The sequence below is a fragment of the Stenotrophomonas sp. 05L413 genome, from assembly GCF_056397945.1.
Genome location: NZ_JBFTOL010000007.1, coordinates 171,880 through 280,229, shown reverse-complemented (window position 1 = coordinate 280,229; position 108,350 = coordinate 171,880). Strand labels below are relative to the sequence as shown.

The following is a 108,350-nucleotide window of genomic DNA, read 5'->3' as shown; positions in this document are numbered from 1 at the left end:
CAATAAATGGCGGCCAGCATGGCCAGCACCAGCAACAGGCGCAGGGCGCCCGGCAGCAGCCGCTGCCGCGAGGCCAGCGCGGTCAGCAGTGCGACACCGGCGATGACGGCGGCCAGCACGGTGGGCAGCTGCAGCAGCAGCGGCAACAGGCCCAGCGCCGCGCTGGCCAGCGTCCAGTAGCGCGCGCCGGGACCGAGCAGGGACACGGGCCGGTCAGTCATGGGGCAACAGCGCCAGCGCGCGCTGGCACAGGTGGTGATGGGCACTGCCGTTGCCGGGCCCGAGCACCGGTTGGCCGGGCAGCTTGAGCGTATAGCGGCGGCCTTCGCGCTCGGCCAGGTCGATCCAGCGGGCCATGCGTGCGATCCGTGCTTCGGTGCCCAGCGGTGCCAGGTGCCACCAGTCCAGCACGATCTCCACCCCGACCGGCTTTTCGTACTCGCGCACCAACAGGGTGTCGCGTCGCGCGGAGTGTTTCCACGCGATGCTGCGCATCGGGTCGCCAGCGCGATACGGGCGCAGCTGATGCAGCTCGTCGCCACTGGCATGCACGCGGGTATGCAGGGGGTCGCCGCCGCTTTCCGGCAGGGCGGGTGCGTGCGTTTCCGGTGCGGCATAGACCAGCAACGGCGTTTCCGGCCAGACCCACGACCACGCGCGCACCAGACCGAGCGGTTGCGTGGTGGCGATGCGGATGCGGGCCAGGTCGAACCAGCCGCGCCGGTGCGTGGGCAGCTCGAGATCCACTTCGATCTGGTCGCTGTCGATCAGGTGCCCGAACGCGGCCACGCCCTCGTGCTCCACCTGCAGGCCGCGCCGGGCACGGGTATCGGCGCGCGACAGGCTGATGCGCAGCCGCAACGGCGCGCCCGCGGTGACCGGCTCGGCGGAGACCGCATCCACCTGCAACCCGGACAGCTGCAGGTGCGCGCTGATCGCACTGGCGATGCTGACCGTCGCCAGCAACAGGGCCAGCAGCAGCGCAGGATTGTTGTTGTAGTTCAGCGCGCCGAGCAGCATCGCCGACAGCAGCGCGGCGACGAACAGCCCGAACCGCGTCGGCAGCACATAGATGCGGCGCCGGTCGAACCGGCACGGCAGGTGCTCTGGGCGGCGCGGTCGCGCCAGATGTTGCAGTTGCTGCCAGCGGGCTCCCCAGCCGCGGCGCATCTCAGTCGACCTGCACGGTCTGGAGGATGGCGCGGGCCAGTGCCGGCCCGTTGCCGGCTTCGGCCTCGGGCACCAGGCGATGCCCGGCCACTGCCACGAACAGGGTCTGCACGTCTTCGGGCACCACATGCGCGCGGCCGAGCAGCAGCGCATGCGCCCTGGCGGCGCGCAGCAATGCCAGGCCGGCACGCGGCGACAGGCCCACGCGCACCCCGGCGTGCTGGCGGCTGCGGGCGAGCAGGGCCTGCACATACGTGATCAACGCCTCGCTGGCATGCACCTGGCCCACCGCCTCGCGCAGCGTGCGTACGTCCACCTCGCTCAGGCGCGCGCTGGCCTGCGCGATCAGATGGCGGCGATCGGTGCCGCGCAGCAGCTCGCGTTCCGATTCCGGATTGGGGTAGCCCAGGGCCAACCGGAGCAGGAAGCGATCCAGCTGCGAGTCCGGCAACGGGAACGTACCGGAGAGGTCGGCCGGGTTCTGGGTGGCGATGACGAAGAAGGGATCCGGCAGCGGATGGGTCACGCCATCCAGGGTGACCTGCTGCTCGGCCATCGCTTCCAGAAGCGCACTCTGGGTACGCGGCGGCGCGCGGTTGATCTCGTCGGCCAGCAACACATGCGTGAAGACCGGGCCGGGGTGGAACTGGAACTGGCGGCTGCCGGCGTCATACACCGAGACGCCAAGCACATCGGCCGGCAGCAGATCGGAGGTGAACTGCACCCGCTGGAAGCCCAGCCCGAGGCTGCACGCCATGGCGTGTGCGAGGGTTGTCTTGCCCAGCCCGGGCAGGTCCTCGATCAGCAGATGGCCGCCGGAGAGCAGCGCCACGAACGCCAGCCGCACCTCCTGTGCCTTGCCCAGCACCAGCCCGTTGACCTGATCCTGGGCGGCGCGAAGGGACTGACGCAGTACATCGGTTAGCATGGCTGGCACGGGGGGCGAATGATCCATGTCCGTCTCGATTCGATGATTCCACTGATTCTATAGAGCAATGCAGGGCGAACAACGCGCACGCACCATATTCCTGTTGTTGTGGACGCTGGTCACCGCCGTCAAGCTGGTGGTGGCCGCACGTCTGCCCTTGTTCGTGGACGAAGCTTTTTACTGGCAGGAAGGCCAGCACCTGGCGGCGGCCTATTCGGACCTGCCGGGCCTGACCGCCTGGCTGGCACGCCTGGGCGTGGAAGTGGGCGGCAATCATGTGCTCGCGCTGCGCCTGCCGTTCCTGGCGATCGGTGCGTGGCTGCCATGGCTGGTGTCACGCATCGCCACGCGCTGGTTCGGTGCGGTGGCCGGTTGGCAGGCCGGCAGTCTCACGTTGCTGATGCCGCTGTCGGCCACGCTGGGCATGCTGGCCGTGCCCGATGTGCCGATGGCGCTGGCTGCGGTGCTGTGCCTGGATGCCGGCGCGCGCCTGCTGCGCAGTGTCGATGCCGCGGCGGCAGTAAAACTGGCCGCCGGCCTGGCGATCGGCGCACTCAGCCATTACCGCTTCATCGGCGTGATCGTGGTCGGCTTCATCGCGCTGCTGGTGCTGCCGCAGGGCCGGCGCATGCTGCGCGATCCGCGCGTCTGGGTGGCCCTGGCGGTGGGTGTGCTGGCGTGGCTGCCGCTGCTGTCGTGGAATGCCGACAACCATGATGCGGGCCTGAAATTCCAGGTGATCGAGCGCCACCCGTGGGCGTTCGAATGGAGCGGGCTGTGGTTCCTGGTGATCCAGCCGATGCTGGTCACCCCGATCCTGTGCATCGCGATGTGGAAGGTGGCCCTGGCGGGCACCCGCTCCGGTGGCGGCGCACGCGCGCAATGGCGTTACTTCGGCCTGATCGGCGCGGTGTCGACGCTGTCCATCTTCGGCCTGGGCTTCTTCACCGATGTGGAGCGCATCAGTTTCCACTGGCCGCTGCCGGGTTATCTGGCGCTGCTGATCGCCGTGCCGGTGGTGCTCAACGGCTGGCCGCGCTGGTTGCGCCGTACCGGCTGGTGGTTGGCCGGCGCCGGGCTCGCGCTGGCCTTCGGCTATTACCTGACGGCGTCCATCCCGAGCGTGCGCGAGCAGTTGGCCGGCTACAAGTATTACCCACGCAACTTTGCCGGCTGGGAACCGTTGGCAGGCGCCGTGCGCGACGAGCTGAAAAGCATGCCGCCCGGCACGCGCGTGCTGGCCGGCAACTTCAAGGTGGGGGCGGAGCTGGGCTTCCAGTTGCGCGATCCCTCGATCGAGGTGCTGCGCCACCCGCTGAACGACAAGCACGGCCGCAGTGCGCAGCTGGGGCTGTGGGGGCTGCTGCACGATGGCCAGCGCGACGCGCCGATGCTGCTGGTGCTGTCGCCCAGCGATCAGCGCTATCGCGATCTGCTGGCGCGCTACCACGCGGTCTGCGAACAGGTCGGCCCGCTGCCGCCACCGCGTGTGGTCAGCAACGATCATGGCTTCCAGCGCTTCCTGCTGTTCAAGCTGCCGGCCGAACGCGTGGAGGGGCCGTGCGTCACGCCGGCGATGGCCTGGCTGGATGCGCCACAGCCCGGTGCCGCGGTGGGGAGCCCCCTCGAGGTGCGTGGCTGGGCCTTCAAGGATGGCGTGGGCATCGCGCGTGTCGAGCTGCTGGTCGATGGCAGGCCGGTGGGCGATGCGGTCTACGGGCGGCCCTACGACATCACCGGCGCGTGGAAGATCTCCACCGATCCGCAGCACCCGAATGTGGCCTTCGATGCCACGCTGAAGACCGACCACCTCGCGCCCGGCCGTCATTGGCTCGGTATGACGCTGCACGGCAAGGACGGCAGCGTGGAGCAGTGGCAGGAACAGGCCTTTACCGTCCCCGCGCGCTGAACGTGCGTGCTCTTCCATGGATGACACCGTCATGCGCGATGCGCCGCAGGAATCTACCCCCTTGTCTGCTTCCCATCCGTACCCCGCGCCGGTGGCGCCTGCGCTGATCCGGACGTTGTGGTGCGCGGTGGCGGGCATCGTTTCGGTGGGTGTGGCCGCCATGCTGTGGCTGTCGCCACGCGTGCTGTACGCCGATCCGTGGCGCTTCACCCAGAAGCTGCTGGAGATGCCGTGGCCGGGCAACGTACTGGTGTCGGACAATGGCCACCGTGAAATCCTGCCGAACCTGGTGCGCTATGCCGAGCTGGAGTGGCTGCACGGCAATCAATGGCTGCAGATCGGTACCGGCGTTGCGTTGGCACTGGCGACAGCAGGGCTGCTGGCCCGGATCATCAGGGCCGATGCCTTGGCACCACCGGTGCGCGCCGCCGCCACCCTGGTCGCGGCGCTGTCGATCTTCTGGCTGGGCAGCCAGCGCGCGCTCACCCATGCCAACGAATCGGTCCACGCGTACCTGATCACCGCAGCGCTGATGGCCGGCGTCGCCCTGCTGCTGCGTGGCGATCGTCGCGGCGCGGTAGTGGCCGCCGTGTGTGGCGTCGCGGCGACGTTCTCCTTCGGCAGCGGCGTGGCCGTGTTCGTGGGGTTGGCGGCGGTGATGATGGTGCGGCGTGCGCCGTGGTCGCACTGGGTGCCATGGACCGCCGCCCTGCTCGTGGCAGTCGGGCTGCACCTGGGCATGGGGCGGACGGGAATGCCGACGCAGATGGCGCTTGCCCCGCTGCCGCAGCTGGACGTGCTGCTGCGCTGGCTGGCCTCGCCCTTCATCTATCTGGCCTGGCCGGCACTGGATCCGGCGGCGGCGCAGCAGTTGCCGTTCGCGCCCGTGCGCGGTGCGGTCCAGTCCGTGGCGAGCGCGTATGAGGCGCTGTTCGGACCGGTGCTGACCTCGCGCTGGCCGCATCTGCTGATCGGTGCGTCGGGGCTGACCGCGTTGTTCGGCATGACCTGGCGCACCTGGCAGCGCGGCCGCAGCGCCGGGGCCGGGGAATCGTTGGGGCTGGCGATGGCATGGTTCGGCCTGGCCGTGGGCGCGCTGGTCGCACTGAGCCGCTGGAGTTACTTCGCTGACTACCCCACGCAGGTGGCCGCAACGCGCTATGTGCCCTGGTCGTGGCTGTTCTGGTCCGGTCTGGTGTTGTGGACGATCGTGCGCGTCGGCCTGCGCCATCCCGGGCGGGTGGCGTGGGCAGCCCTGCTGCTGGCGCTGGTGGCCGTGCCGAGCACGGCGTGGATGGCCTATCTCGGCGCCGGCATGCAGCGGGTGGCCAACATGACCGCCACGGCGGCCGCGGCCGGTGTGGTCGATCCGGATCAGACCCATGGCGAAAGCGTGCCCGGCGAAGTGCTGGCGGCGCTACCCAGCCTGCGCGCGCACGGGGCCTCCGTGTTTGCCTGGCCGGAAGCCCGCTATCTGGAGGGTGCGCCAACGGCGGCACCCGGCGTGGTCGTTCCGGTCGGCGATGTCTCCCTCGTGGCGGTGCGCAACACCCTCGGGGGCTCGGCCTGGCGCATCCAGTTCAGCGCCCAGAGCAGGGCGCCGCGGCTGGTCCTGCAATGCGGTGGGCGTCCCGTGGGCCTGGCCATGCCGCTGGCGGGCCGCTGGGTTGGCTGGGCCACCGGCGAACTTGATGCCAGCTGCCTGGAGGCGCTGCAGCTGCGCTGAGGCTCAGGGCAGGGTGTGGCCGGCCTGGCGCAGCAGCTGGCTCAGCGCGATCAGGGGCAGCCCGATCAGTGCGGTCGGGTCGCGGTTCTCGATCGCCTCGAACAAGGTGATGCCCAGGCCTTCACATTTGAAGCTGCCGGCGCAGTCCAGCGGCTGCTCGGCGGCCACGTAGCGGGCGATCTCTTCAGCCCCCAGGGCACGGAAGTGGACCCGGGTCAGATCACAGGTCGCCAGGGCCTCGCCGTCGCGCACCAGGCTCACGGCCGTGTGGAAGTCCACGACCTGCCCGGACATCGCGGCCAGCTGCGCATGCGCGCCCTCCACCGTGCCCGGCTTGCCCAGCGGGGCGCCGTTCAGCTCCGCTACCTGGTCCGAGCCGATCACCCACCGGCCCGGGTGCAGGCGGGCAACCGCCTCGGCCTTCGCGCGCGCCAGCCGCACCGCCAAGGCCCGTGGGGCCTCACTGGGGCCGGGGCTCTCATCCACCTCGGGGCGGGCGGTCTCCAGGGGTAGGCCGAGCCGCTCCAGCAGGTCACGGCGGTAGCGGGAAGTAGAGGCAAGCAGCAGCGGGGTCATGCGACAATACCGGGCACGGAAGGGCGGCAGTCTGGCCCCTCGGGGCGGGGATCGGCAACCTGACTGCGCAGGCATTTGACAGCGGCCCGGACGATCCTTAACATTCAGCGGCTTATGTCCGCAAACGTGCCCGAAATGCTGGATGCTTGGCGGATGGTCGCAGCACGCAGGTGCTTCGACGGCCAGGTGGATCTAGCGGAATTGACCCGCCTCCAGGGCCTTGTCGCCGATACCGAAGGAACGTGCACCTATGCACTGGAATTCGCGCACGACGACATCCTGCAGGTATCCTATGTTGAACTGTCCATCGACACCGCGCTGCCGCTGATCTGTCAGCGCAGCCTGCAGCGCTTCCTGTTGCCGGTTTCGATGGTGCAGCGGCTCGGCCTGATCCGCAGCGAAGAGGAAGAATCCTCGCTGCCGGAAGGCTGGGAACCGTGGCTGGTGCCCGAAGACGGCATGCTGCGACCGCTGGAGCTGGTCGAGGACGAACTCGTCCTGGCCGTGCCCGTCGTGCCGTTGTCTCCCGATGGCGAGGCAGTGGACAAGGACTGGGCACCGACCGAAGAAGAAATCAGCAAGGCCAATCCGTTCGCGGCGTTGGCGGCACTGAAAAAACAATAGCAGCCGGATTGTCGTCGGCGGCTGCGGCGAAAGCGAAAACTGTGCTGGGCGCTGGCGTCCTGCGCGACGATACGACGAAGCAAAACGAACCGAGTTTGGAGCAATCCCATGGCTGTGCAGAAATCCCGTGTCACCCCGTCCCGCCGCGGTATGCGCCGTGCGCATGACGCCCTGAGCGCCAAGCAGCTGTCCACCGATCCGACCACCGGTGAAGTGCATCTGCGTCACCACATCACCGCTGACGGTTTCTACCGTGGCAAGAAGGTGATCACGACCAAGTCGAACTCGGCCGTCGAAGAAGATTGATTTGTAAAGGCCGCTGCCCGGTCGGGCAGCGGCCTTTACCCCATTCTTCCCGATCGTCACGTTTGGCGATCGAGCTACAGGACATGCAATGAGCAAGCGGATCTACTCGAGGATCGCGGGCACCGGTAGTTATTTGCCCGAAAAAGTGTTGACCAACCAGGATCTGGAGAAAATGGTCGACACCAGCGATGAGTGGATTCAATCGCGCACTGGTATCCGCGAACGGCACATTGCGGCCGAAGGCGAGACCACCAGCGACCTCGGCTACCACGCCGCGGTACGTGCGCTTGAAGCGGCCGGTATCGACGCTTCGCAGCTCGACATGATCGTGGTGGGCACCACCACGCCTGACCTGATTTTCCCGTCCACCGCGTGCCTGATCCAGGCCAAGCTCGGTGCGAGCGGCTGCCCCGCCTTCGATGTCAACGCGGCCTGTTCGGGCTTCGTGTTCGCGTTGAGCGTGGCCGACAAATTCATTCGTTCCGGTGATGCACGCCATGTGCTGGTCATCGGTGCGGAAACGCTGACCCGTATCGTCGACTGGACCGAGCGCACCACCTGCGTGCTGTTCGGCGATGGTGCGGGCGCCGTCGTGCTCAAGGCCGACGAAGACACCGGCATCCTCAGCACCCACCTGCATTCGGATGGCAGCAAGAAAGAGCTGCTGTGGAACCCGGTGGGCGTCTCGGCCGGCTTCGGCGAGGGCGAGAATGCCCGCGGCGCGATCCTGATGAAGGGCAACGACGTGTTCAAGTACGCCGTCAAGGCGCTGGACTCGGTCGTCGATGAAACCCTGGAAGCCAACGCGCTGACCAAGGACGATCTGGACTGGCTGATCCCGCACCAGGCCAACCTGCGCATCATCGAAGCCACCGCCAAGCGCCTGGAGATGTCCATGGACCAGGTGGTGGTGACGGTCGACAAGCATGGCAACACCTCCTCGGCCTCCGTGCCGATGGCGCTGGACCACGCCGTCCGCTCCGGCCGCGTGGAGCGCGGCCAGCTGCTGCTGCTGGAAGCGTTCGGCGGCGGCTTCACGTGGGGTTCTGCTCTGCTGCGCTATTGATAGTGTCAGTTACGACAACGTGACGCTGTCGTTACGGCCCCATTACGGGGCCGTATGCATTTCAGGAGAACTGTCATGGTTGAGCCCATCGTCATTGACGGGCAGCGCGCCTGGCTGAAGCAGTACGGCGAAGGAAGCCGCGTGGTCGCGTTGGGCCTGCTGAACTTCATCGCCCGCCGCTTCCAGCTCGATGCCCTGCGCCCACCGCCGCACCGCGGTGGCGACGCCGCCCGCGAAACCGAAGCCCGCCGCCTGGCCGAACTGCAGGCGCAAGGGGTCAACGTCCCCAGTGTGATCGGCAGTGGCCATGCCGCCCTTGTGCTGGGCGACAACGGCTCCTCGTTCAACACCTGCCTGCGCGAAGCCGACGATGCCGGCCGTGACCGCCTCGTGTCCGCCGCGATGAATGCCATTGCCCATGCGCACCGCAAGGGCGCGTACTTCGGCCAGCCGCTGCCGCGCAACCTCACCTGGGATGGCAAGGAGATCGGCTTCATCGATTTCGAGGAAGATCCCCTGGAAGTCATGGACCTCGCCCAGGCCCAGGCCCGCGACTGGCTGATGTTCGGTTACGGCGTGGCCAAATACTACGAGGACCGTCCGCAACAGCTGCAGACCCTCATGGCGCAGGCGATGGACGGTGCCGAAGCTCCGGTGCTGGCCCATGCTCACGACGTCACCGGCCGCCTGCAGGGGCTGGCCCGCGCCAGCATGAAGATGGGCCGCTCCGCCCGCGCACTGGCCCATTCCATCCTGATCGTCCACGGCGCCACCACCCTGGGCGTGCTGATGCTGGCCGTGATCTGCATCGATTTCTTCAGCGACGGCGATCTGGACATCCTCCAGCTGTTCACCTGAGCAAAGACCCCACATACGCGGCAGTACAGACGAAGGGCGACGTTCCCCTTTATCATTCGCCGTTCGATTTTTGCAGGCGGATGATCGCGTGACCGATACCAATCTCGCATTCGTGTTCCCGGGCCAGGGCTCGCAGTCGCTGGGCATGCTGGCCGAACTGGCCGAGCTGCACCCGCAGATCCGCGAGGCCTTCACCGAAGCCTCCGACGGCGCCGGTGTCGACCTGTGGGCGCTGTCGCAGGGCGGTCCCGAGGAAATGCTCAACCGCACCGAATACACCCAGCCGGCCCTGCTGGCCGCCAGCATCGGCGTGTGGCGCGCCTGGAACGCCGTTGGCGGCGCCCAGCCGGCCGTCCTGGCCGGCCACAGCCTCGGCGAGTACACCGCCCTGGTGGCCGCCGGCGCGCTGACCCTGCGGGACGGTGCCCACCTGGTGCGCCTGCGCGGCCAGCTGATGCAGGAAGCCGCCCCGACCGGCGTCGGCGCCATGGCCGCCGTGCTCGGCGCCGAAGATGCGCTGGTCGTGGAGGTCTGCGCGCAGGCCGCCGGCAGCCAGGTCGTCGTGCCCGCCAATTACAACTCGCCCGGTCAGATCGTCATCGGTGGCGATGCGGCCGCCGTGGATCGTGCGCTGGCGCTGCTGGCCGAGAAGGGCGTCCGCAAGGCCGTCAAGCTGGCTGTCAGCGTGCCCTCGCACACCCCGCTGATGCGCGAAGCTGCCAACCGCCTGGCCGAAACCATGGCCGGCCTGGACTGGCGCGCCCCGGCCCTGCCGGTGGTGCAGAACGTGGATGCCCGTGTGCATGACGGCGTGGACGCCATCCGCCAGGCGCTGGTGCAGCAGCTGTACCTGCCCGTGCAGTGGACCGGCTGCGTGCAGGCGCTGGCCGCCCGTGGCGTCACCCGCGTGGCCGAATGTGGCCCGGGCAAGGTGCTGAGCGGATTGATCAAGCGCATCGACAAATCGCTGGACGCGCGCACACTGTCCACGCCCGCCGATTTCGAGACGGCCCGCGAGACCTGGGCCGCCTGATGTCTTTCGATCGCGCCCGTGCTGGAATGGCTTCGCGCCAGGCCGGCCGGACCGGTCCCGTTTGAGGAAATGAGATGAGCAAGCCCCTTCAGGGTGAAATCGCACTGGTCACCGGCGCCAGCCGGGGTATCGGTGCCGCGATCGCCGACGCACTGGCCGCGCAGGGCGCGACCGTCATCGGCACCGCCACCACCGACGCCGGTGCCGCCGCCATCGGTGAACGCCTGGCCGCCGTGGGTGGCCACGGCCGCGCACTGAACGTCACCGACGCCGCTGCGCTGGAAGCCGTGCTGGACGGGATCGCCAAGGAATTCGGCGCCATCAGCATCCTGGTCAACAACGCCGGCATCACCCGCGACAACCTGTTGCTGCGGATGAAGGAAGAAGACTGGCAGGCGATCCTGGACACCAACCTGACCAGCGTCTTCCGCACCTCCAAGGCCGTCCTGCGCGGCATGATGAAGGCGCGCAAGGGCCGCATCATCAATATCGCCTCGGTGATCGGCGTGACCGGCAATGCCGGCCAGGCCAACTACGCCGCGGCCAAGGCCGGCATCATTGCCTTCTCCAAGTCGCTGGCCAAGGAAATCGGCTCGCGCGGGATCACCGTCAACGTGGTCGCGCCGGGCTTCATCGATACCGACATGACCAAGGCCCTGCCGGAAGAGCAGCGCACCGGCCTGGTCAAGTCGATCGCCCTGGAGCGGCTCGGCGAGCCGTCCGATATCGCCAACGCGGTGGCGTTCCTGGCCGGTCCTTCGGCCAGCTACATCACCGGCGAAACCCTCCATGTGAACGGCGGCATGTACATGCCGTAAGCATGTGGTGCAAGGACTGCGCCGCAAGTGGTTGATCCGTTTGATGTTTTGCTGCAATGCAAGGTGTCGCTGGTTTCCACTACACTATCCCACGGTCATCCCTCACCGGATGGCGTCATTTTTGAACCACTACTCCATCTGGAGCGATATCCAATGAGCACCATCGAAGAACGCGTCAAGAAAATCGTCGTCGAACAGCTTGGCGTCAAGGAAGAGGAAGTCACCAACAGCGCATCGTTCGTCGATGACCTGGGCGCTGACTCGCTGGACACCGTTGAACTGGTGATGGCGCTGGAAGAAGAGTTCGAGTGCGAAATCCCGGACGAAGAAGCCGAAAAGATCAGCACCGTGCAGGCTGCGATCGACTACATCAACGCCCACGTCAAGGCTTGATGTCAGGCGGCTCGCGCGCGGCCGTGGCGATTGCTGCGACCGCGTGCGGCAAACCCATGGGGCCGCGCTTGCGGCCCTGTGCTTTTGAGCGTTATACCGCGTGATACCCGCAACACCCGGGTCAGGAGAATCTGCAATGAAGCGTCGCGTCGTCGTTACCGGCATGGGCATGGTCTCGCCATTGGGCAATGATATGGCCAGCAGTTGGAAGGGCATCACCGAAGGCCGTTCCGGCATCGGTCCGCTGACCAACGTTTCGCAGTCCTACCTGGACCGTTTCACCACCAAGATCGCAGGTGAGGTCAGGGACTTCGACATCACCGCCGACAACGAACAGTTCGGCAGATTCCGGGTCACTGGCAAGGATGCCAAGAAGATGGACCCGTTCATTCATTACGGCCTCGGTGCCGCCTTCATGGCCTTGAACGATTCGGGCCTGGAAATCACCGACGGCAATGCCGAGCGCATCGGCGCCATCGTGGGCGCGGGCATCGGCGGCCTGCTGGGCATCGAAGAGCAGACCATCGATTTCCACGAGGGCAAGAAGATCTCGCCCTTCTACGTGCCCAAGACCATCATCAACATGCTTCCGGGCCAGTTGAGCATCATCACCGGCCTGAAGGGGCCGTCGTTCTCGGCGGTCTCTGCCTGCGCGACCTCGAACCACTCGATCGGCACCGCCATGCGCATGATCCAGTACGGCGATGCGGACGTGATGGTGGTCGGCGGTGCCGAGCGCGGCTCCTCGCCGACCGCCCTGGGCGGCTTCTGCGCGATGAAGGCGATGAGCACCCGCAACGATGCGCCGGCGGAAGCCTCGCGCCCGTGGGACAAGGAACGCGACGGCTTCGTGCTCGGCGACGGTGCCGGCATCCTGATCCTGGAAGAGTACGAACACGCCAAGGCGCGTGGCGCGCGCATCTATGCCGAGCTTGCCGGTTTCGGCGCCAGCTCGGATGCGTACCACATGACCGCGCCGAGCGAGAACGGCGAAGGCGCCGCACGCTGCATGACCATGGCGTTGAAGGACGCCGGCGTGACCCCGGAGCAGGTCGGTTACCTCAACGCGCACGGCACCTCCACGCCGCTGGGCGACCTGGGCGAAACCATGGCGATGAAGACCGCCTTCGGCGACCACGCCTACAAGATGATGGTCAGCTCCACCAAGTCGATGACCGGCCACCTGCTCGGCGCGGCCGGCGGCGTGGAAGCGATCTTCTCGGTGCTGGCGCTGCGCGACAACATCATTCCGCCGACCATCAACCTGCATGAAGCGGGCGAAGGTTGTGACCTGGATTACGTGCCCAACACCGCACGAGAGGCCAAGGTCGATGTGGTGATGTCCAACGGCTTCGGCTTCGGCGGCACCAACGGCACGCTGGTGTTCAAGCGCATCTGACCGCCCGTTCCGTGTATCCCCACCCGGGCCGCCATCATGGCGGCCTTGGTGTATCTGGCCCCCGCGCACGCTGCGCGCCCTTCCGGTGTCCTGTCATGTTCCAGACGCTTCCGCTGCCCGCCACCACCGACCTGCTGGCCCTGCAGCGCCTGGCCCCGCGGCGCTACCCCCTGCTGATGGAATCCACCGCCTCGGGCACCGCACAGGGGCGCTGGGATCTGCTGCTGATGGGCAACGGGGAATCGCTGGCTTTGCACGCCGATGGCGTGGTGCGTGATGCCGAGGGTGCCGCGCATGACGGCCGCTTCCTTGACGTGCTGGATGCGCACTGGGCCGCACTGCGGCTGCCGCGCGAAGAAACCACGTTGCCGTTCCGCGGTGGCTGGGCACTGATGCTGGATTACGAGCTGGCTGGCCAGATCGAGGACGTGCTGGCCTTGCCTTCGCGCGCCGATGGACTGCCGTCCGCGCTGGCGCTGCGCTGCCCGGCGGCCGTGCTGCACGACCGCGTGCTCGGCCAGTTCCATGCCGTGTGCGAGACCGGCCAGGCCGCGCTGCTGCAGACCCTGCAGGACGACCTCGCCGCGGCCGCCACGCTGGCGCCGTTGCCGACGTGGCAGCCACCGGTGGCGATCGGCGAGGACGCGCCACAGCGCTTCACCGACGGCGTCGGCAAGGTGATCGATTACCTGCGCGCGGGCGACGTGTTCCAGGTGAACCTCTCGCGGCGCTGGAACGCGCAGTTCGCCGAGGCGCTCTCGCCGCAGGCGCTGTATGCGCAGCTGCGCGTGGCCAACCCCGCGCCGTTCGCCGGGCTGTTCATGGCGCAGGGCAGGGCGGTGGTCAGCTCCTCGCCCGAGCGGTTGGTCTCGGTGCACGGCGATGACGTGCAGACCCGCCCGATCGCCGGCACCCGCCCGCGCTTCGCTGGCGATGACGATGCCGCGCGCATCCAGGAGCTGGTCGGCCATCCCAAGGAACGCGCCGAGCACGTGATGCTGATCGATCTGGAACGCAACGACCTCGGCCGCATCTGCGCGCCGGGCAGCGTGGAGGTGGATGAGCTGATGACCGTGGAGAGCTACGCCCACGTGCACCATATCGTCAGCAACGTGCGTGGCCGCCTGCGCGAGGGCGTCAGCCCCGGCCAGGTGATCGCCGCGACCTTCCCCGGCGGCACCATCACCGGCTGCCCCAAGGTGCGCTGCATGCAGATCATCGCCGAGCTGGAGCAGGCCGCCCGCGGCGCCTACACCGGCGCGTTCGGCTGGCTGAACCGCGATGGCGACCTGGACCTGAACATCCTGATCCGCACCGCCGAAGTGGCCGGCGACACCGCCAGCTTCCGCACCGGCGCCGGGATCGTGGTCGATTCGGTGGCCGACAAGGAACTGGACGAAACCCGCGCCAAGGCCCGCGGCCTGCTGCGTGCGCTGGGCAGCGATGCCTGAGCCGTTTGGCGGTGTGCAGCACCCGCGCGGTATGCTGCGCGGCGAAGAAATGGATTCGAGGTGAGCATGGCGGGTGCGAAACGGGGATGTCTGGCCGTACTGGCCGTGTTGCTGGTGCTGGCCCTGCTGGTTGCGGCCGCAGGCGCTTGGTTCTGGCATCGCCAGGGCGCCTTTGCCGATGCACCGGTCACCCCCAGCGCGGCGAGCGTGGTGATCGCCTCCGGCGACGGCTTCAGCACCGTGCTCGGCAAGCTGCGCCAGGCCGGCGTGGACGAAGGCAGCGATACCCAGTGGCAGCTGCTGGCGCGCCAGCTCGACGCCGCCGGCAAGCTCAAGGTGGGTGAATACGCGCTCGATCCCGCACTGACCCCGCGCGAGCTGCTGACCCGCATGCGCCAGGGGCGTGTCCTGCAGCACCGCGTCACCATCGTGGAAGGCTGGAACATCCGCCAGTTGCGCGCTGCGCTCAAGCGCGCCGATCCGCTGGTGCACACCACCGATGCGCTGGACGATGCCGCCCTGATGAAGGCGGTCGGCTTCCCCGGCGAACACCCGGAAGGCCGCTTCCTGCCCGAGACCTACGTCTACCAGCGTGGCGACAGCGATATCGACGTGCTCAAGCGCGCGCATGCCGCGATGGAAAAAGAACTCACCGCCGCGTGGGACAGCCGCGTGGACGACCTGCCGCTGAACTCACCGTATGAGCTGTTGATCCTCGCCTCGATCATCGAGAAGGAAACCGCGCTGCCCAGCGAGCGCCCGCAGATCGCCGGGGTGTTCATGCGCCGCCTGAAGATCGGCATGCGCCTGCAGACCGACCCGACCGTGATCTACGGCATCGGCAGCAGCTACGACGGCAACATCCGCAAGCGCGACCTCACCACCGATACGCCGTACAACACGTACACGCGCGCCGGCCTGACCCCGACCCCGATCGCCATGCCCGGGCGTGATGCGCTGCATGCCGCCGCGCAGCCGGCCAAGGGCGATGCGCTGTACTTCGTGGCCGTGGGCGATGGCAGTGGCGCGCACATCTTCTCGGCCAACTACACCGACCACAACGCCGCCGTTGCCCGCTACCTGCAGCAACTGCGCAGCAAACGCACCAACGAGGCCGCACCCCAATGAGTCCCGCGCTGCACCGGCACCCGCATTTCGTCAGCCTGGAAGGGGGCGAGGGCGCCGGCAAGACCACCGCCATCAACGCGATCCGCGAGGCCCTGCAGGCGCGCGGCCATGAGGTGGTGCTGACCCGCGAGCCCGGCGGCACCGCGCTGGCCGAGCGCATCCGCGCGCTGGTGCTCAAGCCGGACACGGAGATCGCCGCCGAGCCGCTCTCGGCCGAGGCCGAGCTGCTGCTGGTGTTCGCCGCCCGCGCCCAGCACGTGCGCCAGGTGATCGCCCCGGCGCTGCAGCGCGGCGCCTATGTGCTGTGCGACCGCTTCACCGATTCCAGCTACGCCTACCAGGGCGGTGGCCGCGGCCTGGATGCGGCGTGGATCGCCGATCTGGAGCGCCGCGCCGTCGGCCTGCTGCCCGGCCTGACCCTGCTGCTGGATGTGGACGTAGCGGTCGGCCGTGCGCGCGCCAACGGCCGCGACATGTGGCCGGACCGCATCGAAAGCGAGCACGATGATTTCTTCCAGCGGGTGCGCGCGGTGTTCCGCCAGCGTGCCAGCGAAGACCCCGCACGTTACCGCCTGATCGACGCCAGCCAGGACCAGGCCGGCGTCGCCGGCGCGGTGGTGGCGGCCGTGGAGGCATGGTTGGCACAGGAGCCGGATCGTGGCTGAACCCTTTTCCCCCTGGCAGCAGCGCGCCTATGACCAGACGGTGGCCGCGCTCGACGCCGGTCGCCTCGGCCATGGCCTGCTGTTCTGCGGCCCGGCCGGCCTGGGCAAACTGGGCGTCGCGCTGCGGCTGGCCGAGCACGTGCTGGGGCAAGGCGAGCCCGCCGCCGCCAAGCGCAGCGCCCAGCTGCTGGCCGCCGGCACCCACCCGGACCTGCAGCGGATCTCGTTCATCCCCAACAAATCCGGCGACAAGCTGCGCACCGAGATCGTGATCGAGCAGATCCGCGAGGTCTCGCAGAAGCTCTCGCTGACCCCGCAGTACGGCGTGGCCCAGGTGGTGATCGTCGACCCCGCCGACGCCATCAACCGCGCGGCCTGCAATGCCCTGCTCAAGACCCTGGAAGAGCCGCAGCCCGGCCGCTACCTGTGGCTGATCAGCGCCGACCCCGCGCGCCTGCCCGCCACCATCCGCAGCCGCTGCCAGCGCCTGGAGTTCAAGCTGCCGCCCCGCGAGGAAGCGCTCGCCTGGCTGCAGACCCTGGGCCACAGCGAAGCCAGCGCCCGCGAAGCGCTGGATGCCGCCCGCGGCCACCCCGGCCTGGCCGACCAGTGGCTGCGCGAAGACGGCCTGGCCCTGCGCCGCCAGGTCGCCACCGATCTGGAAGCCCTCGTTGCCGGCCGCTCCGGCGCGGTGGAGCTGGCCCAGCGCTGGACCGCCGACGACAACGCCGCCCTGCGCCTGCGCCACGCCGCCGATCTCGCCCTGGCCCAGGCCACCGGCGGTGGCTTGACCGATCCCGATCGATTGCACAAGCTGGCCGCCTGGTTCGATGCGGCCAACCGCACCCGCGACCTGCTGCGCACCACGGTGCGCGCCGATCTTGCGGTGGTTGAGCTGCTGCTGGCCTGGGGAAAGGTCAACGAACGGCACGCCAAGGGGAATAGAGCATGAGCGCCACCAACGCCCGACAGGGCATCCTGTCCCTTGCCGTCAAGGACAAGGCCGCGCTGTACAGCGCCTACATGCCGTTCGTGAAGAACGGCGGCATCTTCGTGCCCACGCCCAAGCGCTACTTCCTGGGCGATGAAGTGTTCCTGCTGCTCACCCTGCCGGACTCCAGCGAGCGCCTGCCGGTGGCCGGCAAGGTGATCTGGGTGACCCCGGCCGGGGCCCAGGGCAACCGCGCGGCAGGCATCGGCGTACAGCTGGCCGATGGCGCGGAAGGGGAGACCGTCCGCCACCGGATCGAGACCCTGCTGGCCGGCATCCTGACCGCGGACAAGCCCACGCACACGATGTGAAGAAATTTCGGCGAAACCGTTGACGTCAAGATTTGCCGCCCTATAATGAGCGGCTCAGCAGCATCGGGCGGTTAGCTCAGCGGTAGAGCATTGCCTTCACACGGCAAGGGTCACAAGTTCGAACCTTGTACCGCCCACCATGATTCAGTCGAAAAAGCCTCCGGAAACGGGGGCTTTTTTGTTGGCGTGCGGTTAGCCATTCCAGGCTTGAGCAGGGCGACTTGGCGGACGAAATGGGCGACCCCACTATCCTCCGCATGGGAGGGACAATTACGCCGCATCGAAATCTGATGGGGGCATTGATTAAATGCCTGGGCGCGTCGTCGCTCAATCGAATGACGAATGGAGAATGTTCATGGAAGGACCGATTGGAACCCTGGCTCGGGTAGTGATGTGGGTCGGTCTGGCTGGCTTTGTCTGCAGTGCGCAGGCGTCTGGCGCTGATAAGCCGCCTTCGTTTGAGGAAGTGCAGGCAGCGGCCAAGGCGGGTAGCGCTGAAGCCGAGAATGACCTGGGTTACAGGTATCTTCAGGGCGCTGGCGTCGCCAAAGACGAGGTGCAGGCGGCGATCTGGTATCGCAAAGCGGCAGAGCAGGGCTATGCGCCGGCCCAATCTGCGCTCGGTGGACTGTATCTACACGGAGTTGGCGTGCCGCCAGACGCGATGCAGGCCAGCGACTGGATACGCAAGGCGGCGGAGCAGGGCGACGCACTGGCACAGTCCGATCTTGGAATGATGTATCTCAAGGGAATTGCCGTCCCACAGGATGATGTCCAGGCCATCCTCTGGCTCCGCAAGGCGGCTGAGCAGGGTTCACCCGCAGGGCAATACAACCTTGCCAGTCTGTATCAACGAGGAGGTGCCGGCCTCGTTGAAGATGGCGCTGAGGCCATACGCTGGTACGGCAAGGCAGCTGTGCAGGCCGCCTCGCAGCTGGGCGTCAGGCAGTCCCGCCAGAAGCTCTGCGAGTATCGCGGCGAAAACAGCGTGTGGTGTTCCGAGGTCGATACGCCCGGGGCTTTCGGTCCCGTGGACGACTTGGTGGCGGCGGCCGAGGGCGGCGACGCAAAAGCGCAGAGCGCACTCGGTGACATGTATCAGCGGGGCCTCGGTGTGCAGAAGGACGTGACTCAATCGGCTGACTGGTACCGCAAGGCGGCAGCGTTGTGGTACGCCCCGGCGCAGGCCATGCTGGGATACATGTACTACGAGGGGATCGGCGTGACCAAGGACATTGATGCGGGTCTATCTCTGTACTGCAAAGCTGCTGCACAGGGAAACTCACGGGCGCGGGCGAATCTCGAGATCATGCAGATTTACGGGCAATTCGATCCGAAGGAATGTTCCGTTCGTCTTGCGCGATGAGTATCGGATGCTCAAGCTTTCTAGAGTTGACTTGATGGTTGAAGTTTCTAGTGCCCAGCTGGGGCGGGGCAGTTATGTGCCTAAGCAATCTTTGGGGGCGCCGGCGAGGTGACTTCCTGTGTGGATCGGTCCGCTTCTGGCCGAAAGCGGACGTTCGGGGAGGACGGAGGCGCCGACCGCTGGTAATGTCCGCTTTCGATGGCGGTTTCAACTGGTCAATGCAACAGCTTGTTGATATCGCTCGATCGGTGTCTGGAAGTCCCGCGCGACTGGATGAAGAGCGTGCGATAGATCGTCTCGTGTGAGACCTGGCAGCTCGGATCGTCCGGGTAAGTCCGCTTGAGCCAGCCAGTCTCGGCGAGAACCCCTCGCACGGACGAGTGATGCCGATCGAACAGCCTCGCCATCTGGTGCAACGACTCGCCCTGCCGTCAGCGGTCCCACATCAGGGCCTTGTGGCTGTCGGAACCGCCACCCAAAGCGGACACCACGGGCGACGACTCAGCGCCATTTCGTCGGCGATCCGGCTGATTCATCGGCGGCTTCTGTGGCTTGGTCGCAAACGGGTAGCCACGCCCCCACGCGGATGGCAACTTGCCGCGGCGATCACGTCGACCTGGAGCCCCGTATGACCCCCGTTGTCCTGTATTCGCCCGATCCGGCCCGCGGCTGGCTGCCCTGGGCCTGGCTGACGCCGATCCTGATGATCCTGTTCAACGCGGTACCGGTGATCGCGCTGGACGGGTGGATGCAGTCGCAGCATTGGTCGACGCCGGGCGGCGATCCGATCGGCCTCGCTGGCTTGCATGCGCTGCTGTGGATTGGCTTCGCGCCGACGCTGGCGGCCGTGCTCGCCTGGGTACGCTTCGTCGAAGGGCGCTCGCTGGCGAGTATCGGGCTGACCGGTCCGGCGCCGCTGAAAACCTTCCTGCGCGGAATGGCCGTTGGATTCGGCACGATCGCGCTGGTCGTAGTCGCGATCTGGATGGCTGGCGGCATGCAGGCGGCGGGCTTGGGGCAGGCCTGGCGGTCGCCCGTCAGTCTGCTGCACATCGGTCTGCTGCTATTGAGTTTCATGTTCCAGGCGAGCGTGGAGGAAGTCATCTTCCGCGGCTGGATGCTGTCGGTGGTGGCGCGCAAGACCAATGTTGCGGTGGCAGTGCTGCTGGTGTCGCTCGTTTTCTGCTTCCTGCATTTCAGTCCGCACCAGCCGCCCCTGGTCATGCTCAGCACGTTCCTGTTCTCGCTGTTCGCCTGCGCCTGGGCGCTGCGGAGCGGCAATATCTGGGGCGTGATGGGCTGGCACGCGGGGTGGAACTGGTTGCTCGCAACCGGCTTCGAACTGCCCGTCACCGGCATGGATGCGCACTTGCCGGCGCTGCTGGTGGCGCTGCGCCCGCAAGGCCTCGACACCCTGACCGGTGGCGCGCAAGGGCCGGAAGGCAGTTACCTGTGCAGCGTCTTCTTCGTCGCCGCGATCGCGTGGATCCAGTGGCGAAAGACGCGCGGAGCTCAGAACTTCTCGCCGACCAGCAGGTAACGCCACTGCCCGGGCGGCATCGCCCCGTCCGGGCCCTTGCCGATCGGATGCGGGTTCGCGCCGTACCGGCGGCGACCAAGCAATGGAGCGTCTGCTAGCGCTCAGGGCACTCGGTGGTGCCTGAGCGTGGTAGCCGTGGGAATCTCCCGTCTTGAGGGAGTACAAGCATGCTACTTCACCTCCGCGGCCGCATTCGACCCAGAGCGAACGTTCGCCCCTTGTTCGCGTAGGCTCCGTACTCGTTTCTTCAGCAGTTCGACCTGCACGGAGATATCCCTTGTGCGCAACGTCCATGTAGGCGGAAAAGTTGGCGTCATCTGAGTAATTGCAGTACTTGCACTCGTGGTCTGGTATCTCAAGGGGCTTGAGCAAACCTCCGAGTTTTCGGCGGCGCGCAGGGCGTACGTGCAAGCTCATCCGGAAGCAGCGGGTGCTCACTTTGCAATTTGTTACTGATGCGGATTCCGCTCCAGATATTTAGCGAACCAGAGGCGGCTCAGGTTCGGGATGCGAGTGCCACTACCGGCTGGAACCCAGACTGCCTTTGCTGAAGTGTCAACAAAGGGTGATCTGGCTTCCTCGATAAAGCTCGACTAGGCCCACCTTCGGCTTACGTTTCGCGACGACTGCTCCTGGCCGAAAGCGGGCATCGGTCCTGCAGCGGTCTTCTCGAAGCGCTTATATCGACCCAAGCTCCCCGCGCACGTCCTCAACAAACGCCCGCCCCACCGGCACCTCAGCCCCATCATTCAACACCAACCAATACCGGCTCCCCGAAGCCGCATGCAACGTCCGCACATGCGTCAGATTGACCAGATACGACCGATGGCAACGCACAAAGTCCGGCGGTAGCACGGCAGTAAGACTCGCCAGCGATTTGTCATGCAGCTCACTCCGCCCATCGCGCATACGTACTTCGCTGTAGTCCCCATCAGCACGAATCCAAAGCACATTGGCGAGCTCCACCATCGCCGTCCCCTGCGCATGCCAGATGCCCAGGTAACGCGCCGCGCCAGATCGATACCGCCCAACATCCAGCAGCCGCTCCAGCGCCTGCCCCAGCCGTTCGCGTGAGAAAGGCTTCGGCACGAAATCCAGCACCCCATGCTCAAACGCCTGCAGCGCCCGCTCCCGATGCGCGGAGACCACCACGCAGTGGTATCGGCCAGCGACCACGCGCTTCACCAGGTCGAAGCCATCCTCGCCCCCCAGATTCAAATCCAGCAGCAGGCCGTCATACACGCTGCGCTGCAGCCGGTCACCGGCGGCATCCAGGTCGGCCACGGCATCGAATCGGGCGCGGCTGCCGGCCAGTTCGGTGCACATCCGCAGCAGCCGCTGGCGGACCAGCAGTTCGTCCTCGACGATCAGGATGCGCATGTCAGCTCCATGCGGCCGTACCAGTCGTTGCCATCGGGGCCTTGTTCAAAGCGCCAGTTCTCGGGGCAGGTGGCGGCCAGGCTGGCCTCGATATAGCGCGTGCCCGTGCCTTGCCCGCGATGCGGGGCAGTGCCGCGTGCACTGCGCAGTTCCAGCATCCAACGGTCGTCCTCGCGTTGAACACGCAGGCGGAACGGATGCTCGGCACACGCGACCGCCCCCGCATGCGTGAGCGCATTCTCGACCTGCGCATGCAGCACGCCGGGCGGCAGCCACAGGCCGTTGTGTTCGCCCTCGACCTCAAAGCCGATGTGGCGATCCAGCGCGAGGCCGACGATGTCCAGGTGGTTGCGGCACAGCGCCAGCTCTTCTTCGATCGGCACGCTGGGGCGGGTGCTGCTTTCGCGCAGGCGATCAAACTGTTCGGCCAGCGATTCGACCAGGCGGCTGGCGCGCATCGGTGCCTGTTCGATCAGTTCCTGCAGGCCGGTGAGGGTGTTCATCAGCCAATGCGGCTGGATGCCCCGCTGCAGCAGCTGCAGCGAGAGACGGGCGCGCTCTCCGCGCAGCTGCGCGTTGTGGTGGTCCAGCATCCGCAGCTGGGCGGCGTGGCGGATCAGCAGGAAGCCCATCAGCACGGCCAGGAACAGGAAGTAGGGGCCGTCGAGGAAAATCCCGCCAGCGAGCGGCACGGCGAGTGCACCGGCCACCACCAAGGTCAGGATCGGCCAGCGCTCGTCGGGCTCGCCGCGGGCGCGCAGCAGCACGTAGGTGGAGGTCAGCAGGCTGAGCAGCAGCAGTGCGGCACCGCGGCCGTCGAAGCTGGGCACGAAGGCGGCCAGCGCCAGCAGGGTGGCGAGATAGGCGATGCGGGCTGTCTTCGGCACCGCGACGCCGAAACGACGCGCCAGGTAAGCCGGCAGCAGGATCGCCGCGGCGAGGTGCAGCAGAAGCAGCATGAGCAGTCGTGGGCCGTGCCACGGATAGGCATAGCCGACCAGCGGACGCCATGCTTCGACGATGGGCAACGCAAGGCCGACGACACCCAATGCGAGCAGCAGGCGCGCACCCGCTACCCGTGGCCGGCCGCGCTGTGCAGCGAGGAAGTAGAGGCAGGCGGCACCCAGCGCCCCCGTGGCAAGCGCGGCGATCAACCACGGTCCAAGGTTGAGGCTGTAGATCGAGGCGGCCGGCCCGACCGCAACGAAGGCATCCGCGCCCCGCAGTTTGAACCACTGATGATGGCTGGAGGCGAGCAGCACCAGCGTATCGGTGCTGCTGGGCGAGGAGGGCGGCAGCACACGGATGATGTCCACCTGTCCCGGCTGCTCTTCGTCCGCGTTGCGGCCGACGGTGCCATTGGCGGCCAAGGGCTGGCCGTTCCAGAAGGGCTGGCTGGCGGCGCGCACCGAGATGCGCAGTGCACGGTCGGCCGCATGGTGTGCTGGCTGCGCAGGCAGGCGCCAGCGCAGCCAGTACGGGCCCCGCCACTGCACCAGTTCGCGCTGGTTGGCCGGCTGCCACTCCAGCGTCGTTGGCGGCGCGGTGGGCAGTGCGCCATCAGCGCCCAGCGTGGCGGGTGCCATCTCCTGGGCCTCGTAGTAGTGCAGGCCCGGTGGGGGCGCGACCAACAGCAGCCACGCGGCGACCGCGATGAGCAGGACGGCGAGGGCGGTCAGGGTGCGTGGGATCTGCATGTGCCCATCGTATCGGTTGCACGGAGTCACTGGACCCCCGCCTGGAGCTGTTCGGCGGACGGGCCGTCCTCGGCTGCCGTGGGGAAAGTGATGCTCGCGGCGTGGTGCATGCGCCCTCACTCGGCGCTCGATTCCCTTACCTCCCACCCGGAGTCCGTCATGTCCAATGTCCCGATGTCCCTGTTCCGTTCTCCTTCTCCCGGCCTGTGCCTGCGGGTCACGCGGTGGGCAGCGCTCTGCCTGACCCTCGTCGGTGCAGCACCCGTGCTGGCAGTCGATGCGCCGGCGCCGTTGGTGTTCACCCCGTATGCGTTCGAGACACAGAAGCACGGCACCATCGACGCCGAGGCAGGCTATCTGGAGGTGCCGCGTCGGCATGCCGATCCCAACGGACCGCGCATGCGCCTGCGGGTGGTGCGCCTTCCGGCGACCGGCGGCGATGGCAGTGCGGCCCCGGTGGTGTATCTGGCCGGCGGTCCAGGTGGCTCAGGGATCGGCACCGCGCGCGGACCGCGCTGGCCGGTGTTCGATCAGGTCCGGCGCGAAACCGACGTGCTGCTGCTTGATCAGCGCGGGGCGGGCGAGTCCGAGCCGCCGCCGCCGTGCCCGCACGAGCACACGTTCGACGATGCACAGCCGCTGCAGCGCGATGCCGCGCTCGCCGCGCTGCGTGACGTTGCCGCCCGCTGCGTGGCGTACTGGCGGGAGACGGGCGTGGACCTGGGGGCCTACACCACCGCGGAAAGTGCTGGCGATCTGGAGGACCTGCGGCGTGCGTTGAAGGTGCCGAAGATCAGCCTGTGGGGCATGAGCTACGGCACCCATCTGGCGCTGGCCACGGTGCGCCTGCACGGCGCCGGTCTGGACCGCGTGGTGCTGATGGGGACGGAAGGGCCCGATGACACCTTGAAGCTGCCGCTGTCGGCCGATGCGTTGCTGGCGGAGTTGAGCGTGCTGGCCAAGGGGGCGGGATTCGATGATCTGACCGGCTCGGCCACGCGCGTGCTGGCAGCACTGCGCGAGCAGCCGCGTCAGGGCCGCAGTGTCATGCACGGTGGCAAGCCGGTGATGATCGGCGCGTATGACGCGCAGTTGGCGATCAGCGCCTGTCTCGGGCGCCGCATGACCCAGCAATGGCTGCCGCTGATCCTGCGCGATGCCGAGAACGGCGACTACGATCTGCTGGCGGCGATGGTCCTGCTGCTGCGCAGTGAGTACGGCAGCTACGGCGCGATGTCGCTGGCGATGGATGTGGCCTCGGGCCAGACTGCGCAGCGCCGCGCACTGGCCGAGGCGCAATCACGCGAGAGCCTGTTTGGCGATGCGCTGAACTTCCCGTTCCCGGCGCTCGGGGATGGGCTGGGGCTGGTCGATCTTGGCGATGCTTTCAGGGGACCACTGCGCAGCAACGTGCCGGTACTGTTCATCAGTGGCACGCTGGATGGGCGCACGCCGCCAGCCAACGCCGAGGCGCTGCGGCCGGGGTTCATCGATAGCCGCACCTTGCGGGTGCGCGGGGCCAGCCACGACAACGAGCTGTGGCTCGGGACCCCTGCCATCGCCGCAGGCATCACGGACTTCCTGGCGGGTCGGCCGGTGGGTGATGCGGAGCTGGACGTGGGGGCGCCGGTCTTTGCCAGGAGCAAGAGCGATCTGGTGGATCCGCGGGGGCGCTGAGGGCTGCCGGAAGTGCGACTGTGTGCAGGCGCTGTGGACCGACCGAGGTGTATGGTTTCGGCTGGCCCGGCGCTTGCGCCAACACAGGAGGACGCGATGACCGACCCAACGGTGACTTCCGTGCACGGCACGCCCGATGATTATGGCGACACGCTGTACCGGGTGTATTTCGAAGTCGGGGAATCGGAGGACATCGCCCGCGATGCGATCACCACGTTCCTCGTTCAACGCGCCAGAGACAATCCTGCCTTCGACTTCGACGCCTCGCTCCTGCACGCGCGTCCGCACGGCTACGAAGTGGACCTGCCGATGCAGCTGATTCCCGAGGTGGTGCGGGCGCTGGCCGAGCAGAATGTGGCGGTGTACCAGGTGGTCCGGCTCGGCGGGGTATAGGGGCGCCGCTGGGGCATCACGTGGCATCACATCCGTGCTTGCCTTGGCGCTATCCTTCCGCCAGCGCCAGCCGCACCCTGCGTGCTGGCCGGATCGATACTCTCAACCTGGATAAGGCAGCAATGGCAGATCCTTACAACAGCGGTGGCCGCGCAGGCCCGGCAACCCGGCTCGACGATGCGATGGTGACCACGGCGATGGAGCTGCCCGGCTTCCGCGTGGTGCGCAGCCTGGGCGTGGTGCGCGGCATCACCGTGCGTTCGCGTTCCATCGTGGGCAACTTCCTCGGCGGGCTGCAGACCATCTTCGGCGGCAACATCACCATCTACACGCAGCTGTGCGAGCAGGCGCGCGAAGAGACCTACCGGGACATGTCCAACCATGCGCGGCTGCTGGGCGCCAACGCGATCATCGCGATGCGCTATGACGCTACCGATGTGATGACCGGCCTGACTGAAGTGCTTTGCTACGGCACGGCGGTGATCGTCGAGCCCACGCACGTCTGAGCATCGCGCGCGCGATACGCCCTGAGTATCGCAGCAAGCTCTCATCGGTATTGGCATCCGCGCTGACCAGGGCGGATGCTGTCCGCATGACGATCAACGACACACTTTCTTTCGTCGGGCAGGTGGCCCTGGTCACCGGTGCCGCGGGTGGGCTCGGCTTCGCTTACAGCCGATTGCTGGCGCAGCGCGGCGCACACGTGGTGATGCAGGACGTGGGCGCCACGCCGGACGGCACCGGCCGCGATCCGCAGCGGATCGATCACGCTGTAGCGCGTCTGCGTGCAGAGGGGCTCCCTGTCGAGGCCAGCCACCATGACATTGTTACCCGCACTGCGGCTGCCGCACGGGTCGCTGACATTCTGCAGCGACACGGCCGTCTGGATGTGATCCTGCACAATGCTGGCTGGGTCGAGTATCAGCAGACCGATGCGGTGGATGAGGATCGTTTCGACCACATGATGGCGGTCGCGGCCAAGGCGCCGCTGTGGCTGGCGCAGGCGGCATGGCCGGCCATGCAGGCGCAGGGCCATGGCCGCATCGTGCTGACCACCTCCGACCGCGCGCTGTATCCGCAGTACGTGCAGCACGGGCTGGCGGCGTACGCGGCGGCGAAGTCGGCCGCGGTTGGGATCGTCAACGTGCTGGCGGCCGAGGGTGCGGCGCATGGCATCGTGGTCAATGCGGTGTCGCCGGTCGCCAAGACCCGCATGTGGGGCATAGAGGGCGAGCCGGATGAGCTTCATCCAGAAAACGTAGCACCAGGCGTCGTGTTCCTGGCCTCGCGCGCCTGCAGCGAAGGCGGTTGGATCCTGCGTGCGAGCAACGGCCAGTTCCATGCCACTCGGCTGAGCGAGGCCGAGGGTGTGCACTATCCGCGCGATCTGCGGGCGGTGCCGGCCGGCAGTGTGGAGGAGGTCGCCGCGCAGTGGCCGGCTATCGCGAAGGCGGCTGTAGAGCCACGCTGAAGGCTGCGCATGTATGGCGCGACCAACGGGGATCACCTCGATCGCCAGCGTGGTTGGGCTGCCGATGGAGATAGTCTCCGTCTACAATCCCCGCATTCACTACATCGAGGGAACGATGGACATCAGGAAATGGATCATAGGGCTTGGCTTTGCTCCATTGATAGCATCATGTTCATGGATGGGACCGTCTTCCCCTACGGTCGATAGAATCACTGAGGCGCGGCGTAACAGCCCTATCGAGGTGAAATTCAGGGGTGTTGGGCCAATCGGTAATGACCTGCTTGAGGTCGTGCAGGTCAGGCCCGTCAGTATCACGGAGGTGCCCTTCCCAGAACGCAAGCGGTATAGGGTTCAAGGCCGGACAGTACTGGCCTTGCGCGCTGGCGGCGCTGCATCTTATGAGTTTCTCCAGCAGCGTGCCGCAGAAGAGGAGGGCGCCCGTACGACACTGGCGGAGCACTATCGTCAATTGGAAGGAAAGATTGGATTACGCTTTGCCAAGGATCGGATGGAGTCTTGGAAGGCGGGTGAGCAGGAGACCTTCAAGGACGACTTCGTCATCGAATGGTGCAAAGGGGCCTGGCGTCATATCGACACTGATTGCGGTTCAAGGCCCGTCGAGGTCATTTCGATGGATCGCTTGCAAAGGATGCAGCGTTCATTCGAAGAGCGCCTTGCCTCCGAGGAAGTCCACAAGGAAATCGAGCAGCGGCGCCTTGAACAGTCTGAGATGGAGCGTCGGCTGCAGAACGCGGCTGAGCTTGACGCACGCAAGGTCGCTATCCGCGCGGACCTGGCTGAACTGCAGCGCTGCACAGGGCACGATGGTCGCGCGTACAGCATGGAGTGCTTCCGCCCGATTCAGTCCTCGCTGTCCAAGCATGTCTCCAACTGCTCCAGGTCTGCATCGTTCGCACGTTCGGATGATCCCGAGGACTTCCTATGCAGTGAAGTCAGCAGTAACTACACCTTGATCGATGACTTCAGAAGACGCGATGGAAGTGGTCGCCCTGGCGCCAAGCTCGAGTGTCTGGAGAAAGATTGCTTCGCTGAGATCTCCGATGACACCAAGATCGGAGACCAGAATGTGAGGGTATTTAGGGCCACCATCGGCATGAGTGGGCCGGTGCTGGTGGGCGTGGATGTCTCCGCTGAGGGCGTCGCAGGTGCGGTGCAGCTTATGCAGTCCAGCGGTTCAGTTGAGCTGGACAACTGGGTCACTGCGCGCGCTCAGAGGTGGCACTACCATCCCGCAACGGAGGGCCACGCAATGAGGGATGGGCAGGCAAAGGTCGTTGTTTCCTTCGAGGTAGTCGCCGAGGATCCCACCTACGGATCGCTGGCCCGCGTGACTTCAGTCAGCAACTGGGCCGGCGCTGAGGATGGCCAGCAGTAACGCTCCGCCGACTGATGGGCTGCCACAAGGTAGCTATCAATCCGCCAGCACGGCCTCCAACGCGGCCATCGCCTCACGCGCCACGTCACGGGGATCGCGTGCCTTCAGCGCATCGTTGAACACCTCCAGCCCGATCGGCCCGCTGTAACCCATCGCGGCCAGCGCATCGATCAGCGTCTCCAGCGGCCAGAGGCCATCGCCCGGCAGACAGCGGTGATGGCGCGCCTGCGTGGTGACCTGGCCGGGCAGTGGCTGGGTCAGCACATCCGACAGCTGCACCAGCGCGATGCGCTCCACCGGCACGTCGCGCAGATCGTCGGCGGTGCGCCCGGCGGCGAACAGGTGGAAGGCATCGACCACGATGTCCATGTTCGGCGCGCCGACCTGCTCGATCTGCTGCCACGCCGAGGGCAGGGTCGAATGCAGGCGACTCCACGCCATGCCTTCGTAGGCGATGCGCAGGCCACGTTCGGCGGCACGCGCGCACAGCCAGCGCAGATCATCGGTGACGCGGTCGGGCACGTAGTCGGTCGCTGTGCAGGCGGGCACCAGCACGGTGCCTGCGCCCAGGTCCTTGGCCAGCGCAAGCAGTGACATCGCCTCTGCACGCTTGCCCTCGCGAGTGGCGGCCGAAGCGCCGTCGAAATCCAGCAGCACCTGCACATCGGTGAGCTGAAGGCCGGTGCGCGCAAGGATGGCGTGAACCTCGGCTACCGACGAAGACGCTACATCCTCGCGCCACAGCTCGACCTGTGCGAACCCGGCGGCTGCGGCGGCATCGAGTTTCTCGGGGGTGCTGCCGCCGAGCAGGACGGTGTTGAGGAAGCGCGGGCCGGGCAATGAGGACATCGAGGGGTACACCTTGCAGCGAATCAAACGTCGCCGCCGATGCTAGTGGCTACCGCATCGCCGCGATGTGCAGGCGGCCGGATGTCAGCGAAGCCCCTCCGCCGCGCAGCGGATGCTCAGCCATGCGCCGCCGCCCGGCGCGTCCCCGGCGCGGACCCGGAACCCATGCAGGCCGGCGATGGCGGCCACGATCGACAGCCCCAGCCCGAAGCCCTCGGTCGTCTCGCCGCCGCTGCCGCCGCGGAAGAAGCGCTGGTAGATCAGGCTGCGATCCTGCGGCGGGATGCCGGGGCCGTTGTCGATCACATCGATGCGTGGTGCGCCGTGGTCGTCCGCCGCGCGCAGCACGATCCGGCCCTGCGCCGGGGTGAAGCGCAGCGCGTTGGAGAGCAGGTTGGCCAGCGCCTCGAACAGCAGTTCGCGGTCGCCCCACAGCGTGCCCACCTGCGGGTCGATCTCCAGCAGCAGCTGCTGGTCCTTCTCCTCGGCCAGTGGCAGGTAGAACGCGTGCAGTTCCTGCAGCAGCTCGCCCGCATCCAGTTCCACGAAGGCGGAGCGGCGCTGGTGGCTTTCCAGTTCCGATACGCGCAGCAGTGCGGAAAAACGCGCCATCAACATATCGGTTTCGGTCAGTGCCTTGTCCAGCTGCGCCGCGCGCGGGTCCTCTTCCTCCAGCCCGACGCGGGTGCGGTACAGATGCGCACGCAGACGGGTGAGCGGGGTGCGCAGATCGTGGGCAATGCTGTCGCATACCCCTTTGACCTCGGTCATCAGCTGCTCGATGCGTTCGAGCATGGCGTTGACGATGCTCGACAGGCGGTCGATCTCATCCGGGTGGCCGGAAACGGGCAGGCGCTGGCCGAGGTCGCCGGCGATGATGCGGTTGGTCGCGGCCTCGATCTGCTGGATCCGTTTGAGCGGGCGCCGGCGCAGGATGTGCCAGCCGGCCAGGCCGGGAATGATGGTCAACGAGACGCCCCACAGCAGCGCATCGAGGATGATGCTGTTGACCGCGGTGAGCTTGCCGCTCTGGCGAACGAACACCAGCAGGCGGCCATCCTGGGTTTCCACGCCGAGCGCGCGCCCGGGCGCCTTGATCGGCCCACTGCGCAGGGACCAGCGTTCCACCGCCTGCGCGTGTCCGTCGATGCGCAGGCCATCGGGAATCGCCAGGAGTGGGCCGGACAGTCGCTGCCCGCTGCGGCTGAAGATGCCGTAGGCATACGCCCCGTGCAGGTCGTAGCGCAGGCTGTCGCGCAGCGCATCGTCCAGCGCCTGGCCCTCGAACTTCTCGAACAGGTGCGCGCGCTGCTGCAGGCCGGATTCGGCGAGGTCGTTGAGGTAGTCCGAGACGCGCCAGTACATCACCCCCAGCAGTACGCTGGACCAGGCCACGAACAACACGCAGTACAGCCCAAGCAGCCGGCTGCTGGAGGAACGCCAGTGATCAGACATGGTCGTCCAGGACATAGCCGGTGCCACGCACGGTGCGGATCGGCTGGGCACGCCCGGGCTGGTCGATGCGCTTGCGCAGGCGGCCGATGTGGACGTCGATCAGGTTCGTGCCGGGATCGAAGTGGTAGCCCCATACCTCCTGGAACAACATGGTGCGGGTGACCACCTGGCCGGCGTTGCGCACGAGGAATTCCAGCAGTTTGAACTCAGTCGGCAGCAGGGTGATCTCCTCGCCGGCGCGGCGGGCGGTGCGGGTCATCAGGTCCAGCTCCAGGTCACCGGCGCGCAACTGGTTCTCCGCCACGGCTGGCCGCCCATGGCGACGGATCAACACCTCCACGCGGGCCGCCATTTCGTCCGAGGCGAAGGGTTTGGTCAGGTAGTCATCGCCGCCGGCGCGCAGGCCCCGGACCCGCTCATCCACATCGGAAAGGGCGCTGATCATCAGCACCGGGGTGGTGATGCCCTGGCGCCGCAGGGCCGTGACCAGGGCCAGGCCATCCATGCCCGGCAGCATGCGGTCCAGGGTGATCACGGCGTAGTCGCTGCGGCAGGCCATGGCCAGACCGTCCTCGCCATTGCCCACCCGGTCCACCTCGAAGCCGTGGCTGCGCAGTTCCGTGGCGATTTCCTCGGCGGTGACGAGGTCGTCCTCGATGGTGAGTACGCGCGGCATGGGCCACTTTGACAATTGGGACGGGTGCATCGTCGCAACCCCCCGGAGGGACTGCAAATGAAAAATGTTTCATGCGGTTTTCGCCGGATCCTCGCCCCGCTTCTCCTATATTCGCCCCGAGCAGTGGCCCTGCCCGGGGCCATGTGCCCCGTTCACGCCTGGAATACCGTCCCCCATGACCGATCCGCTCCCGTCCTCCCCGGCCCCCGGACTGTTGTCCGGCCCTTGGCGCCTGCCGCTGCTGGGGCTGGCCGTGGCGTTGGGGCTGGCCGCCTGCAGCAAGGAAGCGCCCAAGGCAAAGGGACCGGCGCCGGAGGTGACGGTGCTGACCCTGCAGACGCAATCGTTGGCGATGGCCCAGGAATTGCCCGGGCGCACGGTGGCCTCTCAGGAATCGGATGTACGCCCGCAGGTTTCCGGGGTATTGCAGGCGCGGTTGTTCGAGCAGGGCGAGATGGTGAAAGCCGGGCAGCCGCTGTTCCAGATCGAACCGGCGCTGTACCAGGCCTCGGTGAACGAAGCGCAGGCCAACCTGCGCACGGCCGAGGCCAGTGCGGTGGCGGCGGGGTTGCGTGCGAAGCGCATGCAGCAGCTCGGCGTCGGTCAACTGGCGGCGCAGCAGGACGTGGATGATGCGGTGGCCACCCACCACCAGGCCGAGGCGGCGGTGCAGGCGGCGCAGGCGGTGCGCGATACCGCACGCACCAACCTGGGCTTTGCGCGGGTGACCGCGCCGATCAGCGGGCGGATCGGCCGCGCGCTGTTCACCCCGGGCGCGCTGGTGACCAACGGCCAGGCCGAGCCGCTGGCGCGCATCCAGCAGGTGGATCCGATGAACGTGGATATCACCCAGTCCAGCAACGAGTATCTCGCGCTGCGCCGCGCGATCGCCGAGGGCGGCGTGGAAGCGACGACCGCGCCGGTGCAGCTCAAACTGTCCGACGGCACCGATTACGCCGTGACCGGCACGCTGGAATTCGCCGATATCGATGTGGACCAGGAAACCGGCAGCATCACCCTGCGCGCGCAGTTCCCGAATCCACAGGGGCAGCTGCTGCCCGGCATGTACGTGCGCGCCCGGGTCGGGCAGGGCACGCGCCAGCAGGCCCTGCTGGTGCCGCAGGCCGCCGTGGACCGCAGCCCGAAGGGCGAGGCGCTGGCGTGGGTGGTGGGCGCGGACGGGCGCGTGCATCAACGCACGTTCGCGACGGCGCGCGCGGTGGGAGACCAGTGGCTGGTGCTCGATGGCCTGCGTGCCGGTGAGCAGGTCGTGCTCAGTGGCCGCCAAGGGCTGAGCGAAGGCGCCACGGTCCGGATCAAGCCTGCCGGCGAAGCCGCACCGGCCACGGTGCCCGCCGCCGCGCCGGCCGGCGAAGGCTGAGCCGCCGATGCTGCCGCGCTTCTTCATCCACCGCCCGGTCTTCGCCTGGGTCCTGGCCATCTGCATCATGGCGCTGGGCACGATCGCGGTGACCCAGTTGCCGGTGGAGCAGTACCCGGACATCGCGCCACCGCAGGTCAACATCACCGCCAACTACACCGGTGCCTCGGCGCAGACAGTGGAGGACAGCGTCACCCAGGTGATCGAGCAGCAGATCAAGGGCATCGACCACCTGCTGTATTTCTCCTCCACCAGTTCATCTTCGGGCCAGGCGCGGATCACGGTCACCTTCGACCAGCGCGCCAACCCGGATATCGCCCAGGTGCAGGTGCAGAACAGCGTCAACCAGGCGATCAACCGGCTGCCCCAGGAAGTGCAGCAGCAGGGCGTCACCGTGGCCAAATCGCAGGGCGATTCGCTGATGGTGGTGTCGCTGTATGACACCCACCGGCGCATGGAGCGGGTGGACGTCTCCGATTTCCTGGTCAGCAACGTGCAGGATCCGATCAGCCGCATTCCCGGCGTGGGCGAGATCAACGTGTTCGGTTCGCCCTATGCGATGCGTATCTGGCTGGACCCGCACAAACTGCGCGCGTTCGATCTGATGCCCTCGGATGTGCGCACCGCGATCCAGGCGCAGAACACCCAGGTCACCGCCGGTGAGCTGGGCGCGTTGCCAACCGGCCCGGAGCAGGCGCTCAACGCCACCGTCACCGCGCAGTCGCGGCTGCAGACCGCCGAGCAGTTCCGCGCGATCATCCTGCGCACCCTGCCCAGCGGCGCGGCCGTGTACCTGAGCGATGTGGCGCGGGTGGAAATCGGCGCGGAAAACTACCAGACCAGCAGCTTCCTCAACGGCTATCCCGCCGCAGGCTTCTCAGTGACGCTGGCCTCCGGCGCCAATGCGCTGGAAACCGCCGATGCGGTGCGCGCCGAGATCGAGCGGCTGCGCCCGAGCTTCCCGCCCGGGCTGGAAGTGGCCTACCCGCGCGACAGCACGCCGTTCGTGCGGGTCTCCATCGAGGGTGTCATCCACACCCTGATCGAGGCGATCGTGCTGGTCGTGGTGGTGATGTTCCTGTTCCTGCAGAACCTGCGCGCGACGCTGATTCCGGCGATCACCGTGCCGGTGGTGTTGCTGGGCACGTTCGGCGTGCTGGCGGTGGCCGGCTTCACCATCAACACGCTCACCCTGTTCGCGATGGTGCTGGCGATCGGCTTGTTGGTGGATGATGCCATCGTGGTGGTGGAGAACGTCGAACGCATCATCCATGAGGAACACCTGCCGCCGCGCGAGGCGACCGAGAAATCGATGGGCGAGATCACCGGTGCGCTGGTCGGCATCACCGTGGTGCTCGGCGCGGTGTTCCTGCCGATGGCCTTGTTCGGCGGCTCCACCGGCATCATCTACCGGCAGTTCTCGATCACGATCGCCTCGGCGATGGCGCTGTCGGCACTGGTCGCGCTGACGCTCACCCCGGCGTTGTGCGCGACCCTGCTCAAGCCATCGAGCGCGCAGAAGCCACCGGGCCGTTTCTTCGCCTGGTTCAACCGCGGCGTGGAGCGCAGCCAGAACGGCTATCGCGGCAAGCTGGGCGGCATCGTGGCGCACCCGCGGCGCTGGATGGCCTTCTACGTGCTGCTGGTGGTGGGTGTGGTCGCCTTGTATGCACGGATGCCGACCGGCTTCCTGCCGGTGGAGGACCAAGGGCAGGTGACGTTCCAGTTCTCCACCCCGGAAGGCACGCCGATGGTGCGCACCGAGGCGCTCGGCGAGCAGATCAGCCGCTACTTCATGGAACACGAGAAGGACAGCCTGGACGTGGTGTTCGTGGTGGTCGGCCGCAACAACGCCGGCACCGGGCAGAACGCGGGGCAGGGGTTCATGGCGCTCAAGCCGTGGTCCGAACGCGATGCCAAGCACAGCGCCGGGGCGATCATCGCCCGCGCCAACGCGCACTTCCGCAACCTGCCCGATGCGAAGGTCAACGTGCTGGCGCCGCCGGCGGTGCGTGGGTTGGGACAGTCCAGCGGGTTCGAATTGTGGTTGCAGGACAACAGCGCTGCCGGCCGGCCGGCGCTGCAGGCCGCGCAGGCAAAGGTGGTGCAGGCCGCCAGTGATGACGATCGGCTCACCTCGGTGCGGTTGAATGGTCTTGGCGACAAGGCCGAGCTGCATCTGGACATCGACCAGGCCCAAGCCAGCGCGCTGGGCCTGGCCCAGGCCGACATCAATTCAACGCTGTCCTCGGCGTGGGGCGGCACCTACGTCAACGACTTCCTGGACCGCGGCCGGGTCAAGCGTGTGTACGTGCAGGGCGACCAGCCCTACCGCAGCGTGCCCGACGACATCGGCCAGTGGTATGTGCGCGGCAGCAACGGGCAGATGGCCTCGTTCGCCAGTTTCGCCAGCAGCCATTGGTCGCGCGGGCCGCAGTTGCAGCAGCGCTTCAACGGCCTGCCGGCGATGCAGATCCAAGGCAGTGCCGCCGAAGGGCGCAGCTCGGGCGAGGCGATGCAGACCATGCAGTCCCTGGTGGCCGACCAGCCCGGTTTTGAACTGCAGTGGAGCGGGCTGTCCTACCAGGAGCAGCTCTCCAGCAATCAGACGCTGTGGCTGTATGCAGCGTCCATTGCCTTCATCTTCCTGTGCCTGGCCGCGCTCTACGAGAGCTGGACGGTGCCGGTGGCGGTGATGCTGGTGATCCCGCTGGGCGTGATCGGCACGGTGATCGCCACCACCGCGGCGGGCTTCGTCAACGACATCTACTTCCAGGTGGGGCTGCTGACCACGATCGGTCTATCGGCCAAGAATGCGATCCTGATCGTGGAGTTCGCCGAGGCCGAGTACCGCGCGGGCAGCTCGGCGGTGGAGGCGGCACTGAAGGGCGCGCGCCTGCGCCTGCGGCCGATCGTGATGACCTCGCTGGCCTTCGTGGCTGGCGTGATTCCGCTGGCACTGGCGACCGGCGCTGGTGCGGTGAGCCGGCGCGAGATCGGTGTCAGCGTGATCGGCGGCATGCTCTCCGGCACGCTGCTGGCGATCCTGCTGGTGCCGCTGTTCTTCGTGCTGGTGCGGCGCCTGGGCAAGGGCCGGCCCGATTCGGCGGCAAAACACTGAACGGCGTTGCCTCCCCGGACCCCCGATTTCATCTTTTTGACCCATTCCGTTCACGGTGTCCATGCCGGTGCGCCATTAGCGTAGATCGTCCCCACACCGCTTGGAGACACGCCATGAATCCCCTGCAGACGGTCGCCCGGACCATGCGAAACGGGCTGGAAGAAGTGGCGGCCCTGCTGGTGGGCCAGCGCGCCGAGTCACTGCGCCAGGACGATACCGCCGCGCCTGGGGTGGGCATCCCGATGCCGCGCCGGCTGCCGCTCAAGCGCCCGCTGTTGCATGGGCGCAAAGGCATGGCCCCGTGGCAGAAGATCGGCCCGGGCCGCCGCTAAGGACGCTTGGCATCGGCGGGGTGGTTGACCCCGTCGTTGACCGGCACCTGCCCGATATCAAACGGATTGACCCCGTCCAGACACCCGACGTTGTAGCCGTATTCGTCCGGTGAAGAGCGGCGCTGATGATGCGTATAGATGCCGCACACGCTGCAGAAGTGGTGGCGGGCCACATGCGTGTTGAACTGATACAGCCGCAGTGCGTCGTGGCCCTGCACGATCTCCAGATCGGCCAGCTTCACCGAGGCCACGATCGCGCCGCGTCGCCGGCACATCGAACAGTCGCAGCGGCGGGGTGAGACCACGCCGTCCGGCAGATGCAGGCGCAGGACGACGGCCCCGCAATGGCAGCGCAGCAGATGGTGGCGCTGGATGGGCACCCCGCCCACGGTGGTCAGACCCTGCATGCTGGGCGCTTCCTTGATGGCCGTTGATCGCGCAAGTATGCGACCGGCCGGGGGGCGGAGCCAGCCGGTGCGGGGCCCCCGGGGTGAACGGCGGCCCGAAGCTGAACAGGCTCGACATGCGGCGCACACAGGGGTTATGGCTAACTAGCGCCCCGGACAGACGACGGATCGATGCGTGAAGAAGGCAGGACGATGGGGGCTGGCGCTGCTGATGCTGCTGGCGGCGCTGTGGATCACCGGTTTGCTGGCCTACCAGCTGCCGGGTCCGGGCTGGGTGCGGTATCTGCTGGTCGGGCTGTGGGTCGTGTTCGCCGTCACCGGGGCGATCGGGGTGGCGCGTGCGCGCGCCGGGCGCTGGCCGGGCGTGCTGTACGGCGTGGCGCTGGTGGTCTCGGGCATCTGGTGGCTGCTGCTCACCCCGCGCCAGGATCGCATCTGGGCCGATGATGTCGCCCAGCGGCTGAAGGTGGTCGAGGTGGATGGCCCGCGTGTGGTGCTCGACAACGTGCGTGATTTCACCTGGCGCAGCGAGACCGACTACGACGCGCGCTGGGTGCGCCGCGAGTACAACCTGGACCAGCTGCGCTCGGCCGACCTGATCCTGTCCTACTGGATGGGCCCCATGATCGCGCACACGCTGATCTCGTTCGGCTTCGACGACGGTCGCTACCTGGTGTTCTCGCTGGAGATCCGCAAGGAGCGCGGCGAGTCGTTCTCCGCGCTGGGCGGGTTCTTCCGCAAGTTCGAGATGACCCTGGTCGCCTCGGAGGAAACCGACATCGTGCGCACGCGCACCAATGCGCGGGGCGAAGATGTCTATCTGTACCGCCTGCACGGCATGACCCAGGAGCAGCTCAAGGCGCTGTTCGTGTCCTACCTCGGCGAGGCCCGCAGGCTCGATGCCGCGCCGGCGTTCTACAACACGCTGACCAGCAACTGCACGACCATTGTGTACGAACTGGCCAAGCAGATCGCACCGGGCCTGCCGATGGACTACCGGCTGCTGGCCTCGGGCTATTTCGCCGAGTACGCGCGCGATCTGGGGGTGCTCACGCCGGGGGTACCGTTCGAGACGCTGAAGGCACGCGGGCGGATTACCGACCGTGCGCGGGCGAGCAATGCAAACGATGATTTTTCACAGGTGATCCGCCGGGATGTTCCGGGGACAGGGCAGGGAAGCGTTCCATGAGATCCATTGTGAAACTGCTCGCGCACCGCGCGTTGCCGATGACGGCCGTGGTGCTCTCGCTGCTGCTCTCCAGCGGCTGTGCGATGGTCACCATGAAGCAGGTGGCCCCGACCGAGTACCTGGCCAACAAGCGTGGCGACGTGCTCACCTCGGGCAAGCTCAGCGCCGCCTCGCAGGAAACGCTGAGCGTGATCGGCATGGACGTGGCACAGTGCGAAAAGGATGTGACTGCCTGCCAGAAGACCCTCGCCGACACCGATGTCCTGCCCGAAGAGCAGCGCTTGTCGGCGCAGTCCGAGCTCTGGGTGAAGACCGCGCTCGCGCTGACCCCCAAGCCCAAGGACCGCGAGAAAACGCCGATGTCCGATGCCGCGCTGGATGCGTGGCTGGAAGCGGCGCGCTATGCCTATGCGTACCTGTTCTTCAGCGGGCGCACGCCTTCGGACCGCGCCTTCGAGGATCGCCAGACGCAGGTGCGCGATTACTACAACTACGCCGCCGAACAGACCGCCTCGGTGGTGTTCAAGCGCAGCCGCGAGAGTGCGCTGGAAGGCGAGGATTACAACGCCGCCGTGGCAGGGGAGCGCTGGACGCTGACCTCCGATTTCGATGAGCTGCGCATGCAGAGCATCCCGACCCGCATGGTGTCCGCCTCGGCGGTGAGTTTTGCCGGGCTGCGCAGCACCTATCGCCGCGACGGCTTCGGCGCCGAGCTGGTGGTGATCATGGACCCCCCCAAGCTGGTTGCACCGGCCGACGGCGGGAAGGCGGAGATTCCGCAGTACAGCGAGATGTCGGCGATCAACGCCACCGCCCTGCTGCGCTTCAAGGGCGACAATCTGCAGCAGGTGCTCGATACCACCCAGGTGCTGTTTGATGTGTACTCGCCCGAGTCCACCGAGAGCGTGGACCTGCACGGTGAGAAGGTACCGCTGGCGGGCAACTTCACCGCGGCCTACGGCTTGTGGCTGGCCCAGTCCGGCTTTGCCACGCAGTCGCTGCGCACGCTGTTCGGCATGAGCGAAGGCATCGGCGCGCCGCACATGTACCTGATGCAGCCGTGGGACCCCAACCGCCGCATCATCTTCATGCTGCACGGCCTGGGCAGCAGCCCGGAAGCCTGGGTCAACGTGGCCAACGAGATCATGGGCGATCCCGAGCTGCGCCGGCACTTCCAGGTCTGGCAGGTGTACTACCCGACCAACGCCCCGATCGCGCTGAACCGCTACGAGATCAACCAGGCCTTCAACAACACGCTCAAGCACTTCGACCCGACCGGCAGCACGCCGGCCGCCAAGGACATGGTGTTCATCGGCCACAGCATGGGCGGCGTGCTTGCACGCCTGCTGGTGACCTCCTCCGGCGATGTGCTGTGGAACGATCTGCTCGCCAACTACGATCTCAAGGGCGAGCGCCTGAAGCGCGTCGAAGCCAAGCTCGGTCCGCTGCTGCACTTCACCGCCGAGCCGAACGTGGAGCGGGTGATTTTCATCGCCGCGCCGCACAAGGGCACGGACATCGCGGGCAACCGGCTGGGGCGCCTGATCGGCCGGCTGGTGCGGTTGCCGATCACCATCCTGGGCAAGTTCGAGGATGTGTTCCTGACCCTGCAGGAATCCGAATCGGCCAACACCACCACGAAGCTGCAGGTGCCCAACAGCATCGACAACCTCAAGGCCAGCGATCCCTTCGTGAAGGCGGCTGGCGCACTGCCGATCACCCCGGGCCTGAAGTACCACTCGATCATCGCCCAGCGTAAACCGGACGTGCCGCTGCTGCAGTCCGACGATGGCCTGGTGCCGTACTGGAGCGCGCATCTGGAGGGGGCGGTATCGGAGAAGGTGATCCTCTCCGGGCACAGCGTGCAGGAGACCCCGCAGGCCGTGCTGGAGATCCGCCGCATCCTGCGTGAGGATCTGAAAGAGGTCGGCGACACGCATCCGTGAGGAGGCGCACGCCATGCCACCTCGCTCAGATCCGCCGCGCCACCGCCACGCTGAGCATCGCCAGCACCAGCATGATCGCGAAGGTCAGCAGGTAGCCCAGTGCTTCCCGGCCCTCCAGGAACAGCGCGAACAGCGAACCGGAGACGGCCAGCGTGGTCGCCACGCCCAAGGCCTCGCTGAGCTGCAGGGCGGAGGTGTTGGCGCCCTGGTGTGCCGGCGCTGACAGCGACAACGTGAGCACCGAGAGGCTGGGATAGATCAGCCCCATGCCCAGCCCGGTCAGCACCCAACCGACCATCGCCGACCACAGCGGCATGCCGGGCTGGATCGCCAGCGACGTGGCCAGAATGCCCACGCACATCAACAGCGCGCCGGACTGCAGCAACTGCCGGCGTGACCAGCCCCGCTGCTGGTGGCCCTGCAGCCACGAGCCGGCAAACCAACCCAACGCGCCCAGGCTCAAAGCCACGCCCGCCAACAGCGGGGTCAGGCCGCGTTCGCGCTGCAGCAGCAAGGGCAGGAACGCTTCGCAACCGAAGAACGCAGAGGCCGCGATCCCACGCAGCGCGATCACGCTGGGCAGGCCGCGGCGCAGGGTCAACGTGCCGGCAGGCAGGAGCTTCCAACTGCACAGTGCCAGCACGGCCAGGGCCGGCACCAGCAGCGCGGGCGCGAGCCATCCCTGCTGCTGGCCGCCGACATACAGCGCGAGCGCGCCGAGGGAGGCACCCACGGCCCAGGGCACCACGTTGCGGCCGGTGCTGCCCGCGGCCACCACGCCGACCTGGCGCAGGGCCGGGCGCAGCAGCAACGCCGCCGGAATGGCCAGCAGCGGCACGATCAGGAACACCCAGCGCCAGCCCAGGTGCTGCACGATCAGGCCGCTGATGCTGGGGCCGATCAGCGAAGGCACCACCCAACCGGCGGAGAATGCGGCGAACACGCGCGGCCGCATCGGCTCGGGGAACGAGCGCCCGACCAGCACATACAGCGCCACGGAAATCGCGCCGGCCCCCAGCCCCTGCATCAGGCGCCCAAGCACCAGCACCGGCATGTGCTGGGCGAAGCCGGCGACCAGCAGGCCGGCGATGAAGCACGCCAGGCCCAGCCACAGCGGGCGCGCCGGGCCCTGCTGGTCGCTCCAGCGCCCGGACAGCGTCATCCCGATCACGCTGGTGGCCAGGGTGCCGCCGAACGCCAGCGCGTACAGCCGCAGCCCGTCCAGATCATGGGCCACCGTGGGCATCGCTGCGGCCACGGCCAACGCCTCGAAGCCATGCAGCGAGACCAGCGCGACCATGCCGATCGTGGTCGCCCGGTACGCCGGCGACAGGATCGAGGGGATCGGCGTGTCCTCCACCGGAGCGGTGGCGGGCGGAGAGGAAACTTCAGCGGACATGCGGGTTCCAGACATCGGGAGGAGGGCCAGGCTTGCAGTGCACCCCCAGCGGCGCGCAGGATGCCACCTGAACCATGGTTGAGGTCAAGCAGTGATCGCGAAGGAACTGAGTGTAGGCGAGGTCGCCAAACGGAGCGGGGTGGCCGTATCGGCGTTGCATTTCTATGAGCGCAAGGGTTTGATCCGCAGCCTGCGCACCGCCGGCAACCAGCGCCGCTTCGCCCGCGATGTGCTGCGCCGGCTGGCGGTGATCCGGGTGGCGCAGCGGGTCGGCATGCCGTTGGAAGCGGTGGCGACCGCGTTCGCGGCGCTGCCGGAGAACAAGACGCCGACCAAGGCCGAATGGGCGAAGATGTCGGCGCTGTGGCGCAGTGAGCTGGACCAGCGTATCGAGCAGTTGCTGCTGCTGCGCGACCAGCTCACCGACTGCATCGGCTGCGGCTGCCTGTCGTTGAAGCGCTGCCGCCTGACCAACCCCGGCGATGCGCTCGGCGATCAGGGCGATGGCCCCCGCCGCTGGGAGTAGTGCCGGCCGCTGGCCGGCGTCGGCCTCACCAGACAGTGAATACCTGCCCGCTCTGGATCCCTTCCACGCTGCGCTGGTAGGCCAGCGATGCGCGCTGCGCGGTCACCGGTTCAAAGCCCGGGAAGTACGCGCCGTAGTCATCCATCGATTCGGCCAGCACATTCGGGCTCACGGCATTGATGCGCAGCCCCCGCGGCAGCAGCTCGCAGGCGGCGGCGCGCACGAAACCTTCCAGCGCGGCATTGGCCGCCGTGGCGTTTGCGCCATCGCGGATCGGCTGGGCGCTGATGATGCCGCTGGTCAGGGTGATCGAGCCGCCGGTGTTCAGGTGATGCTGGGCGGCCAGGCTCAGCCGCACCTGGCCAAGCAGCTTGTCCTGCAGCCCCAGGTTGAAGTCGGCCGGCCGCATCTGGGCCAGCGGACCGAAGTGGACCCGGCCGGTGGTCGCGATCACGGCATCGACCGTGCCTACTTTCGCGAACAGCGCCTGCACGCTGGCATCGTCGGTCAGATCGACCTGCACATCGCCGCCGTGGCGGCCGGCGCGGATCAGTTCATGGTGGACGCCAAGCGTGCTGGCGACCGCCTGGCCCAAGGTGCCGCTGGCACCGACAAGCAGGATCTTCATGTGCATGTCTCCCGTAAACGTAGGGGGTAGCGCCACGCCATGCGTGGCTGCGCTTGGTCGTCAATCATTCGCCGCCGACAATGCCTGCCCGCGCGTCGTCGCCGCGTCGATCGCGCGCGCGACCATGGCTTCAAAGCCGTCGGCCTGGAAACGCTCGATCGCGGCCTGGGTGGTGCCATTCGGCGAGGTCACGCGGCGACGCAGTTCGGCCGGGGCTTCGCCGGATTCATCGAGCATGCGCGAGGCACCGAGCAGCGTCTGCACCACCAGCGTGCGGGCCGCGTCGGCGGGCAGGCCCTGGGCGATACCGGCCGCTTCCATCGCTTCGGCCAGCAGGAACACGTAGGCCGGGCCACTGCCGGAGACGGCGGTGACGGCGTCCATGCGCGCTTCGTCATCGATCCACACGGTGCGGCCGGCGCTGGCCAGCACGGTGTCGGCCTGCGCGCGCTGCGCGGCGCTGACCGTGGCGGTGGCGAACAGTCCGGTGACACCGGCGCCGAGCAGGGCGGGCGTGTTGGGCATCGCGCGGACCACCGCCATGCCACCGCCCAGCCAACGGTCCAGCTGGCCGCTGGTGATGCCCGCGGCGATGGAGACCACCAGCGGTTGCTTGCCTTGGGCGATACCGGTCAGCGAGGCGCAGACATCACGCAGCACCTGCGGTTTGACTGCCAGCACCCAGACCGTGCCCTGCGCGGCGGCCTCGCTCGCGCTGGCATAGGTCTTGACGCCGAATTCGGCGGTCAGCTGCTCACGCAGTTCGGTCACCGGCTCGGCGACATGGAGGCTGGCCGGGGCCACGCCCTGGCGGACCAGGCCGGCGATCAGGCTGCGGGCCATGTTGCCGCCGCCGATGAAGGTGATGGGGGACGTGCTCATGAACTCTCCTTGGAACGGGCGGGGCGCTCAGGCCGGTCGCGGGCGGGCGCCGAACAGCGCGGTGCCGATGCGGACCAGGGTGGCGCCGTGGGCGATGGCCTCAGGGTAATCGCTGCTCATGCCCATCGACAGCGTATCCACGTGCGGATGCGCTGCGGCCAGTGTGGCGAACAGCGCGGCCATGCGGGTGAAGGCGGCCTGGCGACGCTCGGCGTCCGGCCAGGGCGCGGGGATCGCCATCAGCCCGCGCAGGCGCAGCTGCGGCGCCGCGGCGATGGCGGCGGCGAGGGTATCGATGTCTTCCGGCGCGCAGCCGTGCTTGCTGTCCTCGTCATCGATGTTGACCTGGATCAGCACGTTCAGCGGCGGCCGGCCGGGTAGGCGGTGCGTGGCCAGCGCGGTGACCAGCTTGGGCCGGTCCACGCTCTGCACCCAGTCGAAATGGCGGGCAGCCAGCTCGGCCTTGTTGGACTGCAGGTGCCCGATCAGGTGCCATTCCAGGCCCAGCGCCGCCAAGGCCTCGATCTTGGTCAGCGCCTCCTGCACGTAGTTCTCCCCGAAGGCGCGCTGGCCCTGCGCGGCCAGGGCCTGCACGGCCTCGGCCGGCTGCGTCTTGGAGACCGCCAGCAGGACCGGATCTGGCCGCCCGGCGGCCACCGCCGCGTTGTGCAGGTTCGTCAGGATGGCAGGCAGGGTCTGGATGGTCACGGCGGGTCCGGTGGATCAGGGGCTGGAGCGTATTGTGCACATCTCGCTCTATACTGCCGCCCGGGGAAAGAACCTTCCAGTCGCAGCAGTCATGGGGAGTAGCAGCGCATGGATATCGCCGAACTATTGGCGTTTTCTGTAAAGAACAAAGCGTCGGATCTTCATCTGTCGGCCGGCCTGCCGCCGATGATCCGCGTTGACGGCGATGTCCGTCGCATCAATATTCCGGCCCTGGACCACAAGCAGGTCCACGCGCTGGTGTACGACATCATGTCGGACAAGCAGCGCCGCGATTACGAAGAATTCCTCGAGGTCGATTTCTCGTTCGAGATTCCCTCGCTGGCGCGCTTCCGAGTCAATGCCTTCAACCAGAACCGCGGCGCGGGTGCGGTGTTCCGTACCATTCCCTCCGAGGTGCTCACGCTGGAAGACCTGGCCTGCCCGCCGATCTTCCGTGAGCTGATCGATCAGCCGCAGGGCCTGATCCTGGTCACCGGCCCGACCGGTTCGGGCAAGTCGACCACGCTGGCGGCGATGATCGACCACATCAACAAGAACGAATACGGCCACATCCTCACCGTCGAGGATCCGATCGAATTCGTGCACACCTCGCAGAAGTGCCTGATCAACCAGCGCGAAGTGCATCGCGACACGCACGGCTTCAACGAAGCGCTGCGTTCGGCCCTGCGCGAAGACCCGGACATCATCCTGGTCGGCGAACTGCGCGATCTGGAAACCATCCGGCTGGCATTGACCGCCGCCGAAACCGGCCATCTGGTGTTCGGCACGCTGCACACCAGCTCGGCCGCCAAGACCATCGACCGCATCATCGACGTGTTCCCCGCCGGCGAAAAGCCGATGGTGCGCTCGATGCTGTCCGAGTCGCTGCGCGCGGTGATCTCGCAGGCGCTGCTGAAAAAGGTGGGGGGGGGGCGTACGGCCGCCTGGGAAATCATGGTGGGCACCCCGGCCATCCGCAACCTGATCCGCGAGGACAAGGTCGCGCAGATGTACTCGGCGATCCAGACCGGCCAGCAGATGGGCATGATGACCCTGGACCAGCACCTGCAGGATCTGGTCAAGCGCAGCCTGATCACCCGCAACCAGGCGCGCGAGTACGCCAAGGACAAGCGGATTTTCGAATAGTGGTAGTGCCGGCCGCTGGCCGGCTCCTGAAAACCTTCGGAGTACACCGCGATGAGCACCACCACCATCGACTTCACCTCGTTCCTCAAGCTGATGGCGCACCAGAAGGCGTCGGACCTGTTCATCACCGCGGGCATGCCCCCGGCGATCAAGGTCAACGGCAAGATCTCGCCGATCACCCAGACACCGTTGACGCCGCAGCAGAGCCGCGACCTGGTGTTGAACGTGATGACGCCGGCGCAGCGCGAAGAGTTTGAAAAGACCCACGAATGCAATTTCGCCATCGGCCTGTCCGGTGTCGGCCGCTTCCGCGTGAGCTGCTTCTACCAGCGCAACCAGGTCGGCATGGTGCTGCGCCGGATCGAGACGCGCATTCCCACCGTGGAAGAGCTCAGCCTGCCGCCGATCATCAAGACGCTGGCGATGACCAAGCGCGGCATCATCCTGTTCGTCGGCGCGACCGGTACCGGTAAATCGACCTCGCTGGCGGCGATGATCGGCTACCGCAACCACAACTCGACCGGGCACATCATCACCATCGAAGACCCGATCGAATTCGTTCACAAGCACGAGGGCTGCATCATCACCCAGCGCGAAGTGGGCATCGATACCGACAGCTGGGAAGCGGCGCTGAAGAACACCCTGCGCCAGGCGCCGGACGTGATCATGATCGGCGAGGTGCGCACCCGCGAGGGCATGGACCACGCCATCGCCTTCGCTGAAACCGGCCACCTGGTGCTGTGCACGCTGCATGCCAACAACGCCAACCAGGCGATGGATCGCATCATCAACTTCTTTCCGGAGGACCGCCGCAACCAGTTGCTGATGGATCTCTCGCTGAACCTCAAGGGCGTGGTCGCCCAGCAGCTGATTCCCTCGCCGGATGGCAAATCGCGCAAGGTCGCGATGGAGATCATGCTCGGCACGCCGCTGGTGCAGGATTACATCCGCGACGGCGAGATCCACAAGCTCAAGGAAGTCATGAAGGACTCGGTGCAGCTTGGGATGCGGACCTTCGATCAGAGCCTGTTCGAGCTGTACCAGGCCGGCGAAATCAGTTACGAAGACGCACTGCGCTACGCCGATTCGCAGAACGAAGTGCGCCTGCGCATCAAGCTCTCGCAGGGTGGCGATGCACGCACGCTGTCGCAGGGCCTGGACGGGGTGGAGATTTCGGAAGTCCGCTGACACAGGGGGCTTCAACAGGCGGCGCGACGCTGCGATAGTCGCGCCGTCCCGGGCAACCGGGCTGCAGGGGGCGCCGGCACCTCGCCGGTATCAACGCATCAGGTGATGGGCATATGGACATGCACGATCCGTATCGCGCGCCGGCGACCGCGCCGACGGCTTCTCCCGTACTGCCGGCGGCGACCTTTGCCGCCACCGATGTCGCACCGTATTACTCGCCACCCACGCTGAAGATCGCGGCGTTGTCGCTGACCACGCTGGGCATCTATCCGGTGTACTGGTTCTGGCGCAACTGGCGGGCGATCAAACGTGAAACCGGCGGCGATCAGTGGCCGTGGGCGCGTGCGTTGTTCTCGCCGCTCTGGTCGTTCCTGTGTTTCAGCGATCTGCGCAACGCCGCCAGCAATCATCGTCGCCCGCTGGCGTTCGCACCGGGGCTGCTCGGTGTCGCCTACTTTCTGCTCAATTTCTCCAGCCGCTTTCCCAACGCCCTGTGGCTGTTCGCATTGTTCAGCTTCGTTCCGCTGCTGCCGGTCAACAGCCTGCTGCGCCGCTACCACCACGACGAGGGCATGGACATGCGGGCGTATGACCGCTTCGGTGTGTGGCACATCCTGGTGGTTATCTTCGGCGGGCTCCTCCTGCTGATCGCATTGGTCGGCACCTTCGTGCAGGGCGCCACACGGTAGGCCTCGGCGTATCGGTGAGCATTGATGAGCCACGCTCATCACCGACAGCACTGCGCGGCATCCAATCTTCGCCGCCGACAGGGCTATCGTGGCTGTCCCCATGATGCCGGTCCCACCGGCAGGAGTACCCCCATGCAGACACGTGAACTCGGCCGCAGCGGCCTGCGGGTTTCGGCCCTCGGCCTGGGCTGCATGGGGTTGAGCTACGGCTATGGCCCGGCCACCGACCGCACCGAGGCGATCGCGCTGCTGCGCGCCGCCGTCGAGCAGGGCGTGACCTTCTTCGATACGGCCGAAGCCTACGGACCCTTCTTGAACGAGGAACTGCTCGGCGAGGCGCTGGCCCCGTTCCGCGACCAACTGGTGATCGCCACCAAGTTCGGCTTCAAGGATGGCCATGCCGACGCCGGCCTGGACAGTCGCCCCGCGCGTATCCGCGCGGTGGCCGAGGCCAGCTTGGTGCGCCTGAAGACCGACCGCATCGACCTGTTCTACCAGCACCGGGTGGACCCGAACGTGCCGATCGAGGACGTGGCCGGCACGGTCAAGGACCTCATCGCCGAAGGCAAGGTGAAGCACTTCGGGCTGTCCGAGGCCGGTGCCGATACCGTCCGCCGCGCGCACGCGGTGCAGCCGGTGGCCGCCCTGCAGAGCGAGTACTCGCTGTGGTGGCGCGAACCGGAGCAGAGTGTGCTGCCGGTACTGGAGGAACTGGGCATTGGCTTTGTGCCGTTCAGTCCGCTCGGCAAGGGCTTCCTGACCGGCGCGATCAACGCCGACACCGCGTTCGCCGCCGACGACTTCCGCAACAGCGTGCCGCGGTTTGCGGCCCAAGCGCGCCAGGCCAATCAGGCGTTGGTGGATCGCATCACCGCAATCGCCGCCGACAAGGGCGCGACGCCGGCCCAGATCGCCTTGGCCTGGTTGCTGGCGCGCAAGCCGTGGATCGTGCCGATTCCCGGCACGACCAAGCTGCACCGCCTGAAGGAAAACCTGGGCGCGGCGGCCGTGGTGTTGAGCGATGCGGAGCTGCAGCAGATCGGTGCGGCGCTGGACAGTGTCGCCATCGTCGGCGATCGCTACAGCGCCGAGCGGCAGAAGCTGGTCGCGCGCTGAGCGGGGCGGTGGTAGCGCACGACCCACGGTCGTGCGCTACCGGTGCAACGCATCCCGGGTAGGTGCCGACCGTGGGTCGGCACACGCCTCACCCGCGAATGAAGGCCAACAGATCCGCATTGATCACGTCCGCGTGCGTCGTGCACATGCCGTGCGGAAAGCCTTTGTAGACCTTCAACGTACCGTGCTTGAGGAGCTTGATCGCCAGCTCCGCTGAATCCGCGATCGGCACGATCTGATCGTCATCGCCATGCAGGATCAGCACTGGCACGTCGATCTTTTTCAGGTCGTCGGTGAAGTCGGTTTCCGAGAAGGCTTTGATGCAATCGTAGTGCGCGTTGATCGCGCCCATCATGCCTTGCCGCCACCAGTTGTCGACGATGCCCTGCTGCGGCGGCGTGCCCTCGCGGTTGAAGCCGTAGAACGGAATCGGCACGTCGCGGTAGAACGCCGCACGGCCCGCGGCCAGTGCCTGGCGGAAGCCATCGAAGACCTCCTTCGGCGTGCCGCCCGGGTTGGCCTCGCTCTTGACCATGATCGGCGGCACCGCACCGATCAGCACGGCCTTGGCGACGCGCCCGGGCTTGGCCTGCGCCACATAGTGCGCGACTTCGCCACCCCCGGTGGAATGGCCGATGTGGATCGCATCGCGCAGGTCCAGATGATCGGCCAGCGCGTTGACGTCGGCGGCGTAGGTGTCCATCTCATGCCCGCCGCTGGTCTGCGAGGAGCGGCCATGGCCGCGGCGGTCGTGCGCGATCACGCGATAGCCCTGAAGCAGGAAGAACTGCAGCTGGGTGTCCCAGTCATCGGCGCTGAGCGGCCAGCCGTGATGGAACACGAGGGGCTGACCCTTGCCCCAGTCTTTGTAGAAGATCTCGGTCTTGTCGGCGGTGGTGACGTAGGGCATGGCACGGAACTCCTGGGGGGAGGGATGGGCGGTGCGGGTGCTACCCGTGCATGCTGCGTCGACAGGGTGTTCAGCCGGCATGAAAGGTGGCCGTGCGTTCGCGTCTTGCCGGGCACAGACAGCCCAAGGCCACGAGGCGGGGGCGTGAAGAACAGTCCGCTGAATCAATCTCCCCAGCAACTGTCACGCCGATCGTGTCTAATACCGCTCCCCACGTCACACCCCCCACCCCCATGTCCCTTGATTCCCATGGCCCCGCGCCGTGCGACGACGCTGACGGCCACCTGGTCACCGCAGGCCCGCTGACCCCGCCTCCGGACAGTGCCGGCACCGTGGCCGATCAGAAGGCGCTGCGCCATTCGGTGGCCGAGGACGTGCAAGGCATGGTCCTGGCGACCCTGGTGGCCTCGCTCGGCCTGGCGATCTTCGCCAAGGGCGGGCTGATGATCGGCGGCATGGCCGGGCTGGCCTTCCTGGCCCACTACACCTTCGGCTGGAACTTCGGCCTGGTGTTCGTCCTGGTCAACCTGCCGTTCTACTGGGTGGCCGTGCGCCGCATGGGCTGGGAATTCACCCTGAAGACCTTCGCGGCGGTCACCGCCTGCGGCGTGCTGACCGACCTGCTGCCGCGCTGGGCCGATTTCGCCCACATGAGCTCGCTGTACTCGGCGATCGTGGGCGGGGCGCTGGCCGGCTTGGGCATCCTGTTCTACATCCGCCACCGGGCCAGCCTGGGCGGCATCGGCATCCTGGCGGTGTACCTGCAGCGCACCCGCGGCTGGAGCGCCGGCAAGGTACAGATGTCGTTCGACACGCTGCTGATGTGCGTGGCGTTCTCGGTGCTGTCCCCATCCAAGGTGATGTACTCGGCGATCGGTGCGGTGGTGCTCAGCCTGGTGCTGATGTTCAACCACCGCCCGGGCCGCTACATGGGCGTCTGACGCCCGGTCATTCCCCCTGCGGCGGCACCGGCACGACGGTGACGCCGGAGACCCAGCGGCGGCTGCGCAGGTCCAGCGTGGCCACCTGCTCGCCAGGGCCGCGGTACAACCACAGCTGGCAGCACAGCGCATGGTCGCCGGCATAGCTGCTGCGCAGGGCAATGAGCGTGGCGCTGTAGCACTGCTTCCCCGAGCGGATCACGGTGTCAGCGGCAGTATCGAAGGTGTAGCTGCCGGCGCCGCGCCACGGCCAGATCTCGGCCTCGCCCGGATCGGTGCCGGGGGGCACCGGGCAACGCGCCTGCGCGTCGCCAAAGTGCGCCACGCCGTCGCCATCGAGGGTCAGCGCGGCCAGCAGGCGCTCAATGTGCTTGAGCAGGCGCCGGTCGGCCGCGATCGCCGTGGCGTACGCGTCCAGCGGTTCGCCGTCGACATGTATCACCGGATCGGCCAGCCGATGCTCGCGGCCATAGCGCACCTTCAACTGCACCGTGGGGCTGCGCTCGCGCGGGTCGGCGGACAACGGCCGGTTCAGCAGCAGGGTATCGCCGTAGTAGTCGCCATCGCGGTAGGCGATGTAGCTGACCCCGTCGATGCGCAGCCAGTACAGCCCCTGATCGCTGCCACGCCCGCTGAGGCCGTATTGGCCCTGCGCCCAGGGGCGCTGCGGATCCAGGGAGGTCGGCACCACGAAGCCGTGTTGTGGATCCCGCCGCAGCATGTCCACCTGCGTGTACAGACCGGTGCCGCCGCTGTAGGCGCTCTGCACCAGGTCACGCTGGCCGTCGCCATCCAGATCGAGCAGGGAGAGCGACAGCTCGCCCATCTCCACCGGCACGGTGTGCTGGGCATCCGTCTCGCGCAGGTAGCGGGTCACCGCGTCCCACTCCGCCGGGGTGACGTTGGCCGGGCGCACCAGCGCGGGCAGCGGCGCATCGCTGTCGCCGGCCACCGGAATCTGCAGGTCGATCCCCGTCTCGTCGCGGTAGCGGGCCAGCACGGTATCGATCGGGGCCGGATCATCGGCGGGCACTGCGGCGATCTCCGCGCGCAGGCGCTCCAGCACGCCGTCCAGATCGCTTGCTGCAGCCAGCGGGGGCAGGCTCAGGGCAGCGAGCAGCGCAGCCCGCACGACGGGGTGCGTCACTTCCGGCGCCAGGCCGGCTTGAGCGTGTCGATGCGCTTGAACACCGGGCAGTCCGGGCGGTGCGCGCCGGGCAGGTAGCCCAGGCTCATGAGGAACTCGCCGGTGATCTCCCCGCCGGTAAAGCGGAAGGTCTTCTTGAACAGCTTCACCCAGCCGGCCTTGTCCAGCGGATGGTGGGCATCCAGCCAGCCGGCGAAACTGCCGTGGCTGGCCCGCAGCTGCTGGATCACCTGGGCGTTGTGGACCGCCGCGTGCACCTTGAGCCGGTTGCGGATGATGCGGGCGTCGTTGAGCAGGCGCTCGATGTCGCGCTCGCCATAGGCGGCCACCGTGTCCACGTCGAAACCGTCATAGGCGGCGCGGAAGCCCTCACGCTTCTTCAGGATCGTTTCCCAGCTCAGCCCGGCCTGGTTGATCTCCAGGATCAGGCGCTCGAACAGCTCGCGCTCCTCGCGCTGCGGGAAGCCGTATTCGTGGTCGTGGTAGTGGCCGTGGACCGGATGGCCGGGGGCGATGAGGCAGTAACCGGACACGTGCAGCTCCTTGCGATGGCGGATCAGGCATGCGGGCCGGGGCACGCGCGCAGGCCTGCATTATGTCAGCGCGAAAGCGCACATCACGGCCAGCGGCTAGAATGGGGCCATGTCTGAACTGTCCACTTCGCTTGCCCACCACCTGCTGGTCGCGCTGCCGTCGCTGACCGACCCCACCTTTGCCCGTACCGTGGCGCTGATCTGCCAGCACGACGAGAACGGCGCCATGGGCGTGCTGGTCAACCAGCCCTCCGAGTACACCCTCGGCGAGGTGCTGGCCCAGATGGAGATCACCACCACCAGCGACACGCTGCCTGGCCAGATCGTGCTCAACGGCGGCCCGGTGCATCCCGAGCGCGGCTTCGTGATCCATGACGATGCGCGCAGCTGGGATTCCAGCCTGGCCGTGGGCGAGGGCGTGTTCCTCACCACCTCGCGCGACATCCTTGAAGCCATGGCCCGTGGCGAGGGCCCGCGCAACGCGCTGGTCACCCTGGGCTGCGCCGGCTGGAGCGAGGGGCAGCTGGAATCCGAGCTGGCCGAGAACAGCTGGCTGGCCGTGCCGGCCGATGCCGAGTTGTTGTTCAGCACCCCGTTCGAACAGCGTTGGCAGGGTGCGGCGGCACGTATCGGCGTGGACCTGTTCCGCCTCACCGATTACAGCGGCCATGTCTGAGCCGGCCACGCCAGCGCCCGCCGCGCCCGCGCCGCCGACCATCCGCCGTGATGGCACGGTGCTCGGCTTCGACGTCGGTTCGCGCCGCATCGGCGTGGCCATCGGCAGTTCGTTCGGCACCCATGCGCGTGCGATCGCGGTGGTCGATGTCCACGGCAACGGCCCGGACTGGACCGCGGTGGAGCGCCTGATCAAAGAGTGGCGGCCGGACGGCCTGGTGGTTGGCGATCCGCTGACCCTGGACGGCCAGGACCAGCCCAACCGCAAGCGTGCGCAGGGCTTTGCCCGCCAGCTGCGGGAACGATTCAAACTGCCGGTGGTGCTGGTCGACGAGCGTTCCAGCTCGGTCGAGGCGGCACGCCGGTTCGCGGTCGAGCGCGCCGAAGGCCGCAAACGCCGCCGCGATGCCGCTGCACTCGATGCAGTGGCCGCGGCGGTGATCATCGAACGCTGGCTCTCCTGCCCGGATGACGCCACCCCCGTTTCCTGACCCTCAGACCCTGCCCATGACCGCCTCGCAACTCGATTCCGATGGACGCCTGCGCCACCTGCTGACCCTGGAAGGTCTGCCCCGCGAAACCCTGCTGCAGCTGCTCGACCGCGCCGGCCAGATCCGCGATGCGGCCGTTGGCCGGGTCGGCAACAAGCGTCACGTGCTCGGTGGTTCGGCGGTCTGCACGCTGTTCTTCGAACCGTCCACGCGCACCCGCAGCTCATTCCAGCTGGCCGCGCAGCGGCTGGGCGCGGACGTGCTGAACTTCGACGCCTCCACCTCGTCCACGCGCAAGGGCGAGACCGCCTGCGACACGCTGAAGAACCTGGAGGCGATGGGTGTGCGCGGTTTCGTGGTGCGGCATCCCGATGATGGCGCGGTGGCGGCGCTGGCCGCGGCGGCAGGCGAGGGCACCGCCCTGGTCAACGCCGGTGATGGCCGCAGTTCGCATCCCACCCAGGGCCTGCTGGACATGCTGACCCTGCGCCAGGCCAAGGGCAGTGATTTCTCGAAGATGAAGGTGATCATCGTCGGCGACGTGAAGCACTCGCGCGTGGCCCGCACCGACCTGCATGCCTTGCGCACGCTGGGCGTCGGCGAGATCCGCGTGTGCGGCCCGCAGTCGCTGCTGCCGGATGATGACACCCTCAAGGGCTGCATCGTTGGTCAGGATTTCGACGCCATGCTGGAAGGCGTCGACGCGCTGATGATGCTGCGCCTGCAGCGCGAGCGCATGGAGGAAGGCCTGGTGCCCTCGCTGGAGCAGTACCACGCGCAGTACGGCCTGGATGCCGCGCGCTTGAAGCGTGCCGGCACCGATGCCGCCGTGTTGCACCCGGGCCCGATCAACCGCGGCGTGGAAGTCACCGACGAAGTGGCCGATGGCCCGCAGTCGTGGGTGCTGCGCCAGGTCGCCAACGGCGTCGCCGTGCGCATGGCGGTGCTGGAGACGTTGTTGGGATAAGACGTCTCGGCCCACGGTAGGCATCGACCGTTGGTCGATGCGCATGAGTTGCGGAGCCGGCCAGCGGCCGGCACTACCGGTCATGAGGCCATAGGGTCCATGCGTACGGGTAGTCTCCGATCTGCTCTGAAAGCCCTGCACGGATCGGATTGCCGAGGATGTAAAGGGCATGCCGATGCAGCGACTCGTCGCAACGCACGGCGTGATCGTGGTAACCGGCTTGCCAGAACGAACCACCACGACCCAGCGATCGATTGATCGCCAACGCAGTCGATGATTTCAAGCGTCGAGCGATATCGGCAAGTGGCTTAGCTTCCAGTTCCACCAACCAGTGCAGATGGTCGGGCATGACGACCCAGGCAAGGGATCGTGCATATCCACGTTCGTCCATTTCCTTCAGGCCGAACATCGCGATCGCGGAAACGTCGGGATCATCAAACCAACGCCGACGGTTGTGGCAGACCATCGTAAGGACGTAGGTCTGCCCTGGAATCGAACAGCGCCCTGCGCGTAGCCGAGAAGAACTCATGGTGCATCGTCATTGATTCCGCAGGCCCGCGGTGTCGGGCAAGGCCGCAAGCGCTTATCGCGGAATACCACGAGAGCGTAGTGCCGGCCGCTGGCCGGCTCTGCATGACCCACAACGTGACGGGGTAGTGCCGGCCGCTGGCCGGCTCCACGGAGCGTCTGCGATCACGAACAGCATGGCGCGATGACGGAATGTTGCAGAGCCGGCCAGCGGCCGGCACTACCTGAAGCTGCGAGGATTTCTGCAGAGCCGGCCAGCGGCCGGCACTACTTGACGCTGTCAGAATTTCTGCGGAGCCGGCCAGCGGCCGGCACTACCGAAAATGCCCATCATCGCTTCTGCGCGAACAGCCACGCCCACATCGCCGCATCGGCATAGGTGGCGTCCCAGGCGTTGTGGTTTCCTTCGGGGTACTCGGTGTAACGCACATCCTTCGCGCCGGCCTGCTGGAACGCGGCGTGCAGCTTGCGGTCGTCGTCCGGCGGCACCACGTCGTCCAGCGCGCCATGGAACATCCAGATCGGGACGTCGCGCAGGCGCTGGGCAATGGCGGCGTACGGATCGGCCTCGTGGGCGACATCCTCGACGAACAGGGTGGGGCGCACCGCGCGCGGGGCCAGCACCGCGCCGCACACCGGCACGATCGCGGCGAAGCGCTGTGGCGCGTCCAGCGCGATGTTCCAGCTGCCGTAGCCGCCCATCGACATGCCGGTCAGGTACTGCCGCCGCGGATCAGCGCCGAATTCGGCGATGGCGGCATCCAGTGCGGCCAGCGCGATGCGGTTGTTCTCGCCCGACCATTCCTGGTCATCCGGCGTCTGCGGCAGCACGACCAGCGCGGGGAAGGTGGCGGCGTGCTGGCGCAGGTACGGCCCCAGCCCGGCCTGGGTCTGGCGGCGGCCGTCTCGGCCACGCTCACCGGAGCCATGCAGGAACAGCACCACCGGCAGTTCGCCGCGTGAGGCGGCGGCGTTGCGCGGCACGAATACCTGGTAATACGCGGTCTGCCCATCCACTTTCACCGCACGGCCGACGAACTGGCCACCGGAGCCAGCCGGGGTGCTCGCACAGCCGGCCACCGTCATCATCGCCACCGCCCACAGCAGCCATCCACCCCAACGTCGTGCCATTGTCGTGCCCTGATTGAAATCGTTTTCAGTCTAGGCCCGGTGGTGCGCCCGAGCATCTTGCAGTGCATCAGTGCGGGCGCGGTGCCGCGGCGAGGATGTCCAGCTGTTCGATCGCCTCGGGGTGACCGTCGGCGGCGGCCGCCTGCACCTGCGCCAGGCTGGGGTGGACCACCAGCAGGATCGGGTTCTCGCACTGCGGGCAGTCGAACTGGGCTTCGTCTTCGTGCAGTTCCATCGGCATCTGCCGCGCGCTGCCCTGCCATTCGCAGGCGGCGCAGGTATAGGTCGCGTCGCGCCAGCCGGGCTGGAAGTAGTTGTCGAGGGTCAGGGCCATGCGGGGTCCAGGGTCAATGCAGCAGGATCAGGCTGGCCAGGCCGAGGAAGCTGAAGAAGCCCATGACGTCGGTGACGGCGGTGACCACCACGGTACCGGCCACGGCCGGATCCACGTTCATGCGCTTGAGCAGCAGCGGCAGCAGGACGCCGGCCAGGGCCGCGGCGCAGAAGTTGATGATCAGCGCCATCGTGATCACCAGCGAGAGCAGGAAGCTGTGGAACCAGAGGTAGGCGATGATGCCGACCACGGTGCCGATCAGGGTGCCGTTGATCAGCGCGACCCGCGATTCCTTCCACAGCAGGATGCGTGCGTTGCTCTGGCCGACCTGGCCCAGCGCGATGCCACGCACCATCAGGGTCAGCACCTGCACGGCGGCATTGCCGCCCACGCCGGCCACGATCGGCATCAGCACGGCCAGCGCCACCACTTTCTGCAGGGTCAGCTCGAACTGGCCGATCACGCTGGCCGCCAGGAACGCAGTGCACAGGTTGATGCCCAGCCAGACCACGCGGCCGCGCACGGCGCGCTTGATCGGCGAGAACAGATCTTCTTCTTCGTCCAGGCCGGCGGCGCCCAGCGCCTGGTGCTCGGCCTGCGACCGGATGATGTCGACCACGTCATCGATGGTGATGCGGCCGAGCAGGATGTTGTTGTCGTCCACCACCGGGGCAGAGACCCAGTCATGATCGGAGAACTGGCGCGCGACTTCATCGGCGCTCTCGCCGACATCGATCGCCGGCTGCTCGTCATCGATCAGGCGGTTGATCGGGGTGTTGTCTTCGTGCGTCACCAACGCGGCCAGCGACAGGCGGCCCAGGTACTGATGGCGGCGGCTGACCACGAACAGGTGATCGGTGTGGTCGGGCAGTTCGCCGCGCAGGCGCAGGTAGCGCAGCACCACATCGACATTGACGTCGGCGCGCACGGTCACCACGTCCGGGTTCATCAGGCGGCCGGCGCTGTCCTCGGGATACGACAGCACCTGCTCGAGCCGCTCGCGGTTCTCGCGGTCCATCGACTTGAGCACTTCATCGATGACCGTGTCCGGCAGGTCTTCGACCAGATCGGCAAGGTCATCGATGTCCAGGTCTTCGACCGCGGCGATGATCTCGTCCGGGTCCATGTCGGCCAGCAGGCTTTCGCGCACTTCCTCGCCGACGTGGACCAGCACCTCGCCGTCGTCTTCCGGATCGACCAGGCCCCAGACAATCTCGCGCTTGCCCGGGGGCAGCGATTCGAGCAGGTTGCCGATTTCCGCCGGCGCCAGGGTGTTGACCAATCGACGGACCGGACCCAACCGCCCGCTGTCCAGTGCATCGGACAACAGCCGCAGCTGGCGCGCCGTCTTGTCGTGGCGTACGGCTTCGGCCATGCGCAGCTCCTGCGGAAAAAGAAAAGGCCGCTATCCGGTAGAGGATGCGGCATGGGCGGTGGTCACCGCGTCATTATCGCGCGCTTACATGTCAATCCGGTAGGCCATCACCGTAGGCGATGGCAACCGTCATGCCGTCGCCAGGCTCGCCTTCTCGATCCAGCGTTCGATACCGCGGCGGTCGCGTGCCTGCAGCAGCTTGGGTGCCATTGCCTGCAGCACCGACAGATCGCTCTCGCGCACCGCGCGGCGCACTTCCAGCAGGGTGCCCGGGTGCAGGCTGAATTCCGTCAGGCCCAGGGCCAGCAGCAGGCGGGTCATCAACGGGTCGCCGGCGATCTCGCCGCAGACCGCCACCGGAATGTTGTACGCCTGGCCGGTGCGCAGGATGTGCGCGAGCAGGCGCACTACCGCCGGGTGCAGCGGCGAGTACAGCTCGCCGACCGCCTCGTTGTTGCGGTCGGCGGCGAGCAGGTACTGGACCAGATCGTTGGTGCCGATCGAGAGGAAGTCGACCAGATCGATGAAGCTTTCCAGCGCGATCGCCGCGGCCGGTACTTCGATCATCGCGCCGAACGGGATGTGCTCGGCCACCTCGTGGCCTTCCGCGCGCAGCAGCTCGGCCTGCCTGGCCAGGCGCCGGCGGACCGCAAGGATTTCCTCGCGGGTGCTCACCATCGGGATCAGGATGCGCAGCTTGCCGTAGGCCGAGGCGCGCAGGATTGCGCGCAGCTGGGTGTCGGCCACCTTCGGCCGCGCCAGCGACAGGCGCACGCCACGCAGGCCCAGCGCCGGGTTTTCTTCGTTGCTCAGGGTCAGCCCGGTGCGGTCGGCCTTGTCCGCGCCCAGATCCAGGGTGCGGATGGTGACCGGCCGCCCGCTCATGCCGAGGGCGGCATCGCGGTAGGTTTCGAACTGCTCCTGCTCGTCCGGCAGCTCGTTGCGCTGCAGGAACAGGAATTCGGTGCGGTACAGGCCCAGCCCGTGCGCGCCCAGCGCATGCGCCTGGGTGACGTCTTCGCTGGACTCGGCATTGGCGAGCAGGGCGATATCGACGTTGTCGCGGGTGCGGCTGGGTTTGGTGCGCAGGCGCCCGAGTTCGCGCTGCTCGCGCGCGTGCTCGCGCAGGCGCACGCGGTAGTCACGCAGGTCCTGTGCGTGGGGGTTGATGGTGACCGTGCCATCGCTGCCGTCCATGATCAGTACGTCGCCGTCGGCCACCTTCTGCAGCACGTTGGGGACGTTGACGATCAACGGCAGGTGCAGGCTGCGCGCCAGGATCGCGCTGTGGGAAAGCGCGCTGCCCCCGGCGGTGACGATGCCGACCACGCCGTGGGCCTGCAGCTGGGCCAGCTCGGAGGGGGCGATGTTGTCGCAGATCAGGATCTCGCCGGCCATGCCTTTGACGTCCGGCGGGCGCTTCTGCAGGAACGCATGGATGCGCCCGATCACATGGTCCAGATCGTCCATGCGGCTCTTCAGGTAGGCATCGTCCATGCCATCGAAGACCTTGGCCAGCCGATCGCGCTGCACGCGCAAGGCGTAGCCGGCGCTGTAGGGGCCACTGCGGATCAGTTCGTCCAGGCCGAACAGCAGCTCGGGGTCATCCAGCAGCAGGGCATGCAGATCGAGGAATTCGCCGACCTCCTGGTTGAGCGCGCCATGCAGGCGCTGGCGCAGCTCGTGCATTTCGCCACGGGCCGCTTCCACGGCCACGTGCAGGCGCTCCAGCTCGGCCTCGATCTTGGCCGGCGCAATGCGCTGCTCGGCCACTTCCAGGGCATGCGGCAGGCGCACCCGGGCACGGCCGAGGGCGTTACCGCGCGAGGCACCGTGGCCGGACAACAGCATCGCCCCGGACGCGGTCCGGGCCGGTGCGGAGGATCCCGATCGCGGCTGCCCCCCCATGCTCAGTTGTCCTCGTCGAAACGCCGTTCGAACAGGGCGACCACCGCGTCCATCGCGGCGGCTTCGTCTTCGCCCTCGATGCGCACGGTGACCGGGGTGCCCTGGCCGGCGGCCAGCAGCATGACGCCCATGATGCTCTTGGCATTGATCTCACGGCCTTTGGCGGCCATGGTCACGTTGCAGCGGAAGGGCGCCAGCTCCTGCACCAGCTTGGCAGTGGCGCGGGCATGCAGGCCCAGGCGGTTGGAAACAGTGAGTTCACGTTCAAGCATCGTCGACAATCGCTCCATTGCGAGTGCCTGCCGCGGCTGTGGCAGGCAGTTGATCCAGTCCCTGTTCCGGATAATTCATCACTCGCATCAACATCGGCAGGCTCAGCGCCGAAACCCGGCGTGCCGGGGTGCCCAGACGAGCCAGTTGCCCGGCCAGATTGCTGGGGCTGGCGCCGTACAGGTCGGTCAGGATCAGCACGCCCTGGCCACTGTCCACCCGGCGCAAAGCGGCCGAGGCGAGCGGGAGCAGGACGTCCATATCTGCGTCGAACGGTACTTCGAAAGCTTCGGTCTTCAGCGGCAGGTGCCGCAGCAGACGGGTCGCCACGTCCAGCAGGGCCGTGCCGACACCGGGATGAGTTACGAGGAGAATGCCACAGGTCATTCCCGAACGTTAACAGGTCAACATGAATTGGCGATAGCACGCGTGAAAGACTGCTGTGTTCCGCGGTTCAGCGTGTCGATGCCGGCCGCCGCCGGCAGTGCCGTTTTCAGTCCAGTTCGCGGTGGAAAGTGGCCACTTCCGGCCAGCCCTGGTCACGGGCATGGCGGGCCATGCGCTCGGCCATGTACACCGAGCGGTGCTTGCCGCCGGTGCAGCCGAAGGCGACGGTCACATAGCTGCGGGTGTCATTGCCCAGCCGCGGCAGCCAGGTATCCAGGAAATCGACCAGCTGGCCGGCGTAGCGCTGCACATCGGGCTGTTCGTCCAGGTGCTCGCGCACGCCGGCATCGCGGCCGGACAGCGGGCGCAGCTCCGGGTCCCAATGCGGATTGGGCAGCACGCGCACGTCGAACACGAAGTCCGCTTCGGCCGGCACGCCGCGCTTGTAGGCGAACGATTCGAACAGCAGCGAGAGCTTGTTGCCGTGGGCCAGCGCGAACTCGGTCACCACCTTGCGGCGCAGCTGGTGCACGTTGAGGTGGCTGGTGTCGATCACCGCATCGGCGGCGGCGCGCAGCGGCGCGGTGAGTTCGCGCTCGCGGGCGATCGCTTCGGGCAGCGACAACCCGAGCTGGCTCAGCGGATGCCGGCGGCGGGTGTCGGCGTAGCGCTTGAGCAGGGTTTCATCGGTGGCATCGAAGAACAGCAGCTGCGCATCCAGGCCGGCCGCCTTGGCATCTTCGCGCCAGTGCGAGAGCTGGGTCAGGTCACTCTGCGCGCGCACGTCGATGCCGACCGCCAGCCGGCGCGGCGCCTCGCGGCCCGGATCACCGAGCAGGCTGCGCACGAAATCGGGCAGCAGGTCGATCGGCAGGTTGTCCGAGCAGTAGTAATCGAGGTCTTCGAAGGTCTTCAGCGCGACCGTCTTGCCGGACCCGGACAGGCCACTGACGATGATCAGGGTGGCGGCGGTCGGGGCGGAGGCGGGGGCGGGTGTGGTCATGGCGTGCGGCGTTCCAACATATTGCTGTGGCGGGCGATGAACATCGCGGCCGGGTCGATGCCCTTGGTCCGCAGGATGTGCAGGCGCGTGGCGGCTTCGGTCAGCACGGCCAGGTTGCGGCCGGGCATCACCGGCAGGGTGATCAGCGGCACATCCAGGTCCAGCACGTGGCGGGTACCCGAGTCGCCGGTCAGGCGTTCATAGCCGTAGGGGGTGGGTTCGGTCATCGGCTTGGTCAGGTGGACGATCAGCCGAAGGTACTTGTTCTTCTTTACCGCCGTGTCACCGAACATCTCGCGCACGTTGAGCACGCCCAGGCCGCGGACTTCCAGCAGGTCCTGCAGCAGCTCCGGACAGGTGCCGTCGAGCACGTCCGGGGCGATCTGGGTGAACTCGGGGGCATCGTCGGCGACCAGGCGGTGGCCACGGCTGAGCAGCTCCAGCGCCAGCTCGCTCTTGCCCGAGCCGGCTTCCCCGGTGATCAGCACGCCGATGGAATAGATCTCCATGAATACGCCATGCAGGATCACCCGCGGCGCCAGCGTGCGCGCCAGGTGGTAGGACAGGTGGTTGAGCAGTTCGTGGCCGCGTTTGGGTGAAATCCACAGCGGGGTCTGCGATTCGTCCGCGGCGGCGCGCAGGTCTTCCGGGCAGGACTGGTTGCGGGTGATCACCAGCGCCAGCGGATGGGACTGCATGATCCGCTCGATGGTCTCCCAGCGCTGGCGTGAGTCCAGCGAGTCCAGCCAGGACAGTTCCTCCGTCCCCAGGATCTGCACTTTGTTGGGGTAGATCGCGTTGAGGTAGCCGGCCAGCGAGGGGCGGCGAGAGACCTTGTTGCCGGCCTCCAGCTCACGGCGCTCGCCCTGCTGGCCGGCGACCCAGCGCAGGCTCAGGCGGTCACGCTGCTGTTCGAACAGTTCGCGCGCGGTGATGCTGGTATTCATGCGGCACTCGCCGGCGGGGGGAATTCGATGACCCGACGCAACGCGTCGCCGTCGCGCGCTTCGCGCAGCGCCTGGCGGATGGCCGGCTCGGAGAACAGCTCGGCCAGCTCGGAGAGCAGCATCAGGTGTTGATGGGTGTAGTGCGCAGGGACGGCAATCGCGAAAACCAGGTCGACCGGTTCATCGCCGCCGAATTCCACCGGCGATTCCAGCCGCAGCAGGGCGCCGCGGGGGCGTTCAAGCAGGGGAGCACGACCGTGTGGAATGGCGATGCCGTGGCCGATGGCGGTGCTGCCCAGCGTCTCGCGCTGGCACAGGTTCTGGTACAGCAGCTCGGCGTTGGCTTCGCGGCAGGCCAGCAGACGGGCTGCGGCCTTCAGCACGCTGTCGCGATCGGCGGCCGGCAGCACTTGCGTGCGGACGGCCGCCAGAAGATCAGTCAGAGGCATGTCGGGGTGGAAACGAGGGCATCAGCCCTCATTGTCGCCCACCGGCAGCGGTTGCGGTGCGTGCTGCTGCTTTTTCTCTTTGTGCTTGATGACCAGGCGGTCGAGCTTGTCGGCCAGGATGTCGATCGCGGCATACATGGTGGGGCCGCTGGCGTCCGCGTGCAGAGTCTGCCCGGGAACATTCACACTCGCATCGGCATGGTGCTCCGGCTTGCGGATCGACAGTTGCACGCGAACCTCGCAGTGCTGGTCGAAGTGCTTCCTCAGCCGTTCCAGCTTGGTCTCCACGTACTCGTTCAGAGCCGGGGTGATCTCAAGGTGGTCCTTGCCAAACGTCTCGATGTGCATCGGGTTTCTCCTTTGTTCGGATGTGCCAATGAACCTTCCCGCCGGGCGCGGTGGAGCGTCAGACGATTCTTACCCTTTCGTGCGAGGCGGAAATGTTCATGGCTTCACGATACTTCGCCACGGTGCGTCGCGCCACCGGTATTCCCGAGGTTTTGAGCAGGTCAGCCAGCTTGGCGTCAGAAAGCGGCTTGCGCGGGTTCTCGTCGTCGATCAGCCGGCGCAGCATCGCCTGGATGGCGGTGCTGGAGGCTTCGCCGCCGCTGTCGGTATCGATGCCGGAGGCGAAGAACGCGCGCAGCGGCAGGGTGCCGCGCGGGGTGCGCACGTACTTGCGGGCGATCGCGCGTGAAATGGTGGATTCGTGCAGGCCGAGCTCACCGGCCACTTCACGCAGGGTCAGTGGGCGCAGCGCCTGTTCGCCGAACTCCAGGAAGGCGGCCTGCTGGTCGAGCAGGCAGCGCATCACCCGCAGCAGGGTCTCGCCGCGGGCCTCCAGGCCCTTGAGCAGCCAGCGTGCTTCCTGCAGGTGGGCGCGCATGTAGCCGGCGTCGGCCTCCCCGCAGCGGCGGATCAGCTGCTCGTAGCCGCGGTGGATGACAACCTTGGGCCCGGCATGGCCGGCCAGGGCGGCACGCCAGACACCGTTCTGGCGCCAGACCACGCAGTCGGGCACCACATAGCTGTCGTGGGAGAGCTCGCCGATCTGGGCGCCCGGGCGCGGGTCCAGCGAGCGCAGCAGCTGCACCGCGACCTCGACCTCGGCCAGTGGCTCGCGCAGCTCGTGGGCGATGCCGGCCACACCGCTGCGAGGCAGGCGCTCCAGCGGGCCATCGGCGATGCGCCGGGCCAGCGCCAGCCCCGGGGTCTGCGCGGGCAGTACCAGCAACTGCAGGTCCAGGCATTCGCCCAGGGAGCGCGCACCGACCCCGACCGGGTCGAAGCGCTGGATCTGGTGCAGCACGGTCAGGATTTCAGCCTCGTCGGCCTGGATGGCCGGGCGCAGGGTCTCGGCGATGGTCGCCAAGGGCTCGCGCAGGTAACCGTCTTCTTCGAAGGCATCGATCAGGGCCGCGCCGATGCTGCGGTCACGGGCCGACAGGTGCGACAGATGCAGCTGCCAGAGCAGATGGTCAGCCAACGATTCGGTCTCGGCCACGCGCTCGGCGGCGCTGCCGTTGTCGTCATCGTCGAAGGAGCCGCCACTGCTGCCGCTGGTCCAGTCGCCTTCGCCGGGCGACCAGTCATCGCTGGCCGAGACCTGATGCTCGCCATCGGCATGGGTATCGGTGGGGGCGGGCGGGGGCGTGTCCTCGCCGGGACTGGCCTCGAGCGCCGGTTCAGCGTTCTCGGCCCAGTCCAGCAGCGGGTTGGTCTCCACCGCCTCGTTGATTTCCAGCTCCAGCTCGGCGCTGGACATCTGCAACAGCTTGATCGCCTGACGCAGTTGCGGCGTCATGACCAGGTGTTGCCCCATCGATGTCTGCAGCCGTGCTTTCATGCCTGTGCCGAACGGAAGGAAGGCGTTGCGGCGGCCGCTGGATCAGAGCTTGAAGGTTTCCCCAAGGTAGACGCGGCGGACGTCGGCGTTGGCCAGGATCTCGTCCGGCGCGCCCTGTGCCAGCACGCTGCCCTCGTTGAGGATATACGCGCGGTCGCAGATTCCCAAGGTTTCGCGGACATTGTGGTCGGTGATCAGCACCCCGATCCCGCGCTGCTTGAGATGGGTGACGATGCGCTGGATTTCACCGACCGAGATCGGGTCGACACCGGCGAACGGTTCATCGAGCAGGATCAGGCGCGGTTTGGCGGCCAGCGCGCGGGCGATTTCACAGCGGCGGCGCTCACCACCGGAGAGGCTGGCACCGAGCTGGTCGGCCACGTGGTTGATCTGCAGTTCGTCCAGCAGGCTGGCCAGTTCCTTTTCGCGGCCGGCCTTGTCCAGATCGTCGCGCAGCTCCAGCACCAGGCGCAGGTTGTCGGCCACGGTCAGCTTGCGGAACACCGAGGGTTCCTGCGGCAGGTAGCCCACGCCCTGCTTGGCGCGGGTGTACATCGGGTCGCTGGTGATGTCCTTGCCGTCCAGCACGATGCTGCCCGCATCGGTCTCGACCAGGCCGACGATCATGTAGAAGCAGGTGGTCTTGCCGGCTCCGTTGGGGCCGAGCAGGCCGACCACTTCACCGGCCTCCAGGGTCAGCCCGAAATCCTTGACGACTTCACGCTGCTTGTAGCGCTTGCGCAGGCCTTTGGCGACGAGCATTACTTCTTGCTCCCGGCGGCGGGCTTGGCCGCAGGCGCCGCCGGCTTGGCGGCCGGGGTGGCCGGTGCTGCGCCCTTGGCCTTGGGCTGGATCACCGTGCGCACGCGCGTGCCGTCACCACCGCTCTGCATGTTGCCGGTGCGCGTGTTGTAGGTCATCTTCTGGCCGCTGTTGGTGCCGCGCGGCGACTCGACCTTGTAGTTGCCGGTGAGGATGATCACTTCGCTGTTGACGTTGTAATCCATGTTGTCGGCCCAGGCATTCATCTTGGAGCCGTCATCCATTTCCTGTTCCAGCGTGGCCTGCTTGCCGGTCAGCACGACGCGTTCGATATCGCCGTTCTTGCGGAACAGATCGGCGTTGGCGGCGTGGATCACCAGGGTGCCCTGGGTGATCACCACGTTGCCGGTGAACGTGCACTTGCCCGCATCATCGGTCAGGTTGCAGTCGTTGCTGTTGGATTCCAGATTCATCGGCTGGTTGCGGTCGGATGACTTGGCCAGCGCCATGCCGGGCAGCAGCAGGGCGAGCAGCGCGAGCTTAGCGGGCAGCGTTCGGTTCATAGCGGGTCTTGACCTGTGAAAGGAGTTTGTACTGCCGGGTTTTCATGTCGGCTTCGAAGCCGACCCCTGTCTGCGACAGGCCCGGGCGGGTCATGGTGACCCGGGCATCGGTCTTGGCACGGTTCTCTTTCGGGAACACGTCCAGGTGATCGGTGCGGAAGGTGGTGGGTGGTGCACCGGCGACCTTGGGGCTGTCGCCGCTGACGTTGCCGATGAGCTTGAGCTGGTCGCCCTTGGCGCTGACCCAGCCGCTGTCGCCACGCATTTCCCAGTGATTGCCGTCCTGGTCGGGCAGCAGGAACACGGGCGTGGTCAGGGTCATCGTTTCATCGCTGCGCGCACGCTCCAGCAGCGGGGCGCGCAGGGTGGTGGATTCCTTGCCCTGTTCGTCCAACGCCACGATCTGGAAATCATGCAGCACGTAATCCTTGGTGGCATCCTCGCCTTCGGCCGCGGGGGCCTTGTCGCGATGGTGCAGGGCCAGCCAGCCGGTCAACAGTGCGGCGACCAGCAGCAGGCCCCCGATGGCGGTACGTACGTTCATGCGCCGAACCTCGCCAGCACCGCATCCACATGGCCCTGCGCGGCCAGCAGCACGTCGCACAGCTCCCGCGCCGCGCCCTTGCCGCCGTCACTGCGGGTCTGCCAGTGCACGCGCTCGGCGATCCAGGGGTGGGCATTGGCCGGCGCAACCGCCAGGCCGACCGCGCACAGCGGGCCGAGATCGGGCAGGTCGTCACCCATGAAGGCCACCTGGTCCAGGCCGATGCCGTGCTGACCGCACAGCGCCTTGACGCTGGCCAGCTTGTCGCCGACCGCGATCTGGGTATCGATGCCCAGGTCCGCGCCGCGCTTGAGCGCGGATTGGCTGTTGCGTGCGGTGATCAGCACCGGGTGGATACCGTGGTGTTGCAGCAGTTTCAGGCCGAGTCCGTCCTGCACGTAATACGCCTTGCTCTCGTTGCCGTCCTTGTCGTAGTAGAGCCGACCGTCGGTGAGCGTGCCGTCCACGTCGAAGCAGGCCAGCCGGATACGGCCGGCGGCGGCATGCAGGTGGGACGGGAAACCGGGCAACGGGGAGTAGGGCATCGTCTGGGGCAGCTCAACTGAATGGAGGAAGGCAACTGTGGTTTAAACCACCCGGGCCCGCAACAGGTCATGAATGTTGAGCGCGCCGACGAGGTGTCCTTCGGCATCGACCACCATCAAGCCATTGATCTTGTGGGCTTCCATCAGCTGCGCCGCTTCGGCCGCGAGCTGATCGGCACCGATGGTGCGCGGGCCATGGGTCATTACATCGGCGATCCGCGCGCTGCGCACGTCCAGATCGGTATCCAGGGCGCGGCGCAGATCGCCGTCGGTGAACAGACCGATCAGGTGGTTGTCGGCATCCACGACGGCGGTCATGCCCAGGCGCTTGCGGCTCATCTCCACCAGGGCCTCGCTCAGGCTGGCGTTGACATCCACGCGCGGCAGTTCATCGCCGCTGTGCATCACATCGGTGATGTGCAGCAGCAGGCGGCGGCCCAGGCTGCCGGCCGGGTGCGAGCGGGCGAAATCGTCGGCGGTGAAGCCGCGGGCATCGAGCAGGGCCACGGCCAGTGCGTCACCCATGGCCAACGAGGCGGTGGTGCTGGAGGTCGGGGCGAGCGCCAGCGGGCAGGCCTCGGCCGGCACGCTGACATCCAAATGAACGTCGGCGGCGGTGGCCAGGCTGGACTGCGGGCGGCCGGTCATGGCGATCAGGCGGTTGCCCTGGCGCTTGAGCACCGGCAGCAGCATCAGCAGCTCATCGGACTCACCTGAATAGGACAGCGCCAGCACCACGTCGGCCTCGGTGATCATGCCCAGATCGCCATGCCCGGCTTCACCGGGGTGCACGTAGAAGGCCGGGGTGCCGGTCGAGGCCAGGGTGGCGGCAATCTTGCGGGCGACATGGCCGGACTTGCCCATGCCGGTGGCGACCACGCGGCCCTTGCTCTGCAGGACCAGCTGGCAGGCCTGGCTGAACGCTTCGCCCAGCCGCTCGGCGACCGCGCCCAGCGCATCGCGCTCGATCTCGAACACGCGGCGGCCGCTGGCGACCAGTGCCGCAGCGTCGGCCGGATGGGGGAGTTGGGGCGAGACAGCCATGCGAGCGCCACGTGGAAGAGTAGAATGAGCGCTCATTTTATTAGGAAAGCCCGTTGGACGCCGAGACCATCCGCAATCTGATCGAAACCGGCCTGCCTGGCGCCCGCGCGGACGTGCAGGGTGACGACGGCGTGCACTTCGAGGCCACCGTGGTCTGCGACGCCTTTGCCGGCAAAATGCCGCTGGCGCGCCACCGCATGGTCTATGCGACCCTGGGCGATCTGATGGGCGGGGCGATCCACGCGCTGGCGCTGAAGACCGTCACCCCGGCCGAAGCGGGTTAGTCAGCCCAATGATTGGATCAGCCGACCCGCGGTCGGTTCTACCCCCGATTACATCCGCCGACCGACGGTCGGCTCTACCTCATTCCAAGTAGATTCCATGGCCAAGATCGTAGTGACCGGCGGCAAGCCGCTGCACGGTGAAGTGAACATTTCCGGCGCCAAGAACGCTGTCCTCCCCATCCTGTGCGCGACCCTGCTGGCCGATGCGCCGGTGGAGATCACCAACGTGCCGCACCTGCACGACGTGGTCACCACCGTGAAGCTGCTCGGTGAGCTGGGCGCCAAGGTCACCATCGACCAGGGCACCCTCTCGCGCGGCAGCGCGATCGTGGTCGACCCGCGTCCGGTCAATCAGCACGTGGCCCCGTACGAGCTGGTCAAGACCATGCGCGCCTCGATCCTGGTGCTCGGCCCGCTGCTGGCCCGCTTCGGTGCGGCTGAAGTGTCGCTGCCGGGCGGCTGCGCGATCGGCTCGCGTCCGGTCGACCAGCACATCAAGGGGCTGCAGGCCCTCGGGGCGGAAATCACCGTCGAAAACGGCTTCATCAAGGCCCAGGCCAAGCGCCTGAAGGGTGCCCACTTCACCTTCGACATGGTCAGCGTCACCGGCACCGAGAACGTGCTGATGGCCGCCGTGCTGGCCGAAGGCACCACCGTGCTGGACAACGCCGCAATGGAGCCGGAAGTCACCGACCTGGCGCACTGCCTGATCGCGCTCGGCGCGAAGATCGAAGGGCTGGGCACTGCCCGCCTGGTGATCGAAGGCGTGGAGAAGCTGTCCGGTGGCCGTCATGAAGTGCTGCCCGACCGCATCGAGACCGGCACCTTCCTGGTCGCCGCGGCGATGACCGGCGGCAAGGTCACGGTCAACCGTGCCCGCCCGAACACCATGGATGCGGTGCTGGCCAAGCTGGTGGAGGCCGGTGCGCACATCGAGACCACCGAAGACAGCATCACCCTGGACATGGGCGGCAAGCGCCCGCGCGCGGTCAACCTGACCACCGCGCCGTACCCGGCATTCCCCACCGACATGCAGGCGCAGTTCATGGCGCTCAACTGCGTGGCCGACGGCGTGGGCGTGATCAACGAAACGATCTTCGAGAACCGTTTCATGCACGTCAACGAGCTGCTGCGCCTGGGCGCGGACATCCAGGTCGAAGGCCACACCGCGATCGTGCGTGGTGCCGAGCAGCTCAGCGGCGCGCCGGTGATGGCGACCGATCTGCGCGCGTCGGCCTCGCTGATCCTGGCCGGCCTGATGGCCGAGGGTGACACCACCATCGACCGCATCTACCACCTGGACCGCGGCTACGAGAACATCGAAGAGAAGCTGTCCTCGCTGGGCGCCATCATCCGGCGTATCGCCGCATGATCCTGCGCGGCCGGTTCACCCGCCGCCGCAAGGCGCTGCTGGTGCTGGTACTGATCGTGCTGGCGTGGCTGGGCTACGCCTGGTACGCCGGCATCGCGATCACCCAGGGCATCCAGCAGGAAGACATGGACTGGAATGCGGACGGCACCGTCAGCCGGACCGAAGTGTTCCAGTCGTTCTATGCGGTCGGCGTGGACAAGACCGTCGACGGCAACCGGCATTGCAGCACGTACTACTGGCGCGACACGCGCCAGCAGATCCGGGTGGACTGCAAGACGGTATTCGGCGACGCCAAGCCGGAATGAAAAAACGCCCGCGGAAGCGGGCGTTTTTTTGGGTCAATTCATCCCTTTGATCGTCAGATCCAGCGCATCCTTGCCGCTCTCACGCTGCAGCAGACGCGCCGGCACCGGGAACTCCGGCACGATCCAGGCGATCAGCTCCTTGTTGCCGTCCACGCGCGAGACCTTGGTCGCGTCGTAGGACTTGCCCGCCACGGTGATCTTTTCCTTGCCGACCACCTTGTAGGACATCGGCTTGATCCGGCCTTCGTCGACCATGCGGTAGTTCAGCGGCTTGCCGGCGGCCAGATCACGCGCGATCGCCAGGTTGATCAGCAGGGCATCCATGTCGCCGGGCTTGAGCGCCACCGGGCCACGGCGGTCCGGCTTGACGTCGCCGGTCCAGGTGGCCTGGTTGTTGCTCCAGTTGTAGTTGGCATCCACGTTGCGCTTCTTGACCAGCAGCACCGAGCGGTCGTTGCTGGTCAGCGGCCGCAGGCGGCCGTTGGCTTCTTCGAACACGGTGGTCTGGCTGAGATCGGCCAGCTGGTTCTTCACGTTCAGGCTGTAGCGCCATTTGTTGGCGCCTTCGCTGGCCAGGGTCATGGTCCCGTTGGCCTGCATGCCCATGTAGCTGGCCTGGTAATCGGCCTTGAACGGCTGCAGGGCCATGGCGGGCAGGCTCACCACGGCAAGGGCGCCGGCGGCGATCCAGGTCAGCGGGCGGTTCAGTGTGGTCATGCTCAGACTCCTTGATATTCGATCAGGCGCAGATCAATCCGATCTTCGCCGTCTTCGCGTTGCAGGATGCGCACCGGCGTGGGGACACCGTTGGCGATCCAGAGGATGGTTTCGTCATTGCCGCCGTTGGTGCGATACACCCGCAGCGCGTTGTAGGACAGATCGCCGACGGCCACGTTCTCGGTGTCCGGTGCGGCCTGGTAGTCGTGCTGGCGGACGCGGCCCACGTCCACGTAGCGGTAGTGCATCTGCCCGCCGGGGCGGGCGTCGCGCATGATCGCCAGGTTCAGCAGCAGCGCGCTCTGGTCGCCGGGCTGCAGCGGGATGGGCTGGCGGCGCTCCTTCTTCAGATCGCCCAGCCACTGCGCGGTGCCGGCCTGCCAGTCGTAGGTGCCGGTGACCTTCTTGCCGAGGAACAGCCCCTTGCGGACCGTGCTCTGGCTCAACGGCACATAGGTGCCGTTGCGGTTCTCGAACACCGTGCTCTGCTCCAGGTTCAGGCCAAGCACGCTGGCAAAACCGCTGCGCCCGATCACCTGCATGTCCACGCGCCACTGGTCACCGCCGGTATGGGTGACACGCATGGTCGCATCGCCAGCCTGTTTGCCCTTGTAGAGGGCCTGGTAGGTCGCGGTGAACGGCTGCAGCGGCGGCGCTTCCCAGCTCATGGCAGGCAACGCGGGCAGCGGTGGGGTGACCGTCTCCTGCGCGTGGGCAAGGGCGGCGGTGCACAGCAGGGATGCCATCAGCAGCACGGGCTTGAACAAAGGCGTTCTCATGCGGGCCGGTCGGTAGAGGAGGGGAAAGGATGCCAGCGCCGGGATCAGCGGCGTGTGTGCGCGGCGCTTATCGGTTCAGCTGTCCGGCGCAATCTAGGCGCAGCGGGCTAAACAGGGGGTGACCATCGAGCTGGAGCTGACCTGCCTGTTCAGTTACGCGGCCGCTGACCAGCAGCGCCAGGCTGGCGATCAGCAGCGGATGCTCCACGGCCAGCACCCGCAGGGCCAGCGCTTCGGGGGTGTCGCCGGCCTGCACCGGCACCCGGGCCTGGGCCAGCACCGTGCCGGCATCCAGTTCGGGCACCACGAAGTGCACGCTAGCGCCGTGCTCGGCATCGCCGGCCTGCAGTGCGCGCGCATGCGTGTGCAGCCCTTTGTAGAGCGGCAGCAGCGAGGGATGGATGTTGACCAGGCGGCCATCGAACCGGGCCACGAAGGCCGGGCCGAGGATGCGCATGTAACCGGCGCAGACGATCCAGTCCGGCGCGAAGGCATCCAGCGCATCGGCCATCGCTGCATCGAACGCGGCGCGGTCCGGGTAGCCCTTGGGCGAGCGTGCCCAGCGCTGTGCCGGGCTCACCTTGAGCAGGGCCGAGGCATCGGGCTTGTCCGAGAGCACGGCCACGACCTGCGCATCCAGCTGCTGCGCGGCGATGGCATCGAGGATGGCCTGCAGATTACTGCCCCGGCCAGAAGCGAGTACGGCGATACGGCTGCTCATGCGGTCTGGAAGGCCGCCTTGACCGCGGGGCGCGACAGCACCACCAGGGTGAACACCCCCAGCGCAGTACCGAACGGCATGAAGATGCAGGCGATGCCGGCCACCACCATGCACAGCAGGTAACGCCGGCGCTGCGCCAGGCACCGCCCGGCATAGGCCATGTAACCGGCCAGCACCAGCCCGGCAGCGCAGCCCAGCCCGCCGATCAGCACGAACACCCAGCCGAGCAGGCGCGGATCGAACGGGGGCGGTGCCTCACCCGGCGCCAGCGGCGCCGGCGCGGCGAAGATCACCGCCACGCCCATCAGCAGGTAGATCAGCGGGAACAGCGAGAACAGGGCGGTCAGGCCAGCCACCACGTAGTGGAAGACCGACAGCAATTGCAGCTGCGAGGTATCCACCGCCGCGGCCGGTACGACCGGCGCCGCTGCGGTGGGCAGCGACGGCGGTTGGGCAGGGAACTCCGGGCCGGGCTCCGTCACCTGGCTCAACCGATCTTGACGCGTTCGGCGCCGTCGGCGCGGGTCACTTCACCGATGGTCCAGTGCTCCAGGCCCTGCGCGGTCACCGCGGCACCGACCGAGGCGGCTTCGTTGGCAGCCACGATCAGCACGAAGCCGATGCCGCAGTTGAAGGTGCGCCACATCTCGCTGTCGGCCACGGCGCCTTCCTTCTGCAGCCACTGGAACACCGGCGGCAGGGTCCAGGCGTCGGCCTTGATGTCCAGGCCCAGGCCGTCGGGTACCACGCGGATGATGTTTTCCGTCAGGCCGCCACCGGTGATGTGGGCCATGCCGTGGATCGCCGCGCCGTGGGTCTTCAACAGCGCCAGGATCGGCTTGACGTACAGGCGGGTCGGCGCCATCAGCGCATCGACCAGCTTGACCCCGCCGTCCAGCTCCAGATCGGCCGGCTGCCCGGCGCGGTCATAGATGCGGCGCACCAGTGAGTAGCCGTTGGAATGCGGGCCGGAGGAGGCGATGCCGATCAGCACGTCGCCGGCGGCCACGCTGGCGCCGTCCTTCATGTCACTCTTCTCGACACCGGCGACGGTGAAGCCGGCCAGGTCGTACTCGCCCGGGGCATACATGTCGGGCATTTCAGCGGTTTCACCGCCGATCAGCGCGCAACCGGCCTCGGTGCAGCCGTTGGCGATGCCGCCCACGACCGCCGCAGCGGTATCGATGTCCAGCTTGCCGGTGGCGAAATAATCCAGGAAGAACAGCGGCTCGGCACCCTGGACCAGCACGTCGTTCACGCACATGGCGACCAGATCGATGCCGATCGTGTCGTGGCGGCCCAGCTGTTGTGCGAGCTTCAGCTTGGTGCCCACGCCGTCCGTGCCCGAGACCAGGACCGGCTCGCGGTACTTGTTGGAGAGGTCGAACAGGGCGCCGAAGCCACCCAGTCCGCCCATGACTTCCGGGCGGAAACTGCGCTTCACCAGCGGCTTGATGCGCTCGACCAGCTCATTGCCCGCGTCGATATCGACACCGGCGTCGCGGTAGGTCAGGGGAGAGGGGTTGGACGGGGAATTGGTCACGGGCGTCGGCGCTGCGCTGGGGTGAAAGCGCGATTTTAACAGGCCACGTTGGCGCGCAGGCCCTATTCGGGCAACAATTCCCCCCGGATACGCTCAATGGAAGTCCTGATGCGCCGCAGCCTCTTTTTCATGATGTTCCTCGCGCTTTGCCTGCCGGTGGCCTCGATGGCCCAGAGCGGCCTGCGCACCGAAGGCGATGTGGCCAGTGCCAGTGGCGCTTACGAGGCCGAGGTCCCGGTCAACAGCCAGGCCGATTCGGACCGCAACGGTGCCCTGGCCAGGGCGCTGGGCAATGTGCTGGCCAAGCTCTCGGGCGACCGCAGCGTGATGAGCCGCCCCGGCGTGATGCAGGCCCTGCGCAATGCCAAGGATTACGTGGCCAGCTATGACTACCGCCAGGACCAGAGCACCTCGGCCGGTGGCGCGCCGAGCTACCGCACCATCCTGGTGGCGCGCTTCCGCGAGGATGACGTCGATGGCCTGATCTCGGCCCTCGGTCTGCCGCTGTGGCCGCAGCCCCGCCCGAAGCCGGTGATCTGGCTGGCCATCGACGATGGTTCCGGCCCGCGCCTGGTGACCGTCCAGCAGGCCAATGCGGCCCGCCCGCTGCTCAACCGCGCCATCGAACGTGGCTACAAGCTGGGCCTGCCCTCGGGCAGCGCCGCCGAGCAGGCACTGGTGGGCGCGATCTGGCGCCAGGACACGGCCGCCGTGGCGCGAGCCTCCGCGCGCTATGCCCCGCCGATGCAGCTGATCGGCAAGCTCTACCGCGATGGCAGCGGCTGGGTGGCCGATTGGGTGTTCGTCGATGGCGGCAAAGAACTGAACAAGTGGACCACCAAGGACAGCGACGCCCGCCGCGCGATGGCCAGTGGTGCCGACGGTGCCGCCGATGCGCTGGTGCGCCGGTACGCCAAGGCCGGGGCCGCCACCGGTGCCGCCGGGACCTACACGATCGTGGTGCTGGGCCTGAACAGTGCCGAGGATTACATGCGCCTGGCCGCCGGCCTGCGGGAGACTGCCGTGGTCCGCAACGTCACTCCGGTGCGTGCCTCGGGCGACCGCCTGGAGCTGTCGCTGGAGATGACTACCGGGCTGGCCGGCCTGAACCGCATGCTCGGCGACAACGGCGTGATCGCGCCGACCGCGCCGCTGGCACTGCCGGTGCCGATCGATGAAACCAACCCCTCGGCCCTCCCGCCGCCCGCCAGCAACGAGTACCGCCTGCGATGATCCTCACCCCCGAAGCGGAAATCGCACAGTTCCTCAGGCGGTTGAAATACGTCCTGGTGGCGCTCGCCGCCGGCTGGGTGATCTGGCTGCTCGGCCCGATCCTGACCCCGTTCGTGCTGGCCCTGGCACTGGCCTGGCTGGGCGACCCGCTGGTCGACCGGATCGAGGCCACCGGCCGCTCGCGCAACACCGGCGTGGTGCTGGTGTTCGTGGCGATGATCCTGTTGATCACTGCCGCGCTGCTGATCCTGGTGCCGATGATCGAGCGTCAGGTCGCCACCCTGGTGGCGGCGATCCCGCAGGCACAGCAGTGGCTGATGGAAAAAGGCATCCCGTGGTTCGAGCAGAAGACCGGGCTGGAGATCATGCAGTGGATGGACCCGGACCGCTTGATTGAATGGGTGCGCAGCCACTGGCAGCAGGCCGGCGGCTTCGCCAAGACCTTCTTCGGCTACGTGCAGCGCTCGGGCTTCACCATGGTGACCTGGGTGGTCAACATCCTGCTGCTGCCGATCCTGGCGTTCTACTTCCTGCGCGACTGGGACAAGCTGGTCGAACGCGTGGCCTCGATGATTCCGCGCAACCACGTCGGCACCATCACCAAGCTGGCGCGTGAATCGGACGAAGTGCTCGGTGCGTTCATCCGTGGCCAGTTCCTGGTGATGATCGCGCTGGGCGTGGTGTACGCCGCCGGCCTGTCGCTGGTCGGCCTGAAGCTGGGCCTGTTGATCGGCCTGGTGGCTGGCCTGATCAGCTTCATTCCGTATCTCGGCGCGACCACCGGCATCGTCATGGCGGTCGCAGCGGCGCTGGTGCAGGCGCAGGGCTTCGATCTGAAGCTGCTGATCCTGGTCGGCATCGTGTTCACCGTGGGCCAGCTGCTGGAAAGCTACGTACTGACCCCGCGCATCGTCGGCGACAAGATCGGCCTGCACCCGGTGGCGGTGATCTTCGCGGTGATGGCCGGTGGCCAGCTGTTCGGCTTCCTCGGCATGCTGCTGGCCCTGCCGGTGGCGGCGGTCAGCAACGTGCTGCTGCGCTATGCGCATCAGCGCTATCGCCAGAGCGACCTGTATGCCGGTGAGAAATCGGCGATCGTGCTCGATGCCTATGTCGACACGCCCGGGATCGTGATCGTGGGCAATCCGAAGGGGCCGGACGCGCAGTGAGTGTCGTTCCGCAGTTGCCGCTTGCCCTGCGCTACCCGCAGGACGAGCGGTTGGAGACGTTCATCGGTGCGCCGGATGGTGCGCTGGCGCAGCTGCGCGCCATTGCCGTGGGCGCCGCGCACGACTGGGTGTATCTGGAGGGCGCGCCGGGCACCGGCAAGACCCATCAGGCGCTGGCGATGTGCTCGCTGGCCGAACAGGCCGGCCGCCAGCCGACCTACCTGCCGCTGAAGGCGGTGGTGGGGCGCACGCGCGCCGCGCTGGAATCGCTGGAAGGCCGCGACCTGGTCGCGCTGGATGGGCTGGACGCGGTGGCCGGGCAGCGCGAAGACGAAGTGGCGCTGTTCGATTTCCACAACCGTGCGCGCGCGGCGGGCATCACCCTGCTGTACACCGCGCAGCACGCACCGGACCAGCTCGGGCTGGTGTTGCCCGACCTGCGCTCCCGCCTGCAGCAGTGCGTGCGCGTGGTGCTGCAGCCGCTGGACGATGAAGGCCGCGCGGCGGTGCTGCGCGAACGCGCGGCGCGACGCGGCCTGGCGATCGATGAAGCGGCGATCGAATGGTTGCTGACCCGTACCGGCCGTGAGCTGGGCAATCTGGTCAGCCTGCTGGACTGGCTGGACCGCGAATCGCTGGCGGCACAGCGCCGCATCACCGTGCCGTTCCTGCGCCAGGTCTTGGAAGACGGCCCGCACCTGTTGTAACCATCCGGAAACGGACGGTAGATCCACGCCACGCGTGGATGCATCGGGTGCCGGCTCATCGTTGCCTCAGCCACGCATGGCGTGGCGCTACCCTGGCAGGGTCAGGCGTTCAGTTCCGCATCCAGCTGCGCTAGGCGTTCGGGCGTGCCCACATCGGTCCATCGCCCGCGATGGTGCTGGCCGGTCACGCGGCCCTGCGCCATCGCATGCCGCAGCAGCGGGGCGAGACCGAACTGTGGCGGTGTCGCGCTGGCACCGTCGGTTTCGCCGATCACCGCGCGCCAACCGTCGATGATCGCCGGGCGGTACACGCCGATACCGGCATAGGTGAGCCGCGCGCTGTCACCGTCATCGCTGACGCGACCATCGGCGTGCAGGATGAAATCGCCACGCGGGTGCTGCGCCGGATTGTCCACCAGCACCAGATGCGCATCGCCGGTGGGTGTGCGTGGCAGGGTAGCGACATCCGCATCCGTCCACACATCGCCGTTGATCACCAGGAACGGTGCCTCGCCAAGGATCGGCAGCGCGTTGAGAATGCCGCCGCCGGTTTCCAGCGGCACGTCGCCTTCGTGGATGAAGTGCAGCCGCAGCCCCCAGCGCGCACCGTCGCCGAGTGCGGGCGCGAACTGATCGCCGAGCCAGGCGGTGTTGATCACCACCTCATCGATACCGGCGGCGGCCAGCCGTTCCAGATGCCACACGATCAGCGGCCTGCCACCGGCGACCAGCAGCGGCTTGGGCGTGTGCAGGGTCAGCGGGCGCATGCGCTCGCCTTTGCCGGCCGAGAAAATCATCGCCTTCATGGGCGGGCCAGGACCGGTTCGGCGATACGGGCCAGGGCCGGTTTGATGCGCAGCTCGAACAGATCGTGCAGGGGGGCCAGCGCGGGATGGCGCGGCAGCACTTCATCCAGGTAGCGGATGAAGCGCGGCGCATCCTCGAAGTAGTGTCCCTTGCCGTCGCGGTCGCGCAGGCGCACGAACAGGCCGAGGATTTTCAGGTGGCGCTGCACGCCCATCCAGTCCGCGTCGCGCAGGAACTGCGGCCATGGCCGAACCGGCAGACCGGCCGCCAGCGCTTGTGCGTGATAGCGCGCCAACCAGGTATCCACGCGCTCGATCGGCCAGCTCAGGAACGCATCCTTGAACAGGCTGACCGGGTCGTAGGCGATCGGTCCACGCACCAGGTCCTGGAAATCCAGCACGGCCGGCCCGCCGTCGATCGGCATCAGGTTGCGCGGCATGAAATCGCGGTGGGTCAGCACCTGCGGCTGCTGCAGTGCGTTGTCCATCAGCAGGCGATGCATGCGCTGCAGGTTCTCGATCTCGCCACAGTCCAGTTCAAGGCCGAGGTGACGTTGCAGGAACCATTCCTCGAACAGCCCGGCATCGCGCTGCAGCAGTGCCTCGCCGAAGCTGCCCATGCCTTCGGGCACCGGGATGGACTGCAGCCGGATCAGCTGAGCGAAGGCAGCGTCGAACCAGGCATCGGCATTGTCGGTGTCGATATGGCGGGCCAAGGTCGGGCCGCCCAGGTCTTCCAGCAGCAGGAAGCCGTTGTCTTCATCGCGCGCCAGCACCTGCGGCACGCGCACGCCGTTGGGCTCGAGCAGGTCATGCATGCGCAGCCACGGCCGCACATCCTCCAGCCCGGGCGGGGAGTCCATCACGATGTGGCTGCCGCGCGCGCTGGTGGCGCGCCAGTAGCTGCGGAAACCGGCATCGACCGAGGCACGGTCGAGGGCGGTGGCCGGATCGCCGAGGGCGGCGCAGGTCCACTGTCGGCGGTGTTCGGCGCGCAGCGGATCGGAAGCAGGATCGTTCATGGACGGGTACGTCGAAGCGGCGCCGGACGGCGCGCGGGAAAGAAAAGAGCGGCGATGCTCAGCGCTTGCTGCTGAACAGCCGAAGCACGGCCAGGACCGCGACCGCACCGAGGATCGCGCCGATGAACCCAGCGGGCTCGCCGCGGGCATACCAGCCCATGTACTGGCCGAACCAGCCGGCCAGCAGGGCACCGACGATGCCGAGCACGATGGTCAGCAGACAGCCCATGCGGTTGTTGCCGGGCATGAAGAAGCGCCCGAGCAGACCGACGACGAAGCCGACCAGGATGATGTAGAGCCAGCTGGTGCTGCCAAACAGTCCGTTCATGCCAAAGACGTCAGTAGAGGGTGGACGCAGCCTAGCAAGGCCAGGCTGCGTCCGCCAACGTCAGCAGCAGCCGTGGCCGCCGTGACGGGTGCCGCTGTCGGCGGCGACCGGCGACCCGCTGGTCTCGCCGCGCAGGCTGGCGGCGTAGTGCTCGCTGATCACCTTGGACACGCACGAGGTCACGCGCTTGCCCATCGGGATGTGCAGGAACTCGTTCGGGCCGTGTGCATTGGAGTGCGGGCCGAGCACGCCGGTGATCATGAACTGTGCGCCCGGGAACTTCTCGCCGAGCATGCCCATGAACGGGATCGAGCCGCCTTCGCCCATGTACATCGCCGGCTTGCCGAAGAAGGTCTGGCTGGCGTCGTCGATCGCCTGGGTCAACCACGGCGCCATCGCCGGAGCGTTCCAGCCGCTGGAGGCTTTTTCCAGCTCCAGCTTCACTTCCGCACCGTTCGGCGGATCGCGCAGCAGGGCTTCCTTCAGCAGCTCGCCGCAGGCTTTGCCGTCAGCGGTCGGGGGCAGGCGCAGCGACAGCTTCACCGCGGTATGCGGGCGCAGCACGTTGCCGGCCGAGGCCAGCGGCGGCAGGCCGTCCACACCGGTGACCGACAGCGCCGGGCGCCAGGTGCGGTTGAGCACCAGTTCGGCCAGGTCGTCGTTCATCGGGCGCAGGCCCTCGACCATCGGGAATTTCTCGAAGATCGCGGTGTCCACCACTTCAGCGGCACGCTTGGCCTGCTCCTGGCGCTCGGCCGGGATCTCGACATTCATGCCGTCGATCAGGATGCGGCCGGTGTTCTCGTCCTCGATGCGCGAGATCAGCTGGCGCAGCAGGCGGAAGCTGGACGGGATCACGCCGGAGGCATCGCCGGAATGCACGCCTTCGTTGAGTACCTTGACCGAGAAGTTGCCGCCGGTCAGGCCGCGCAGCGAGGTGGTGCACCACAGCTGGTCGTAGTTGGCGCAGCCCGAATCCAGGCACACCACCAGCGAGGGCTTGCCGATGCGGTCGGCCAGGTGGTCGACATAGGCGGGCAGGTCGTAGCTGCCGGATTCTTCGCAGGCTTCGATCAGGATCACGCAGCGCGCGTGCGGCAGGCCCTGTTCCTGCAGCGCCAGCACGGCGGCCAGCGAACCGAACATCGCATAGCCGTCATCGGCGCCGCCGCGGCCGTACAGCTTGTCGCCGCGCAGCACCGGGATCCACGGGCCCAGATCATCGTCCCAGCCGGTCATTTCCGGCTGCTTGTCCAGGTGGCCGTAGAGCAGGATGGTGTCGTCGCCGGTCTCGGCGCCGGAGGCCGGAACTTCCAGCAGCAGCAGCGGGGTGCGGCCCTCCAGGCGCACGACCTCGACGGTCAGGCCGGGCAGGTTCTGCGCCTTGGCCCAGGCTTCCATCAGGGTGACGGCCTGTTCCATGTAGCCGTTGGCGACCCAATCGGCGTCGAACATCGGCGATTTGTTGGGGATACGGATGTAATCGACCAATTGCGGGACGATTTCGTTGTCCCACTTTTCACTGACGAATTGGCCGAGCTTGGCGCTGTCCATCTGAACTCCGGAGTGCTTTTGACAAGTCCCGCCATTCTACGCCTGCGCTGGGGTAGGTATTTCCCTACACCACGTCGGGTGTTAGGCCTGCTGTGTGAAGGTGCCGTGGACGATAGGCTGTGTGTATGTGGCGAGGGACGCTGGAACCTTCGACAGGATTGCCGGCAGGGGCCGGTTCCGAGCCACAAGGAGTGACACAGTGGGACCTTGGTTTTCGTGCAGGGCGCTGGTGCTGGGACTGCTGTTGAGCGGAATGGCCTTCGCGGCCGATCGGATCAACATCAATACGGCGGACGCGTCGACGCTGCAGCAGGGATTGGCGAACGTGGGGCCGATGAAGGCCGAAGCGATCGTCGCGTACCGGCGACAACACGGCCCCTTCGAACACGTCGAGGATCTGGCGCGGGTGAAGGGGATAGGGACAGCTACCGTCGAACGGAATCGACAACGGATGACGACCGGGGCCAGGCAGGCGCCGGCCGAGGCACCGCCCAGGAGGGCAGCGCCGGCCTCCGTACCAAGGCGCTGAACAACAGGACAGGTCGGGACCGGCAGGAGGCCAGTCACTGGTTGCCACGGCAGGATGCCGTGGCGGCACCGACAGCTGCAGGAGGCAGCACGCACGGAAGCGGCGCGGAAGGATTGGCGCGGACCCACCAGGACGGTGGCATCCAGACCCCGGGAAGGGCTGAGATGGCGGAAGCATATACGGCCGAGTGCAGGATGCATGGCCGGCACCCAGACTGGGCAGGATGCACAGGGGGAAGGCGGGATGCCGACAAGGATGTATCGATTGCCCGGTTCGCACAGGATGTGTGGCCGGGCAATTACTTTTTGGGGCGGACGAAAACCGGCAGCAGGGCTGCGCGTGGTTTTCGCGAACGCATGCAGGCAGTTCGTGTAGCGTGGCGGCATCTCTTCGAATGGATGCACGACATGGCAGTACGCAGCACGCTGTTGAGTCTGGCACTCGGGACGCTGCTGGCGACCGGGATGCTTCCCGCCACCGCCGCCAACAGTGCGCCGACGGCCAACAAGACGACCGAGGCCCCGCGTGGCCCGACCGATCTCAAGCCCGGTGAATTCCTCTGGCATCCGGAGATCTCCCCCGCCGGCCCGATCGTGCTGGTGGTCAGCCTCGATGAGCAGCGTGCCTACGTGTACCGCAACGGCATCGCGATCGGGATGAGCACGATCAGCTCGGGCAAGACCGGGCATGAAACACCGACCGGCGTGTTCACGATCCTGCAGAAGGACAAGGACCACAAGTCCAACCTCTACAACAGCGCGCCGATGCCCTACATGCAGCGCCTGACCTGGGACGGCATCGCGCTGCACGGCGGCAGCCTGCCCGGGCACCCGGCCTCGCACGGCTGCGTGCGGCTGCCACAGGCGTTCGCGCAGAAGCTGTTCGGCGAAACCCACCGTGGCGATACCGTGGTGGTGGCCGATGCCAAGAGCGCGCCGATGACGCTGGCCTATCCGGCCGTGCTGGCGCCGGTCAGCAGCACCGGCACGCCGCTGGTGGAGAGCACCGACGCACCCGCGCACTACTGGAATGATGCGGCGGCACCGGCCGGCCAGGTCGGCATCCTGGTCAGCCTGCACGACCAGCGCCTGTACGTGCTGCGCGATGGCGTGCTGATCGGCGAGTCGCGGTTGGAGGCCAAGGCCTTGCCGGCGTTCGAGGGCACCACGTTGTTCGTGATGGGCCAGGGCTACCAGGACAACCCCAGCCCGCTGGACCCGCACCGCCCGCTGCACCGCTGGACCGCCTACCCGCTGCTGGGCCAGACCGCCGCCAATGCCACCCCGGACCTGCTCGCCACGCCGAGCCTGCCGATGGCGCTGCCGCCGGAATTCGCCGAACAGCTGTACAGCGTGCTGGTGCCCGGCACCACGCTGCTGGTGACCAGCCTGCCGGCCGTTCGCCCGGTGGCCGATGAACAGAACCTGCAGCCTGTCTTGGAATCCGATGCCGGTGGGTCCACGTTGTAAGGGTTGCCTGCGCCTGGTGAGCTGCCCATGCCCGTTGTGAAATTGCTGCCTGCCGCGTTCTGCGGCCTGATCGCGTCCGCCACGGCGGGCGCGGCCAGCCCCGCGCCGGCCCCGGAGGCGAGTCCGGTGCAGATGGCCGAGATGCTGGCCAAAGCCGCCCCTGCGGCGGACAAGCACGTCCTGCAGCTGGCGGCCCGCGCGATGCGCTGTGCGTTGCGCCGGCCGGAGCTCGGCGTGGACCCGGGCAAGTTGAGCGTGATCGATTACTCGCGGCCGTCGACCGAACCGCGCATGTGGATTTTCGATCTCACGCGCCAGCGGCTGCTGTTCGAAGAGTGGGTCGCGCATGGGCGCAACAGCGGTGACAACCGCACCCAGCATTTCTCCAACAAGGACGGCAGCTTCATGTCCAGCCTGGGCGCGTTCACCGCCAAGGAAACCTACATGGGCGGCAACGGCTATTCGCTGCGCCTGGAAGGGCTGGAGCCGGGTTTCAACGACCATGCCCGCGACCGCGCGATCGTGATCCACGGTGCGCCCTACGTGAATCCGGCGATCGCGCGCCTGCAGGGCCGGCTGGGCCGCAGCCTGGGCTGCCCCGCCGTGCGGCTGTCCGTGGCGCGGCCCCTGATCGACAGCCTGCGCGGCGGCACGATGGTGTTCGCGTATTACCCCGACAAGGACTGGCTGGCGCGTTCGCGCCTGCTGGAACCCGATTGCGGCGGCGTGTCCTGAGGCAGCTCTGCTGCTTCGGCTCAGGCACACTAGCGCCATGTCGACCGATACCGTCCTGAGCGCGGCCAGCCGCGTCATTCCGTCCTTCCAATACCGCCGCGAACGCTGGCGCAACGGCCTGGGCTGGACCCGCGAGATCCTGCGGCTGCCCGACAACGACGACTGGCAGGTGCGCCTGTCGATCGCCGAGATCGAGCAGGACGCCGCGTTCTCGGCCTTTCCCGGCGTCGACCGCGAGCTGGTGCTGCTGCGTGGCGAAGGCCTGCACCTGCGCTTCGCCGATGGCACGCTGCATACGCTGATGCCGCCGCACGACCGCCTGCGGTTTGCGGGCGAAGCGCAGGTGACCGGCGAACTGATCGACGGGGTGACCCACGATTTCAATCTGATGTGGCGGCGCGATGCCGTGCAGGCCGAGCTGCTGCACCGGCCGCTGGTGGGCAGCATGTTCTTCTTCACCGAACCCGCGGCGGCGTGGGCGATTCACCTGCTGGCCGGCCAGGCCGAGTTTGAGGGCGAGCCGTCGCTGGCACCGCTGGCCGCCGGTGATACCGCCTGGTTGGCGGCCGGTGAGCGCCGCCGGTTCGCGTTGCACGGCGGCGGCGAGTTGCTGGCGATCCGTGTCAGTGCGGGTGGCCGCACCGCCTGAGGGCCTGCAGGCAACCCTCAGTACACGTCGCGCCGGTAGCGCCCGGCCACGATCAACGCTTCTTTTCCGTCGCGTCCCAGCGCCTGCTCGATCACCGCATCCACCGCCGGGGCCATGCCCTGCAGGCTGCCGCAGACCAGGATCGTGGCACCGTCGTGCACCCACTGCTGCAGCGTGTGGATCTGCGCCTGCAGCCGGTCCTGCACGTAATGGTGTTCGCCACCGTCTCGACTGAACACCGTATCCAGACGCGCGATCCAGCCGTCGCGCTGCCAGGCGCGCAGGTCGTCGCCGAAGAAGAAATCGTGCGCGGCCGTGCGCTCGCCGAACAGCAGCCAGGTGCGGCGCGCGCCGGCGCTGATGCGCTCGCGCAGGTGGGCACGCAGGCCGGCGATGCCGGTGCCGTTGCCGATCAGGATCAGCGGCGTTGCCGCCGGCACACCGTGGAAGTTCGGGTTGCTGCGGAAGCGCAGATCGATGCGGCCCTCCAGCGCGGCGTGATCGCACAGCCAGCCGCTGCCCAGCCCCGGGGTGCCATCAGGACGCAGCTGACGGCGCAGCAGCAACTGCACCTGGCCTTCGGCAGGCAGGCTGGCGATGGAGTACTCGCGGTGCGGCAGCGAACGTAACGCGGCGACCAGTGCGTCTGCGTCGGCAAACGTCGGGAGCTCCCCATCACTGGGCAGATGCGCCCGCGCGAGATGTGCGCGCAGCGGCTGTCCATCGATGAGCATATCGCCCTCCCACGGGGTATTTCGCAGCCACGCCTCGACGTCGGCCGGTGCATGCTGCGGCCCGATCTCGACCACGTCGCCGGCCTGCCACGCCGGGAGCACGCCATCGGAGGGCACCAGCGTGATGCGGTACGTCGGTGCGCCCGGGCTGCCCGGGTTTTCCAGATGCCGCGCCTGCAGTTGCCACGGCAGATACTCGGCCGGGGCCCAGTCCGGCAGTTCGGTGGCGTCACCGCCGAGCTGGCCGAGAAGCTGCTGCCAGTGGCGCAGTGCGCCGGGGTCGGCGTTGTCTGCCTCCACGGTATCGAACAGCGGATGCGCGCCGTGCTGGCGCAGCCAGGCATCCAGCTGGTGACCGAAGGCGCAGAAATGCCCGTAGCTGCGATCCCCCAGCGCCAGCACGCCGTACTGCAGTTGTGGCAGTTCCAGCGCCTGTGGCATCACCTTGCGCAGGAAGGGCAGGGCATGATCCGGCGCATCGCCTTCGCCGGTGGTGCTGACCATGAACAGCACCTGCCCGCTGCGCTGCAGAAGCTCGGCGGTCACCGCATGCAGCGCGCGGATGCGGACCGGCAGGCCGGCAGCGCGCAACGCCTCCGCACTGCGTTCGCACAGCTGCTGGGCGAAGCCGGTCTGGCTCGCCCAGACCAGCAGGATCGGTGCGGATCCGGGATCGGCGACGTGGTCTTCGCGCGCGCGCCCGCGCCACCAGATCAGCGTGCAGAACGCCGCATACAGCACCAGGCTGCCGGCGGCCCAGCGCCACTGCGAGGCCAAGGGGGCGCTTTGCCACCACGCCTCACCCAGATGCAGGCGCAGCAGCGCCCAGGCGATGACCGCCAGCAACAGCATGACCGCCAGGTTGCCCAGCCACGCACGGGAAGGACGCAGGCTCATGCCGCGCCCACGCGGTCATCGGCAAGCAACTGCTGGAATGCGGGACTCATGTGTTCCTCGATACCGTGCGCACCCCGGCTGACAACGCGGGCGGCCAGTGCATGGGTGCGCGCAAATGCGATGCCCTCGCCGGGGCCCATCACCGTCAATGCGGTGGCCCAGGCATCGGCCTGCATGGCGCTGGCGGCGACCACGGTGACCGCGGCCGCAGCGCGCGTGACCGGTGCACCGGTGCGCGGATCCAGCGTGTGGCTGAACTGCTCGCCGCCCTGTTCGAAGTGATGCCAGCGATCACCGGAGGTGGCCACCGCCCGATCCCTCAGCGCGAGCACGCGCGGCGGATGCTCTGCCTGTGCATCGTCTTCCGGGGCCGATTCCACCAGCACGCGCCACGGCTGACCGTCGGGCTTTTGGCCGAACCCGTGCAGCTCGCCGCCGACTTCCACCAGCGCTGCGCGCACGCCGTTCTGGCGCAGCCACGCGCTGACCTGGTCGACACCAAATCCCTTGGCGATCGCCGAGAGATCCAGCGCCAACCCGCCGGGTTGCAGCAGGCGGCCGGGCTGCCACTGCAGCCGTTCCCAGCCACACCGCGCACGGGTCGCGGCGAGGGCGGCCGCATCGGGAATGCGCCGGGCCTGCGCCTGCGCGCCGAATCCCCACAAGGCCACCAACGGGCCGATGGTCGGATCGAAGGCGCCGCCGCTGCGCTGTGCGATGTCCAGCGCGCACTGCATCACGGTGTCGAACAATGGCGGCAGCGCCTGCCACTCACCGGCGGAGGCGCGGTTGAACCGCGCGATATCGCTGTCGGCTTCCCACGTGCTCATCTGCGCCACGATGGCGTCCAGCTGCGTCTGGATGCCGGCGTGCAGCGGGTGCAGGTCGCGGCTGCGCGCCACGGCCAGCCTTACCTGCCAGGTGGTGCCCATGGTGTGGCCGCCGAGGCTGGCGATGTCGAGATCCGGGTTGTTCATGGGGGTGGGCACGTCGGGCCTAGTAAGCCCGATGGCCGGACTGCGTCGGGTGAAAAGCCCCCGTCGTGTCGACGGGGGCGCGATGAGGTGGACGGCGCGTGCAGCGGCCGCGCCGAAGGCCGTTACTCGGGCAGCACTTCCAGCGTGGCCACGTAGCTCAGGCGACGCTTCTTGGCCTCCTTGATCGAGGTCCTGCTGTCTTCGGTGCCGGTTTCCAGCCAGTACATGCCCGCTTCCGGCCAGGTGACGGCGAACTCGCCCTTGGCATCGGTGCTGACCTTGATCTCGTCCTGCGCGTTGCGGTACCGGGTGCCGCCGCGGGTGATCTCGAACGCCAGGCCGGCGGTCGGCTTGCCGTCGACCAGCACGCGGAAGCGCGCGGCTTCACCGGCGACCAGATCGTTCGGGTGGGCCAGCGCGATCATCTCGATGCCCTGGTTGGTCGGCTTGAGCGCGGTGTCGTTCGGCGTGCCGTTGGTGACGAAGGTTTCCACGCGACCGACCGACTGCGAGACCTGCAGGTTCCTGGCGTTCTTCGGCACTTCGGTGGCGAAGGTGGCGGGGGTGCCGCGCCAGCGCTTGGGCTTGCCGTCTTCTTCCCAGCTGGCCGACAGGCCGTTGTTGATCGTGGCCAGGCGGTAGGTGCCCTGCTGGGTCAGCTCGACATCGAACACGCTGCGGAACTTGCCGGTCGCCGCGTTCTGCGGCTGCACGGTGCTGCCGTCCGGCGCGGTGATGACCAGGTTGTCCAAGCGCAGCGGCACGTGGTTGAAGTAGAACAGGTCGTTGGAGACCGCCGCATCGACGGTGATCCACGGGTTGGTACCCGCGATCACGGTCTGCGAGGGCTGCAGCCAGGCCTTGTGGGCCAGGGCGGAGAACGGAAGTGCGGCGGCCATGGCGGCGGCGAGGACGAGCGTGCGCTTCATCGAAAAACTCCAGGTGGATGGGGGGATCAGGGCTTGGCGGACAGGGTGACCAGACCGAGTTCGGTCGCGCCCTGGGCCTTGCCGGACTGGGCGGACGTGGCCGGCCAGGTGAAGGGGATCTTGAGCAGTTCGCGGCCGCCGACTTCGCGCACCGCTTCCACCACGAGGGTGTAGTTGCCCGGGGCGAGCGCCTTGAGCGCCGGCTGCTTGTCGCTGAAGGAGAGCGCGTGCTTGCCGACCGGGCGGGTCGGGCCGGTCACGCCGTCCACCGGCACCTCCAGCGTGCGCCCACTCTTGCGCCACCACTGGCGCAGGTCGGGCAGCCACTTGGTGCCATGGCCTTCGGCGTTGCCGGTCTGCTGGTACCAGACGGAGAGGTTGGCGGCGACCTTCTGGTCGGCCCCTTCCAGCCACACGGCCACATACGGGCGGTGGTACTCGGCCACGTTGAGCTTGGGCACCTCGACGTTGATGTCCAGGGTGGTGGCATAGGCCGGCGAGGTGGCCAGCAGGCCGCTCAGGGCGATGGTCAGGGTGACGCGCATGGTGCGGCTCCGGAAGGGACGGTCAGTGGATGAGGATCAGGGCGATCAGCAGCGGGATCAGCAGGCCCAGGCCGACCAGCGGCCAGGTCATGCGGCGCTGGCGGGCATGCAGGTGCAGCAGGAACAGGCCGGTGATGCAGAACACCAGGCAGGCCACGGCGAAGATATCCAGGAACCAGCCCCAGGCTGGCCCGGCGTTGCGCCCTTTGTGCAGATCGTTGAAATAGGACACCCAGCCGCGCGCGGTGGATTCGTACTCCACGTCGCCCGTTTCGCGGTCGATGCTCAGCCAGGCGTCGGCCCCCGGGCTGGGCATGGAGAGATAGATTTCGCCATCGGACCATTCGGCCGGGCGGCGGCCGATCGAGATGCCCAGCTGCGCATCCAGCCAGCGGCTGGCCACGCGGGGCAGGGGGGCATTGCCGTCGGCGCGGTCGCCGAGCTTGCCGAGCAGCTCGGCAGGCAGCGCCAGCTGGCGGCTGACCACCTCCGGCTTGGCTTCGATCCTGGCCGCGTGGTTCAAGGTGATGCCGGTCGCGGCAAACAGCAGCATGCCGATCAGGCACACCGCCGAGCTGATCCAGTGCCACTGGTGCAGCGTGCGCAGCCAGAAGCCGCGGCGTTGTTGTTGCACGCTGGAAGAGGGAGCGCTGGTGGCCACGGTCGGGAGAGAGAGTACTGAGGGGCGAATTACACCATTGATGAGAATGATTCGCAATTTGTGCAAAAAGAAGGCAGCGTTCCGTTGCCGGCGCGCTGCCCGAGGTCAAGGCCAGCGGCGGCGTCACCAGGACGCCGCCGCGGTGTGCCTCAGAACTTGGCGTTCAATGAGATCCAGTAGCTGCGGCGCTGATCCTTGGTGGAATAGTCATCCACACAGCTGTAGTCGCTCTCGCTGATCAGCACGCAGGACTGCGAGACGAAGTTCTTGTCGAACAGGTTGTTGACCCGCGCGTTGACGGTCAGCCACTTGTTGATATCCCAGCTGCCGCCGAGGTGGAAGATGGTGTAGTCCTCGTAATAGCGGGTCTGCGAGCTGCTCACGCCGCCCACGTTGCTGACCAGCGTGTCGCGGTAGCGGTCGTAGCGGCCTTCGCCGATCAGCGACAGGCTCACCGCCTCGCTGATCTGCCAGTTCAGGCTGGCATTGGCCATGTGCCTGGCCGGGTTGCCGGTGATCGGCAGGCCCTTGCCGGTGCCACTGGTCTGCTCGCTCTTGGTCCAGGTGTAGTTGCCGCGCAGTTGCAGGTTGTCCAGCAGATCCACCTGGGCCGCCGCTTCCACGCCGCGGGTCTCGGCCTTGTCGATGTTCACGCTCTGGCCGAAGGTGCTGTAGCCCAGCTCGGCCCAGCCCGGGCCGATATCCACGCAGTAGCTGCCATCGTTCGGAGCGACTTCGCAGTTGGCGAAGGTGCCGCCGCTGGCGATCTTGTCGTCGAACTTGTTGAGGAAGCCGGTGAGGTTGAAGCCCCAGCGATCACCTTCGTAGTACGCGGCGATTTCGTAGTTGGTGCTGGTCTCCGGCTTGAGATTCGGCGAGCCGACCAGCGGGATCACGCCCTGGCCGCCGAAGCCGACGATGCCGGGGAACAGCTGGTCCGGACGCGGGGTCTTGTAGCCCGTGCTGACGCCGCCCTTGACGGTCCAGGCATCGTTGGCATTCCACACCAGGTAGGCGCGCGGGCTGACGTGACTGCCGAAGATGTTGTGGTCGTCATAGCGCACGCCGACCGTGGCGGTCAGGGTGTCGGTCAGCGACCAGTTGTCCTCGGCGAACAGCGCCCACATGCGGTGCTGCTGCTTCACGTTGTTCTTGTAGCCGGCGCCGTCCATGCCGAACACGCCGTCGATCATGTCGGTATCGTTGTACTGGCCGCCGACGGTCAGCTTGTGCGCGCCGAAGGTGAGATCGAGCATGGTGTCCAGCACGTTGCCCTTCAGTTCCATCGTGCGCAGCGGGCGCGGCAGGAAGGCCTGCAGGCGCGCCATCTCGGCCGGGTTCAGCGCAGCCAGACCGTTGCGTGCGCTGGCGGCGCAGTTGGCGGCGGCGCCGGTGCGGCGGCAGACGTCGTTCCACAGGCCCTGCAGATCGGCGCGCTCATCCAGCGTCAGCGGCAGCGAGCGGCCGAGGTTGTTGCTGGTGATGTGGGTCAGCGTGGTCTGCCAGGTGCCGAATTCATAGCGGCCCTGGTGGGTCAGTGCCAGCTGGTCGCGCTCATAGCGCTGGTAGGCGGTGTAACCCACGCGCGGCTGCACCACGCGGCGGGTAACGTTGCCGGTGCCGTTCGGGTTGGGGATCGTGGCAGTGCCGACGCGCCACAGGCTGGCCAGGCTGTCCAGGGTGCCGGTCTGGCCTTCGCTGTTGTCGTACTTCTGGCGCGACACGTCGTAGTCCAGCCACAGCTCGTGGTCGTCATTGACGATGAAGTTCAGGCGCAGGCCGGTGTTCCAGTTGGTGTTGGCCACCGCCTTGCCGCCGGCACCGAAGCCGATGCTGCGCGACCATAGCGTGCCGTCCGGCAGCGGCAGATCGTCCCATTCCGGGTTGGAGGCTTTGGCGTCGTAGTAGCTGCCGCGCACCGACAGGCCCAGGCGGTCCTTGATCAGCGGGCCGCTCAGGTAGACATCGGTGCTGCGTGCATCACCGAACTGGTCGTCCTGCTGCACCGTGAAACCCTGGGTGACCGCGCCATGCCACTCGGTCTGGTTGCGGCGGGTGATGATGTTGATCACCCCGCCCATCGCATCGGAGCCGTACAGCGTGGACATCGGGCCGCGCACCACCTCGATGCGTTCGATCGCATCCAGTGGCGGCATGTAGGAGAACTGGCCACCGCCGAAGTTGTTCGGGTAAAGGTTGCCGGCGTTGCTCTGGCGGCGACCGTCGATCAGCACCAAAGTGTAGTCCGACGGCATGCCGCGCATGGAAATGGTGGCGCGGCCGTTCTTGTCGGTCGGCTCCATGCCCACGTCGATGCCTTCCACGTCGCGCAGCGCATCCACCAGGCTGGTGTACGGGCGCTTGCTCAGCTCTTCGCGGCTGATCACGCTGATGCTGGCCGGGGCATCGGCGATCTTCTGCTCGAAGCCAGCGGCCGTGACGACCACCTTGTCCAGCGTGGTCGGGCCGGCCGGGTCGCCGTGGGCGAAGGCCGGGGCGCTCAGCGCACCGAGCAGGGCGATGGACAGGGTGCAGCGGGACAGGGACGTGCGACGACGATGGCGCTGGGCCATGGGGGTAACCTCGAAAAGGAGAACGCGGACGCGACATGGCAGGCCGCAGGGCGGCAGCACGCGCAGGAATCAGGAAGGCCCGGAACGGGCAGAACGTGCGTGACCGGGCGGGGCGCAATGGCGCCGCCGGCCGTGTGGATCAGCCCTGCGGTGGGGCTTGGCCGCGCTGGACGCGCAGGCCGGGTGCGGCAGGCAGCGGCGTGGCCGGTGCCGAATCAATGGCGGGCACGACCCGCGGCGGCTGTGCCACCAGGGTGGCCATCAGCGCATCCAGCGATTCCACGACCGGTGGCAGCGACGGCTGCGGCGGTGGCGTGGAAGCAGGGCGTGCGCTGGCGACCCGGCGCGGCTTGGCCGGGGCTTCTTCCTGCGGGGTGGTCTCGCCACCGCCGGCCGGGCGCTCGTCCATCGGCATCTGCAGGACCATCACGGTGCTGCCGGGGGCAACGCGCTCCAGTACCGGCAGGCCGGCCAGCAGCAGCGACAACAGGCCCAACCACGCCAGCACGGTCGACAACGCCTGCTGCCGCCCGCGCATGGCGGGAGCAAAGCTGCGATGGCGGTGTGGATGGCGCAAGACGAGCCCCTGTCGAAGCGGCCAGTCGATCAGCCGACCGGCAACGCGGCGGGATTGTAGGTGAGATTCGTTAGCGGACGCAAATGAGAATGATTAATGATTCTGCGCCTGCAGGTACGTCAGCCTTTGCAATCAGGCAACCAGGGCCCGGATCGAGGGATGGGGCGAGGCCGCCAAGGTGGGGCGCAGGTGAGCCAGAAACGACGGACTGCCGTGGGCAAGTGCGCGCCGCAGCCAATCTGCTGCACCGTCGATGTCCCCGGCGGCGAGCAGCAACGAGGCATGGCTGGCTTGGCCGCGGAAGTCGCCGGCCTCGGCCGCGCGCCGATACCAGGCCGGTGCCGCAGCCGGATCGGCCGCCACGCCGATCCCGTCCTCCAGGCAGCGACCGACCAGATTCATCGATTTGGCATGGCCGAGCCGCGCGGCGCGCAGGTACAGCGCGAACGCGGCGCGTTCATCGCGTGGTACCCCACGGCCGGTGCCCAGCAGGTTGGCCAGGTTGTACAGGCCCCAGTCCAGCCCGGCATCGGCCGCCTTGCGATACCAGACCGCGGCCAGGGCCAGGTTGACCGGCGTCCCGGTGCCGAGCTCGTGGCAACGGCCAAGCATGTTCATGGCGATCGCCAGGCCACCATTGGCGGCGCGCTCGAACCAGAGCACGGCGGCGGCGGCATCGGGCGCGATCCCGCGTCCTTCCATCCGCGCCTGGCCGAGCAGGCACTGCGCCTGCGGATCGCCGCGCTGTGCGGTAGCTTCCAGGGTGGCGAGTGCGGCGGCCGGATCGTGCCGCAGCTGCTCGGCCAGTGCCGCCACGTCGAGCGCAGCCAAGGGGGCCTCAGACATCGGCCCACTGCCGCAGCAGGTTGTGATACACGCCGGTCAGGTTCACCAGCGCGGGGTGTTCGGGGTGGTCATGGGTGAGACGGCGGATCGAGACATCCAGATCCCACATCAGGCGCCGCTGGCCGTCATCGCGCAACATGCTCTGGATCCAGAAGAACGAGGCCAGCCGCGTGCCGGCGGTGACCGGGGTGACCTGGTGCAGGCTGGTGCCCGGGTACAGCACCATGTGGCCGGCTGGCAGTTTGACCCGCTGGTTGCCGTAGGTGTCTTCGATCACCAGCTCGCCGCCCTCGTACTCGTCCGGATCGCTCAGGAACAACGTGGCTGACAGGTCGGTACGTATCGGCTGTGGTTGGCCCGCAACGGTGTAGTCGTAGCGCACCGCGTTGTCGACATGGAACCCGAAGGTCTGCCCCGGCTGATAGCAGTTGAACAGCGGCGGGAAGATGCGACGCGGCAAGGCGGCCGAGAAGAAGGTGCTGTTGCGGCCCAGCGCATCGAGGATGGCCGAGCCGACCGCACGTGCGGCCGGATCCGATTCGGGCAACTGCAGGTTGTGCTTGGCCTGCGCGGACTGGTAGCCCGCGGTCAGGCGGCCGTCGGTCCAGCCGGCCGTGGCCAGCTGCTGGCGGGCCTGGGTGACCTGCTCGGCGGTGAGGACGTCGGGGATGTGCAGCAGCATGGAGGGCTCCAGCCCCTCCCGCACGAGCGCGCGGGAAGGGGTGTATCGGTTAGAACGTGAAGTTGAAGGCCAGCGTGGCCGAACGACCCGGCGCGATGGCGGCGTAGTGCGAAGCGTACGCCTTGGTGAAGTAGGTTTTGTTGGTCAGGTTCTGCACGTTCAACTGCAGGCTGTAGCGCTCGCTGAAGGCGTAGCCGACCATCGCATCCCAACGGGTGTAGGAGGGCACCCACTTGGTGTTGTTGACGTTGCCGTAGACCTTGTCCACGTAGTTGGCACCCGCGCCCAGGCTCAGGCCCGGCACGAACGACGGCGCCCACGTGGTCCACAGGCTGGCGCTGTGCTTGGCGGTGTTGGGGAACGCGTTGCCGTTGAACGGCGAGGGCACGTAGACGCCGTTGACCAGCGCGAAGCCGTTGTCCTCGACCACCGCATCCAGGTAGGTGTAACCCCCGAAGACCTGCCAACCCTCCACGATCGTGCCGCTGAAGCCCAGCTCGGCGCCCTTGACCTTCTTGGTGCCTGCGTTCTGCGTGGTGCCTGCATCGCTGGTCACGCGCGCGTTGCTCATTTCGGTCTGGAAGATCGCACCGGTCAGCGACAGGCGGGCATCGAACAGATCCCACTTGGTGCCCAGCTCGATGTTGCGGCTGCGCTGCGGCTTGAGATCCTGGATGGTGGCACTGATGCCGTCGGCGCCGTCGCCGCCGTCCACGCCGACCGGGGTGGAGGAGGTGCCCCAGGAGACGTAGATGCTGCCGTTTTCCACCGGCTTGAACACCAGGCCGGCCTGGCCGTTCCAGAACGAGGTGTCGTTGCGCAGGTGCTGCAGGTTGGCCGCCGCAGTGGGGTTGAACTGGTGGGTGTTGTAGTCGTCCAAGCGCGCGCCCAGGTTCAGCATCCATTGCTCGCTGAAGCTGATCGTGTCGAACACATACGCCGATTTGGTGCGGGTGGTCTGGCGCACATCGCGGGCCGGATCGCTGCGGGTGACGGCATGGGTGGCCGACCACGGATCGTTCGGATTCGGATTGGTCAGATCGGTGCAGTTGTAGCCGGTGGCGGCGCCGGTGGTCGGGCAGCTCTGGTTGCCGGTCAGCGGGTTGTTGGTGCCTGCGGTGGTTTGGCCATTGGGGCGGCGCACATCGGCGATCGCATAGGTGCCGCGCACGGTCTTTTCGCTGCTGTACTCGACGCCGGCGTTGAAGCTGTGGCGCAGCGGGCCGGTTTCCAGCTCACCGGTCACGCTGGTCTGGTTGACGAAGCTGTCGGTCTGCGTGGCGCGTGCATTGGTACGGCGCCAGACGGTGCCGAACAGGTTCGGGTTGCCCTTGCTGTCGTCCGGCTGGGTCCACAGGTAATCGTTGCGGGTATCGCCGTAGCGGGTGATGTTGCGCAGCACGATGCCGCCAAAATCATGCGACAGATTCAACGTGGTGATGTCCGCCTTGGTTTTCTGGAAGTCGCGGTCGACCAGGCCATAGAACGCATCGCGGTTGGTCACGATCGGGCTGCCGTCACCGTTGAGCGCCACGTTGGGGCCGCTGGTGAACGGGTTGTTGTACGGGAAGCCGCCGGCATCGGGCAGGTCGTCGGTTTCCATGTGGTAGTGGCTGATCACCGCCTGGGTCGGGCCGTTCAGGCCGAATGCCAGCGACGGCGCGATGCCCCAACGGCTGCTGTTCACTTCATCGCGGCCGGCCACGTCGGCATCGTGCTTCATGATGTTCAAACGGGCGGCGATGCCGTCGCCGATCACCTGGTTCGCATCCAGCGTGCCGCGGCGGTAGCTGTCGGTGCCGGCGGCCAGGCTGCCGGACACGAAGTCCTCCAGCTTGGGCGTCTTGCTGACCAGGCTGATGGTGCCGCCGGCCGAACCGCGGCCGGAGTAGGCCGAGCTCGGGCCCTTGACCACATCGATCTGCTCGATGGCGAACACTTCACGGGTCTGGCTGCCGGCATCGCGGATGCCATCCACATAGATGTCCGAGGCCGAATCGAACCCGCGGATGAAGGGCCGGTCGCCGGTCGGGTTGCCGCCTTCGCCGGCACCGAAGGTGATGCCCGGCACGGTGCGCAGCGCATCGAGCAGGGTGGTGGCCGCGGTCTGCTCGATCACCTGCTGGGAGATCACGCTGACCGACTTGGGCGTATCCAGCAGCGGTGCGGTGAACTTGGAAGACTGCGCGCGGACGCGCTCGCCGTGGACATCCACGCCGTCCAGTTCGGTGGCGCGCTGCGGATCGGCGGCAGCATCGGTCTCTGCATGGGCGATGGCGGGGGCGGCGATGGCCAGCAGCAGGGCGGACGACAACGGAGTCGGGCGGACGGTCATGGTGATTCCTGGGAAGACGGACGAAGGCCGGACGGCACGCGGCGGTCACGGCGGAGCGGAGGCAGGTGGGGAAAACGGACAGGCGGCCGACGGCGGCGCGGTGACGCAGGCGTGGCGGGCATCGACGCGCAGCAGCGTCGACGCCGGGATCAGGCGTAGGGAGGCGCGTGGCCGGGGTTGAGCCGCAGCGAGGGTTCCAGCCGCTGCCAACGCAGCGCGTCGGCGCGCCACAGCGGCACCCGCGCGACCCACGGCCCGCGGCTCAGGCGAGGCAGCACCGCCGGGTGGCCGGCCTCGGGGTCTGGGCCGGTCTCGGCTGTCAGGCTGGGCTCGGCGAACGGCAGCTCCGGCGCAGGCGCGGTGGGCGCGGTGACCCGAAGCGTGCTGCCGGCGTCCACTATCGCCGGGGTCTGGCCCTTCGCCGGGGAGCGCCCGGCGTTACCGGAACTGCCGGCGCTCAGCCAGCCGCAGGCCAGCAGCACCACGCAGAACGTGGCCCACAGGGCGGCGATACCAAGGACGGAGCGGTTGGCGGACACGGCTTACCGGGCAGGAGCGGCCGGGTGGCCGCAATGCCTATGGTAATAGGAACAATTCGCGTTTTCAAAACGCCGGCGTTCAGCCCGGGTCAGTCGCGGTCGTCGCGGGCCCAGACGGCGTCGTGTTCCCGCTTGACCGGGAACTTCGCGACCGGCGAGTAGGCCGGGGCGCACAGCGCGGCCCCGTCGCGGATGTCGAAGCGGGCCCCGTGCAGGACGCACTCGATGCTGGCCTCGGTGGTATCGAAGGTGCCCGAGGACAGCTCGAACTCGTCGTGGGTGCACTGGTCTTCCAGCGCGTACAGCTCGCCGTCCAGGTTGAACACCACGATCGGCGTGCCGGTCACCTCATCGAAAGTGCTCTTCATCTCGCCGGGCAGCAGCTCGGCGCTGGCGCAGACGAAGGTCCAGGTGTCGCTCACGCCGGCACCGCCAGCGGCTTTTCCAGGATCTCGAAGCGCAGATCGTCGCGCTTGGGGATGCCGAAGCGTTCATCGCCATACGGGAAGGGCTTTTTGATGCCRGTGCGCTGGTAGCCGCGGCGCTCGTAGAAGGCGATCAGCTCGTCGCGGATGTCGATCACCGTCATCTGCATGACCGGCACGCCCCACTCGCGCGCGGCGTGGGCTTCGGCGGCCAGCATCACCTGCTTGCCGATGCCGCCGCCCTGCTGGGTCGGGTCCACCGAGAACATGCCGAAGTAGCCTTTGCCCTGGTCATCGGCGATATGGGCGCAGGCCAGCAGCTGGCCCCCGCGCTCGGCCAGCAGGATGGTACTGCGCGGGCGCTCGATGTCGGCCTGAAGACCCTGCGGGTCGATGCGGGCGCCATCGAGGATGTCGGCCTCGGTGGTCCAGCCGGCGCGGCTGGCATCGCCCCGATAGGCGGAGGTGACCAGGGTGACAAGGGCGGGGATGTCGGCCAGCGTGGCGGCGCGGTAGGTGAGTGTGCTCATGCGGCCATTTTAGGCTGGCCGGGGCCGGGACGGAAACGACCGCAGCCGGGAACGAAAAACGCCGTGGCAGGCCACGGCGTTCCGGTGAGGCACAGACGGGGCGGGCTCAGCCCAGCAGCTTGCGCACCTTGTTCAGCGCCACGATGAAGCGCTCGATTTCGTCATGCGTGTTGTAGAACGCCAGCGAGGCGCGGCAGGTCGCGGCGACGCCGTAGTACTGCAGCAGCGGGTGCGCGCAATGCTGGCCCGAGCGGACGGCGACGCCTTCCAGGTCGAGCAGGGTGGCCAGATCGTGCGAATGCGCGCCGTCCACCAGGAAGGAGACCACCGCCGCCTTGTCCGGCGTGGTGCCGAAGATGCGCAGGCCGTCGATCTTGTTCAGCTCTTCGGTGAAGTGCGCCAACAGCTCGCCTTCGCGGGCTTCCACGTGCTCCAGGCCCAATGACTCGAGGTAATCCACCGCCACGCCCAGGCCGATGAAGCCGGCGATGTTCGGGGTGCCGGCCTCGAACTTGTGCGGGGCATCGTTGAACACGGTGCCCTCGAAGCTGACTTCCTTGATCATCTCGCCTCCGCCGAGGAACGGCGGCATGGCATCGAGATGCTCGCGCCTGGCCCACAGCGCGCCGGTGCCGGTCGGGCCGCACATCTTGTGGCCGGTGATGGCATAGAAGTCGCAGCCGATCGCGGGGATGTCGACCTTGCGGTGCGGCACCGCCTGCGAGCCGTCCACCACGGTGATGATGCCGCGCTTGCGGGCTTCGCGGCAGATCTCGCGGACCGGGTTGACCGTGCCCAGCACGTTGGAGACGTGGGCAACCGCGAGCAGCTTGACCTCGGGGGTCATGGCCGCGCGCAGCGCATCCAGATCCAATGCGCCCTCCGGGGTGATCTCGGCCACGCGGATCGTCGCGCCGGTGCGCTGGGCGACCAGCTGCCACGGCACGATGTTGGCGTGGTGTTCCATGCGCGAAACCAGGATGACATCGCCGGCCTTCAGCCGCGGCAGTGCCCACGAATAGGCGACCAGGTTGATCGCGAAGGTGGTGCCGCTGCACAGCACCAGCTCGCTGGCGCGCACGTTGAGGAAGCGCGCCAGTTTGTTGCGTGCGCCTTCGTAGGCATCGGTCGCTTCGGTGCCGAGCGCATGCACCGCACGGCTGACGTTGGCGTTGTAGCGGCGGTAGAACTCGTCCACCGCGCCGATCACCTGCACCGGCTTCTGCCCGGTGTTGGCGTTGTCGAAATACACCAGCGGCTTGCCGTGCACTTCACGCATCAACAGCGGGAAGTCCAGGCGCACGCGGTCCCAATCGGGCGCGGCGCCGGTATCGGCGACCGGGCGCGGCGTGGACAGGTTCATGCCACGCCCGCCAAGGCCAGCGCACGGTCGAGCTGGGCGGTGAGCTGCTCGGTCAGGCGTGCGTCGAGCGCGTTCAGCGGTTCATGGCAGAACGCCGCGCTCAGCAGCTGCTGCGCGCGATCGGCCGGCAGGCCACGCGAGCGCAGGTAGAACAGCGCGTTGGCATCGAGCTGGCCGACCGTGGCGCCGTGGGCGGCCTTCACTTCGTCGGCATCGATCACCAGCGTGGGCTGGGTATCGATCTCGGCATCGGCGGAGAGCAGCAGGTTCTTGTTGGACAGGTTGGCGTCGGTGCCATCGGCGCCTTCGCGGATGTGGATGCCACCGTGGAAGACCACGCGGCTGCGGTTGGCCGCCACGCCACGCCAGACCATTTCCGAGGCGGTATCACGCGCGATGTGCTCGATGCCCAGGCGGGTATCGATATGGCGGCGGCCGTTGCCGAGCAGCACCCCGTTGGCAGTCAGCTGGGCGTTGTCGCCTTCCAGGCGGACGTTGAGCTCATGGCGGCTCAGCGCGGCGCCCAGCTCCAGATCGATGCGGCGGTACCGCGCGTTGCGGGCCAGCACGGCGTCGGTGCGCAGCAGCGAGGTGGCGCGGGTGGCGTCGGCCTGCACGCGGGCGTGCGAGAGCACCGCATCCTGCGCCAGATGGACGTGCACGAGGGTGTTGTCCAGGTGCGCGGCATCACCTACATGCAGGTGGTGCTCGACCACGCCCAGCGCAGCGCCAGCACGAAGCTCGATCAGGTGGCGGTGGTGCCAGGACAGATCGGTATCGCCGGCCACGCTGATGAACACCAGCTGCAGCGGCGCCTCGACCTGCACGCCTGCTTCCACGCGCAGCAGCACGCCCTCATCGGCGAGTGCGGCGTTGAGGCGGGCGAACACTTCCTCGCTGCGCTCGAAGCGGCGGCCGAGGAAGCGAGCGGCTTCATCGCCCGCGGCCAGCGCCGAGGACAGGGTGGCCAGCTGCACACCGGCCGGCACTGCAGCGACATCGCTCAGCGCGCCGGACGGGCGACCATTGACGAACACCAGCCGCGGCGACGGGATGTCGGCCAGCAGGGCGGCATCGACCATGGCCGGGGCGAGCGGGGCGGGCTGGAAGCTGCGACGCTCCAGCTGGCGCAGGGAGGTGTATTTCCAGGCTTCGGTGCGCGGGCCGGGCAGGCCGGCCTGCAGGGCGGCATCCAGCTCGGCGCGACGTGCATCGCTGCCGCAGAAGCCGCTGGCGAGGGAATCGAGCAGGGCGCTCATCAGACCGCTGCCTCCGGCACCACGCGGTCCTTCAGGAAGTGGTAGCCATGGGCTTCCAGTTCCAGGGCCAGTTCCGGGCCGCCGCTCTGCACGATCTTGCCATCGGCCAGCACGTGGACCACGTCCGGCTTGATGTAATCGAGCAGGCGCTGGTAGTGGGTGATCACGATGAAGGAACGGTCCGGCGAACGCAGCGCGTTCACGCCGTCGGCCACGCTTTTGAGCGCGTCGATATCCAGGCCGGAGTCGGTTTCATCCAGGATCGCCAGCTTCGGCTCGAGCACGGCCAGCTGGAAGATCTCGTTGCGCTTCTTCTCGCCACCGGAGAAGCCTTCGTTGACGCCGCGGTGCAGCAGCTCGTCCTTCAGGTGCAGCACGGCCAGCTTCTGGCGGACCAGCTTGAGGAACTGCATCGAGTCCAGTTCTTCCTCGCCGCGCGCCTTGCGCTGGGCGTTGAGCGCGGCGCGCAGGAAGTAGGTGTTGTTCACGCCCGGGATTTCCACCGGGTACTGGAAGGCCAGGAACAGGCCGGCGGCGGCGCGTTCTTCCGGCGCCAGCTCGAGCAGATCACGGCCTTCGAACTGCACACTGCCTTCGCTCACCTCATAGCCGTCGCGGCCGGCCAGGACGTTGCCCAAGGTGGACTTGCCGGCGCCGTTGGGGCCCATGATGGCGTGCACCTGGCCGGGCTTCACGTCCAGCGAGAGGCCCTTGAGGATGTCTTTGTCGCCGATGCGTGCGTGGAGGTTGTCGATCTTCAACATGTCGATAATCGTCTTGTCAGATAGGGGAACTGGAGGCAGCGCGACTCAGAGGTCGTATTCGCTGCGCTCGAGGAATTCGTTGCGCAGGTAAGTGACCCGCGCGGTGGTCAAGGCCGCCTTGGCGCCGGAATACAGCATCGGGTACATCGAGCCGTACAGCAGGCGAGGGTTCTCGTCATCGCCCACCGGGTAGCGCGCGTCCAGATCGGCGTCGCGCAGCTGGACCCACAGGCGCTGCGCGGCTTTCATCTTTGCCAGTGCGACCGGCTCGCCGGCCAGCTTGGCCACGATCTGGCGGTACACCGCGTTCAGTTCGGCATCGGCCTGCTTGAACTCGCCGTCAGCGCAGGCATTGAGCTCGAGCTGGTTGCCACCCGGATCGCATTTCACGTCCTGCGCGGCCGCCGGCGCCACCGCGCCCAGCAGCAGACCCAGGCTGATCAGGATGCGGATCATCCGACCGAGCCTTCCAGGCTGACGTCCAGCAGCTTCTTGGCTTCCACGGCGAACTCCATCGGCAGCTCGCGGAAGACCTGCTTGCAGAAGCCGTCGACGATCATCGACACCGCATTTTCCTGATCGATGCCGCGGGCGCGGCAATAGAACAGCTGGTCGTCGGAGATCTTGGAGGTGGTCGCTTCGTGCTCGACCGTCGCGCTGGGGTTCTTCACCTCGATGTAGGGGAAGGTATGCGCGCCGGACTTCTTGCCGATCAGCAGGGAATCGCACTGGGTGTAATTGCGCGCGCCCTCGGCGCCGCGATCGATCTTCACCAGGCCACGGTAGGTGTTCTGGCCATGGCCGGCGCTGATGCCCTTGCTGACGATCTTGCTCTTGGTGCGCTTGCCGATGTGGATCATCTTGGTGCCGGTGTCGGCCTGCTGACGATGGTGGGTCAGCGCAACCGAGTGGAACTCGCCGACCGAATCATCGCCAAGCAGCACGCAGGACGGGTATTTCCAGGTGATCGCCGAGCCGGTCTCGACCTGGGTCCAGGTGACCTTGCTGCGCGCACCACGGCATTCGGCACGCTTGGTGACGAAGTTGTAGATGCCGCCCACGCCGTTCTCATCGCCCGGGTACCAGTTCTGCACCGTGGAGTACTTGATCTCGGCATCGTCCAGCGCGACCAGCTCGACCACCGCGGCATGCAGCTGGTTCTCATCACGCATCGGCGCGGTGCAGCCTTCCAGGTAGGACACGTACGCCTTGTCCTCGCAGATGATCAGCGTGCGCTCGAACTGGCCGGTGTGGCCGGCGTTGATGCGGAAGTAGGTGCTCAGTTCCATCGGGCAACGCACGCCCTTGGGGATGAACACGAAGCTGCCGTCGGAGAACACCGCCGAGTTGAGCGCGGCGAAGTAGTTGTCGCCGACCGGCACCACGGTGCCCAGGTACTGCTTGACCAGTTCCGGGTGTTCCTTGATCGCTTCGGACATGGAGCAGAAGATCACGCCCTTCTCGGCCAGTTCCTTGCGGAAGGTGGTGCCGACCGAGACCGAATCGAACACCGCATCCACGGCGACGCCGGCCAGCCTGGCGCGCTCATGCAGCGGCACGCCGAGCTTGTCGTAGGTGTCCAGCAGTTCCTTGGGCACATCGTCCAGCGAGGCGTACTTCGGGCCCTTTGGCGCGGAGTAGTAGCTCAACGCCTGCAGGTCGATCTGCGCGATCTGCAGCTTGGCCCAGTCCGGCATCGGCATGGTCAGGAAGTGGCGGTAGGCGTCCAGGCGCCACTGCGTCATCCACTCCGGCTCGTCCTTCTTGGCGGACAGGGCACGGATGGTGTCCTCGTCCAGGCCGGGCGGCAACGAGTCCGATTCGATGTCCGTGATGAAGCCTGCCGAGTACTTGCGGCCGAGCTGCTCATGGATCTCGCGGTTGGGGGTATCGCCGGTGGCGACGGTATCGAGGGTATCGGTGGCCATGGGGGCTGCCTGATCAGGAGACGACATCCGCCGCGATCGCGCGGCGGTGGGCGTCAACAAGGGGAAGAGGGGGCAGGATCTGCGCCAGGGTGACCGCGCGCAGCGCTTCGGACACCACGTCGTTGATCATCCGCCAGCTGCTGCGCGCGCCACACTGCAGCTCGCGGCCGCACTGGCTGTGGTCATGGGCGCACTCGGTCAGGCCCAGCGGCCCTTCCATGGCTTCCACGATCTCGAACAGCGTGATCTGGTCTGCCGCGCGGGTCAGCCGGTAGCCGCCGCGGACGCCGCGCAGGCCTTCGACCAGCCCGGCCTGGGCCAGCGGCTTGAGCAGCTTGCTGACGGTGGGCGGTTCCAGACGGGCGAACTCGGCCAGTTCAGTGGCACTGAGCACCTCGCCCGGGCGGGCAGCGAGCACGGTCAGCACGACGGTGGCGTAATCGGTGAGCTTGGTGACGCGGAGCATGTGGGGTGCAGAACCATAAAGCGGACTGAAATTGTACGCTTTTCTCCGGCGGCATCCAACCCGCCCGTTCAGGCGCCCGCAGGGCGGCCTTGGGCGTGTATTGGACCGCATCGCTTTGGCAATCACAAAGATTAAGCGAGAATCGGGGCTTCCCACCGCAACGGTCAGCCAGATGCCCAAGAAGATCCAGGCCCGCAAGTCCACCATCCATGGCAATGGCGTGTTCGCGCTGGCGCCGATCAAGAAGGGCGAGCGGGTCATCCAGTACAAGGGTCTGCTGCGCAGCCACGCCGACGTGGACGCCGACGACACCGGGGATGTGGAGAGCGGTCATACCTTCCTGTTCACCCTCAACGACGACTACGTCATCGATGCTAACTACAAGGGCAACGACGCGCGCTGGCTCAACCACAGCTGCGATCCGAACTGCGAAGCAGTGATCGAGGAAGCCGAGGGTGACAACCGCCGCGAGGACAAGGTATTCATCGAGGCGATCAAGGACATCAAGCCGGGCGATGAATTGACCTACAACTACGGCATCACCCTGGCCGAGCGTCACACCGCGCGCCTGAAGAAGATCTGGGAGTGCCGCTGCGGTTCGAAGCAGTGCACCGGCACGATGCTGCAGCCCAAGCGCTGATCCCTCCGGTCGCCACCGGCCATGGGCCGGTGGCTGTCCCGACACGATGTGCACATCGTGGTCACCGCCGCCCAATGCGCCCGCGGCCACACTGAGCGCTCCTACTTACTGGAGCCGCTCCATGGCACACGCACTCAACGGCAAGCACATCGCGATCCTCGCCACCGATGGCTTCGAACAGTCCGAGCTGCAGGAACCCAAGCGCCTGCTGGAATCCTGGGGCGCCTCGGTCAAGGTGATCGCCCCCGGTGACGCCCGCACGATCCGCGGCTGGAAAGACAAGGACTGGGGCGAGGACGTCACGGTCGATGCACCGCTGAAAGGCGCGAAGGCCGGCGATTACGACGCACTGGTACTGCCCGGCGGCGTGATCAATCCCGACAAACTGCGCATCGACACCGACGCGGTCGCGCTGATCAAGGCCTTCGGCGCGGCGGGCAAGCCGATCGCCGCGATCTGCCACGGGCCGTGGCTGCTGGTCGAGTCCGGCTTGGCCAAGGGCCGCAAGGTCACCTCGTGGCCGTCGCTGAAAACCGATCTGGGCAATGCGGGTGCCGAGTGGACCGATGCCGAAGTGGTGGTGGATGGTGGCCTGATCACCAGCCGCAAGCCGGGGGATATTCCCGCCTTCGCCGATGCGGTGGCCAAGGCATTGGCCGGTTGATCGTGTGGGCACCGACCCAGGGTCGGTGCCCACAATCGCGTTACTTGCTCAGCAACCCGGCCGGCACCAGCGCGCCGAGATCCTGGTTGAAGGTGACCACCAGCTTGCCGTTCTCCACTTGGGCCGACTGCACCTGCAGCGTGCCGAGCACCGCGGCCACGCTCGGGTCGATCTTGTAGATCGGTTCGCGCTGGGCGTAATCGGTGAGCCAGGCATTGAGCAGGCCGCGCGTACGTGAATCCAGCTTGCCGCCGTTGTTGGCCGGGGTGAAATCATCGACCGTCGGCTCCTGCAGGTGGAAGCCCTGTGTCTGCGCGTCGTAGCGCAGGCCGCTGCTCAGCTTCACTTTGCCCAGCGGCGCCGGGTTGCCGCCGGCGGTCGCCATGGCGACATCGAAGCCCAGGTCCAGCCGGCTGCCCTGCGGAAGGGTCAGCTGCGGATGGCTCATCGTCATTGCGATCAGGCCCCCCAGCGCGTTCTGCGTGCGCGGGAAGCTGCCGTCGAGGTACTGCTGCACATCGGTAGCGCCGACGGACAGCTGGCGGCCGGATACGCTGGGCGCGGCCTGCGCGCCGATGGCGGCGGCCAGCAGCACGGTGCAGGCGGCGAGGCGGGACAACAGCGGGCGAACGTTCATGGCGGCAGGCCGTGGGGAATGAGATGCCAACAATAGCGCGCGCGGCTGAATCCAGCTTTGACGTACGCGGTCAGGATGCGATGGCGCGCCCTGCGATGCAGTCAGTTCAGCACCGGCTGGATCGAGGCGCCGTGGATTTCCCACCCGCTCCCATCCGCGCGGGGTTGCAGCCGATACCAGCCCTCGAAACGCAGTGTGCGTGTGTCGGTGCTGACCCGGATCTGGACCGGCACTTCGCGCAGCCGGGAGGGCTGGGCGGTGTCGCGTGCGATGGGCGCGCCGGTCTTGATGCGCAGCCCGCGGAAGTCGGGCAGTGCGCGAAGGGCGGCATCGTCCGGGTGGCCGCCCGGGCCGCCGCCGGTCCACTGCGCGTCGGCGGTCGCGACGTCGCCCTGCGCCAATGCACTCAGGTAGCGATGCACCAGCGAAGGCTCATCCAGTGCGTCCGCGGCCACTGCGCTGAGCGCGGTCGGTGCCGCGGCGGTGGGCGGGGGCGTCGGTGCACTGTGCCGAGGCGGCACGTCATCGGCGTCCGCTGCGCCTTCGGGCGCCGCAGGTGACTCGGTCATGGGCGGCTGCTGCTGGCAGGAGCAGCCGTGCAGGAACAGCAGCGGAAGCAACAGGACGGCGCGGCGCATGCAGGACTCTCCCCGGAGAGCGCCGAGTGTAGCGCCACGCCCGGCGCTTGGCTCAGGGCGCGCCCTGGATCGACTCCAACGCGGCGAGCACCTCGTCCAGCTGCGGTTGCAGCACGGTAAGCGGGTGGCCGGGTTCGTCGGCGTGGCGCTGGGCGAGGTCGCGCAGCAGCTGGGTGGCCACGATGGCCGCGGCACGTTCGTCACCGCTGAGCCCGGTGTTGCGCCGCGCGATTTCCAGCAGGCGCATCCAATCCTGCTGCGCACGGTGCTCCAGCTCGATGGTGCAGCGCCCGCTGCACTGAAGGCCGTCCTTTTCGATCGGGGTGACGGTGATGCGGTAACGCTGGGAAGAAGAGCTGGCCATGGCTGCCTGCGCGGTGGGGGACAAGGCCACCATAGGGCGCGAGGCGTACCGCGACGACAGGCGCGGTCGCACGCAGTGTTCCACCCTGTGCGTTCCGGTCGGTTCTGCTATGCCCTGGATCACGGCAGGGCAGGCATCTGCGCAGGAAGCAGGCGGCGCGAACGTCTTTGGAAACGCTGTGTTTCGCTAGGCACGCCGAGCCCGCAGCGACCGGCACGCCCTCGGCAACTGTCCCCAGGCCGCCGCCTGGAGATGACCAAAAAAAACGGGACGGCTTATGCCGTCCCGTTTAGGTGCTGCAGGAAGCGCGCAGATTAGAGCGCGGCGTCCTTGAGCTTCTTGAGCGGACGCACCTTCAGCTTGGTCGACGCCGGCTTGGCGGCAAACCACTGCTCTTCCTTGGTGAACGGGTTGATGCCCTTGCGCTTCGGCTTGGCCGGCACGCTGACGGTGGAGATCTTCAGCAGGCCCGGCAGGGTGAAGCTGCCCGCGCCCTTCTTGTGCACCGAAGCGGCGACGGCGCCTTCCAGCGAGGCGAGCACGGCGCGCACGTCCTTGGCGACAACGCCGGACGCTTCAACGATGTGTGCAACCAGACCAGACTTGCTCAGCACTTCCTTGATCGGCTTGGGAGCGGCCGGCTTCGCGGCTGCCTTCGTAGCGACTTTCTTTACTGCCTTCTTCGGGGCAGCCTTCTTAGCGGTCTTTGCCATGGTTTCCTGTTCCGTGAACGGTTGGTTGTTTGGTCGCGCCGAACCCCGTCGGCAAGCGAAATGTAGGGCAACTATGGGGCGCCGCCAATAGGCAGACGCATAAAAATTCGTGATTTCCACGCCCTTCGTTACCGCAGTGCATCAGGTCATAGCCAAAAAACAGGGTCCGCCCTCGCGGCGGGTGCCATCGGTCATGGACCGTCGCACCCCGACTGTCGCACGAAAACCACTTGAAAACAGCATCGATCTTGAGGACCGATTCAGCTGGGAGCGCCACCTGCCATGCCGCTGACGGCAGCCAGACATGGCACTAACGCGGCACGGTCTAGGCTGGTGTGGTCATTCACGCCGCAGGAGATCTCACGATGGGTATTTCACGCCACGCCACCGCGCATTGGGAAGGTGACCTCAAGACAGGCAAGGGACAATTGAGCACGCCCCAGAGCGGCTTGATGGACAAAACACGCTATGCCTTCAGCAGCCGCTTCGGCGATGAGAAGGGCACCAACCCGGAAGAGCTGATCGCCGCTGCACATGCCGGCTGCTTCACGATGGCGCTGTCGGCCAAGCTGACCGAGGCCGGTTTCGTGCCCACCTCGCTGGATACCGAAGCCAAGGTGGACCTCTCGATGGAAGGTGGCCCGCAGCTGTCGCAGATCACGTTGAAGGTGAAGGCCGTGGTGCCGAACATCGAGGCCACCCAGTTCCGTGCCATCGCCGATGACGCCAAGCAGAACTGCCCGGTCTCCAAGGCGCTCAGTGCGGTACCGATCAGCCTTGAGGCCGAGCTGGCCGGCTGATCCGCGCCAGCGATTGGTGCACAGCAGATTGTGATGGGAAAGCGGCGGCCGCATAGTCGCCGCTTTCCTGTTGTGGGGTATCTGCATGCGTCCGACCGCTCTTGCCACCCTGATGGCCTGCCTGCTGGCCGGCACCGCGCAGGCCGATGTGCGCCTGCTGACCGCCGCGACCATCCATACCGGGGATCCCGACGCGCCCGCCGCCACTGCGCTGGCGTGGGATACCGACACCGGGCGCGTGCTCGCCGTTGGTGATCGGCAGGCACTGTTGACGCTGTATCCACTGGCGGCGCTGACCGACGTCGGCGAGGCCACCGTGATCCCGGGGCTGATCGATGCGCATGCACACCTGATGTTCCTGGGCGGCACGCTGATGCAGGCCGATCTCACCGGTGCGACCAGTACCCAGGACATCGTGGTGCGCCTGCAGCGCTTTGCGGCCGACAACCCCGAGGGCTGGCTGCTGGGCAGCGGCTGGGACCAGAACCGGTGGCCGGACAAGCAGTTCCCGACCGTGGCCGATCTCGACACGGCGTTCCCGGACCGACCGGTCTGGTTGGGTCGCATCGATGGTCACGCGGGCTGGGGCAACAGCGCGGCATTGCGCGCGGTCGCACGGCAGCCCGGCCAACGCGCGCTGAAGGGCAGCTGGCAGCCGGCCGGTGGTCGCATCGTGCGCGATGCGAAGGGGCAGCCGAGCGGGGTGTTCGTCGATGAAGCGATGACCCTGGTGCAGGCGGCGATCCCGACGCCCAGCGACGCAGCCCGCGAGCAGATGCTGACCCGCGCACTGGATAAAGCGGTCAGCCACGGCCTGACCGGTGTGCACGACATGGGCGTATCGCGCGCCGATCTGGCTCTGATGCGCCGCTTCGCCGATGCCGGCACGCTGCCGCTGCGTATCGATGCGTATGCCGATGGTAATGGCGATGCGCTGGCTGATCTGTGTGCACAGGGCGCGTACCAGCATCCCGGTGGCCGCCTTGAGATGCGCGGGGTCAAGCTGTTCATGGATGGCGCGCTGGGCAGCCGCGGCGCCGCGCTGCTGGCCGACTACAGCGACGACCCGCACAACCGCGGCTTGCTGGTGACCTCGCCGGCCGAGTTTGAAACGGCGGTGCGCAAAGCCGATACCTGTCATGTCCAGGTCGCCACCCATGCGATCGGCGATCGAGGCAACCGGATCGCGCTGGACACCTACGCCAGGGTGCTGGGCGAGCGTCGCAGCAGCGATCATCGCTGGCGGATCGAGCATGCGCAGGTGGTGGCGCTGGAGGACATTCCGCGCTTTGCCCAGCTCGGCGTGATCGCCTCGATGCAACCTACCCACGCCACCTCGGACATGGGCTGGGCGCAGGATCGGGTCGGTCCCGAGCGCATCCTCGGGGCCTATGCGTGGCGGCGGATGCTGGGCTCCGGTGCCCGGCTCGCGCTTGGTTCGGACTTCCCGGTGGAACAGGTGGATCCGCGCCTGGGCCTGTATGCCGCGGTCACCCGCCAGGACCGTGCGGGCCAACCGCCGGGCGGCTGGCAGCCCGATCAGCGCCTGACCGCGGCCGAAGCGCTGCGCGGGTTCACCGCCGATGCCGCGTGGGCAGGCCATGACGAGGCCCAGGTCGGCCGGTTGCAGCCCGGCCTGCACGCGGATTTCGTCGTGCTTGATCGCGATCCGCTCAGCATCGCCCCGGCCGACCTGGCCGACCTGCAGGTGCGTTCGACCTGGGTCGATGGC

General features: G+C 67.4%; 116 protein-coding genes, 1 tRNA gene and 1 pseudogene (2 of these 118 only partly in view). 51 read left to right on the top strand and 67 right to left on the bottom strand.

The genetic code is table 11. The annotated features are described in order from the left end of the window. The 3 genes in view from AC1DIQ_RS16840 to AC1DIQ_RS16830 are tightly spaced (at most 1 nt apart) and all read right to left on the bottom strand, a layout consistent with a single transcriptional unit that may run on beyond the window. On the bottom strand, nt 1-221 hold the start of the coding sequence (locus AC1DIQ_RS16840) for a transglutaminase TgpA family protein (RefSeq protein ID WP_478050452.1). Its footprint begins 1,732 nt before the window's first position; 221 of the gene's 1,953 nt are visible here — the first part of the coding sequence; it begins with the start codon at nt 219-221; its stop codon lies beyond the left edge, outside the window. Further along, nucleotides 214-1,170 carry a DUF58 domain-containing protein gene (locus AC1DIQ_RS16835; RefSeq protein ID WP_478050451.1) on the bottom strand — a complete coding sequence of 319 codons (957 nt, stop codon included), beginning with the start codon at nt 1,168-1,170 and terminating at the stop codon, nt 214-216. The genes AC1DIQ_RS16840 and AC1DIQ_RS16835 overlap by 8 nt, the downstream gene beginning before the upstream one ends. Nucleotide 1,171: 1 nt before the next feature. Beyond that, complete coding sequence (locus AC1DIQ_RS16830; protein WP_478050450.1) at nt 1,172-2,125, bottom strand: AAA family ATPase; 954 nt, start codon at nt 2,123-2,125, stop codon at nt 1,172-1,174. A gap of 40 nt (nt 2,126-2,165) precedes the next feature. Between AC1DIQ_RS16830 and AC1DIQ_RS16825 the strand changes: the two genes are divergently transcribed. Next, nucleotides 2,166-4,007: a glycosyltransferase family 39 protein gene (locus AC1DIQ_RS16825; protein WP_152154356.1), complete on the top strand. Its 1,842-nt coding sequence runs from the start codon at nt 2,166-2,168 to the stop codon at nt 4,005-4,007. A gap of 16 nt (nt 4,008-4,023) precedes the next feature. Continuing rightward, on the top strand, nt 4,024-5,733 hold the full coding sequence (locus AC1DIQ_RS16820; RefSeq protein WP_478050449.1) for a hypothetical protein: 1,710 nt from the start codon (nt 4,024-4,026) through the stop codon (nt 5,731-5,733). A 3-nt stretch (nt 5,734-5,736) separates the two neighbouring features. Here AC1DIQ_RS16820 and AC1DIQ_RS16815 read toward each other — a convergent pair whose 3' ends face one another. Further along, the gene (locus tag AC1DIQ_RS16815; protein ID WP_478050448.1) at nt 5,737-6,309 is read right to left on the bottom strand and encodes a Maf family protein; all 573 of its coding nucleotides are present in this window, start codon (nt 6,307-6,309) and stop codon (nt 5,737-5,739) included. A gap of 114 nt (nt 6,310-6,423) precedes the next feature. On the opposite strand from AC1DIQ_RS16815, the gene AC1DIQ_RS16810 reads away from it, so the two are divergent. From AC1DIQ_RS16810 to AC1DIQ_RS16740, 15 genes are all read left to right on the top strand, one after another. Continuing rightward, a complete protein-coding gene (locus tag AC1DIQ_RS16810; protein ID WP_121043054.1) occupies nt 6,424-6,933 on the top strand; it encodes a YceD family protein in 510 nt (169 codons plus the stop codon). A 108-nt stretch (nt 6,934-7,041) separates the two neighbouring features. Then, nucleotides 7,042-7,239, top strand: a complete 198-nt coding sequence (gene rpmF / locus AC1DIQ_RS16805; protein WP_017357626.1) for a 50S ribosomal protein L32 — start codon at nt 7,042-7,044, stop codon at nt 7,237-7,239. 88 nt (nt 7,240-7,327) lie between these two features. After that, a complete protein-coding gene (locus AC1DIQ_RS16800; RefSeq protein WP_152154360.1) occupies nt 7,328-8,305 on the top strand; it encodes a beta-ketoacyl-ACP synthase III in 978 nt (325 codons plus the stop codon). Nucleotides 8,306-8,380: 75 nt separating this feature from the next. Next, the gene (locus AC1DIQ_RS16795) at nt 8,381-9,163 is read left to right on the top strand and encodes a BUD32 family EKC/KEOPS complex subunit (RefSeq protein WP_461770559.1); all 783 of its coding nucleotides are present in this window, start codon (nt 8,381-8,383) and stop codon (nt 9,161-9,163) included. An 88-nt stretch (nt 9,164-9,251) separates the two neighbouring features. Next, on the top strand, nt 9,252-10,196 hold the full coding sequence (gene fabD / locus AC1DIQ_RS16790) for an ACP S-malonyltransferase (protein WP_282259817.1): 945 nt from the start codon (nt 9,252-9,254) through the stop codon (nt 10,194-10,196). A gap of 74 nt (nt 10,197-10,270) precedes the next feature. Continuing rightward, nucleotides 10,271-11,014 (top strand): 3-oxoacyl-ACP reductase FabG, encoded by a 744-nt coding sequence (gene fabG / locus AC1DIQ_RS16785; RefSeq protein WP_461770558.1) that lies wholly within the window; start codon nt 10,271-10,273, stop codon nt 11,012-11,014. Nucleotides 11,015-11,167: 153 nt separating this feature from the next. Then, nucleotides 11,168-11,407 (top strand): acyl carrier protein, encoded by a 240-nt coding sequence (gene acpP, locus AC1DIQ_RS16780; RefSeq protein WP_017357544.1) that lies wholly within the window; start codon nt 11,168-11,170, stop codon nt 11,405-11,407. A gap of 136 nt (nt 11,408-11,543) precedes the next feature. Further along, entirely contained in the window at nt 11,544-12,806 is a 1,263-nt protein-coding gene (fabF, locus tag AC1DIQ_RS16775; RefSeq protein ID WP_121043063.1) for a beta-ketoacyl-ACP synthase II, read from the top strand. Nucleotides 12,807-12,901: 95 nt separating this feature from the next. Then, nucleotides 12,902-14,257, top strand: coding sequence for an aminodeoxychorismate synthase component I (locus AC1DIQ_RS16770; protein WP_478050447.1), 1,356 nt, complete (start codon nt 12,902-12,904; stop codon nt 14,255-14,257). Between the two features lie 66 nt (nt 14,258-14,323). After that, nucleotides 14,324-15,385, top strand: a complete 1,062-nt coding sequence (mltG, locus tag AC1DIQ_RS16765) for an endolytic transglycosylase MltG (protein ID WP_478050446.1) — start codon at nt 14,324-14,326, stop codon at nt 15,383-15,385. Beyond that, nucleotides 15,382-16,050 carry a dTMP kinase gene (gene tmk, locus AC1DIQ_RS16760; RefSeq protein WP_478050445.1) on the top strand — a complete coding sequence of 223 codons (669 nt, stop codon included), beginning with the start codon at nt 15,382-15,384 and terminating at the stop codon, nt 16,048-16,050. The genes mltG and tmk overlap by 4 nt, the downstream gene beginning before the upstream one ends. Beyond that, entirely contained in the window at nt 16,043-17,002 is a 960-nt protein-coding gene (locus AC1DIQ_RS16755) for a DNA polymerase III subunit delta' (protein WP_176990982.1), read from the top strand. Before tmk ends, AC1DIQ_RS16755 begins: the two co-directional genes overlap by 8 nt. Beyond that, complete coding sequence (locus AC1DIQ_RS16750; RefSeq protein WP_088432861.1) at nt 16,999-17,352, top strand: PilZ domain-containing protein; 354 nt, start codon at nt 16,999-17,001, stop codon at nt 17,350-17,352. The genes AC1DIQ_RS16755 and AC1DIQ_RS16750 overlap by 4 nt, the downstream gene beginning before the upstream one ends. 65 nt (nt 17,353-17,417) lie before the next feature. Then, nucleotides 17,418-17,492, top strand: a tRNA-Val gene (locus AC1DIQ_RS16745). A 215-nt stretch (nt 17,493-17,707) separates the two neighbouring features. Beyond that, nucleotides 17,708-18,718: a tetratricopeptide repeat protein gene (locus AC1DIQ_RS16740; protein WP_478050444.1), complete on the top strand. Its 1,011-nt coding sequence runs from the start codon at nt 17,708-17,710 to the stop codon at nt 18,716-18,718. 260 nt (nt 18,719-18,978) lie between these two features. Here AC1DIQ_RS16740 and AC1DIQ_RS16735 read toward each other — a convergent pair. Further along, nucleotides 18,979-19,164: pseudogene (locus AC1DIQ_RS16735) on the bottom strand (hypothetical protein); the annotation flags it as partial. 182 nt (nt 19,165-19,346) lie between these two features. On the opposite strand from AC1DIQ_RS16735, the gene AC1DIQ_RS16730 reads away from it, so the two are divergent. Then, a complete protein-coding gene (locus tag AC1DIQ_RS16730; protein WP_478050443.1) occupies nt 19,347-20,258 on the top strand; it encodes a CPBP family intramembrane glutamic endopeptidase in 912 nt (303 codons plus the stop codon). Nucleotides 20,259-20,936: 678 nt separating this feature from the next. Here AC1DIQ_RS16730 and AC1DIQ_RS16725 read toward each other — a convergent pair. Both AC1DIQ_RS16725 and AC1DIQ_RS16720 read right to left on the bottom strand, forming a co-directional pair. Then, nucleotides 20,937-21,638: a LytR/AlgR family response regulator transcription factor gene (locus tag AC1DIQ_RS16725; protein WP_478050442.1), complete on the bottom strand. Its 702-nt coding sequence runs from the start codon at nt 21,636-21,638 to the stop codon at nt 20,937-20,939. Continuing rightward, entirely contained in the window at nt 21,626-23,335 is a 1,710-nt protein-coding gene (locus tag AC1DIQ_RS16720; RefSeq protein ID WP_478050441.1) for a histidine kinase, read from the bottom strand. The genes AC1DIQ_RS16725 and AC1DIQ_RS16720 overlap by 13 nt, the downstream gene beginning before the upstream one ends. 159 nt (nt 23,336-23,494) lie before the next feature. Between AC1DIQ_RS16720 and AC1DIQ_RS16715 the strand changes: the two genes are divergently transcribed. The 5 genes from AC1DIQ_RS16715 (at nt 23,495) to AC1DIQ_RS16695 (ending at nt 28,272) form a co-directional block, all read left to right on the top strand. After that, entirely contained in the window at nt 23,495-25,012 is a 1,518-nt protein-coding gene (locus AC1DIQ_RS16715) for an alpha/beta hydrolase (RefSeq protein ID WP_478050440.1), read from the top strand. Between the two features lie 96 nt (nt 25,013-25,108). Beyond that, nucleotides 25,109-25,405, top strand: a complete 297-nt coding sequence (locus tag AC1DIQ_RS16710) for a hypothetical protein (RefSeq protein WP_226956720.1) — start codon at nt 25,109-25,111, stop codon at nt 25,403-25,405. A gap of 122 nt (nt 25,406-25,527) precedes the next feature. Beyond that, nucleotides 25,528-25,911 (top strand): YbjQ family protein, encoded by a 384-nt coding sequence (locus AC1DIQ_RS16705; protein ID WP_121043079.1) that lies wholly within the window; start codon nt 25,528-25,530, stop codon nt 25,909-25,911. An 86-nt stretch (nt 25,912-25,997) separates the two neighbouring features. Continuing rightward, entirely contained in the window at nt 25,998-26,876 is an 879-nt protein-coding gene (locus AC1DIQ_RS16700; protein WP_478050439.1) for an SDR family NAD(P)-dependent oxidoreductase, read from the top strand. 13 nt (nt 26,877-26,889) lie between these two features. Further along, nucleotides 26,890-28,272, top strand: a complete 1,383-nt coding sequence (locus AC1DIQ_RS16695; protein ID WP_461770548.1) for a TonB family protein — start codon at nt 26,890-26,892, stop codon at nt 28,270-28,272. A 36-nt stretch (nt 28,273-28,308) separates the two neighbouring features. Here AC1DIQ_RS16695 and AC1DIQ_RS16690 read toward each other — a convergent pair whose 3' ends face one another. The 3 genes from AC1DIQ_RS16690 to AC1DIQ_RS16680 all read right to left on the bottom strand — a co-directional run bounded on the left by AC1DIQ_RS16690 (nt 28,309) and on the right by AC1DIQ_RS16680 (nt 31,252). Further along, on the bottom strand, nt 28,309-29,121 hold the full coding sequence (locus tag AC1DIQ_RS16690) for a sugar phosphate isomerase/epimerase family protein (protein ID WP_478050438.1): 813 nt from the start codon (nt 29,119-29,121) through the stop codon (nt 28,309-28,311). Nucleotides 29,122-29,205: 84 nt separating this feature from the next. After that, nucleotides 29,206-30,576 carry a sensor histidine kinase gene (locus tag AC1DIQ_RS16685; protein WP_152153581.1) on the bottom strand — a complete coding sequence of 457 codons (1,371 nt, stop codon included), beginning with the start codon at nt 30,574-30,576 and terminating at the stop codon, nt 29,206-29,208. Beyond that, nucleotides 30,569-31,252, bottom strand: a complete 684-nt coding sequence (locus AC1DIQ_RS16680) for a response regulator transcription factor (protein ID WP_152153579.1) — start codon at nt 31,250-31,252, stop codon at nt 30,569-30,571. Before AC1DIQ_RS16680 ends, AC1DIQ_RS16685 begins: the two co-directional genes overlap by 8 nt. A 175-nt stretch (nt 31,253-31,427) precedes the next feature. Here AC1DIQ_RS16680 and AC1DIQ_RS16675 point away from each other — a divergent pair, with 175 nt between their 5' ends. From AC1DIQ_RS16675 to AC1DIQ_RS16665, 3 genes are all read left to right on the top strand, one after another. Beyond that, complete coding sequence (locus AC1DIQ_RS16675; RefSeq protein WP_478050437.1) at nt 31,428-32,633, top strand: efflux RND transporter periplasmic adaptor subunit; 1,206 nt, start codon at nt 31,428-31,430, stop codon at nt 32,631-32,633. Nucleotides 32,634-32,640: 7 nt separating this feature from the next. Then, entirely contained in the window at nt 32,641-35,754 is a 3,114-nt protein-coding gene (locus tag AC1DIQ_RS16670; protein ID WP_478050436.1) for an efflux RND transporter permease subunit, read from the top strand. A gap of 113 nt (nt 35,755-35,867) precedes the next feature. Next, entirely contained in the window at nt 35,868-36,086 is a 219-nt protein-coding gene (locus AC1DIQ_RS16665; protein WP_143592064.1) for a hypothetical protein, read from the top strand. On the opposite strand, the gene AC1DIQ_RS16660 is transcribed toward AC1DIQ_RS16665, so the two are convergent. Beyond that, the gene (locus tag AC1DIQ_RS16660; protein WP_478050435.1) at nt 36,083-36,493 is read right to left on the bottom strand and encodes a GFA family protein; all 411 of its coding nucleotides are present in this window, start codon (nt 36,491-36,493) and stop codon (nt 36,083-36,085) included. The two genes, AC1DIQ_RS16665 and AC1DIQ_RS16660, sit on opposite strands and share 4 nt — an antisense overlap. A 211-nt stretch (nt 36,494-36,704) precedes the next feature. Here AC1DIQ_RS16660 and AC1DIQ_RS16655 point away from each other — a divergent pair, with 211 nt between their 5' ends. Together AC1DIQ_RS16655 and AC1DIQ_RS16650 are read left to right on the top strand one after the other, a co-directional pair. Then, complete coding sequence (locus tag AC1DIQ_RS16655; RefSeq protein ID WP_121043097.1) at nt 36,705-37,682, top strand: Lnb N-terminal periplasmic domain-containing protein; 978 nt, start codon at nt 36,705-36,707, stop codon at nt 37,680-37,682. After that, the gene (locus AC1DIQ_RS16650) at nt 37,679-39,628 is read left to right on the top strand and encodes an esterase/lipase family protein (protein ID WP_121043099.1); all 1,950 of its coding nucleotides are present in this window, start codon (nt 37,679-37,681) and stop codon (nt 39,626-39,628) included. The genes AC1DIQ_RS16655 and AC1DIQ_RS16650 overlap by 4 nt, the downstream gene beginning before the upstream one ends. 25 nt (nt 39,629-39,653) lie before the next feature. Here the strand turns inward: AC1DIQ_RS16650 and AC1DIQ_RS16645 are convergent, their stop codons facing one another. After that, complete coding sequence (locus AC1DIQ_RS16645) at nt 39,654-41,027, bottom strand: MFS transporter (RefSeq protein WP_121043101.1); 1,374 nt, start codon at nt 41,025-41,027, stop codon at nt 39,654-39,656. 94 nt (nt 41,028-41,121) lie between these two features. Here AC1DIQ_RS16645 and soxR point away from each other — a divergent pair, with 94 nt between their 5' ends. Continuing rightward, complete coding sequence (soxR, locus tag AC1DIQ_RS16640; protein WP_478050498.1) at nt 41,122-41,553, top strand: redox-sensitive transcriptional activator SoxR; 432 nt, start codon at nt 41,122-41,124, stop codon at nt 41,551-41,553. Nucleotides 41,554-41,578: 25 nt separating this feature from the next. Here soxR and AC1DIQ_RS16635 read toward each other — a convergent pair whose 3' ends face one another. The 3 genes from AC1DIQ_RS16635 to AC1DIQ_RS16625 are packed head-to-tail and all read right to left on the bottom strand — an operon-like array spanning nt 41,579 to nt 43,771. Further along, nucleotides 41,579-42,181 (bottom strand): short chain dehydrogenase, encoded by a 603-nt coding sequence (locus AC1DIQ_RS16635; protein ID WP_152153573.1) that lies wholly within the window; start codon nt 42,179-42,181, stop codon nt 41,579-41,581. 60 nt (nt 42,182-42,241) lie between these two features. Beyond that, entirely contained in the window at nt 42,242-43,063 is an 822-nt protein-coding gene (gene proC / locus AC1DIQ_RS16630; protein ID WP_478050434.1) for a pyrroline-5-carboxylate reductase, read from the bottom strand. Between the two features lie 27 nt (nt 43,064-43,090). Next, nucleotides 43,091-43,771, bottom strand: a complete 681-nt coding sequence (locus AC1DIQ_RS16625) for a YggS family pyridoxal phosphate-dependent enzyme (protein ID WP_478050433.1) — start codon at nt 43,769-43,771, stop codon at nt 43,091-43,093. 108 nt (nt 43,772-43,879) lie between these two features. Here AC1DIQ_RS16625 and AC1DIQ_RS16620 point away from each other — a divergent pair, with 108 nt between their 5' ends. From AC1DIQ_RS16620 to AC1DIQ_RS16605, 4 genes are all read left to right on the top strand, one after another. Beyond that, nucleotides 43,880-44,917 carry a type IV pilus twitching motility protein PilT gene (locus AC1DIQ_RS16620; RefSeq protein WP_019185385.1) on the top strand — a complete coding sequence of 346 codons (1,038 nt, stop codon included), beginning with the start codon at nt 43,880-43,882 and terminating at the stop codon, nt 44,915-44,917. Nucleotides 44,918-44,968: 51 nt separating this feature from the next. After that, entirely contained in the window at nt 44,969-46,105 is a 1,137-nt protein-coding gene (locus tag AC1DIQ_RS16615) for a PilT/PilU family type 4a pilus ATPase (RefSeq protein ID WP_121043108.1), read from the top strand. A 113-nt stretch (nt 46,106-46,218) separates the two neighbouring features. Further along, entirely contained in the window at nt 46,219-46,794 is a 576-nt protein-coding gene (locus tag AC1DIQ_RS16610) for a hypothetical protein (RefSeq protein ID WP_478050432.1), read from the top strand. 132 nt (nt 46,795-46,926) lie between these two features. Then, the gene (locus AC1DIQ_RS16605) at nt 46,927-47,910 is read left to right on the top strand and encodes an aldo/keto reductase (protein WP_478050431.1); all 984 of its coding nucleotides are present in this window, start codon (nt 46,927-46,929) and stop codon (nt 47,908-47,910) included. Nucleotides 47,911-47,998: 88 nt separating this feature from the next. On the opposite strand, the gene AC1DIQ_RS16600 is transcribed toward AC1DIQ_RS16605, so the two are convergent. After that, nucleotides 47,999-48,820 (bottom strand): alpha/beta fold hydrolase, encoded by an 822-nt coding sequence (locus AC1DIQ_RS16600; RefSeq protein WP_282264213.1) that lies wholly within the window; start codon nt 48,818-48,820, stop codon nt 47,999-48,001. Nucleotides 48,821-49,053: 233 nt separating this feature from the next. Between AC1DIQ_RS16600 and AC1DIQ_RS16595 the strand changes: the two genes are divergently transcribed. Beyond that, nucleotides 49,054-49,761 (top strand): YitT family protein, encoded by a 708-nt coding sequence (locus AC1DIQ_RS16595; protein WP_121043117.1) that lies wholly within the window; start codon nt 49,054-49,056, stop codon nt 49,759-49,761. 7 nt (nt 49,762-49,768) lie between these two features. On the opposite strand, the gene AC1DIQ_RS16590 is transcribed toward AC1DIQ_RS16595, so the two are convergent. Next, nucleotides 49,769-50,908: a hypothetical protein gene (locus AC1DIQ_RS16590; RefSeq protein ID WP_461770538.1), complete on the bottom strand. Its 1,140-nt coding sequence runs from the start codon at nt 50,906-50,908 to the stop codon at nt 49,769-49,771. Continuing rightward, nucleotides 50,905-51,441, bottom strand: a complete 537-nt coding sequence (locus AC1DIQ_RS16585) for a DNA-3-methyladenine glycosylase I (protein WP_121043121.1) — start codon at nt 51,439-51,441, stop codon at nt 50,905-50,907. The genes AC1DIQ_RS16590 and AC1DIQ_RS16585 overlap by 4 nt, the downstream gene beginning before the upstream one ends. Before the next feature lie 109 nt (nt 51,442-51,550). Between AC1DIQ_RS16585 and AC1DIQ_RS16580 the strand changes: the two genes are divergently transcribed. The 3 genes from AC1DIQ_RS16580 to AC1DIQ_RS16570 are packed head-to-tail and all read left to right on the top strand — an operon-like array spanning nt 51,551 to nt 53,574. Next, nucleotides 51,551-52,117 carry a YqgE/AlgH family protein gene (locus AC1DIQ_RS16580; protein ID WP_478050430.1) on the top strand — a complete coding sequence of 189 codons (567 nt, stop codon included), beginning with the start codon at nt 51,551-51,553 and terminating at the stop codon, nt 52,115-52,117. Beyond that, nucleotides 52,110-52,607, top strand: coding sequence for a Holliday junction resolvase RuvX (gene ruvX, locus AC1DIQ_RS16575; protein WP_121043125.1), 498 nt, complete (start codon nt 52,110-52,112; stop codon nt 52,605-52,607). The genes AC1DIQ_RS16580 and ruvX overlap by 8 nt, the downstream gene beginning before the upstream one ends. A 16-nt stretch (nt 52,608-52,623) precedes the next feature. Next, nucleotides 52,624-53,574 (top strand): aspartate carbamoyltransferase catalytic subunit, encoded by a 951-nt coding sequence (locus tag AC1DIQ_RS16570; RefSeq protein ID WP_461770536.1) that lies wholly within the window; start codon nt 52,624-52,626, stop codon nt 53,572-53,574. A gap of 73 nt (nt 53,575-53,647) precedes the next feature. Here AC1DIQ_RS16570 and AC1DIQ_RS16565 read toward each other — a convergent pair whose 3' ends face one another. The 17 genes from AC1DIQ_RS16565 to AC1DIQ_RS16485 all read right to left on the bottom strand — a co-directional run bounded on the left by AC1DIQ_RS16565 (nt 53,648) and on the right by AC1DIQ_RS16485 (nt 67,210). Continuing rightward, nucleotides 53,648-54,103 (bottom strand): REP-associated tyrosine transposase, encoded by a 456-nt coding sequence (locus AC1DIQ_RS16565; protein WP_121043130.1) that lies wholly within the window; start codon nt 54,101-54,103, stop codon nt 53,648-53,650. 329 nt (nt 54,104-54,432) lie between these two features. Beyond that, a complete protein-coding gene (locus AC1DIQ_RS16560) occupies nt 54,433-55,233 on the bottom strand; it encodes a carboxylesterase family protein (RefSeq protein ID WP_121043132.1) in 801 nt (266 codons plus the stop codon). Between the two features lie 67 nt (nt 55,234-55,300). Further along, the gene (locus AC1DIQ_RS16555; RefSeq protein WP_152153549.1) at nt 55,301-55,567 is read right to left on the bottom strand and encodes a hypothetical protein; all 267 of its coding nucleotides are present in this window, start codon (nt 55,565-55,567) and stop codon (nt 55,301-55,303) included. 13 nt (nt 55,568-55,580) lie between these two features. Next, a complete protein-coding gene (mgtE, locus tag AC1DIQ_RS16550; protein WP_088432828.1) occupies nt 55,581-56,942 on the bottom strand; it encodes a magnesium transporter in 1,362 nt (453 codons plus the stop codon). Nucleotides 56,943-57,071: 129 nt separating this feature from the next. Next, entirely contained in the window at nt 57,072-58,793 is a 1,722-nt protein-coding gene (gene ptsP, locus AC1DIQ_RS16545) for a phosphoenolpyruvate--protein phosphotransferase (RefSeq protein ID WP_478050429.1), read from the bottom strand. A 59-nt stretch (nt 58,794-58,852) separates the two neighbouring features. Next, a complete protein-coding gene (locus AC1DIQ_RS16540; RefSeq protein WP_088432826.1) occupies nt 58,853-59,122 on the bottom strand; it encodes an HPr family phosphocarrier protein in 270 nt (89 codons plus the stop codon). Then, nucleotides 59,115-59,507: a PTS sugar transporter subunit IIA gene (locus AC1DIQ_RS16535; protein WP_019185401.1), complete on the bottom strand. Its 393-nt coding sequence runs from the start codon at nt 59,505-59,507 to the stop codon at nt 59,115-59,117. Before AC1DIQ_RS16535 ends, AC1DIQ_RS16540 begins: the two co-directional genes overlap by 8 nt. Before the next feature lie 106 nt (nt 59,508-59,613). After that, nucleotides 59,614-60,510, bottom strand: a complete 897-nt coding sequence (rapZ, locus tag AC1DIQ_RS16530; protein ID WP_183073811.1) for an RNase adapter RapZ — start codon at nt 60,508-60,510, stop codon at nt 59,614-59,616. Then, the gene (gene hprK, locus AC1DIQ_RS16525; protein WP_019185403.1) at nt 60,507-61,457 is read right to left on the bottom strand and encodes an HPr(Ser) kinase/phosphatase; all 951 of its coding nucleotides are present in this window, start codon (nt 61,455-61,457) and stop codon (nt 60,507-60,509) included. Before hprK ends, rapZ begins: the two co-directional genes overlap by 4 nt. Beyond that, complete coding sequence (locus tag AC1DIQ_RS16520) at nt 61,454-61,906, bottom strand: PTS sugar transporter subunit IIA (protein WP_088432825.1); 453 nt, start codon at nt 61,904-61,906, stop codon at nt 61,454-61,456. Before AC1DIQ_RS16520 ends, hprK begins: the two co-directional genes overlap by 4 nt. A 21-nt stretch (nt 61,907-61,927) precedes the next feature. After that, a complete protein-coding gene (gene hpf, locus AC1DIQ_RS16515) occupies nt 61,928-62,254 on the bottom strand; it encodes a ribosome hibernation-promoting factor, HPF/YfiA family (RefSeq protein WP_046274055.1) in 327 nt (108 codons plus the stop codon). 58 nt (nt 62,255-62,312) lie between these two features. Continuing rightward, entirely contained in the window at nt 62,313-63,752 is a 1,440-nt protein-coding gene (locus AC1DIQ_RS16510) for an RNA polymerase factor sigma-54 (protein ID WP_121043143.1), read from the bottom strand. A 42-nt stretch (nt 63,753-63,794) separates the two neighbouring features. Next, nucleotides 63,795-64,514, bottom strand: a complete 720-nt coding sequence (lptB, locus tag AC1DIQ_RS16505) for an LPS export ABC transporter ATP-binding protein (protein WP_121043145.1) — start codon at nt 64,512-64,514, stop codon at nt 63,795-63,797. Beyond that, complete coding sequence (gene lptA, locus AC1DIQ_RS16500) at nt 64,514-65,077, bottom strand: lipopolysaccharide transport periplasmic protein LptA (protein ID WP_121043147.1); 564 nt, start codon at nt 65,075-65,077, stop codon at nt 64,514-64,516. The genes lptB and lptA overlap by 1 nt, the downstream gene beginning before the upstream one ends. Then, on the bottom strand, nt 65,055-65,621 hold the full coding sequence (lptC, locus tag AC1DIQ_RS16495; RefSeq protein ID WP_121043149.1) for an LPS export ABC transporter periplasmic protein LptC: 567 nt from the start codon (nt 65,619-65,621) through the stop codon (nt 65,055-65,057). The genes lptA and lptC overlap by 23 nt, the downstream gene beginning before the upstream one ends. Beyond that, the gene (locus AC1DIQ_RS16490; RefSeq protein WP_152153542.1) at nt 65,618-66,166 is read right to left on the bottom strand and encodes a KdsC family phosphatase; all 549 of its coding nucleotides are present in this window, start codon (nt 66,164-66,166) and stop codon (nt 65,618-65,620) included. Before AC1DIQ_RS16490 ends, lptC begins: the two co-directional genes overlap by 4 nt. Nucleotides 66,167-66,208: 42 nt before the next feature. Then, complete coding sequence (locus AC1DIQ_RS16485) at nt 66,209-67,210, bottom strand: KpsF/GutQ family sugar-phosphate isomerase (RefSeq protein WP_121043154.1); 1,002 nt, start codon at nt 67,208-67,210, stop codon at nt 66,209-66,211. Nucleotides 67,211-67,263: 53 nt separating this feature from the next. Here AC1DIQ_RS16485 and AC1DIQ_RS16480 point away from each other — a divergent pair, with 53 nt between their 5' ends. The 3 genes from AC1DIQ_RS16480 to AC1DIQ_RS16470 all read left to right on the top strand — a co-directional run bounded on the left by AC1DIQ_RS16480 (nt 67,264) and on the right by AC1DIQ_RS16470 (nt 69,171). Further along, the gene (locus AC1DIQ_RS16480) at nt 67,264-67,494 is read left to right on the top strand and encodes a BolA family protein (RefSeq protein ID WP_088432818.1); all 231 of its coding nucleotides are present in this window, start codon (nt 67,264-67,266) and stop codon (nt 67,492-67,494) included. Nucleotides 67,495-67,591: 97 nt separating this feature from the next. Beyond that, nucleotides 67,592-68,866: a UDP-N-acetylglucosamine 1-carboxyvinyltransferase gene (gene murA / locus AC1DIQ_RS16475; RefSeq protein WP_478050428.1), complete on the top strand. Its 1,275-nt coding sequence runs from the start codon at nt 67,592-67,594 to the stop codon at nt 68,864-68,866. Beyond that, a complete protein-coding gene (locus AC1DIQ_RS16470; protein WP_152153538.1) occupies nt 68,863-69,171 on the top strand; it encodes an EF-hand domain-containing protein in 309 nt (102 codons plus the stop codon). Before murA ends, AC1DIQ_RS16470 begins: the two co-directional genes overlap by 4 nt. 33 nt (nt 69,172-69,204) lie before the next feature. Here AC1DIQ_RS16470 and AC1DIQ_RS16465 read toward each other — a convergent pair whose 3' ends face one another. The 5 genes from AC1DIQ_RS16465 to purM form a co-directional block, all read right to left on the bottom strand. Then, a complete protein-coding gene (locus tag AC1DIQ_RS16465; RefSeq protein WP_478050427.1) occupies nt 69,205-69,888 on the bottom strand; it encodes a DUF3108 domain-containing protein in 684 nt (227 codons plus the stop codon). Nucleotides 69,889-69,890: 2 nt separating this feature from the next. Continuing rightward, complete coding sequence (locus AC1DIQ_RS16460; RefSeq protein WP_478050426.1) at nt 69,891-70,667, bottom strand: DUF3108 domain-containing protein; 777 nt, start codon at nt 70,665-70,667, stop codon at nt 69,891-69,893. Nucleotides 70,668-70,734: 67 nt separating this feature from the next. After that, on the bottom strand, nt 70,735-71,388 hold the full coding sequence (gene purN / locus AC1DIQ_RS16455) for a phosphoribosylglycinamide formyltransferase (RefSeq protein ID WP_121043164.1): 654 nt from the start codon (nt 71,386-71,388) through the stop codon (nt 70,735-70,737). Beyond that, on the bottom strand, nt 71,385-71,870 hold the full coding sequence (locus tag AC1DIQ_RS16450) for a hypothetical protein (protein ID WP_428999473.1): 486 nt from the start codon (nt 71,868-71,870) through the stop codon (nt 71,385-71,387). Before AC1DIQ_RS16450 ends, purN begins: the two co-directional genes overlap by 4 nt. A 5-nt stretch (nt 71,871-71,875) precedes the next feature. Further along, on the bottom strand, nt 71,876-72,901 hold the full coding sequence (gene purM / locus AC1DIQ_RS16445; protein ID WP_183073822.1) for a phosphoribosylformylglycinamidine cyclo-ligase: 1,026 nt from the start codon (nt 72,899-72,901) through the stop codon (nt 71,876-71,878). A 138-nt stretch (nt 72,902-73,039) separates the two neighbouring features. Between purM and AC1DIQ_RS16440 the strand changes: the two genes are divergently transcribed. The 3 genes from AC1DIQ_RS16440 to hda are packed head-to-tail and all read left to right on the top strand — an operon-like array spanning nt 73,040 to nt 76,040. Next, nucleotides 73,040-74,164 (top strand): DUF2066 domain-containing protein, encoded by a 1,125-nt coding sequence (locus AC1DIQ_RS16440; RefSeq protein WP_226956679.1) that lies wholly within the window; start codon nt 73,040-73,042, stop codon nt 74,162-74,164. Continuing rightward, complete coding sequence (locus AC1DIQ_RS16435) at nt 74,161-75,333, top strand: AI-2E family transporter (RefSeq protein ID WP_478050425.1); 1,173 nt, start codon at nt 74,161-74,163, stop codon at nt 75,331-75,333. Before AC1DIQ_RS16440 ends, AC1DIQ_RS16435 begins: the two co-directional genes overlap by 4 nt. Continuing rightward, nucleotides 75,330-76,040, top strand: coding sequence for a DnaA regulatory inactivator Hda (hda, locus tag AC1DIQ_RS16430; protein ID WP_121043172.1), 711 nt, complete (start codon nt 75,330-75,332; stop codon nt 76,038-76,040). Before AC1DIQ_RS16435 ends, hda begins: the two co-directional genes overlap by 4 nt. A 101-nt stretch (nt 76,041-76,141) precedes the next feature. Here hda and murU read toward each other — a convergent pair whose 3' ends face one another. The 4 genes from murU to AC1DIQ_RS16410 are packed head-to-tail and all read right to left on the bottom strand — an operon-like array spanning nt 76,142 to nt 79,750. Next, nucleotides 76,142-76,846, bottom strand: a complete 705-nt coding sequence (gene murU, locus AC1DIQ_RS16425) for an N-acetylmuramate alpha-1-phosphate uridylyltransferase MurU (RefSeq protein ID WP_121043174.1) — start codon at nt 76,844-76,846, stop codon at nt 76,142-76,144. Further along, nucleotides 76,843-77,868 carry an aminoglycoside phosphotransferase family protein gene (locus tag AC1DIQ_RS16420; RefSeq protein WP_152153532.1) on the bottom strand — a complete coding sequence of 342 codons (1,026 nt, stop codon included), beginning with the start codon at nt 77,866-77,868 and terminating at the stop codon, nt 76,843-76,845. The genes murU and AC1DIQ_RS16420 overlap by 4 nt, the downstream gene beginning before the upstream one ends. Before the next feature lie 58 nt (nt 77,869-77,926). Continuing rightward, a complete protein-coding gene (locus AC1DIQ_RS16415; RefSeq protein WP_019185648.1) occupies nt 77,927-78,196 on the bottom strand; it encodes a GlsB/YeaQ/YmgE family stress response membrane protein in 270 nt (89 codons plus the stop codon). 60 nt (nt 78,197-78,256) lie between these two features. Next, nucleotides 78,257-79,750 (bottom strand): M20 family metallopeptidase, encoded by a 1,494-nt coding sequence (locus tag AC1DIQ_RS16410; protein WP_478050424.1) that lies wholly within the window; start codon nt 79,748-79,750, stop codon nt 78,257-78,259. A gap of 253 nt (nt 79,751-80,003) precedes the next feature. Between AC1DIQ_RS16410 and AC1DIQ_RS16405 the strand changes: the two genes are divergently transcribed. The 4 genes from AC1DIQ_RS16405 (at nt 80,004) to AC1DIQ_RS16390 (ending at nt 83,132) form a co-directional block, all read left to right on the top strand. After that, nucleotides 80,004-80,279: a ComEA family DNA-binding protein gene (locus AC1DIQ_RS16405; protein WP_121043558.1), complete on the top strand. Its 276-nt coding sequence runs from the start codon at nt 80,004-80,006 to the stop codon at nt 80,277-80,279. 407 nt (nt 80,280-80,686) lie between these two features. Then, nucleotides 80,687-81,748 (top strand): L,D-transpeptidase, encoded by a 1,062-nt coding sequence (locus AC1DIQ_RS16400; RefSeq protein ID WP_152153528.1) that lies wholly within the window; start codon nt 80,687-80,689, stop codon nt 81,746-81,748. A 27-nt stretch (nt 81,749-81,775) separates the two neighbouring features. Then, nucleotides 81,776-82,483: a murein L,D-transpeptidase catalytic domain family protein gene (locus tag AC1DIQ_RS16395; RefSeq protein WP_121043182.1), complete on the top strand. Its 708-nt coding sequence runs from the start codon at nt 81,776-81,778 to the stop codon at nt 82,481-82,483. A gap of 37 nt (nt 82,484-82,520) precedes the next feature. Then, nucleotides 82,521-83,132 carry a HutD/Ves family protein gene (locus AC1DIQ_RS16390; RefSeq protein ID WP_478050423.1) on the top strand — a complete coding sequence of 204 codons (612 nt, stop codon included), beginning with the start codon at nt 82,521-82,523 and terminating at the stop codon, nt 83,130-83,132. Nucleotides 83,133-83,149: 17 nt separating this feature from the next. On the opposite strand, the gene AC1DIQ_RS16385 is transcribed toward AC1DIQ_RS16390, so the two are convergent. From AC1DIQ_RS16385 to AC1DIQ_RS16295, 19 genes are all read right to left on the bottom strand, one after another. Then, nucleotides 83,150-84,763: a sulfite reductase subunit alpha gene (locus tag AC1DIQ_RS16385; protein WP_478050422.1), complete on the bottom strand. Its 1,614-nt coding sequence runs from the start codon at nt 84,761-84,763 to the stop codon at nt 83,150-83,152. After that, the gene (locus AC1DIQ_RS16380) at nt 84,760-85,740 is read right to left on the bottom strand and encodes an FAD:protein FMN transferase (protein WP_478050421.1); all 981 of its coding nucleotides are present in this window, start codon (nt 85,738-85,740) and stop codon (nt 84,760-84,762) included. The genes AC1DIQ_RS16385 and AC1DIQ_RS16380 overlap by 4 nt, the downstream gene beginning before the upstream one ends. A 122-nt stretch (nt 85,741-85,862) precedes the next feature. Next, the gene (locus AC1DIQ_RS16375; RefSeq protein ID WP_121043190.1) at nt 85,863-86,669 is read right to left on the bottom strand and encodes a DUF4198 domain-containing protein; all 807 of its coding nucleotides are present in this window, start codon (nt 86,667-86,669) and stop codon (nt 85,863-85,865) included. Nucleotides 86,670-86,695: 26 nt separating this feature from the next. Then, nucleotides 86,696-87,214 (bottom strand): DUF2271 domain-containing protein, encoded by a 519-nt coding sequence (locus AC1DIQ_RS16370; RefSeq protein WP_121043192.1) that lies wholly within the window; start codon nt 87,212-87,214, stop codon nt 86,696-86,698. 22 nt (nt 87,215-87,236) lie between these two features. Next, complete coding sequence (locus tag AC1DIQ_RS16365) at nt 87,237-87,875, bottom strand: PepSY-associated TM helix domain-containing protein (RefSeq protein WP_152153521.1); 639 nt, start codon at nt 87,873-87,875, stop codon at nt 87,237-87,239. A gap of 149 nt (nt 87,876-88,024) precedes the next feature. Next, complete coding sequence (locus AC1DIQ_RS16360) at nt 88,025-90,448, bottom strand: TonB-dependent receptor domain-containing protein (RefSeq protein ID WP_478050420.1); 2,424 nt, start codon at nt 90,446-90,448, stop codon at nt 88,025-88,027. 139 nt (nt 90,449-90,587) lie between these two features. Further along, nucleotides 90,588-91,025, bottom strand: coding sequence for a hypothetical protein (locus tag AC1DIQ_RS16355; protein WP_147433921.1), 438 nt, complete (start codon nt 91,023-91,025; stop codon nt 90,588-90,590). 132 nt (nt 91,026-91,157) lie between these two features. Beyond that, the gene (locus AC1DIQ_RS16350; RefSeq protein ID WP_478050419.1) at nt 91,158-91,871 is read right to left on the bottom strand and encodes a tetratricopeptide repeat protein; all 714 of its coding nucleotides are present in this window, start codon (nt 91,869-91,871) and stop codon (nt 91,158-91,160) included. Then, nucleotides 91,864-92,553, bottom strand: a complete 690-nt coding sequence (locus AC1DIQ_RS16345) for a Fe2+-dependent dioxygenase (RefSeq protein ID WP_121043200.1) — start codon at nt 92,551-92,553, stop codon at nt 91,864-91,866. The genes AC1DIQ_RS16350 and AC1DIQ_RS16345 overlap by 8 nt, the downstream gene beginning before the upstream one ends. Before the next feature lie 49 nt (nt 92,554-92,602). Further along, nucleotides 92,603-94,888, bottom strand: a complete 2,286-nt coding sequence (locus tag AC1DIQ_RS16340) for a TonB-dependent receptor (RefSeq protein ID WP_121043202.1) — start codon at nt 94,886-94,888, stop codon at nt 92,603-92,605. A gap of 149 nt (nt 94,889-95,037) precedes the next feature. After that, the gene (locus AC1DIQ_RS16335) at nt 95,038-95,427 is read right to left on the bottom strand and encodes a hypothetical protein (RefSeq protein ID WP_121043204.1); all 390 of its coding nucleotides are present in this window, start codon (nt 95,425-95,427) and stop codon (nt 95,038-95,040) included. A gap of 89 nt (nt 95,428-95,516) precedes the next feature. Beyond that, nucleotides 95,517-95,849, bottom strand: a complete 333-nt coding sequence (locus AC1DIQ_RS16330; protein WP_121043206.1) for a non-heme iron oxygenase ferredoxin subunit — start codon at nt 95,847-95,849, stop codon at nt 95,517-95,519. After that, on the bottom strand, nt 95,846-96,382 hold the full coding sequence (locus AC1DIQ_RS16325) for a GNAT family N-acetyltransferase (protein ID WP_478050418.1): 537 nt from the start codon (nt 96,380-96,382) through the stop codon (nt 95,846-95,848). The genes AC1DIQ_RS16330 and AC1DIQ_RS16325 overlap by 4 nt, the downstream gene beginning before the upstream one ends. Before the next feature lie 106 nt (nt 96,383-96,488). Next, entirely contained in the window at nt 96,489-97,745 is a 1,257-nt protein-coding gene (locus AC1DIQ_RS16320) for a cysteine desulfurase (protein WP_121043210.1), read from the bottom strand. Beyond that, the gene (sufD, locus tag AC1DIQ_RS16315; RefSeq protein ID WP_478050417.1) at nt 97,742-99,004 is read right to left on the bottom strand and encodes a Fe-S cluster assembly protein SufD; all 1,263 of its coding nucleotides are present in this window, start codon (nt 99,002-99,004) and stop codon (nt 97,742-97,744) included. The genes AC1DIQ_RS16320 and sufD overlap by 4 nt, the downstream gene beginning before the upstream one ends. Further along, entirely contained in the window at nt 99,004-99,768 is a 765-nt protein-coding gene (sufC, locus tag AC1DIQ_RS16310) for a Fe-S cluster assembly ATPase SufC (protein ID WP_121043214.1), read from the bottom strand. Before sufC ends, sufD begins: the two co-directional genes overlap by 1 nt. A gap of 45 nt (nt 99,769-99,813) precedes the next feature. Then, nucleotides 99,814-100,224: a lysozyme inhibitor LprI family protein gene (locus tag AC1DIQ_RS16305; RefSeq protein WP_226956678.1), complete on the bottom strand. Its 411-nt coding sequence runs from the start codon at nt 100,222-100,224 to the stop codon at nt 99,814-99,816. Beyond that, a complete protein-coding gene (sufB, locus tag AC1DIQ_RS16300; protein ID WP_121043216.1) occupies nt 100,221-101,696 on the bottom strand; it encodes a Fe-S cluster assembly protein SufB in 1,476 nt (491 codons plus the stop codon). Before sufB ends, AC1DIQ_RS16305 begins: the two co-directional genes overlap by 4 nt. 13 nt (nt 101,697-101,709) lie before the next feature. Beyond that, on the bottom strand, nt 101,710-102,162 hold the full coding sequence (locus AC1DIQ_RS16295; protein ID WP_026070170.1) for an SUF system Fe-S cluster assembly regulator: 453 nt from the start codon (nt 102,160-102,162) through the stop codon (nt 101,710-101,712). A gap of 172 nt (nt 102,163-102,334) precedes the next feature. Here AC1DIQ_RS16295 and AC1DIQ_RS16290 point away from each other — a divergent pair, with 172 nt between their 5' ends. Together AC1DIQ_RS16290 and AC1DIQ_RS16285 are read left to right on the top strand one after the other, a co-directional pair. Beyond that, nucleotides 102,335-102,802 (top strand): SET domain-containing protein, encoded by a 468-nt coding sequence (locus AC1DIQ_RS16290; RefSeq protein ID WP_121043218.1) that lies wholly within the window; start codon nt 102,335-102,337, stop codon nt 102,800-102,802. A gap of 121 nt (nt 102,803-102,923) precedes the next feature. After that, nucleotides 102,924-103,466 carry a type 1 glutamine amidotransferase domain-containing protein gene (locus AC1DIQ_RS16285; RefSeq protein WP_478050416.1) on the top strand — a complete coding sequence of 181 codons (543 nt, stop codon included), beginning with the start codon at nt 102,924-102,926 and terminating at the stop codon, nt 103,464-103,466. Nucleotides 103,467-103,506: 40 nt separating this feature from the next. On the opposite strand, the gene AC1DIQ_RS16280 is transcribed toward AC1DIQ_RS16285, so the two are convergent. The 4 genes from AC1DIQ_RS16280 to AC1DIQ_RS16265 form a co-directional block, all read right to left on the bottom strand. Next, nucleotides 103,507-104,103, bottom strand: coding sequence for a YceB family lipoprotein (locus tag AC1DIQ_RS16280; protein ID WP_088432783.1), 597 nt, complete (start codon nt 104,101-104,103; stop codon nt 103,507-103,509). A 101-nt stretch (nt 104,104-104,204) separates the two neighbouring features. Further along, nucleotides 104,205-104,741 carry a hypothetical protein gene (locus AC1DIQ_RS16275; protein WP_121043222.1) on the bottom strand — a complete coding sequence of 179 codons (537 nt, stop codon included), beginning with the start codon at nt 104,739-104,741 and terminating at the stop codon, nt 104,205-104,207. A gap of 52 nt (nt 104,742-104,793) precedes the next feature. Next, nucleotides 104,794-105,105 (bottom strand): DUF3861 domain-containing protein, encoded by a 312-nt coding sequence (locus tag AC1DIQ_RS16270; RefSeq protein ID WP_259462203.1) that lies wholly within the window; start codon nt 105,103-105,105, stop codon nt 104,794-104,796. 314 nt (nt 105,106-105,419) lie between these two features. Further along, entirely contained in the window at nt 105,420-105,818 is a 399-nt protein-coding gene (locus AC1DIQ_RS16265; RefSeq protein ID WP_019185677.1) for an HU family DNA-binding protein, read from the bottom strand. A gap of 365 nt (nt 105,819-106,183) precedes the next feature. Here AC1DIQ_RS16265 and AC1DIQ_RS16260 point away from each other — a divergent pair, with 365 nt between their 5' ends. Further along, entirely contained in the window at nt 106,184-106,618 is a 435-nt protein-coding gene (locus AC1DIQ_RS16260) for an OsmC family protein (RefSeq protein ID WP_123728599.1), read from the top strand. An 85-nt stretch (nt 106,619-106,703) separates the two neighbouring features. Further along, nucleotides 106,704-108,350, top strand: partial view of an amidohydrolase gene (locus AC1DIQ_RS16255; RefSeq protein WP_461770515.1) — the 5' portion only. The gene runs 27 nt beyond the window's last position; only the first 1,647 of its 1,674 coding nucleotides appear in the window; its start codon is at nt 106,704-106,706; the stop codon falls past the right edge of the window.

What these genes read in the sequence shown, in the direction of transcription:
- AC1DIQ_RS16835 (WP_478050451.1), bottom strand. Translation starts at nt 1,170, where the DNA reads ATGCGCCGCGGCTGGGGAGCCCGCTGGCAGCAACTGCAACATCTGGCG.
- AC1DIQ_RS16830 (WP_478050450.1), bottom strand. Translation starts at nt 2,125, where the DNA reads ATGGATCATTCGCCCCCCGTGCCAGCCATGCTAACCGATGTACTGCGT.
- AC1DIQ_RS16825 (WP_152154356.1), top strand. Translation starts at nt 2,166, where the DNA reads ATGCAGGGCGAACAACGCGCACGCACCATATTCCTGTTGTTGTGGACG.
- AC1DIQ_RS16820 (WP_478050449.1), top strand. Translation starts at nt 4,024, where the DNA reads ATGGATGACACCGTCATGCGCGATGCGCCGCAGGAATCTACCCCCTTG.
- AC1DIQ_RS16815 (WP_478050448.1), bottom strand. Translation starts at nt 6,309, where the DNA reads ATGACCCCGCTGCTGCTTGCCTCTACTTCCCGCTACCGCCGTGACCTG.
- AC1DIQ_RS16810 (WP_121043054.1), top strand. Translation starts at nt 6,424, where the DNA reads ATGTCCGCAAACGTGCCCGAAATGCTGGATGCTTGGCGGATGGTCGCA.
- rpmF (WP_017357626.1), top strand. Translation starts at nt 7,042, where the DNA reads ATGGCTGTGCAGAAATCCCGTGTCACCCCGTCCCGCCGCGGTATGCGC.
- AC1DIQ_RS16800 (WP_152154360.1), top strand. Translation starts at nt 7,328, where the DNA reads ATGAGCAAGCGGATCTACTCGAGGATCGCGGGCACCGGTAGTTATTTG.
- AC1DIQ_RS16795 (WP_461770559.1), top strand. Translation starts at nt 8,381, where the DNA reads ATGGTTGAGCCCATCGTCATTGACGGGCAGCGCGCCTGGCTGAAGCAG.
- fabG (WP_461770558.1), top strand. Translation starts at nt 10,271, where the DNA reads ATGAGCAAGCCCCTTCAGGGTGAAATCGCACTGGTCACCGGCGCCAGC.
- acpP (WP_017357544.1), top strand. Translation starts at nt 11,168, where the DNA reads ATGAGCACCATCGAAGAACGCGTCAAGAAAATCGTCGTCGAACAGCTT.
- fabF (WP_121043063.1), top strand. Translation starts at nt 11,544, where the DNA reads ATGAAGCGTCGCGTCGTCGTTACCGGCATGGGCATGGTCTCGCCATTG.
- AC1DIQ_RS16770 (WP_478050447.1), top strand. Translation starts at nt 12,902, where the DNA reads ATGTTCCAGACGCTTCCGCTGCCCGCCACCACCGACCTGCTGGCCCTG.
- mltG (WP_478050446.1), top strand. Translation starts at nt 14,324, where the DNA reads ATGGCGGGTGCGAAACGGGGATGTCTGGCCGTACTGGCCGTGTTGCTG.
- tmk (WP_478050445.1), top strand. Translation starts at nt 15,382, where the DNA reads ATGAGTCCCGCGCTGCACCGGCACCCGCATTTCGTCAGCCTGGAAGGG.
- AC1DIQ_RS16750 (WP_088432861.1), top strand. Translation starts at nt 16,999, where the DNA reads ATGAGCGCCACCAACGCCCGACAGGGCATCCTGTCCCTTGCCGTCAAG.
- AC1DIQ_RS16740 (WP_478050444.1), top strand. Translation starts at nt 17,708, where the DNA reads ATGGAAGGACCGATTGGAACCCTGGCTCGGGTAGTGATGTGGGTCGGT.
- AC1DIQ_RS16730 (WP_478050443.1), top strand. Translation starts at nt 19,347, where the DNA reads ATGACCCCCGTTGTCCTGTATTCGCCCGATCCGGCCCGCGGCTGGCTG.
- AC1DIQ_RS16725 (WP_478050442.1), bottom strand. Translation starts at nt 21,638, where the DNA reads ATGCGCATCCTGATCGTCGAGGACGAACTGCTGGTCCGCCAGCGGCTG.
- AC1DIQ_RS16720 (WP_478050441.1), bottom strand. Translation starts at nt 23,335, where the DNA reads ATGCAGATCCCACGCACCCTGACCGCCCTCGCCGTCCTGCTCATCGCG.
- AC1DIQ_RS16715 (WP_478050440.1), top strand. Translation starts at nt 23,495, where the DNA reads ATGTCCAATGTCCCGATGTCCCTGTTCCGTTCTCCTTCTCCCGGCCTG.
- AC1DIQ_RS16710 (WP_226956720.1), top strand. Translation starts at nt 25,109, where the DNA reads ATGACCGACCCAACGGTGACTTCCGTGCACGGCACGCCCGATGATTAT.
- AC1DIQ_RS16705 (WP_121043079.1), top strand. Translation starts at nt 25,528, where the DNA reads ATGGCAGATCCTTACAACAGCGGTGGCCGCGCAGGCCCGGCAACCCGG.
- AC1DIQ_RS16700 (WP_478050439.1), top strand. Translation starts at nt 25,998, where the DNA reads ATGACGATCAACGACACACTTTCTTTCGTCGGGCAGGTGGCCCTGGTC.
- AC1DIQ_RS16695 (WP_461770548.1), top strand. Translation starts at nt 26,890, where the DNA reads ATGGCGCGACCAACGGGGATCACCTCGATCGCCAGCGTGGTTGGGCTG.
- AC1DIQ_RS16690 (WP_478050438.1), bottom strand. Translation starts at nt 29,121, where the DNA reads ATGTCCTCATTGCCCGGCCCGCGCTTCCTCAACACCGTCCTGCTCGGC.
- AC1DIQ_RS16685 (WP_152153581.1), bottom strand. Translation starts at nt 30,576, where the DNA reads ATGTCTGATCACTGGCGTTCCTCCAGCAGCCGGCTGCTTGGGCTGTAC.
- AC1DIQ_RS16680 (WP_152153579.1), bottom strand. Translation starts at nt 31,252, where the DNA reads ATGCCGCGCGTACTCACCATCGAGGACGACCTCGTCACCGCCGAGGAA.
- AC1DIQ_RS16675 (WP_478050437.1), top strand. Translation starts at nt 31,428, where the DNA reads ATGACCGATCCGCTCCCGTCCTCCCCGGCCCCCGGACTGTTGTCCGGC.
- AC1DIQ_RS16670 (WP_478050436.1), top strand. Translation starts at nt 32,641, where the DNA reads ATGCTGCCGCGCTTCTTCATCCACCGCCCGGTCTTCGCCTGGGTCCTG.
- AC1DIQ_RS16665 (WP_143592064.1), top strand. Translation starts at nt 35,868, where the DNA reads ATGAATCCCCTGCAGACGGTCGCCCGGACCATGCGAAACGGGCTGGAA.
- AC1DIQ_RS16660 (WP_478050435.1), bottom strand. Translation starts at nt 36,493, where the DNA reads ATGCAGGGTCTGACCACCGTGGGCGGGGTGCCCATCCAGCGCCACCAT.
- AC1DIQ_RS16655 (WP_121043097.1), top strand. Translation starts at nt 36,705, where the DNA reads ATGCTGCTGGCGGCGCTGTGGATCACCGGTTTGCTGGCCTACCAGCTG.
- AC1DIQ_RS16650 (WP_121043099.1), top strand. Translation starts at nt 37,679, where the DNA reads ATGAGATCCATTGTGAAACTGCTCGCGCACCGCGCGTTGCCGATGACG.
- AC1DIQ_RS16645 (WP_121043101.1), bottom strand. Translation starts at nt 41,027, where the DNA reads ATGTCCGCTGAAGTTTCCTCTCCGCCCGCCACCGCTCCGGTGGAGGAC.
- AC1DIQ_RS16635 (WP_152153573.1), bottom strand. Translation starts at nt 42,181, where the DNA reads ATGAAGATCCTGCTTGTCGGTGCCAGCGGCACCTTGGGCCAGGCGGTC.
- proC (WP_478050434.1), bottom strand. Translation starts at nt 43,063, where the DNA reads ATGAGCACGTCCCCCATCACCTTCATCGGCGGCGGCAACATGGCCCGC.
- AC1DIQ_RS16620 (WP_019185385.1), top strand. Translation starts at nt 43,880, where the DNA reads ATGGATATCGCCGAACTATTGGCGTTTTCTGTAAAGAACAAAGCGTCG.
- AC1DIQ_RS16615 (WP_121043108.1), top strand. Translation starts at nt 44,969, where the DNA reads ATGAGCACCACCACCATCGACTTCACCTCGTTCCTCAAGCTGATGGCG.
- AC1DIQ_RS16610 (WP_478050432.1), top strand. Translation starts at nt 46,219, where the DNA reads ATGGACATGCACGATCCGTATCGCGCGCCGGCGACCGCGCCGACGGCT.
- AC1DIQ_RS16605 (WP_478050431.1), top strand. Translation starts at nt 46,927, where the DNA reads ATGCAGACACGTGAACTCGGCCGCAGCGGCCTGCGGGTTTCGGCCCTC.
- AC1DIQ_RS16600 (WP_282264213.1), bottom strand. Translation starts at nt 48,820, where the DNA reads ATGCCCTACGTCACCACCGCCGACAAGACCGAGATCTTCTACAAAGAC.
- AC1DIQ_RS16595 (WP_121043117.1), top strand. Translation starts at nt 49,054, where the DNA reads ATGTCCCTTGATTCCCATGGCCCCGCGCCGTGCGACGACGCTGACGGC.
- AC1DIQ_RS16580 (WP_478050430.1), top strand. Translation starts at nt 51,551, where the DNA reads ATGTCTGAACTGTCCACTTCGCTTGCCCACCACCTGCTGGTCGCGCTG.
- ruvX (WP_121043125.1), top strand. Translation starts at nt 52,110, where the DNA reads ATGTCTGAGCCGGCCACGCCAGCGCCCGCCGCGCCCGCGCCGCCGACC.
- AC1DIQ_RS16570 (WP_461770536.1), top strand. Translation starts at nt 52,624, where the DNA reads ATGACCGCCTCGCAACTCGATTCCGATGGACGCCTGCGCCACCTGCTG.
- AC1DIQ_RS16565 (WP_121043130.1), bottom strand. Translation starts at nt 54,103, where the DNA reads ATGAGTTCTTCTCGGCTACGCGCAGGGCGCTGTTCGATTCCAGGGCAG.
- AC1DIQ_RS16560 (WP_121043132.1), bottom strand. Translation starts at nt 55,233, where the DNA reads ATGGCACGACGTTGGGGTGGATGGCTGCTGTGGGCGGTGGCGATGATG.
- AC1DIQ_RS16555 (WP_152153549.1), bottom strand. Translation starts at nt 55,567, where the DNA reads ATGGCCCTGACCCTCGACAACTACTTCCAGCCCGGCTGGCGCGACGCG.
- mgtE (WP_088432828.1), bottom strand. Translation starts at nt 56,942, where the DNA reads ATGGCCGAAGCCGTACGCCACGACAAGACGGCGCGCCAGCTGCGGCTG.
- ptsP (WP_478050429.1), bottom strand. Translation starts at nt 58,793, where the DNA reads ATGCTGTTGTCCGGCCACGGTGCCTCGCGCGGTAACGCCCTCGGCCGT.
- AC1DIQ_RS16540 (WP_088432826.1), bottom strand. Translation starts at nt 59,122, where the DNA reads ATGCTTGAACGTGAACTCACTGTTTCCAACCGCCTGGGCCTGCATGCC.
- AC1DIQ_RS16535 (WP_019185401.1), bottom strand. Translation starts at nt 59,507, where the DNA reads ATGACCTGTGGCATTCTCCTCGTAACTCATCCCGGTGTCGGCACGGCC.
- rapZ (WP_183073811.1), bottom strand. Translation starts at nt 60,510, where the DNA reads ATGACCACACCCGCCCCCGCCTCCGCCCCGACCGCCGCCACCCTGATC.
- hprK (WP_019185403.1), bottom strand. Translation starts at nt 61,457, where the DNA reads ATGAATACCAGCATCACCGCGCGCGAACTGTTCGAACAGCAGCGTGAC.
- AC1DIQ_RS16520 (WP_088432825.1), bottom strand. Translation starts at nt 61,906, where the DNA reads ATGCCTCTGACTGATCTTCTGGCGGCCGTCCGCACGCAAGTGCTGCCG.
- hpf (WP_046274055.1), bottom strand. Translation starts at nt 62,254, where the DNA reads ATGCACATCGAGACGTTTGGCAAGGACCACCTTGAGATCACCCCGGCT.
- AC1DIQ_RS16510 (WP_121043143.1), bottom strand. Translation starts at nt 63,752, where the DNA reads ATGAAAGCACGGCTGCAGACATCGATGGGGCAACACCTGGTCATGACG.
- lptB (WP_121043145.1), bottom strand. Translation starts at nt 64,514, where the DNA reads ATGCTCGTCGCCAAAGGCCTGCGCAAGCGCTACAAGCAGCGTGAAGTC.
- lptA (WP_121043147.1), bottom strand. Translation starts at nt 65,077, where the DNA reads ATGAACCGAACGCTGCCCGCTAAGCTCGCGCTGCTCGCCCTGCTGCTG.
- lptC (WP_121043149.1), bottom strand. Translation starts at nt 65,621, where the DNA reads ATGAACGTACGTACCGCCATCGGGGGCCTGCTGCTGGTCGCCGCACTG.
- AC1DIQ_RS16490 (WP_152153542.1), bottom strand. Translation starts at nt 66,166, where the DNA reads ATGCCCTACTCCCCGTTGCCCGGTTTCCCGTCCCACCTGCATGCCGCC.
- AC1DIQ_RS16485 (WP_121043154.1), bottom strand. Translation starts at nt 67,210, where the DNA reads ATGGCTGTCTCGCCCCAACTCCCCCATCCGGCCGACGCTGCGGCACTG.
- murA (WP_478050428.1), top strand. Translation starts at nt 67,592, where the DNA reads ATGGCCAAGATCGTAGTGACCGGCGGCAAGCCGCTGCACGGTGAAGTG.
- AC1DIQ_RS16470 (WP_152153538.1), top strand. Translation starts at nt 68,863, where the DNA reads ATGATCCTGCGCGGCCGGTTCACCCGCCGCCGCAAGGCGCTGCTGGTG.
- AC1DIQ_RS16465 (WP_478050427.1), bottom strand. Translation starts at nt 69,888, where the DNA reads ATGACCACACTGAACCGCCCGCTGACCTGGATCGCCGCCGGCGCCCTT.
- AC1DIQ_RS16460 (WP_478050426.1), bottom strand. Translation starts at nt 70,667, where the DNA reads ATGAGAACGCCTTTGTTCAAGCCCGTGCTGCTGATGGCATCCCTGCTG.
- purN (WP_121043164.1), bottom strand. Translation starts at nt 71,388, where the DNA reads ATGAGCAGCCGTATCGCCGTACTCGCTTCTGGCCGGGGCAGTAATCTG.
- AC1DIQ_RS16440 (WP_226956679.1), top strand. Translation starts at nt 73,040, where the DNA reads ATGCGCCGCAGCCTCTTTTTCATGATGTTCCTCGCGCTTTGCCTGCCG.
- AC1DIQ_RS16435 (WP_478050425.1), top strand. Translation starts at nt 74,161, where the DNA reads ATGATCCTCACCCCCGAAGCGGAAATCGCACAGTTCCTCAGGCGGTTG.
- murU (WP_121043174.1), bottom strand. Translation starts at nt 76,846, where the DNA reads ATGAAGGCGATGATTTTCTCGGCCGGCAAAGGCGAGCGCATGCGCCCG.
- AC1DIQ_RS16420 (WP_152153532.1), bottom strand. Translation starts at nt 77,868, where the DNA reads ATGAACGATCCTGCTTCCGATCCGCTGCGCGCCGAACACCGCCGACAG.
- AC1DIQ_RS16415 (WP_019185648.1), bottom strand. Translation starts at nt 78,196, where the DNA reads ATGAACGGACTGTTTGGCAGCACCAGCTGGCTCTACATCATCCTGGTC.
- AC1DIQ_RS16410 (WP_478050424.1), bottom strand. Translation starts at nt 79,750, where the DNA reads ATGGACAGCGCCAAGCTCGGCCAATTCGTCAGTGAAAAGTGGGACAAC.
- AC1DIQ_RS16405 (WP_121043558.1), top strand. Translation starts at nt 80,004, where the DNA reads ATGGCCTTCGCGGCCGATCGGATCAACATCAATACGGCGGACGCGTCG.
- AC1DIQ_RS16400 (WP_152153528.1), top strand. Translation starts at nt 80,687, where the DNA reads ATGGCAGTACGCAGCACGCTGTTGAGTCTGGCACTCGGGACGCTGCTG.
- AC1DIQ_RS16395 (WP_121043182.1), top strand. Translation starts at nt 81,776, where the DNA reads ATGCCCGTTGTGAAATTGCTGCCTGCCGCGTTCTGCGGCCTGATCGCG.
- AC1DIQ_RS16390 (WP_478050423.1), top strand. Translation starts at nt 82,521, where the DNA reads ATGTCGACCGATACCGTCCTGAGCGCGGCCAGCCGCGTCATTCCGTCC.
- AC1DIQ_RS16385 (WP_478050422.1), bottom strand. Translation starts at nt 84,763, where the DNA reads ATGAGCCTGCGTCCTTCCCGTGCGTGGCTGGGCAACCTGGCGGTCATG.
- AC1DIQ_RS16380 (WP_478050421.1), bottom strand. Translation starts at nt 85,740, where the DNA reads ATGAACAACCCGGATCTCGACATCGCCAGCCTCGGCGGCCACACCATG.
- AC1DIQ_RS16375 (WP_121043190.1), bottom strand. Translation starts at nt 86,669, where the DNA reads ATGAAGCGCACGCTCGTCCTCGCCGCCGCCATGGCCGCCGCACTTCCG.
- AC1DIQ_RS16370 (WP_121043192.1), bottom strand. Translation starts at nt 87,214, where the DNA reads ATGCGCGTCACCCTGACCATCGCCCTGAGCGGCCTGCTGGCCACCTCG.
- AC1DIQ_RS16360 (WP_478050420.1), bottom strand. Translation starts at nt 90,448, where the DNA reads ATGGCCCAGCGCCATCGTCGTCGCACGTCCCTGTCCCGCTGCACCCTG.
- AC1DIQ_RS16350 (WP_478050419.1), bottom strand. Translation starts at nt 91,871, where the DNA reads ATGTCTGAGGCCCCCTTGGCTGCGCTCGACGTGGCGGCACTGGCCGAG.
- AC1DIQ_RS16345 (WP_121043200.1), bottom strand. Translation starts at nt 92,553, where the DNA reads ATGCTGCTGCACATCCCCGACGTCCTCACCGCCGAGCAGGTCACCCAG.
- AC1DIQ_RS16340 (WP_121043202.1), bottom strand. Translation starts at nt 94,888, where the DNA reads ATGACCGTCCGCCCGACTCCGTTGTCGTCCGCCCTGCTGCTGGCCATC.
- AC1DIQ_RS16320 (WP_121043210.1), bottom strand. Translation starts at nt 97,745, where the DNA reads ATGAACCTGTCCACGCCGCGCCCGGTCGCCGATACCGGCGCCGCGCCC.
- sufD (WP_478050417.1), bottom strand. Translation starts at nt 99,004, where the DNA reads ATGAGCGCCCTGCTCGATTCCCTCGCCAGCGGCTTCTGCGGCAGCGAT.
- sufC (WP_121043214.1), bottom strand. Translation starts at nt 99,768, where the DNA reads ATGTTGAAGATCGACAACCTCCACGCACGCATCGGCGACAAAGACATC.
- AC1DIQ_RS16305 (WP_226956678.1), bottom strand. Translation starts at nt 100,224, where the DNA reads ATGATCCGCATCCTGATCAGCCTGGGTCTGCTGCTGGGCGCGGTGGCG.
- sufB (WP_121043216.1), bottom strand. Translation starts at nt 101,696, where the DNA reads ATGGCCACCGATACCCTCGATACCGTCGCCACCGGCGATACCCCCAAC.
- AC1DIQ_RS16295 (WP_026070170.1), bottom strand. Translation starts at nt 102,162, where the DNA reads ATGCTCCGCGTCACCAAGCTCACCGATTACGCCACCGTCGTGCTGACC.
- AC1DIQ_RS16290 (WP_121043218.1), top strand. Translation starts at nt 102,335, where the DNA reads ATGCCCAAGAAGATCCAGGCCCGCAAGTCCACCATCCATGGCAATGGC.
- AC1DIQ_RS16285 (WP_478050416.1), top strand. Translation starts at nt 102,924, where the DNA reads ATGGCACACGCACTCAACGGCAAGCACATCGCGATCCTCGCCACCGAT.
- AC1DIQ_RS16280 (WP_088432783.1), bottom strand. Translation starts at nt 104,103, where the DNA reads ATGAACGTTCGCCCGCTGTTGTCCCGCCTCGCCGCCTGCACCGTGCTG.
- AC1DIQ_RS16275 (WP_121043222.1), bottom strand. Translation starts at nt 104,741, where the DNA reads ATGCGCCGCGCCGTCCTGTTGCTTCCGCTGCTGTTCCTGCACGGCTGC.
- AC1DIQ_RS16270 (WP_259462203.1), bottom strand. Translation starts at nt 105,105, where the DNA reads ATGGCCAGCTCTTCTTCCCAGCGTTACCGCATCACCGTCACCCCGATC.
- AC1DIQ_RS16265 (WP_019185677.1), bottom strand. Translation starts at nt 105,818, where the DNA reads ATGGCAAAGACCGCTAAGAAGGCTGCCCCGAAGAAGGCAGTAAAGAAA.
- AC1DIQ_RS16260 (WP_123728599.1), top strand. Translation starts at nt 106,184, where the DNA reads ATGGGTATTTCACGCCACGCCACCGCGCATTGGGAAGGTGACCTCAAG.